113 protein-coding genes and 2 tRNA genes (2 of these 115 running past the window's edge) are annotated in these 114563 nt (G+C 57.1%); 57 read left to right on the top strand and 58 right to left on the bottom strand.

Annotated features, from left to right (window positions below):
- The 19 genes from FPY71_RS14630 to ffh all read right to left on the bottom strand — a co-directional run.
- Positions 1 to 648: the start of a primosomal protein N' gene (locus FPY71_RS14630; RefSeq protein ID WP_149301029.1), read on the bottom strand. Its footprint begins 1557 nt before the window's first position; 648 of the gene's 2205 nt are visible here — the first part of the coding sequence; its start codon is at positions 646 to 648; its stop codon lies off the left edge, out of view.
- Positions 649 to 857: 209 nt separating this feature from the next.
- On the bottom strand, positions 858 to 1361 hold the full coding sequence (dps, locus tag FPY71_RS14625; protein WP_149301028.1) for a DNA starvation/stationary phase protection protein Dps: 504 nt from the start codon (positions 1359 to 1361) through the stop codon (positions 858 to 860).
- Between the two features lie 72 nt (positions 1362 to 1433).
- Positions 1434 to 1910, bottom strand: coding sequence for a DUF302 domain-containing protein (locus tag FPY71_RS14620; RefSeq protein ID WP_149301027.1), 477 nt, complete (start codon positions 1908 to 1910; stop codon positions 1434 to 1436).
- Positions 1911 to 1951: 41 nt separating this feature from the next.
- Positions 1952 to 2500, bottom strand: a complete 549-nt coding sequence (msrA, locus tag FPY71_RS14615) for a peptide-methionine (S)-S-oxide reductase MsrA (protein ID WP_246160562.1) — start codon at positions 2498 to 2500, stop codon at positions 1952 to 1954.
- Positions 2501 to 2790: 290 nt separating this feature from the next.
- Positions 2791 to 3570: a succinate dehydrogenase iron-sulfur subunit gene (locus FPY71_RS14610; RefSeq protein WP_149301025.1), complete on the bottom strand. Its 780-nt coding sequence runs from the start codon at positions 3568 to 3570 to the stop codon at positions 2791 to 2793.
- A 146-nt stretch (positions 3571 to 3716) separates the two neighbouring features.
- Positions 3717 to 4817 carry an App1 family protein phosphatidate phosphatase gene (locus FPY71_RS14605; protein WP_188052358.1) on the bottom strand — a complete coding sequence of 367 codons (1101 nt, stop codon included), beginning with the start codon at positions 4815 to 4817 and terminating at the stop codon, positions 3717 to 3719.
- Between the two features lie 10 nt (positions 4818 to 4827).
- Positions 4828 to 5235 (bottom strand): hypothetical protein, encoded by a 408-nt coding sequence (locus FPY71_RS14600; protein WP_149301023.1) that lies wholly within the window; start codon positions 5233 to 5235, stop codon positions 4828 to 4830.
- Between the two features lie 55 nt (positions 5236 to 5290).
- Positions 5291 to 6097 carry a glycosyltransferase family 25 protein gene (locus FPY71_RS14595; protein WP_210246298.1) on the bottom strand — a complete coding sequence of 269 codons (807 nt, stop codon included), beginning with the start codon at positions 6095 to 6097 and terminating at the stop codon, positions 5291 to 5293.
- A gap of 229 nt (positions 6098 to 6326) precedes the next feature.
- Positions 6327 to 8177 carry a succinate dehydrogenase flavoprotein subunit gene (sdhA, locus tag FPY71_RS14590; RefSeq protein WP_149301021.1) on the bottom strand — a complete coding sequence of 617 codons (1851 nt, stop codon included), beginning with the start codon at positions 8175 to 8177 and terminating at the stop codon, positions 6327 to 6329.
- Positions 8178 to 8182: 5 nt separating this feature from the next.
- The gene (gene sdhD / locus FPY71_RS14585; RefSeq protein WP_149301020.1) at positions 8183 to 8560 is read right to left on the bottom strand and encodes a succinate dehydrogenase, hydrophobic membrane anchor protein; all 378 of its coding nucleotides are present in this window, start codon (positions 8558 to 8560) and stop codon (positions 8183 to 8185) included.
- Positions 8561 to 8573: 13 nt separating this feature from the next.
- Positions 8574 to 8966, bottom strand: coding sequence for a succinate dehydrogenase, cytochrome b556 subunit (sdhC, locus tag FPY71_RS14580; RefSeq protein ID WP_149301019.1), 393 nt, complete (start codon positions 8964 to 8966; stop codon positions 8574 to 8576).
- 245 nt (positions 8967 to 9211) lie between these two features.
- The gene (locus FPY71_RS14575; protein WP_149301018.1) at positions 9212 to 9679 is read right to left on the bottom strand and encodes a GNAT family N-acetyltransferase; all 468 of its coding nucleotides are present in this window, start codon (positions 9677 to 9679) and stop codon (positions 9212 to 9214) included.
- Positions 9680 to 9750: 71 nt separating this feature from the next.
- Complete coding sequence (gene leuC / locus FPY71_RS14570; RefSeq protein ID WP_149301017.1) at positions 9751 to 11160, bottom strand: 3-isopropylmalate dehydratase large subunit; 1410 nt, start codon at positions 11158 to 11160, stop codon at positions 9751 to 9753.
- Positions 11161 to 11500: 340 nt separating this feature from the next.
- Positions 11501 to 12031, bottom strand: coding sequence for a 50S ribosomal protein L19 (gene rplS, locus FPY71_RS14565; protein ID WP_149301016.1), 531 nt, complete (start codon positions 12029 to 12031; stop codon positions 11501 to 11503).
- A 179-nt stretch (positions 12032 to 12210) separates the two neighbouring features.
- The gene (gene trmD / locus FPY71_RS14560) at positions 12211 to 12891 is read right to left on the bottom strand and encodes a tRNA (guanosine(37)-N1)-methyltransferase TrmD (protein WP_149301015.1); all 681 of its coding nucleotides are present in this window, start codon (positions 12889 to 12891) and stop codon (positions 12211 to 12213) included.
- A 9-nt stretch (positions 12892 to 12900) separates the two neighbouring features.
- Entirely contained in the window at positions 12901 to 13203 is a 303-nt protein-coding gene (locus tag FPY71_RS14555) for a putative quinol monooxygenase (protein WP_149301014.1), read from the bottom strand.
- 138 nt (positions 13204 to 13341) lie between these two features.
- Positions 13342 to 13911 (bottom strand): ribosome maturation factor RimM, encoded by a 570-nt coding sequence (gene rimM / locus FPY71_RS14550; RefSeq protein WP_149301013.1) that lies wholly within the window; start codon positions 13909 to 13911, stop codon positions 13342 to 13344.
- Positions 13912 to 14028: 117 nt separating this feature from the next.
- Complete coding sequence (rpsP, locus tag FPY71_RS14545) at positions 14029 to 14442, bottom strand: 30S ribosomal protein S16 (protein ID WP_149301012.1); 414 nt, start codon at positions 14440 to 14442, stop codon at positions 14029 to 14031.
- A 63-nt stretch (positions 14443 to 14505) separates the two neighbouring features.
- On the bottom strand, positions 14506 to 16053 hold the full coding sequence (ffh, locus tag FPY71_RS14540) for a signal recognition particle protein (RefSeq protein WP_149301011.1): 1548 nt from the start codon (positions 16051 to 16053) through the stop codon (positions 14506 to 14508).
- Between the two features lie 314 nt (positions 16054 to 16367).
- Here ffh and dapF point away from each other — a divergent pair, with 314 nt between their 5' ends.
- The 7 genes from dapF to FPY71_RS18525 all read left to right on the top strand — a co-directional run bounded on the left by dapF (position 16368) and on the right by FPY71_RS18525 (position 23099).
- Positions 16368 to 17249 carry a diaminopimelate epimerase gene (gene dapF / locus FPY71_RS14535; protein WP_149301010.1) on the top strand — a complete coding sequence of 294 codons (882 nt, stop codon included), beginning with the start codon at positions 16368 to 16370 and terminating at the stop codon, positions 17247 to 17249.
- Positions 17249 to 18553, top strand: a complete 1305-nt coding sequence (gene mtaB, locus FPY71_RS14530) for a tRNA (N(6)-L-threonylcarbamoyladenosine(37)-C(2))-methylthiotransferase MtaB (RefSeq protein WP_149301009.1) — start codon at positions 17249 to 17251, stop codon at positions 18551 to 18553. Before dapF ends, mtaB begins: the two co-directional genes overlap by 1 nt.
- 176 nt (positions 18554 to 18729) lie before the next feature.
- Positions 18730 to 20121, top strand: a complete 1392-nt coding sequence (gene ftsY, locus FPY71_RS14525; RefSeq protein WP_149301008.1) for a signal recognition particle-docking protein FtsY — start codon at positions 18730 to 18732, stop codon at positions 20119 to 20121.
- Between the two features lie 45 nt (positions 20122 to 20166).
- Positions 20167 to 20820 (top strand): septation protein A, encoded by a 654-nt coding sequence (locus tag FPY71_RS14520; protein ID WP_149301007.1) that lies wholly within the window; start codon positions 20167 to 20169, stop codon positions 20818 to 20820.
- 59 nt (positions 20821 to 20879) lie between these two features.
- Complete coding sequence (locus tag FPY71_RS14515; RefSeq protein WP_149301006.1) at positions 20880 to 21668, top strand: tellurite resistance TerB family protein; 789 nt, start codon at positions 20880 to 20882, stop codon at positions 21666 to 21668.
- 73 nt (positions 21669 to 21741) lie between these two features.
- Positions 21742 to 22962: an MFS transporter gene (locus tag FPY71_RS14510; protein WP_149301005.1), complete on the top strand. Its 1221-nt coding sequence runs from the start codon at positions 21742 to 21744 to the stop codon at positions 22960 to 22962.
- A complete protein-coding gene (locus FPY71_RS18525) occupies positions 22959 to 23099 on the top strand; it encodes a hypothetical protein (RefSeq protein ID WP_188052356.1) in 141 nt (46 codons plus the stop codon). The genes FPY71_RS14510 and FPY71_RS18525 overlap by 4 nt, the downstream gene beginning before the upstream one ends.
- A 33-nt stretch (positions 23100 to 23132) precedes the next feature.
- On the opposite strand, the gene FPY71_RS14505 is transcribed toward FPY71_RS18525, so the two are convergent.
- The 5 genes from FPY71_RS14505 to ccmA all read right to left on the bottom strand — a co-directional run bounded on the left by FPY71_RS14505 (position 23133) and on the right by ccmA (position 26046).
- The gene (locus FPY71_RS14505) at positions 23133 to 23723 is read right to left on the bottom strand and encodes a DsbE family thiol:disulfide interchange protein (protein WP_149301004.1); all 591 of its coding nucleotides are present in this window, start codon (positions 23721 to 23723) and stop codon (positions 23133 to 23135) included.
- The gene (ccmD, locus tag FPY71_RS14500) at positions 23720 to 23899 is read right to left on the bottom strand and encodes a heme exporter protein CcmD (protein WP_149301003.1); all 180 of its coding nucleotides are present in this window, start codon (positions 23897 to 23899) and stop codon (positions 23720 to 23722) included. Before ccmD ends, FPY71_RS14505 begins: the two co-directional genes overlap by 4 nt.
- A gap of 4 nt (positions 23900 to 23903) precedes the next feature.
- A complete protein-coding gene (locus FPY71_RS14495; RefSeq protein WP_149301002.1) occupies positions 23904 to 24659 on the bottom strand; it encodes a heme ABC transporter permease in 756 nt (251 codons plus the stop codon).
- 71 nt (positions 24660 to 24730) lie between these two features.
- The gene (gene ccmB, locus FPY71_RS14490; RefSeq protein WP_149301001.1) at positions 24731 to 25387 is read right to left on the bottom strand and encodes a heme exporter protein CcmB; all 657 of its coding nucleotides are present in this window, start codon (positions 25385 to 25387) and stop codon (positions 24731 to 24733) included.
- Positions 25384 to 26046 carry a heme ABC exporter ATP-binding protein CcmA gene (ccmA, locus tag FPY71_RS14485; protein ID WP_149301127.1) on the bottom strand — a complete coding sequence of 221 codons (663 nt, stop codon included), beginning with the start codon at positions 26044 to 26046 and terminating at the stop codon, positions 25384 to 25386. The genes ccmB and ccmA overlap by 4 nt, the downstream gene beginning before the upstream one ends.
- 321 nt (positions 26047 to 26367) lie before the next feature.
- Between ccmA and acnA the strand changes: the two genes are divergently transcribed.
- From acnA to FPY71_RS18705, 3 genes are all read left to right on the top strand, one after another.
- A complete protein-coding gene (gene acnA, locus FPY71_RS14480; protein WP_149301000.1) occupies positions 26368 to 29124 on the top strand; it encodes an aconitate hydratase AcnA in 2757 nt (918 codons plus the stop codon).
- A gap of 155 nt (positions 29125 to 29279) precedes the next feature.
- Positions 29280 to 30113: a DUF1223 domain-containing protein gene (locus tag FPY71_RS14475; RefSeq protein ID WP_246160560.1), complete on the top strand. Its 834-nt coding sequence runs from the start codon at positions 29280 to 29282 to the stop codon at positions 30111 to 30113.
- Positions 30114 to 30282: 169 nt separating this feature from the next.
- On the top strand, positions 30283 to 30618 hold the full coding sequence (locus FPY71_RS18705; RefSeq protein ID WP_246160587.1) for a DUF2794 domain-containing protein: 336 nt from the start codon (positions 30283 to 30285) through the stop codon (positions 30616 to 30618).
- Position 30619: 1 nt separating this feature from the next.
- Here the strand turns inward: FPY71_RS18705 and FPY71_RS14465 are convergent, their stop codons facing one another.
- The 4 genes from FPY71_RS14465 to FPY71_RS14450 all read right to left on the bottom strand — a co-directional run bounded on the left by FPY71_RS14465 (position 30620) and on the right by FPY71_RS14450 (position 35601).
- Positions 30620 to 31180 carry a GNAT family N-acetyltransferase gene (locus FPY71_RS14465; RefSeq protein ID WP_149300999.1) on the bottom strand — a complete coding sequence of 187 codons (561 nt, stop codon included), beginning with the start codon at positions 31178 to 31180 and terminating at the stop codon, positions 30620 to 30622.
- A gap of 69 nt (positions 31181 to 31249) precedes the next feature.
- Positions 31250 to 32029: a Bax inhibitor-1/YccA family protein gene (locus FPY71_RS14460; RefSeq protein ID WP_149300998.1), complete on the bottom strand. Its 780-nt coding sequence runs from the start codon at positions 32027 to 32029 to the stop codon at positions 31250 to 31252.
- A 285-nt stretch (positions 32030 to 32314) separates the two neighbouring features.
- Entirely contained in the window at positions 32315 to 34804 is a 2490-nt protein-coding gene (locus FPY71_RS14455) for an ABC transporter permease (RefSeq protein ID WP_246160585.1), read from the bottom strand.
- Positions 34805 to 34896: 92 nt separating this feature from the next.
- Positions 34897 to 35601: an ABC transporter ATP-binding protein gene (locus FPY71_RS14450; RefSeq protein ID WP_149300996.1), complete on the bottom strand. Its 705-nt coding sequence runs from the start codon at positions 35599 to 35601 to the stop codon at positions 34897 to 34899.
- A 96-nt stretch (positions 35602 to 35697) separates the two neighbouring features.
- Between FPY71_RS14450 and FPY71_RS14445 the strand changes: the two genes are divergently transcribed.
- From FPY71_RS14445 to FPY71_RS14415, 7 genes are all read left to right on the top strand, one after another.
- Entirely contained in the window at positions 35698 to 36327 is a 630-nt protein-coding gene (locus FPY71_RS14445; RefSeq protein ID WP_425457898.1) for an arylesterase, read from the top strand.
- 153 nt (positions 36328 to 36480) lie between these two features.
- A complete protein-coding gene (gene thpR, locus FPY71_RS14440; protein ID WP_149300994.1) occupies positions 36481 to 37062 on the top strand; it encodes an RNA 2',3'-cyclic phosphodiesterase in 582 nt (193 codons plus the stop codon).
- An 87-nt stretch (positions 37063 to 37149) separates the two neighbouring features.
- Entirely contained in the window at positions 37150 to 37542 is a 393-nt protein-coding gene (locus FPY71_RS14435; RefSeq protein WP_246160558.1) for a YkvA family protein, read from the top strand.
- A gap of 204 nt (positions 37543 to 37746) precedes the next feature.
- Complete coding sequence (locus FPY71_RS14430; protein ID WP_149300992.1) at positions 37747 to 38253, top strand: invasion associated locus B family protein; 507 nt, start codon at positions 37747 to 37749, stop codon at positions 38251 to 38253.
- 217 nt (positions 38254 to 38470) lie between these two features.
- Positions 38471 to 39655, top strand: a complete 1185-nt coding sequence (gene rlmN / locus FPY71_RS14425; RefSeq protein WP_425457897.1) for a dual-specificity RNA methyltransferase RlmN — start codon at positions 38471 to 38473, stop codon at positions 39653 to 39655.
- 86 nt (positions 39656 to 39741) lie between these two features.
- Positions 39742 to 40179, top strand: coding sequence for a hypothetical protein (locus FPY71_RS14420; protein WP_149300990.1), 438 nt, complete (start codon positions 39742 to 39744; stop codon positions 40177 to 40179).
- Positions 40180 to 40181: 2 nt separating this feature from the next.
- Positions 40182 to 40406 carry a BrnA antitoxin family protein gene (locus tag FPY71_RS14415; RefSeq protein ID WP_149300989.1) on the top strand — a complete coding sequence of 75 codons (225 nt, stop codon included), beginning with the start codon at positions 40182 to 40184 and terminating at the stop codon, positions 40404 to 40406.
- Positions 40407 to 40412: 6 nt separating this feature from the next.
- On the opposite strand, the gene FPY71_RS14410 is transcribed toward FPY71_RS14415, so the two are convergent.
- Positions 40413 to 41048: a LysE family translocator gene (locus tag FPY71_RS14410; RefSeq protein ID WP_149300988.1), complete on the bottom strand. Its 636-nt coding sequence runs from the start codon at positions 41046 to 41048 to the stop codon at positions 40413 to 40415.
- A 270-nt stretch (positions 41049 to 41318) separates the two neighbouring features.
- Here FPY71_RS14410 and FPY71_RS14405 point away from each other — a divergent pair, with 270 nt between their 5' ends.
- The 3 genes from FPY71_RS14405 to FPY71_RS14395 all read left to right on the top strand — a co-directional run bounded on the left by FPY71_RS14405 (position 41319) and on the right by FPY71_RS14395 (position 46296).
- Complete coding sequence (locus FPY71_RS14405; protein WP_149300987.1) at positions 41319 to 42731, top strand: glycosyltransferase family protein; 1413 nt, start codon at positions 41319 to 41321, stop codon at positions 42729 to 42731.
- Positions 42732 to 42919: 188 nt separating this feature from the next.
- On the top strand, positions 42920 to 44860 hold the full coding sequence (locus tag FPY71_RS14400; protein WP_188052355.1) for a mechanosensitive ion channel family protein: 1941 nt from the start codon (positions 42920 to 42922) through the stop codon (positions 44858 to 44860).
- Between the two features lie 215 nt (positions 44861 to 45075).
- Positions 45076 to 46296, top strand: a complete 1221-nt coding sequence (locus FPY71_RS14395; RefSeq protein ID WP_149300985.1) for an argininosuccinate synthase — start codon at positions 45076 to 45078, stop codon at positions 46294 to 46296.
- A 131-nt stretch (positions 46297 to 46427) separates the two neighbouring features.
- On the opposite strand, the gene FPY71_RS14390 is transcribed toward FPY71_RS14395, so the two are convergent.
- A complete protein-coding gene (locus FPY71_RS14390; protein WP_149300984.1) occupies positions 46428 to 48143 on the bottom strand; it encodes an L-lactate permease in 1716 nt (571 codons plus the stop codon).
- A 274-nt stretch (positions 48144 to 48417) separates the two neighbouring features.
- Between FPY71_RS14390 and FPY71_RS14385 the strand changes: the two genes are divergently transcribed.
- Complete coding sequence (locus tag FPY71_RS14385; protein WP_149300983.1) at positions 48418 to 49413, top strand: LLM class flavin-dependent oxidoreductase; 996 nt, start codon at positions 48418 to 48420, stop codon at positions 49411 to 49413.
- A 3-nt stretch (positions 49414 to 49416) separates the two neighbouring features.
- Here the strand turns inward: FPY71_RS14385 and FPY71_RS14380 are convergent, their stop codons facing one another.
- Positions 49417 to 49926, bottom strand: coding sequence for a MarR family winged helix-turn-helix transcriptional regulator (locus tag FPY71_RS14380; protein WP_149300982.1), 510 nt, complete (start codon positions 49924 to 49926; stop codon positions 49417 to 49419).
- Positions 49927 to 50106: 180 nt separating this feature from the next.
- On the opposite strand from FPY71_RS14380, the gene FPY71_RS14375 reads away from it, so the two are divergent.
- From FPY71_RS14375 to ppa, 6 genes are all read left to right on the top strand, one after another.
- Positions 50107 to 52161 (top strand): M3 family metallopeptidase, encoded by a 2055-nt coding sequence (locus FPY71_RS14375; protein ID WP_188052354.1) that lies wholly within the window; start codon positions 50107 to 50109, stop codon positions 52159 to 52161.
- A 164-nt stretch (positions 52162 to 52325) separates the two neighbouring features.
- Positions 52326 to 54155 (top strand): translational GTPase TypA, encoded by a 1830-nt coding sequence (gene typA, locus FPY71_RS14370; RefSeq protein ID WP_149300980.1) that lies wholly within the window; start codon positions 52326 to 52328, stop codon positions 54153 to 54155.
- Between the two features lie 328 nt (positions 54156 to 54483).
- Positions 54484 to 55311, top strand: coding sequence for a MetQ/NlpA family ABC transporter substrate-binding protein (locus tag FPY71_RS14365; RefSeq protein ID WP_149300979.1), 828 nt, complete (start codon positions 54484 to 54486; stop codon positions 55309 to 55311).
- Positions 55312 to 55361: 50 nt separating this feature from the next.
- Positions 55362 to 56429 carry a methionine ABC transporter ATP-binding protein gene (locus tag FPY71_RS14360; RefSeq protein ID WP_149300978.1) on the top strand — a complete coding sequence of 356 codons (1068 nt, stop codon included), beginning with the start codon at positions 55362 to 55364 and terminating at the stop codon, positions 56427 to 56429.
- Entirely contained in the window at positions 56410 to 57069 is a 660-nt protein-coding gene (locus tag FPY71_RS14355) for a methionine ABC transporter permease (protein WP_149300977.1), read from the top strand. The genes FPY71_RS14360 and FPY71_RS14355 overlap by 20 nt, the downstream gene beginning before the upstream one ends.
- Positions 57070 to 57148: 79 nt before the next feature.
- The gene (gene ppa, locus FPY71_RS14350; protein WP_149300976.1) at positions 57149 to 57682 is read left to right on the top strand and encodes an inorganic diphosphatase; all 534 of its coding nucleotides are present in this window, start codon (positions 57149 to 57151) and stop codon (positions 57680 to 57682) included.
- Positions 57683 to 57715: 33 nt separating this feature from the next.
- On the opposite strand, the gene FPY71_RS14345 is transcribed toward ppa, so the two are convergent.
- Together FPY71_RS14345 and FPY71_RS14340 are read right to left on the bottom strand one after the other, a co-directional pair.
- Positions 57716 to 58282, bottom strand: a complete 567-nt coding sequence (locus FPY71_RS14345) for a hypothetical protein (protein ID WP_149300975.1) — start codon at positions 58280 to 58282, stop codon at positions 57716 to 57718.
- 186 nt (positions 58283 to 58468) lie between these two features.
- The gene (locus FPY71_RS14340; protein WP_149300974.1) at positions 58469 to 58765 is read right to left on the bottom strand and encodes a YggT family protein; all 297 of its coding nucleotides are present in this window, start codon (positions 58763 to 58765) and stop codon (positions 58469 to 58471) included.
- Between the two features lie 160 nt (positions 58766 to 58925).
- Between FPY71_RS14340 and FPY71_RS14335 the strand changes: the two genes are divergently transcribed.
- Positions 58926 to 59001 (top strand) — tRNA-Ala (locus FPY71_RS14335).
- Positions 59002 to 59302: 301 nt separating this feature from the next.
- Here FPY71_RS14335 and FPY71_RS14330 read toward each other — a convergent pair.
- The 11 genes from FPY71_RS14330 to hemC form a co-directional block, all read right to left on the bottom strand.
- Positions 59303 to 60859 (bottom strand): hypothetical protein, encoded by a 1557-nt coding sequence (locus FPY71_RS14330; RefSeq protein ID WP_149300973.1) that lies wholly within the window; start codon positions 60857 to 60859, stop codon positions 59303 to 59305.
- 340 nt (positions 60860 to 61199) lie between these two features.
- Complete coding sequence (locus FPY71_RS14325; RefSeq protein ID WP_149300972.1) at positions 61200 to 61799, bottom strand: histidine phosphatase family protein; 600 nt, start codon at positions 61797 to 61799, stop codon at positions 61200 to 61202.
- On the bottom strand, positions 61799 to 62839 hold the full coding sequence (locus FPY71_RS14320) for an ABC transporter ATP-binding protein (protein ID WP_149300971.1): 1041 nt from the start codon (positions 62837 to 62839) through the stop codon (positions 61799 to 61801). The genes FPY71_RS14325 and FPY71_RS14320 overlap by 1 nt, the downstream gene beginning before the upstream one ends.
- 9 nt (positions 62840 to 62848) lie before the next feature.
- Entirely contained in the window at positions 62849 to 64585 is a 1737-nt protein-coding gene (locus FPY71_RS14315) for an ABC transporter permease (RefSeq protein WP_149300970.1), read from the bottom strand.
- Between the two features lie 120 nt (positions 64586 to 64705).
- Positions 64706 to 65818 (bottom strand): ABC transporter substrate-binding protein, encoded by a 1113-nt coding sequence (locus FPY71_RS14310; RefSeq protein WP_149300969.1) that lies wholly within the window; start codon positions 65816 to 65818, stop codon positions 64706 to 64708.
- A gap of 176 nt (positions 65819 to 65994) precedes the next feature.
- Positions 65995 to 66825 (bottom strand): MurR/RpiR family transcriptional regulator, encoded by an 831-nt coding sequence (locus tag FPY71_RS14305; RefSeq protein ID WP_149301124.1) that lies wholly within the window; start codon positions 66823 to 66825, stop codon positions 65995 to 65997.
- A 104-nt stretch (positions 66826 to 66929) separates the two neighbouring features.
- On the bottom strand, positions 66930 to 68810 hold the full coding sequence (locus FPY71_RS14300) for a COG3904 family protein (protein ID WP_149300968.1): 1881 nt from the start codon (positions 68808 to 68810) through the stop codon (positions 66930 to 66932).
- 69 nt (positions 68811 to 68879) lie between these two features.
- Positions 68880 to 70268 (bottom strand): heme biosynthesis protein HemY, encoded by a 1389-nt coding sequence (locus FPY71_RS14295; RefSeq protein WP_149300967.1) that lies wholly within the window; start codon positions 70266 to 70268, stop codon positions 68880 to 68882.
- A 9-nt stretch (positions 70269 to 70277) separates the two neighbouring features.
- Positions 70278 to 71894 carry a COG4223 family protein gene (locus FPY71_RS18785; RefSeq protein WP_149300966.1) on the bottom strand — a complete coding sequence of 539 codons (1617 nt, stop codon included), beginning with the start codon at positions 71892 to 71894 and terminating at the stop codon, positions 70278 to 70280.
- A 137-nt stretch (positions 71895 to 72031) separates the two neighbouring features.
- Positions 72032 to 72742, bottom strand: a complete 711-nt coding sequence (locus FPY71_RS14285; protein WP_188052353.1) for a uroporphyrinogen-III synthase — start codon at positions 72740 to 72742, stop codon at positions 72032 to 72034.
- Positions 72739 to 73671, bottom strand: coding sequence for a hydroxymethylbilane synthase (gene hemC, locus FPY71_RS14280; RefSeq protein ID WP_149300964.1), 933 nt, complete (start codon positions 73669 to 73671; stop codon positions 72739 to 72741). The genes FPY71_RS14285 and hemC overlap by 4 nt, the downstream gene beginning before the upstream one ends.
- Before the next feature lie 183 nt (positions 73672 to 73854).
- On the opposite strand from hemC, the gene tsaD reads away from it, so the two are divergent.
- The 5 genes from tsaD to FPY71_RS14255 all read left to right on the top strand — a co-directional run bounded on the left by tsaD (position 73855) and on the right by FPY71_RS14255 (position 77587).
- Positions 73855 to 74949 (top strand): tRNA (adenosine(37)-N6)-threonylcarbamoyltransferase complex transferase subunit TsaD, encoded by a 1095-nt coding sequence (gene tsaD, locus FPY71_RS14275; protein WP_149301123.1) that lies wholly within the window; start codon positions 73855 to 73857, stop codon positions 74947 to 74949.
- Positions 74946 to 75935, top strand: coding sequence for an NAD(P)H-dependent glycerol-3-phosphate dehydrogenase (locus FPY71_RS14270; RefSeq protein ID WP_149300963.1), 990 nt, complete (start codon positions 74946 to 74948; stop codon positions 75933 to 75935). Before tsaD ends, FPY71_RS14270 begins: the two co-directional genes overlap by 4 nt.
- Positions 75936 to 75957: 22 nt before the next feature.
- A complete protein-coding gene (locus FPY71_RS14265) occupies positions 75958 to 76245 on the top strand; it encodes a YciI family protein (RefSeq protein ID WP_149300962.1) in 288 nt (95 codons plus the stop codon).
- Between the two features lie 3 nt (positions 76246 to 76248).
- On the top strand, positions 76249 to 76683 hold the full coding sequence (locus FPY71_RS14260; RefSeq protein ID WP_149300961.1) for an EVE domain-containing protein: 435 nt from the start codon (positions 76249 to 76251) through the stop codon (positions 76681 to 76683).
- A 235-nt stretch (positions 76684 to 76918) separates the two neighbouring features.
- Positions 76919 to 77587 carry a class I SAM-dependent methyltransferase gene (locus FPY71_RS14255; protein WP_246160557.1) on the top strand — a complete coding sequence of 223 codons (669 nt, stop codon included), beginning with the start codon at positions 76919 to 76921 and terminating at the stop codon, positions 77585 to 77587.
- Here the strand turns inward: FPY71_RS14255 and FPY71_RS14250 are convergent.
- Positions 77577 to 78113, bottom strand: coding sequence for a L,D-transpeptidase family protein (locus tag FPY71_RS14250; protein ID WP_149300960.1), 537 nt, complete (start codon positions 78111 to 78113; stop codon positions 77577 to 77579). The two genes, FPY71_RS14255 and FPY71_RS14250, sit on opposite strands and share 11 nt — an antisense overlap.
- Before the next feature lie 112 nt (positions 78114 to 78225).
- Between FPY71_RS14250 and FPY71_RS14245 the strand changes: the two genes are divergently transcribed.
- Together FPY71_RS14245 and FPY71_RS14240 are read left to right on the top strand one after the other, a co-directional pair.
- Entirely contained in the window at positions 78226 to 78909 is a 684-nt protein-coding gene (locus FPY71_RS14245) for a response regulator transcription factor (protein ID WP_149300959.1), read from the top strand.
- A gap of 97 nt (positions 78910 to 79006) precedes the next feature.
- On the top strand, positions 79007 to 79459 hold the full coding sequence (locus FPY71_RS14240) for a cyclic nucleotide-binding domain-containing protein (RefSeq protein ID WP_149300958.1): 453 nt from the start codon (positions 79007 to 79009) through the stop codon (positions 79457 to 79459).
- A 20-nt stretch (positions 79460 to 79479) separates the two neighbouring features.
- Here the strand turns inward: FPY71_RS14240 and FPY71_RS14235 are convergent, their stop codons facing one another.
- Positions 79480 to 80283, bottom strand: coding sequence for an exodeoxyribonuclease III (locus FPY71_RS14235; protein WP_149300957.1), 804 nt, complete (start codon positions 80281 to 80283; stop codon positions 79480 to 79482).
- Between the two features lie 228 nt (positions 80284 to 80511).
- Here FPY71_RS14235 and FPY71_RS14230 point away from each other — a divergent pair, with 228 nt between their 5' ends.
- Positions 80512 to 81408 carry an alpha/beta fold hydrolase gene (locus FPY71_RS14230; RefSeq protein WP_149300956.1) on the top strand — a complete coding sequence of 299 codons (897 nt, stop codon included), beginning with the start codon at positions 80512 to 80514 and terminating at the stop codon, positions 81406 to 81408.
- A 3-nt stretch (positions 81409 to 81411) separates the two neighbouring features.
- Here FPY71_RS14230 and FPY71_RS14225 read toward each other — a convergent pair whose 3' ends face one another.
- Positions 81412 to 82038 (bottom strand): outer-membrane lipoprotein carrier protein LolA, encoded by a 627-nt coding sequence (locus tag FPY71_RS14225; RefSeq protein WP_425457889.1) that lies wholly within the window; start codon positions 82036 to 82038, stop codon positions 81412 to 81414.
- Positions 82039 to 82247: 209 nt separating this feature from the next.
- Positions 82248 to 85322 (bottom strand): FtsK/SpoIIIE family DNA translocase, encoded by a 3075-nt coding sequence (locus tag FPY71_RS14220; protein WP_246160556.1) that lies wholly within the window; start codon positions 85320 to 85322, stop codon positions 82248 to 82250.
- Between the two features lie 268 nt (positions 85323 to 85590).
- On the opposite strand from FPY71_RS14220, the gene FPY71_RS14215 reads away from it, so the two are divergent.
- On the top strand, positions 85591 to 85884 hold the full coding sequence (locus FPY71_RS14215; RefSeq protein ID WP_149300953.1) for a GNAT family N-acetyltransferase: 294 nt from the start codon (positions 85591 to 85593) through the stop codon (positions 85882 to 85884).
- Positions 85885 to 85940: 56 nt separating this feature from the next.
- On the opposite strand, the gene FPY71_RS14210 is transcribed toward FPY71_RS14215, so the two are convergent.
- The 3 genes from FPY71_RS14210 to tesB form a co-directional block, all read right to left on the bottom strand.
- The gene (locus tag FPY71_RS14210) at positions 85941 to 87308 is read right to left on the bottom strand and encodes an ammonium transporter (RefSeq protein ID WP_149300952.1); all 1368 of its coding nucleotides are present in this window, start codon (positions 87306 to 87308) and stop codon (positions 85941 to 85943) included.
- A 14-nt stretch (positions 87309 to 87322) separates the two neighbouring features.
- Positions 87323 to 87661 carry a P-II family nitrogen regulator gene (locus FPY71_RS14205; RefSeq protein WP_149300951.1) on the bottom strand — a complete coding sequence of 113 codons (339 nt, stop codon included), beginning with the start codon at positions 87659 to 87661 and terminating at the stop codon, positions 87323 to 87325.
- A 228-nt stretch (positions 87662 to 87889) separates the two neighbouring features.
- Positions 87890 to 88768 (bottom strand): acyl-CoA thioesterase II, encoded by an 879-nt coding sequence (tesB, locus tag FPY71_RS14200; protein ID WP_149300950.1) that lies wholly within the window; start codon positions 88766 to 88768, stop codon positions 87890 to 87892.
- 175 nt (positions 88769 to 88943) lie between these two features.
- On the opposite strand from tesB, the gene FPY71_RS14195 reads away from it, so the two are divergent.
- From FPY71_RS14195 to cysN, 7 genes are all read left to right on the top strand, one after another.
- Positions 88944 to 90173, top strand: coding sequence for a ubiquinone biosynthesis hydroxylase (locus FPY71_RS14195; RefSeq protein ID WP_149300949.1), 1230 nt, complete (start codon positions 88944 to 88946; stop codon positions 90171 to 90173).
- Between the two features lie 315 nt (positions 90174 to 90488).
- Positions 90489 to 90857, top strand: coding sequence for a DUF2849 domain-containing protein (locus FPY71_RS14190; RefSeq protein WP_149300948.1), 369 nt, complete (start codon positions 90489 to 90491; stop codon positions 90855 to 90857).
- Positions 90844 to 92529, top strand: coding sequence for a nitrite/sulfite reductase (locus FPY71_RS14185; RefSeq protein ID WP_149300947.1), 1686 nt, complete (start codon positions 90844 to 90846; stop codon positions 92527 to 92529). Before FPY71_RS14190 ends, FPY71_RS14185 begins: the two co-directional genes overlap by 14 nt.
- Complete coding sequence (locus FPY71_RS14180; RefSeq protein WP_149300946.1) at positions 92526 to 93044, top strand: DUF934 domain-containing protein; 519 nt, start codon at positions 92526 to 92528, stop codon at positions 93042 to 93044. Before FPY71_RS14185 ends, FPY71_RS14180 begins: the two co-directional genes overlap by 4 nt.
- Entirely contained in the window at positions 93041 to 93808 is a 768-nt protein-coding gene (locus tag FPY71_RS14175) for a phosphoadenylyl-sulfate reductase (RefSeq protein WP_149300945.1), read from the top strand. The genes FPY71_RS14180 and FPY71_RS14175 overlap by 4 nt, the downstream gene beginning before the upstream one ends.
- Positions 93809 to 93817: 9 nt before the next feature.
- Entirely contained in the window at positions 93818 to 94720 is a 903-nt protein-coding gene (cysD, locus tag FPY71_RS14170; RefSeq protein WP_149300944.1) for a sulfate adenylyltransferase subunit CysD, read from the top strand.
- Positions 94720 to 96348, top strand: a complete 1629-nt coding sequence (gene cysN / locus FPY71_RS14165) for a sulfate adenylyltransferase subunit CysN (RefSeq protein ID WP_149300943.1) — start codon at positions 94720 to 94722, stop codon at positions 96346 to 96348. Before cysD ends, cysN begins: the two co-directional genes overlap by 1 nt.
- A gap of 37 nt (positions 96349 to 96385) precedes the next feature.
- Here the strand turns inward: cysN and FPY71_RS14160 are convergent, their stop codons facing one another.
- From FPY71_RS14160 to FPY71_RS14145, 4 genes are all read right to left on the bottom strand, one after another.
- Positions 96386 to 96580: a Trm112 family protein gene (locus FPY71_RS14160; protein WP_149300942.1), complete on the bottom strand. Its 195-nt coding sequence runs from the start codon at positions 96578 to 96580 to the stop codon at positions 96386 to 96388.
- Positions 96581 to 96615: 35 nt separating this feature from the next.
- Positions 96616 to 97296 carry an LON peptidase substrate-binding domain-containing protein gene (locus FPY71_RS14155; RefSeq protein WP_149300941.1) on the bottom strand — a complete coding sequence of 227 codons (681 nt, stop codon included), beginning with the start codon at positions 97294 to 97296 and terminating at the stop codon, positions 96616 to 96618.
- A gap of 78 nt (positions 97297 to 97374) precedes the next feature.
- Positions 97375 to 98328, bottom strand: coding sequence for a thioredoxin family protein (locus tag FPY71_RS14150; protein ID WP_149300940.1), 954 nt, complete (start codon positions 98326 to 98328; stop codon positions 97375 to 97377).
- Between the two features lie 14 nt (positions 98329 to 98342).
- The gene (locus FPY71_RS14145) at positions 98343 to 98897 is read right to left on the bottom strand and encodes a prolyl-tRNA synthetase associated domain-containing protein (RefSeq protein ID WP_149301121.1); all 555 of its coding nucleotides are present in this window, start codon (positions 98895 to 98897) and stop codon (positions 98343 to 98345) included.
- Between the two features lie 178 nt (positions 98898 to 99075).
- On the opposite strand from FPY71_RS14145, the gene FPY71_RS14140 reads away from it, so the two are divergent.
- From FPY71_RS14140 to FPY71_RS14120, 5 genes are all read left to right on the top strand, one after another.
- Positions 99076 to 99150, top strand: a tRNA-Gly gene (locus tag FPY71_RS14140).
- A gap of 482 nt (positions 99151 to 99632) precedes the next feature.
- Positions 99633 to 103058, top strand: a complete 3426-nt coding sequence (locus FPY71_RS14135; protein WP_246160555.1) for a response regulator — start codon at positions 99633 to 99635, stop codon at positions 103056 to 103058.
- Positions 103055 to 103888, top strand: coding sequence for a CheR family methyltransferase (locus tag FPY71_RS14130; protein ID WP_149300938.1), 834 nt, complete (start codon positions 103055 to 103057; stop codon positions 103886 to 103888). Before FPY71_RS14135 ends, FPY71_RS14130 begins: the two co-directional genes overlap by 4 nt.
- Positions 103885 to 104451: a chemotaxis protein CheB gene (locus tag FPY71_RS14125; RefSeq protein WP_149300937.1), complete on the top strand. Its 567-nt coding sequence runs from the start codon at positions 103885 to 103887 to the stop codon at positions 104449 to 104451. The genes FPY71_RS14130 and FPY71_RS14125 overlap by 4 nt, the downstream gene beginning before the upstream one ends.
- 1 nt (position 104452) lies before the next feature.
- Entirely contained in the window at positions 104453 to 105595 is a 1143-nt protein-coding gene (locus tag FPY71_RS14120) for a hybrid sensor histidine kinase/response regulator (protein WP_149300936.1), read from the top strand.
- A gap of 299 nt (positions 105596 to 105894) precedes the next feature.
- On the opposite strand, the gene FPY71_RS14115 is transcribed toward FPY71_RS14120, so the two are convergent.
- Positions 105895 to 106164 carry a hypothetical protein gene (locus tag FPY71_RS14115; protein ID WP_149300935.1) on the bottom strand — a complete coding sequence of 90 codons (270 nt, stop codon included), beginning with the start codon at positions 106162 to 106164 and terminating at the stop codon, positions 105895 to 105897.
- A gap of 1 nt (position 106165) precedes the next feature.
- Here FPY71_RS14115 and FPY71_RS14110 point away from each other — a divergent pair, with 1 nt between their 5' ends.
- From FPY71_RS14110 to FPY71_RS14080, 7 genes are all read left to right on the top strand, one after another.
- The gene (locus FPY71_RS14110) at positions 106166 to 106864 is read left to right on the top strand and encodes a GntR family transcriptional regulator (protein WP_149300934.1); all 699 of its coding nucleotides are present in this window, start codon (positions 106166 to 106168) and stop codon (positions 106862 to 106864) included.
- A gap of 77 nt (positions 106865 to 106941) precedes the next feature.
- Positions 106942 to 107766, top strand: a complete 825-nt coding sequence (locus FPY71_RS14105) for a transporter substrate-binding domain-containing protein (RefSeq protein ID WP_149300933.1) — start codon at positions 106942 to 106944, stop codon at positions 107764 to 107766.
- Positions 107767 to 107778: 12 nt separating this feature from the next.
- Entirely contained in the window at positions 107779 to 108477 is a 699-nt protein-coding gene (locus FPY71_RS14100) for an amino acid ABC transporter permease (protein ID WP_149300932.1), read from the top strand.
- The gene (locus tag FPY71_RS14095; RefSeq protein ID WP_149300931.1) at positions 108477 to 109172 is read left to right on the top strand and encodes an amino acid ABC transporter permease; all 696 of its coding nucleotides are present in this window, start codon (positions 108477 to 108479) and stop codon (positions 109170 to 109172) included. The genes FPY71_RS14100 and FPY71_RS14095 overlap by 1 nt, the downstream gene beginning before the upstream one ends.
- Positions 109169 to 109960 carry an amino acid ABC transporter ATP-binding protein gene (locus tag FPY71_RS14090; RefSeq protein ID WP_149300930.1) on the top strand — a complete coding sequence of 264 codons (792 nt, stop codon included), beginning with the start codon at positions 109169 to 109171 and terminating at the stop codon, positions 109958 to 109960. Before FPY71_RS14095 ends, FPY71_RS14090 begins: the two co-directional genes overlap by 4 nt.
- On the top strand, positions 109947 to 110690 hold the full coding sequence (locus tag FPY71_RS14085; RefSeq protein ID WP_149300929.1) for an amino acid ABC transporter ATP-binding protein: 744 nt from the start codon (positions 109947 to 109949) through the stop codon (positions 110688 to 110690). Before FPY71_RS14090 ends, FPY71_RS14085 begins: the two co-directional genes overlap by 14 nt.
- 42 nt (positions 110691 to 110732) lie before the next feature.
- Positions 110733 to 111434: an HpcH/HpaI aldolase family protein gene (locus FPY71_RS14080; RefSeq protein ID WP_149300928.1), complete on the top strand. Its 702-nt coding sequence runs from the start codon at positions 110733 to 110735 to the stop codon at positions 111432 to 111434.
- A 34-nt stretch (positions 111435 to 111468) separates the two neighbouring features.
- Here FPY71_RS14080 and FPY71_RS14075 read toward each other — a convergent pair whose 3' ends face one another.
- Positions 111469 to 112248 (bottom strand): alpha/beta fold hydrolase, encoded by a 780-nt coding sequence (locus FPY71_RS14075; RefSeq protein WP_188052352.1) that lies wholly within the window; start codon positions 112246 to 112248, stop codon positions 111469 to 111471.
- A 141-nt stretch (positions 112249 to 112389) separates the two neighbouring features.
- Between FPY71_RS14075 and FPY71_RS14070 the strand changes: the two genes are divergently transcribed.
- Positions 112390 to 113541, top strand: coding sequence for an alpha-hydroxy acid oxidase (locus tag FPY71_RS14070; RefSeq protein WP_149300926.1), 1152 nt, complete (start codon positions 112390 to 112392; stop codon positions 113539 to 113541).
- 3 nt (positions 113542 to 113544) lie between these two features.
- On the opposite strand, the gene FPY71_RS14065 is transcribed toward FPY71_RS14070, so the two are convergent.
- On the bottom strand, positions 113545 to 114563 hold the 3' portion of the coding sequence (locus FPY71_RS14065) for an amidase (RefSeq protein ID WP_246160553.1). It continues 370 nt past the right edge of the window; only the last 1019 of its 1389 coding nucleotides appear in the window; its start codon lies off the right edge, out of view; it ends in the stop codon at positions 113545 to 113547.

Raw genomic sequence — 114563 nt, 5'->3', positions numbered from 1 at the left:
GGTTGCGGCACGCAGACTATCCGCGACGCTGATCTGCTCGGCATTCAGCTCAGCCCGCCCGTAAGTGGTGTCGGGCAGTGGAACTGCTGGATGCGGGGGCAGCGCTACCGGTTCGAAACTGCCATGTTTGATCAGCCCATCCACCACTGCAGCCGATATGCCCGCGGCATGGGCCAGGCCGGAACGGGTCCAGTGCGGCATGGACGCCGCCAGTTCCAGAGCTCTTGCTCGCGCTGGCGTTATGCGCTCGGGTGAAACACCGGCGAACCTGAACCCTTCCATCATCGGCTCCGGGTCAAATGCTGCAGGCGCACGCAAGGCCATCCGCACAACCAGGCCCGGCGGTGATAATGTGTAAGCGGCAACCCAATCAACGAAGCGACGCATGGCGGGCTGCAAAGGCGGGCAATCGAACAGCTTGGTGATCTCCCGCAGCTTGGCGGGATTGATCACCTCTGTTTCGCCGTCCCACACCACTCCTGCAACCTGCCTTGGGCCCAGTGGCACCTGAACAATGGAGCCGGGTTCCACGGCCATGCCAACAGGGACAGCATAGGAATAGGGTCTGTCTGCCGGAACCGGCACCAGCACAGGGACCGCCCGCTGCGGCTCTTCCGAACCGAACAGCATCTGGCTTGCTTGGCTCATATTGGCCTGCCGCCGATCACCCATGCACCACTACCCGCTGCTTCATCACCTGTAGCCCATCAGGAGACCTTTCGACCCCCTGAAACGCTCTCACACTGCGCCTTGTCGCATTGCCACGTCGCTGAAAAACAACTGTTCAACGTGAAATGCTCTGGCCATGCCACACTCAGGTAGCGATCTGGCCGGGTGATGAAAAGACGGGTTGCGGATTATTTGGTCTGGAAGTGGCTTTCCAGGAAGTACAGCGACTGTTCAACATTGCGCCCGATATTGGTGAACAGGTCTGCCGTCAGCGCATCCCCAGCCTCGTCAGATTCCGAAATGGCTTCACGCAATGTCGCGCTCCAGCGGGCAAAATGGTCCGCCAGTTGCTTCAGATGCCCCATGGAATCCACAAGGTCCAGCGGGTAAGGCGTCAGAATGGTGTTCTGCGATGCGGCCTGTACGGTGCCATGCGCTTGCCCGCCCAAGGCCGTCAGCCGTTCGGCGATGCTGTCAACATAGGTTTCAACTTCATTGTGCAGCCGGTCGAACAGCAGATGAACGGACATGAAGTTTTTGCCTTTGACATTCCAGTGCGCCTGCTTGGCAGCGTAGGACAGGTCGATTGCAGTTCCCAAATGCTTCTGCAAAAGCTCGATCATCGCGACCCGCAGATTTTCATTTCCAGGATTTTTGGTCGGATGCAGAATGGTTTGAGATTTTTTGGCCATCAGCCTACTCCGTTATCAAGGGCTTTCCAGTCTGCCCCAAACGGTCAACGCACACCATAGGTTGCTTCAAATCTACCTGCGGTCGGTCCGGCTGATTGCGGCCTGCGTCAGGGCATCCAGCGAACTGCGCATTTCCTGCCACTCGCGATCCTGCGCGCTCAGCCCATAGCGTTGCGCCAGCACGCCGGGGTCAACATAGCCAATCTGCGTCGCGCCTTCCTCATCCCAGATCAGAATACGCTGCGGCAGATCTATTCCCAGACGCTTGTTCTGCCGCATCAAAGGCGTGCTGATTTTCGGTTTCGAAAACATCACCACCCGCATTTGGGAAAGCTCTTCACCCACAAGGCGCGCCGCCGCCTCATGATCGATCACCCCAAGCACGACCGATCCGGAGCGCTCAATCACCTCTTCCAACCGTTTTGAAGTTTCCTCGACGTCATAACGGCTCTGTCGCACCACCCAGTCATCAGCAGCCCACGCCGTATGCCCGGCGCTCAGCAGCAGAAATGCGAAACCTAATAGTGGCAGCAACAGGCGAGGTATCATCGGATCTCCCGGTGGTTGATGAGCGCGACTTTACATTTCCTTCAGGTAGGCGGCAGGCCGGCGAATGCCCGTTCGCCCCAGACAGAGCGAATGGCCACATCTCGCCCGCATCCGACGCGGTACGCCTCATAACGAGCCGGATTTTTGCTAGCGAAGTCTTGATGATAGGGTTCCGCCGCATAAAAGGGCAAGGCCGGAATGATCTTTGTGGCAATATCTTTCCGCAATTCCTCAACTATACCCAGTTTTGAGGTTTCCGCGGCCTGCTTTTCGGCGTCATTTCCGTAAAAGATGGCCGTTTCATATTGATTGCCGCGATCGCAGAATTGCCCGCCGCCGTCTGTCGGGTCAATGAAGTGCCAAAACGCGTAAAGCAATTGGTCGTATGTCACCTTTGCAGAATCATAGGTGACTTCGACCGCTTCCAGATGCCCTGTATCCCCCGCCAGTACGCGCTCATAGCTGGGGTTGGCCACCGTTCCGCCCGAAAAGCCGGAAACCGTGGCGATAACACCCGGCATTTTGTCGAAATGCGCTTCCACCGACCAGAAGCAGCCGCCAGCGAACACCGCCACACGTTGCTCAGCCATTGCCTTTTGCGGCAAGGCCAATACCAAGACTGCAAAACAAAGAGTCAGAAAGCGCAGCACCATCGCAATCACCATTCAAACGGTTGGATGCCAGAGCTTCATGAAGCGACCTTTCCGATCACCCGAGATGCTCTGACTCTGTGTTCTGCCGCATCGCCCGGCCGCTAAAACATCATGGTTTTAACGAGAAATGCTCCGATGATTGTGCGTGAAAATTGCGCCTTTCAAAAGGCAAAAAGCCGCGCTGATCTCTCAGCGCGGCCTTTTGTAACATGGGGGGGTGGAGCAGCTCAGACCCGGCGCTCGACCATCATTTTTTTGATCTCGGCAATTGCCTTTGCCGGGTTCAAGCCCTTGGGGCATGTCTGCGTGCAGTTCATGATTGTGTGGCAACGGTACAGCCGGAACGGGTCTTCAAGCTGATCCAACCGCTCGCCCGTTGCCTCATCACGCGAATCGATCAACCAGCGATAAGCTTGCAGTAGAACTGCCGGCCCGAGATAGCGATCACCGTTCCACCAGTAGGACGGGCAGGAAGTCTGGCAGCAGAAACACAGAATGCACTCATACAGACCGTCCAGCTTTTCGCGGTCCGCATGACTTTGCCGCCATTCCTTTTCAGGCTCTGGTGTTTCGGTTTTCAGCCATGGCTCAATCGAGCGAAGCTGCGCATAAGGCACTGTCAGGTCAGGAACCAGATCCTTGATCACCGGCATATGAGGCAGTGGATAAACCTTTACCGCGCCTTTTACCTCATCCATGCCTTTGGTGCACGCCAGGGTGTTGGTGCCGTCAATGTTCATGGCGCAGGAACCGCAGATCCCCTCCCGGCATGACCGACGCAGTGTCAGAGTTGAATCAACGTTGTTCTTGATCCAGAGCAAGGCGTCCAGAACCATGGGACCGCAATCGTCCAGATCAACATAGTAAGTGTCGACACGCGGATTCTGATCGTCATCCGGCGACCAGCGGTAAATGGCGAATTCACGCACATTGGCCGATGCATCCGGTTTCGGCCACACTTTACCTTTGGTCAGCCGCGAGTTTTTGGGAAGGCTGAGTTCGACCATCTATCCGTCCTGAACTTCAAACGTCCAGCCCGCAGGACGCGGGCATTTAGAATGGGCCTAAACATAAAGCTTCCGCAGCGCAACAGCCTTCCTGTTCCAACAGCAATTTCAATCGGTTCAACAAATGAAACACTTCCGGTTTTCACTTAAAGTGGTGATTGGCCACCCTGGATTCGCCGTCTGACCGCCATCGACACTGAATCGGCGGTGCCGCTGCCGACAAAGCCAAGACTTTCGGCCAGACGCGCCGCCTCCACAAGTGTTGCGCTCAATGTCACGGGGATGCCGTTTTCCTGCAGCGCAGCAATCTGTCGGTCCACCTCACGACCTGGCGATGCTGGCCTGATATCGTGAATGTGCACCAGCGCCACCCTTCCCGGAAATCTCGTGGCTATATCCTGGTAAATTGCCGCGTCGTCCTGGCCCGAATCGCCAATCAGCACAAATGGCAGATGCGGATAGGCGTTCAGCAATGCCTCAATCATTCGTGTCTTATGGCCGTTGTGCCGCCGCAAAATCCAGTCGAGACCGTCGTTCGAAAGATTGCGCAGCAACATCGGTCCACGCGGGATGCCACGCAGCGCCATGAACCGGTCATACAGATCAAACAGATTCCATGGCCCGGATGACACATAGAATATCGGATTGGTTTCCGGTCCATCCGCACCGGCCGCCAATGCATGATAGAATTCCGCGACGCCGGGAAACGCTATCCGGCTTTCAGGAGAGTTGGCAGTCACAACTCGCCAGTGCCGCAGAAGCTGGTTCGCACCGGTGTGAATGATTGTGTCGTCAATATCCGAAACAATCACAAATCGCGCACCCGGTGAAACGACGCGCACCAGCCCTTCCTGCATGACACTGGAAGGCTGATATCCCGGAGCATGGTCCAAAGTCAGCCGAACAGGCAGCCACGGTGAAGCACCCGAGGCAACACCCGGAGTGTTGACTTCGATATAGCCGCTGTCATCGCTCACCACTTCGCCGCTTCTGTCGCCAAACTGCCAGGATACGCGCGCGCCACTGATTTGATCTGTGCTGAAACGCTTATATGTCAGCCATAAATTGTGCAGAGCCGAAGTGGTATGCGGCGCTGACACCACGCCTTCATCCTCCAGCACGCGGCCACGCAGCCATGCACCGCCCTCGCCCGCATAGCCCAGATACGGCATAAGCATTGGCGGATCGACCAGACCCATCCGGCGCTTCATGCCCATATGCAAGCGGCGCAAGCGTCCGCTTCTCATAAAACGCCCCTCATTGCGCAGATGGTGGAACCTGAGCATCTGGATTGTAGGTTCCGGTTTCGCAGCTGGTCAGACTGTCATTCAGAAAGTCGAAAATCACTTTCTGATCAGCTTGCCCGACACGCTGGTCGCCCAGCATGCGCTCTGCTGCGGGTGGAGAAATAACCGTGGCAATCATATAGTCACGCTGCGGATCCGATAAGCGCACAAGTGACTGTTCGGCCAGACACTGGCAACCTTCCGGCGACATGTCTTTCAACTGAACCGCGCAAATTCCGGCAATCAGACCAACCTGATTGCCCTGTCCCTCTTCCGGAAACATTTGCGCGGCCTCGTCACTGGCCAAAGCAGGGGCAAGGGCGGCAAACAGAAAACAAGTTGCCAGACCGGTGCAAATCCGCTGTCTTTTTATGAGCATTGACTCCCCCCCAACTGCATATTTGATGCAGCTTTACTGGTATTGCCTGCCCACCTTACCACTCAAAATTGCGAGGGATAGACCCCCCGCGCCGCAACGCAGAGTTCCATAGTTGCCAGCGCAATCCTGCCCGGGTTCTGGCTTGCCGTAAATAGGCCAAAGGCCCGCGGCGTCTGCGCAGCGCATCGCGAGCATAGCTTTGTGCAATCAGGCTTGGCGCGTCACTCTGGTGAATTGGCAAGGGCGAGCAATGCCAGATATCGCAACCGGTGAGTGCGGGATTTGACAGGTAGTCATCATAGGGCAAAAGCAGCTTGCCAGCGCGCTGCATCAGCTTTTCTGCAGCCGCCCGGGTAATGACATAGGCAGCGGATCCGGCAGATGGACGCAACGAATTGACCAGCCAGCCCTGGCTAAGCTGCGCCCGGGCGACAGCCAGCCTCCTGCCGCTTTTCAGCCCCTCAAGTTTGATAATATCAAATGGCTGTTTCAGCCGCGTTATTTCGGCCAGACGACCCGGCAGAGCAGCGGAGGGTACGGCGTCATCTTCCAGTATGAGAGCCAGATCATTCGTCGAATGCAGAAATTGCTGCAGCGCCACCAGGTGGCTGGCAAAACACGCTTCCTGCACCAGAAGATATTCGCGCTGCCGCACCATGCTCCAGCCAAGCCCGGATGGCGGCAAAGCAATGTGAAGCCCCCGCACGGCCAGCACTTTTTCCGGAGCGAAGGCGGCGTCCAAAGCTGCAATCCGATGCAGGGCATAGGGCAGGCCGGAAAAATTGCTTTCCAGAGTTTCCCATCGGTCAACGGACCGGTCCAGATTGATCGCATAGATTGCAAGCGACAATGAGTGATTCACGGGCGGGCCCACACCAACAAGCAATCAGAGCATTTCGCGTTGAAAGCGTTCAACGGCAAGACAATGCGCCGAAACAAGAACTTAGACTGTTTCAGGCAATCGCGATGTCGCCTGAAACGGTCTGGACAAGCAGCACAGATGGCTGAAGATTGTGGCGATAACAACTATAAAGCCCCGATATTCACTGAATATCGGGGCTTTTGAATTCGCATCAAACATTCATGCGAGATCAGTACACACGTTTTTTCGGTTTGATGTATTCGATCTCGTTGGACAGCGTGTAGGTGTGCACCGGCCGCTCTTCCAGCTTGACGGTCTGCGCCGACATATCCGTGTAGGCCAATGTGTGCTTCATCCAGTTCACGTCATCACGATCTGGAAAATCTTCACGCGCGTGCGCACCGCGCGATTCCTGACGCGCGAGAGCGGAATCCATGGTCACGACGGCCTGACAGATCAGATTGTCGTATTCCAGCGTCTCAATCAGATCCGTGTTCCAGATCAGAGAGCGATCTTTGATTCCCACTGTATCGGAATCCCGCCACACTGCATGGATGGCGTGGTGGCCCTCTTCCAGCACTTCGCCGGTGCGAAACACCGCGCAATTGCTCTGCATGGTTTTCTGCATGGAGAGGCGCAGTTCTGCCGTGGAAGTGCTGCCATTGGCATAGCGGAAACGATCAAGCCGCTCGATCGAGTTTTGCCCGGCATTCGCTGGCAATGGCTGCGCGCTGCCGCCGCGTTCTACAGTTTCAGCGCAGCGCAAAGCTGCGGCCCGGCCAAACACCACCAGATCGATGAGCGAGTTGGAGCCGAGACGATTGGCACCATGCACCGACACACATGCGGCTTCGCCAACGGCCATCAGACCCGGAACCACCGTGTCAGGATTGCCGTTTTTCAGCGTCAGGACTTCGCCATGATAGTTGGTCGGAATGCCGCCCATATTGTAATGAACAGTCGGAAGCACCGGAATTGGTTCTTTGGTAACATCCACTCCGGCAAAAATGCGGGCGCTTTCCGAAATGCCGGGCAGGCGCTCATGCAGGATTTTCGGGTCCAGATGGTCCAGATGCAGGAAGATGTGGTCCTTGTTCCGGCCAACACCGCGCCCTTCACGGATTTCCATTGTCATGGAGCGTGAAACGACATCGCGAGACGCCAGATCCTTGGCGGAAGGAGCATAACGCTCCATAAAGCGTTCACCTTCGGAATTCGTCAGGTATCCGCCCTCACCGCGTGCACCTTCGGTGATCAGGCAGCCAGCGCCATAAATGCCGGTCGGGTGGAATTGAACGAATTCCATGTCCTGCAACGGCAGACCAGCGCGCAGCACCATGGCATTGCCATCTCCGGTGCAGGTGTGGGCCGATGTGGCTGAGAAATAGGCCCGACCATAGCCGCCAGTGGCCAGAATGGTCTGCTTGGCCGAAAAGCGGTGCAAAGTGCCATCATCCATGCACATGGCCACGACGCCGCGGCACGCGCCATCGGAGTCCATGATCAGGTCAATGGCAAAATACTCAATGTAAAACTCGGACGAATAGCGCAGTGACTGGCCATACAGCGTGTGCAGAATGGCGTGGCCGGTTCGGTCTGCCGCGGCGCAGGTGCGTTGTGCGGGTGGCCCCTCACCATATTCCGTCGTCATGCCGCCAAATGGCCGCTGATAGATCTTGCCCTCCTGCGTGCGGGAAAACGGCACGCCGAAATGTTCAAGCTCATAAACCGCGGCTGGCGCATTGCGCACCAGATATTCGATTGCGTCCTGATCTCCCAGCCAGTCCGAGCCTTTGACGGTATCGAACATGTGCCAGCGCCAGTCATCCCGGCCCATATTGCCCAGAGACGCTGCAACGCCGCCCTGGGCAGCCACAGTGTGCGAACGCGTCGGGAAAACCTTGGTGATGCAGGCGGTCTTCAACCCGGCCTGCGCAGCGCCCAGCGTCGCGCGCAATCCGGCACCACCAGCGCCCACCACAACCACATCAAATGTGTGATCGATGAATTCATATGCCTTGCCGTTGATGCCAGGTGCAGTGCGGTGTGGCTGTCCGTTGCCAGTATGTGAATCAGCCATTTCCATTATGCTCCCAGGCTAAGCCGGATAATCGCGAACAGGCAGGCAAACGCGACGACAACCGAAAAGAAAGTGTTGGCGATGATCGCCACAAAACGCGCAGCCCCATGCAGGTAGTCTTCAATAACGATCTGCATGCCGAGACGCATGTGGACCGTTGCCGAGACGACAACCAGCCCCATGACCAGGCCCACCAGCGGGTTGCCAAAGGCTGCCACGACATCGGCATAGGTTCCGCTTGACAGGCGAATGACCAGGAAGACGAAAAACGTCATCAGAAACAGATTGGCGACGCCGGTGACGCGCTGCATCCAGAAATGGCCGGTTCCTTCCTTGGCAGAGCCAAGTCCGCGCACGCGGCCCAGTGGAGTTCTCATAGACATGGAGCCGCCCTTATCAACCAAAAATCAGTATTCCGAGCCACAGAAGCAGCGTGCCCGTCAGCGACGCAATCAAAGTGGCAATCGACATTTTAGTGGACGTTTCTTTTTCCAGCCCACGCCCCGTATCCCAGATGAAATGGCGGATACCGCCAAACATGTGGTGCAGCAACGCCCAGGTGTAGCCGAACAAGATCAACTGCCCGATGAACGATCCAAGAAACCATGAGGCCGTGGCAAAGGCGCCTGGCCCACTGGCGGCAGCCACCAGCCACCAGACGACGAGCAAAGTGCCGAAATAGAGCGCCATGCCGGTTATGCGGTGCACAATCGACATCGCCATCGTCGGTCTGAACCGGTAGATTGTCAGATGCGGCGAAAGCGGCCGTGCGGATTTAATCTCCGACAAAGCGTGTCTCCTGTCAGGCTGGCACTGCGCGTGTGCCGTATGTCCGGGCGGATCAAATCATGAGTTCAAGCCAGTGCTGCCCACAATGCGCTGGCTGGAGAGTTTCTAAAACACCGTTTGCGACTGCGAAATCAAGCACTCATGTAACAAAAGCGGCATCTTCGGCGCTCCCAAATCGATTAAGAGCGTTTCGGGCGGTGATTTATCCTGCGACTGTCACCCTGATTGGACATTCGCCATGCGAATCACCTGTCCAGAAACCGGATCATGTAGCTTGTCCAGTCTGCGGGTTCGGCAATGCGTGCATAAAGGTTGCGCCCGGTATCAGCATTGCGAGGTGCCTGCAGCACCAGACGCGACCAGCCTCGACCTTCGCCCTCATCAGCCAGAAGGTCCACCATCGCCTTGGCAATGCCTTTGCGACGATGCTGAATGTCCACGTAAATATGATCTGCAAGGCCGGTGCGCATGCCCGTCCACGGGTCAGGCAAATCATAGAACACCAGAAAACCGACCAGCGTGCCGTCGATGCGGGCGCCCAGAAGTTCGCCGGTCCGATCCTGAAGCAATTGCTCGGCGTAATAGACATCCGGCGCGCCAGGCGCGCCACGAAACATTGCCTGATTGTAGGCGGCAAGAAGAGGCGCGAGGTCCCGCGCATCTTTCAATCGCAGAAGCGAGATATCAATATCGGGCGCGGCAGCAGGTTCCATGCCGCTTTCAATGCCCCATTTTCCACCCCTGATGCAAGGGCGCACACGCCCCTGCACCTATTCACTCGGAATTATTTCCACTCGCGGATATCGACAAACCGCCCGGCAACCGCCGCCGCTGCCGCCATGGCCGGGGAAACAAGGTGCGTGCGCCCCTTGAAGCCCTGACGCCCTTCGAAATTGCGGTTCGAAGTGGAAGCGCAGCGCTCGTTCGGCTTCAACCGGTCTTCATTCATGCCAAGGCACATTGAACAACCCGGCTCACGCCAGTCGAAACCAGCGTCGCGGAAAATCCGGTCCAGACCTTCCGCCTCTGCCTGCGCCTTGACGAGACCGGAACCGGGAACAATCATTGCTGACACGGTGTCAGCAACACGACGCCCTTCCACCACTTTGGCAACCGCGCGCAGATCTTCAATCCGGCCATTGGTACAGGAGCCGATGAAGACGCGATCAATGCTGATATCGGTCATGCGCGTGCCGGGTGTCAGACCCATATATTCAAGCGCGCGCTGCTTGGTTGCCCGCTTGGCCTCATCGGCAATATCTGCAGGATCAGGGACAACGCCGGTAATTGCCACCACATCCTCGGGGCTGGAACCCCAGGTGAGAACGGGGGGCAGATTGGCTGCGTCCAGCCGCACGACATGATCGAAATGCGCACCCTCATCGGTGTGCAGTGTGCGCCAGAACTCCACCGCCCTGGCAAAATTCTCGCCCTGCGGCGCGCGCGGCCGGCCTTTGATATATTCGAATGTCGTTTCATCAGGCGCAATCAGGCCGGCGCGGGCTCCGCCCTCAATTGCCATGTTGCAGACCGTCATTCGGCCTTCCATCGACAATGACCGAATGGCTTCACCGGCATATTCGATGACATAGCCGGTGCCTCCGGCTGTGCCGATTTCACCAATAATGGCAAGAATAATGTCTTTGGCCGTGACGCCGGCAGCCGGAACTCCATCCACCTGCACCAGCATGTTTTTGGCTTTGTTCTGGATGAGTGTCTGGGTGGCCAGCACATGCTCAACTTCCGAAGTGCCAATGCCGTGTGCCAGCGCGCCGAATGCGCCATGTGTAGAGGTGTGACTGTCGCCACAAACGATGGTCATTCCCGGCAGGGTAAAGCCCTGTTCAGGACCAATGATGTGGACAATTCCCTGGCGCCGATCGACTTCGTTGAAATATTCCACGCCAAAATCCGCCGCATTGCGGGCCAGCGTCTCAACCTGAATCCGGCTTTCCTCGTCCGCAATGCCAAGGCTTCGGTCGCTTGTCGGCACATTGTGGTCAACGACTGCCAAAGTGCGCTCCGGCTGTCGCACCTTGCGGTTGGACATGCGCAACCCTTCAAAAGCCTGCGGGCTCGTGACTTCATGCACGAGATGGCGGTCTATATACAAAAGTCCCGCCCCACCTGGCAGGTTTTCAACCAGATGATCGTCCCAGATCTTGTCATACAAAGTACGTGGCTTGGCGCTCATGGTCTGTTCTCGTTCCGGCGCGTGATGCTGAACCTAACAACAACGCTGTGAATCAGGAAAAATCTTAAAAGGGGATGGTGATCCCCAGCGGTCAGCGGCCAAGATAGGTGGCTGAAATCTGACGGTAAAAAAACCGGCCGGGCAAGCGCGCACGATCATCCAGCGACGCAAAATCAAGCGTCGTCGGCAAATGACAGGTCATCTCGCAGCAAGGTTTCATGGCGCTAAAGTATCAACAGCATGGAATGGTTACAAGCTGCATCAACAGGGTTCTGATCAATGGCAATAAAAAAGCGGCCCGAGGACCGCTTTTTATCGTGATTCAGAAATCGTCGAGTGCTTACTCGGCGTTCTTTTCAGCAGCAGCTGCAGCTTCCGCAGCGGCTGCTGCCTCAGCGGCGGCGGCTGCTTCTGCGGCAGCAGCGGCCTGTGCAGCAACCTTGGCTGCATCAGCCTGCGCACGCACTTCGGCGGCGGCTGTGCGGGCATCATCATTCAGCTTGCGCGCACGGGCGTTGGTCGCCTCAACAATACGGGCAGACTTACCACGACGATCACGCAGATAGTACAGCTTGGCGCGGCGAACGCGACCACGGCGCACAACTTCAACCGACTCGACCTGTGGCGAGTAAACCGGGAATACGCGCTCTACGCCTTCGCCATAGGAAATTTTGCGAACGGTGAAGTTTTCCTGGAAACCAGCACCGGAACGAGCAATGCAAACGCCTTCATAAGCCTGAACGCGGGTGCGTGTGCCTTCCGTAACGCGAACATTGACGCGCAGCGTGTCACCTGGAGAAAAAGATGGAAGTGTGCGAACAGCCGCAATACGGGCCGCTTCAGCAGCATTCAGTTCGGAAATAATATCCATTGGTCGGGCCTCTCTTAATTTCATGCCGGTTTATCAGCCGGTCATGGCCGCTTGAACGGTCAAGTTTTTCTGAGGAAAACAGGGGCGCTAATACACGAGAACCAAAGTTCTGTCGAGTGCAAAAGTGACTGGAGTATGCGATCATCCGACCGATGATCAAACATATATAGCGGCAGCGGCTACTTCAGCAAATCCGGCCGCCGTTCACGCGTTATCCGCTCCGCCTGCTGCCGCCGCCATTTTTCCACCGCGCCGTGGTCGCCGGATGTCAGCACCGGAGGGATAGGTCGTCCCTCCCAAACAGCAGGACGAGTGTAGTGGGGATGCTCCAGAAGGCCAGTCTCAAAGCTTTCAGTTTCACCCGAAAGCGCATTGCCCATCACGCCCGGCAAAAGCCGCACAATGGAATCCAGCAGCACCAGAGCCGCCATTTCACCGCCGGACAGGATGTAATCGCCGATTGAAACTTCAATCAGCCCCCGCCCTTCAATAATCCGCTCATCCACACCCTCAAACCGGCCGCAGACAATATTGACACCCGGCCCGGCCGCCAGCTCACGCACCATTTGCTGGCTCAGCGGCCTACCGCGCGGGCTCATAAGAAGCCTGGGCCGCGCGTCATCGGCCGGTGATGCCGCATCAATGGCGCGGGCCAGAACATCTGCGCGCAGAACCATTCCTGCCGAACCGCCGGATGGCGTGTCATCCACAGCTCTGGAACGACCCTCACCAAAATCCCGGATATGAGTTGTTTCCAGCCGCCAGTCGCCACGCTCCAGCGCCCGGCCTGCCAGCGACAGGCCAAGAGGGCCGGGAAACATTTCCGGGTAAAGCGTGATGATGGAAGCGTGGAAGCTCATGAATGCCCGTCAGCTTAGCGGTGCAATTGCACCCGCCTCGATCGTCACCAGCTTGCGCTCGGCAACGCCAACCCGCGCCAGCGCCTGCCGCCATGCCGGCATATGTGGTGCATTGCTGTGCGCGTCCAGAGCTTCGCGCGTCTCCCACTCTTCATAGATGCGGATCAGGTCCGGCTCCAGCACATCAACTGCGTAAGAATAGGTCAGGCAGCCAGCCTCGGTACGAGTTGCAGTCAACACTGCCAGCATGTCGGCATGCATATCTGCGGGCACCGGCTGAGCCAGACGGACGATTCCAGAAACGATAATCATGCGGCATTTCTCCTCTGACTCAATGATCAGTTACAAGACTGCAGTCATTCGAAAGGCAGCTTTTCCTACAGCATTTCTCGTGGAAACGGAATCGTCTCAGCGTCAAAACCACGCGACAGAGCGAAGATCCGGATCAGTTCAGGTGGTCGAGCGATCATCCGAAGGGATCTCGTCACCCTCGCGAACTTCGACAGCACCCTCCAGTCCGGCCGACACCGGCTCCACAAGAATGTAGCCAACATCCAGATCAATTTCCGGAACGGCCGCTTCGGTAAAGGGAATCATGAAGCTGGCAGCGCCTTCACGACGGATTTCCAGAACATCGCCCGCACCGAAATTGTGGAAGGCAATCACCTCACCCAGCATTTCGCCGGCTGTGCTGCGCACATCAAGACCGATCAGATCCGCCTGATAGAAGTCTTCACCCATGTCGTCGTCAGGCAAGAGAGAGCGATCGACGAAAAGTTCTGTCCCGTTCAGCCGTTCCGCCTCATTGCGGTCCGTCACCTCTTCAAAACGAACGATGACGACGTTCTTTTGTTCACGCGCAGAACGCACTGTGTAACGCTTGCCATTGGCGTCCGAAAGTGGGCCGTAAGCGCCAATGTCAGTGGGGTTATCGGTATGGCTGCGCACCCGGCATTCACCGCGAATGCCATGCGCGCCACCGACTATGCCAAGAAGAACCGGATTTTCCAGCTTGCTCATCATGCGCTTCCTTATGCGGCCAGTGGCAGACATTATAAAAAGCGGGCGGCAGAAACCTGCCGCCCGCCTTCAAGCATTTCCTGTTGAAACGACATCGTTCAACAGACTGGCAAAAGCTTACTCAGCTTCGGTTGCAGCAGCTTCTTCCTGAGGTGCAGCAGCAGCTTCCGCAGCGGCGGCAGCGGCAGCAGCCGCATCTTCCTCACGCTGCTTGCGCTCAGCTTCGCGCTCCTGAGCCTTTTTGCCTGGCTGGCCCTTGGTCAGGTTGGAACGGGTTGGACGGTTCAGAATTCCAGCCTTGTCCAAAAAGCGCAAAACGCGATCGGTTGGCTGTGCGCCTTCGCCCAGCCAATGCTTGATGCGATCTTCTTTCAAGGTCACACGCTCGGCATCCTTAGGCAGCATAGGGTTCCATGCGCCAATCGATTCGATGAAACGGCCATCGCGCGGCGCGCGGGCGTCGGCAACAACGATGTGGTAGTAAGGGCGCTTTTTGGAGCCGGCACGAGCCAGGCGCATTTTCAAAGGCATAGTCTTTTCCTTTTGAGTCGATCTGTCGTTTTTTCTAGGTTCATGAAACGGCTTTAACCGCCGCTATTTCTTTCTGGTCAGGCCGGGCAGGCCCGGAAAACCACGGCCACCAGGCATGCCCGGCAGGCCGCCGCCACCCAATCCCGGTGGCAAACCACCTGGCAGGCCGCCAAGGCCACCGCTTTGCAATGACTTGGCCATTTCTTCCAATTGCTTGGGATCCATTTTGGAAAGGTCGGGCATACCGGCACCGGATGGAAGACCGAGCTTGCTGCCCAACCCGCCCATCAGTTTTCCCATCATGCCACCTTTGCCCTTGCCGACAGACTTCATCATGTCGGCCATCTGGCGATGCATTTTCAGAAGCTTGTTGATGTCGGACGCATCCGTTCCCGAACCCGCTGCAATGCGCTTCTTGCGGCTGTTTTTCAGAAGATCAGGGTTGGACCGCTCTTTTGCCGTCATGGAGGAGATGATGGCCAATTGCCGCTTGAGCAGCCTGTCATCAATACCGGCTGCCGCCACCTGATCCCGCACTTTGCCCATGCCGGGCATCAGCCCCATCAGGCCACCCATGCCGCCCATTTTCTGCATCTGGCCAATCTGATCGGCAAGATCGTTCATATCGAACTTGCCGCTCTGCATTTTCCTGGCCATCGCCGCGGCTTTTTCCGCATCGATGTTTTCCGCCGCCTTTTCGACCAGCGAAACAATGTCGCCCATGCCAAGAATGCGGTCGGCAATACGTGAAGGATGGAACTCCTCCAGCGCATCCATTTTTTCGCCAACACCAATCAGCTTGATCGGCTTGCCGGTAACCGCGCGCATGGACAAAGCGGCACCGCCACGGCCATCGCCATCCACACGGGTCAACACAATGCCGGTTATGCCCACACGCTCATCGAAAGAGCGGGCGAGATTAACTGCGTCCTGACCAGTCAGCGAATCTGCAACCAGCAGAATTTCATGCGGATTGGCCCGAGACTTGATCTCGGCCATTTCGGCCATCAACGGCTCGTCAATATGGGTGCGGCCGGCAGTGTCGAGAATCAGAACGTCATAGCCGCCAAGACGGGCCGCCTGCTCGGCACGGGTTGCAATTTCAACCGGGCCTTGTCCGGCAATGACCGGCAGCGTTGCCACGCCAGTCTGCTCGCCCAGAACACGCAATTGCTCCTGCGCGGCGGGCCTGCGGGTGTCCAGCGAGGCCATCAGCACTTTTTTGCGCTGGCGCTCTGTCAGCCGTTTGGCAATCTTGCCGCTGGTGGTGGTTTTACCCGAACCCTGCAAACCGACCATCATGATGGTGACTGGCGAAGGGGCGTTCAGGTCAATGGCGACCTGCTCTGTGCCCAATGTGGCCACCAGCTCGTCATGCACGAGCTTGACGACCATCTGCCCAGGCTTGATCGACTTCAGGATTTCCGCCCCGACCGCCTTTTCACGCACACGGTCGGTGAAAGAGCGAACCACTTCCAGCGCAACGTCCGCTTCCAGCAGCGCACGGCGCACCTCCCGCAGCGCAGCCGACACATCCTTGTCGGACAGAGCGCCACGGCCTGTCAGGCCGTTCAGAATGGACCCAAGGCGGTCCTGAAGGGATTCGAACATCGGCTTCCTTTCCATTCGCCTCATCTGGCAATTGCGCCATTTGATAGAATGGTGATGAAGTGCGCCAGCGCCAACCGCAAATCGCCAAAGCGGAACGCATCCGCGGGCGAAACTCGCTGGCGGATGGTGACCTCCATGCGGCTTTTACAAGGGGCATGGTCGGCGGGTCGCGGACGAAACTGTCGCGGAATGCTGCGCTTAAACAGCTTTTACGGCGCAATGTCAACCTGGCGGCCTGAAACCCCGTCACCGGGATGTCATGAAAAAGCCGCTGATGACTGGCATTCAGGGTGGAAAACCGGCATATAGCAAAAATGAGCGCCCGTATTCCATTTTCCCGCATGAACGGTCTCGGCAACGAAATCCTTGTTGCCGATATGCGCGGCCGTGCGGATACAATTGAGCCGCAGGCCGCCATTGTGCTGGCAAATGATACTCAGACCCGTTTCGACCAGATCATGGCCATTCACGATCCGCAAACGGCGGGCACTGATGCGTTTGTGCGCATTATCAACACGGACGGCAGTGAAGCCGGAGCATGCGGAAACGGCACGCGATGCGTCGTGCATTATCTGAGCGCACTGAATGGCCAGCGTGAATTTCTGTTCCAGACCAAGGCAGGTCTGCTGGAGGCGCGGGCGCTGCCCGGCGGCTTGATTTCCGTGGATATGGGGCAGCCACGCTTTGACTGGCAAAGCATTCCACTGGCGCAAAAGGTGGATGACACCAACGCAACGCTCATTGAATTTCCGCTGGCAAGCCCGGCATTCTCCAGGGCGGCCGTAGTCTCCATGGGAAATCCGCATGCGGTGTTTTTTGTCGATGCCGATGTCAACAGCATCGCGCTGGAAAATTACGGCTCGCAACTTGAACATCATCCGCTGTTTCCTGACCGGGCCAATATCTCGATTGCCCAGGTAACCCGACCCACGGCTCTGACCATGCGAACCTGGGAACGTGGCGTCGGCCTGACACGCGCCTGCGGTTCGGCTGCCTGTGCGGCCTCCGTACTGGCAGCGCGAACAGGCCGTGCAGAACGGCGGATCGTGGTCACCGTTCCCGGCGGCGACCTGATCATTGAGTGGCGGGATGATGACCATGTGATCATGACCGGGCCGGCAGAATGGGAATGGTCCGGCACACTGGACCCTCTCAGCGGTGCTTTTGATCGCGATGCGGAAAGAGCCTCTGCCTGATGAGCAATGGCCCGGACATTGAGGTTATTTCTTTCGGCTGCCGCCTCAACACCTACGAAGCCGAAGTGATGAAGCGTGAGGCCGGCGAGGCCGGGCTGGGCAATGCTGCCAACGGCAAAGCCATCATCATCAACACCTGTGCGGTAACAGCAGAGGCGGTGCGGCAGGCGCGGCAGGCGGTTCGGCGCGCGCGCCGCGACAATCCGCAGGCACGCATTGTTGTAACCGGCTGCGCCGCGCAGACCGAAAGCGAGACCTTTGCCCGAATGGAAGAGGTGGACGCGGTTATCGGCAATGACGACAAGCTGAAAGCTGAAACCTACCGCCGCCTTCCGGATTTTGGCGTTTCCGCCGAGGAAAAAATCCGCGTCAACGACATTATGAGCATTACCGAGACCGCCGGTCACATGGTGGATGCGATTGAAGGGCGGGCAAGAGCCATTGTTCAGGTGCAGAATGGCTGCGACCACCGCTGCACTTTCTGCATCATACCTTTTGGACGTGGCAATTCGCGGTCGGTTCCAATGGGCGCAGCGGTCGACCAGGTTAGAAAACTGGTGGCGGGCGGCTATCGCGAGGTCGTGCTTTCCGGCGTGGATATGACCAGTTGGGGCGCTGATCTGCCCGGCCAGCCTCGCCTTGGTGCATTGGTCCAATCCATTCTGCGCCACGTGCCGGATCTGCCGAGATTGCGCCTGTCATCCATCGATTCAATCGAGGCCGATGAAGCGTTGATTGAGGCAATGAGCTCCGAACAGCGCTTCATGCCGCATTTGCATCTGTCTTTGCAGGCGGGGGATGACATGATTCTGAAGCGTATGAAACGCAGGCATTCACGTCAGAACGCCATCGATTTTTGCAGTGAAATGCGCCGGAAACGTCCTGATATCGTTTACGGCGCAGACATCATTGCCGGTTTCCCGACTGAAACCGAGACAATGTTTGAAAACTCGCTGAGGCTGGTGGAAGAGTGTGGGCTCACGCACCTGCATGTGTTTCCATTTTCCCCTCGCAAGGGAACTCCGGCTGCGCGCATGCCGCAACTGCCAAAAGCGGTTGGCAAGGAAAGAGCTGCGCGCCTGCGCGCGGTTGGCAATCTTGCCTATGCCGAACATTTGAAGCGGCTTGTTGGTACGCGACAGAATATTCTGATAGAGCGTGAGGGTCTTGGGCGATCAGAAGACTTTACGCTGACGGAAATTGCGCTCGGCCAGCCGGGTGAGATTGTAGAAGTGACCATCACCGGCGAAACGGGGGAGCGATTGCTCGCTACGCCGGTGGCTGCAGCGGCTGTCGCCGCTTAGCGCATTTCCGGGTGAAACGGGATCGTTTCAAACAAGGGACAATGCGGCAAAACAAGGAGTAGAGCAGTTCAGGTGGTCGAACGATCACCACTGTTCTGGAAAACCGGGGTTGGAATGGCTGAACAGAATAGCTTCCTGAAGCGCATCTTTCGCTTTGGCGCACAGCAGGAAACGGCATCCTCCCCAGTGGAGATGGCGGAAAAAAAAACTCTGAATTTCCGGTCGGCGATGCTGAGGCTTCGGACGAGCCTGTAGCACAGGAGGCTGTGGCGGAGCAGCCGGTTGCCGAACTGATTGAAGAGACCGAAGAGAACCGCGATGAGTTTTCCTGGCTGAATGAGCCAGTAGCGGACGACGAGCCTGATGCCCCCGCACCTGATGAAGTGGCTCTGCTGCCCGAGGTGACGGAAGAGGTGGCACCCCCCGATACCGCCGAAGACATAGATGCCGGAGCGGAAGCTTTGCCGTTTGATGTCGCCATTGACGACGCGGAAGAAGCCATTCCTGCTGAAGATTTGCCGCTACCGCCGGAAGATGCAGCGGAAGATGAGTTTTCCTGGCTGAACCAACCAGTTGAACCCGGCGATGATGATATTGATGGCGAAACGCCCTACGCTGCTCCGGCAGTTGCAGGGGCGGTCCCTGCCTCTAACTGGCTGCAACGCCTGAGCGCGGGACTTGCGCGCTCCTCCGGCCAGCTTTCAGGCCAGATCACAGACCTTTTCACCAAACGAAAGCTGGATGAAGACACGCTTCAGGACTTTGAAGATGTGCTGATTCAAGCCGATTTCGGCCCGGAAACCGCCATGCGCATCACCGACCGCCTATCGGACGGGCGGTTTGGCAAGGACATTACCGGCGAGGCTGTGCGCAATATTCTTGCCGAAGAAGTGGAAAAAGCGCTGACACCCGTGGCAAGGCCACTGGAGCTTGACCTTTCTGTCAAGCCGCACGTCATTCTGGTGGTTGGCGTCAACGGTACAGGCAAAACCACAACCATTGGCAAGCTGGCGGCGAAACTGACGCAGGGCGGATTGAAAGTGACCTTGGGAGCAGGTGATACTTTCCGTGCGGCAGCAGTGGAGCAGCTGAAAATCTGGGGTGAGCGAACGGGCTCAGCAGTGGTGGCAAAGGCTATTGGCGCCGATGCTGCCGGGCTGGTCTATGAAGCCTATGATGAAGCGGTGCGCAATGGCTCTGACGTGCTGATCATCGACACGGCAGGGCGTCTGCAAAACAAGACCGAGCTGATGGCCGAACTGGAAAAAATTGTCCGTGTGCTGCAAAAACGTGTTCCGGACGCTCCGCATACCGTATTGCAGACGCTTGACGCCACAACCGGCCAGAACGCGTTGAACCAGGTAGAGATTTTCCGCAATGTGGCCGGGGTCAACGGGTTGGTCATGACCAAGCTGGACGGCACGGCGCGTGGCGGTATTCTGGTGGCGATTGCTGCAAAGCACAGATTGCCGGTTTATTTCATTGGTGTTGGCGAAGGCATAGACGATCTGGAACCTTTCAAAGCCAATGAGTTTGCCGCAGCGATAGCCGGCCGCGCTACCAGCTGAATGCCACTAAATGACCGCCGCACACCGCGGTGAAAGGACGAGACTATGCAGAACCGCATCATAGAGGATGCCCCGAACACACCGGGACAGAAAGAGCTGAACCCGCTTCTGAAGTTTGCCCTGGAGCTGGGACCTCTTCTGGTTTTCTTTTTCGCCAACAACCGTGGCGAGGCGATAGCGGCAGCGTTCCCAGCACTTGGCGCACTGGGAGGCCCGCTTTTCGTTGCAACGGCATTGTTCATGGCGGCAACCATCATTGCGTTAACGGTATCGTGGATTTTGACCCGCTCCTTGCCGGTCATGCCGATTGTTTCCGGCATTGTGGTGGTGGTCTTCGGTACCCTGACCCTGTGGTTGCAGGATGAGGTCTTCATCAAAATGAAGCCCACCATTGTCAACGGACTGTTTGCTGCGGTGCTGCTGGGCGGGCTGGCTTTCGGGAAGCCATTGCTCGGCTATGTTTTCGGACAGGCATTCAAGCTGGACAATGCGGGCTGGAACAAGCTGACATTGCGATGGGGCCTGTTTTTCATAGTGCTGGCCCTGCTCAATGAGGTTGTGTGGCGGCTGTTCTCCACCGACTTCTGGGTCGCATTTAAAGTCTGGGGTACAATGCCCATCACCATCATATTTATGCTGTTGCAGATACCACTGCTCAAGCGCCATGCGCTGGAACCGTTGTTTGAGAGCAAGGATTGATATTGCCAAATGCGCTTTCGCTTCCAATTGCTCATCTGACAGCATGATGGAGCGATGCGATGATCAATGCGGAAAAACTTCTTGACCAGTTTCTAGGCACCGGGCGGCAGGGTAACAGGCCGGGGCAGCAGCCCGGTCAACCGGGCCAACCCGGCCAGTCAGGCCAGACAGGCGGCTTGCCCGGAAATATTGGCGATATACTGGGTAGCGTGCTGGGCGGTGGCCGCGGCGGTTCGGGCGGCGTTGGCAACAATGCGCTGGCAGGCATGCTGGCCGGTGGCCTGGCATCCTACATCCTGCGCGGCAAAGGCGGCAAAAAGCTGGGTGGATCGGCCGTGCGCATGGGTGGTCTGGCACTGATTGCCGGCCTTGGCTACAAGGCCTGGCAGAATTATCAGGCACGCCAGAATGCCGGAAGCGGCGGGCAGATTCTTCCGCCGGCAGAAATTCCCGATGCCAGCGGCACCCCATTTCAACCGGCACCGGGGCACGAGCAGGATCATGCACGCCTGTTGCTTTCGGCAATGATTGCCGCGGCCAAGGCAGATGGCAGCATAGATGCAGCGGAAGAAGAGGCGATCTTTGGCAAGATTGATGCTCTGAACCTGGATGCGGAAGAAAAAGCAACGGTGATGGATGAGTTGCGCCGCCCCTTGCCGGTGGAGGACATTGCCGCCCAGGTGGGCACGCCGGAAATGGGTGTGGAAATTTACCTTGCATCCTTGCTGGCTATTGAGGGCGATAATGCAGCCGAGCAGGCCTATCTGGCGCGCCTTGCTCAGGCCCTGAATCTGCCCGCAGAACTTGTCGACGAAATTCACCGCACAAGACGCGATGTCGTTGAGTAGAAAATTGCCCGATTGACCAATTGACCGGCGCTCTGTCACGGGCGTATGCAGAGCCTTCGGAGGTATCTGCATCATGGCGGTCAGCGGTCGGTCGGGCTTTGCCCACCCCTATATTGTGTTGGCCTGCGGAGCGGGAATTGTCACGCTCTCCATGGGTATCCGGCAGGCTTTCGGCCTGTATATGCGCCCGATTGAGCTGGAGCTCGGGGTCAGCCGTGAAGCCTTCGGGTTGGCAATTGCGGTTCAGACCCTGATGCTCGGCATTGCTCAGCCCTTCATTGGCGCCCTGGCCGACAAATATGGTTCAGGACGCCTGGCGATGGTGGGCGGCCTGCTCTACGCATTGTCGCTCGTATTGGCCGGACTGGCAGCCGGGGCAGTCGGCATCAATCTTTCCCTGGGCTTTCTGACTGGTCTTGCCATGACCGGTGTTACCTTCGTGGTCATTCTGGGTGCCGTTGGCCGCGCCGTTCCCGCCGAAAAGCGCGGCATGGCGATTGGCATCACCACCGCCGGCGGCTCTTTCGGCCAGTTTTTGCTGGTGCCAATTACACAGGGCCTGATCTCTGAATTTGGCTGGCGGGAAACCTTGTTCATTTCCGCGGCAATAGCTTTGTTGATGGTGCCGCTGGCGCGGGGTGTCGCCGGCGTGTCCGAATCTTCATCTTTCAGCAAATCGCAACCTCAGCAAAGCCTGCGGCAGGCTTTGTCCGAAGCAGGGCAACACAGCGGTTTCTGGCTTCTGAACATCGGATTTTTTGTCTGCGGCTTCCATGTGTCATTCATCGCCACGCACCTGCCCGCCTTTCTTTCCGATCAGGGTCTGGATCCGGCCATCGGTGCACGCGCGCTGGCGCTGATCGGGCTGTTCAATATCCTCGGTTCCTATGTGTTCGGCCTGTCAGCCGACAAACTGCGCAAGAAATACGTGCTCTCGGCGCTGTATTTTGCCCGCGGCGCAGTCATTGTATTGTTTCTAGCATTTCCGTTCACACCGTTGACCGCCACGCTCTTTGCCAGCGCCATTGGCTTTTTGTGGCTGGGCACCGTGCCGTTGACCAGCGGTCTTGTCGGCCAGATCTTCGGTGTCAAATATCTGGCAACGCTCTTTGGCATCGTTTTCATGTGCCATCAGATCGGCGGATTTCTTGGCGCCTGGCTGGCCGGCCGCTTTTTCTCGGAAACCGGTTCCTACGATCTGGCCTGGCAGATCTCCATTGCCCTTGCATTGGTAGCTGGCGTGGTTAACCTGCCCATTGCAGACAGGCCTGTTGCAAGGACTCAGATGGCATGACCGTTCATCATCTCGAATATGCCGTAAAATATGGCGCTATCCTGTCCGGCGCAGCCGCCATTCTGGGCGGCCTGTGGCTGTGGCAAAGCTATGGCAGCGCCATCTGGCAGGCCGGCATGTTCAGCTTCTGTCTCTAGACAATTTCGGGCGTTATCAGTTTCGCCTATACTCTATCGCGCCGTGTGCTGCGCCACCAGCGGCAGAAGCTCGGCCTCAATAACTTGCGGAGTCAGTGGCCCCGTCATTTTCCAGACAACAACGCCTTCAGGCGAAACCAGAAACGTTTCCGGCACGCCATAAACGCCCCAATCAATGCTGGCGCGGCCATTCTCATCCGCTCCAATTGCATCATAAGGATTGGAGAGCTCTCGAAGGAAGCTCAAAGCTTGCTCCGGCCGATCTTTCTGGTTGATACCAAGCAGGTCGAAACGTTCATCCGCCGATAATTGCATCAGCAAAGGATGTTCCAGCCGACATGGTGCGCACCATGACGCAAACACATTGACCAACAACAGACGGCCCGTGCCACCGGCAGGGTATGAAATACCGGGAACCGGACTGCCATCGGCCAGCACTGCACCTTCAAGCGGCGGCAATTGTGTGGCGGGTGCAGGCTTGCCTTGCAGCGCGGAAGGCAGAGATTGCGGATCCGTGCCTGATTCCAGCGCATATAGCAGCACACCGCCCAGCACCAGAAACACCAGAAGCGGAACAAGTGCCATGCCAGCGCGGCGCTTTTTTGGCTGGGTCAGATCGCTCATTCTGCTGGCTTCTCCGCCACATTGCGGCGGCGGCGCGGCACCAGGGCCCGCTCCTGTAAAGCCAATCGCTTGCTGACCTGGCGTGAATCCACCACCAGCCACAGGCCCAATGCCGAAAGCACCAGCGCAGACAAAGCATAGGCCGAAAAAATATAGCCGAAATAATCGCCGGTCATCGCGTCAACCTCCTGCACCCATTGCCGAGCGGCGTGCCAAAGCTGACAGACGACGGCGGCGAATTTCTGTTCGCATGGCTGTCAGATGCATGGCAAAAAACAGGAGTGAAAAGCCGAGAGCCGAAAGCATCAGTGGCCAGAGATAAACGGCTGGCATGGCAGGGCCGTCCAGACGCACGACACTTGCGGGCTGATGCAGCGTGTTCCACCAGTCAACTGAGAATTTGATGATCGGAATGTTGATAAATCCGACCAGAACCAGCACGGCAGACGGCTTGCCCGCCCGGCCCGGATCTTCAAATGCGCGGGTCAGGGCAATCAACCCCAGATACATGATGAACAACACAAAGACGCTGGTCAGCCGCGCATCCCAAACCCACCATGTGCCCCACATTGGCCGCCCCCAGATAGAGCCGGTGATCAGCGCCAGCAGGGTGAAGGCAGCACCGATTGGCGCTGCAGCCTTGATGGAAACCTCGGCAATCGGGTGCCGCCAGATCAACACTCCCAGTGCCGAAATGGACATCACCGTCCACACCATCATGGAAAGCCAGGCAAAAGGCACGTGGATGAACATCAGACGCACGGTCGCGCCCTGCTGATAATCTCCCGGCGCAGTCAGACCCAGCGCCATGCCCAAGGCAACAAACACGGCGGCCAGGCCATAGGCATAGGGTTGCACCACCCCGGAAAGCTGCAAAAAGCGCGTCGGGTTGGCCAGAGCGGAAAATCGGGACTGTCTGAGTTCGGCGTTGGTCATGATCGTATTAGTCTAGAATCCATTGCCACAAGCCGCAAATGCTGTTTGCCGAAATGCCACGCCTGCCCATTTCAATCTGCCATGGCGCGAAGGGCCAGCGCAGCAGCCAGTGGGCCAAGTACGGAGAAAAACAGCGTCAAAGCACATAGCACCAGAAATGGCTGGGTAAAAGGCGCAGGGTCCGCGACTGCGCCATAAGTGGCCGATACACCGAAAATCAGCACCGGAATGGCCAGCGGCAAAACCAGAACCGAAACCAGAACGCCACCGCGTGGCAGCGCCACGCCGATGGCCGCACCCACAGCACCAATCAACACAATGGCAGGGGTACCGGCCAGCAGGGTCACAGCCGTTGCCAGCATGGCCTGCGGCGGCACCGCCAGAAACAGCCCCAGAACGGGCGAGGCCAGAACCAGCGGAACACAGGCGGCAAGCCACAGCGCCGCACATTTTGCCAGCACCACCAGCGCCAAGGGCTGCGGGCCGATCAACAGCCCATCCAGTGTGCCATCATCACGGTCGGCTTGAAACAGCCTGTCCAGAGAGAGCAAAGTGGATAGCAGCGCACCTATCCACAGGATAGCCGGGCCAATGCGTGACAGAAGATTCAGGTCAGGGCCGATTCCGAAGGGTATCGTCGCCACCAGAGCCAGAAAGAAGATCAAACCTGTGAAGGCCCCGCCCCCGGCCAGAAACAGCCTCAGATCGCGCCAGAACAGCGCCCTCATAGCCACAGCCCTTCATCAAAAGCGTCAACATCGGGCTGTGCCCTTGTCAGAACCAGCTTCCGGGCATCAGCAATCTGCAACGGTTGATGCGTCGCCGCCATGACTATGCCCCCGGCTGTCAGATGCGCGCCAATGAGTGCGAAGAACAATTCCTGCGATGCCGCGTCCAGAGCGTTTGTCGGCTCATCCAGCAGCCACAATTTGCGTGGCGCAACCAAAAGGCGGCACAGTGCAACGCGGCGTTGCTGCCCTGCCGACAAATATCCAAATGGTAAGTCGGCAAAGTCAAAAAGGTTCAACGCCAGCAGCGCGGCATCAATCGCCCTCGCATCGTCTGACTGCAGAAATTTTTGCCAGAATGAAAGATTGGCTCGCACGCTCATATGTGGCTTCATGCCATTGCGGTGGCCAACATAATGGCAGATTTCACTGCAACGGGTTGCCGGCTCACCGTCAGACGCCATAGCTCCGTCAATTGTGATATGCCCGGCCGCCGACGGAAGAAGACCGGCGATCACTCGCAAGAAAGTGGATTTTCCAGCGCCATTATCCCCGGTGATGATCAAGCCCTGCCCGGCAGAGAGCGCCAGATCCTGCGGCGGAACCAGCAGCGTTCCACCACGTTCGGCAGCCAGCCCGTGCAGGGTGATTTTCAGCAATGATCGCTCACTTTTCGCAGATTTCTTGCGGCTTTCTTCCTGTCCTGCCCGAATGCAGACCACAAGTCTTGCAAAAAATTCATCGTCAGCAACCAATTCACCCCTTTATAACGATTACAAACTTACCTATAAGATAGCCAACCACACCAGCGACCGGAGTGGAAACATCAGCGCCGATCTCATGCTCCCCGCTAAACCAGCGGGTGCGGAGGCGGACGAGCGGAAATGGTCGTACCCGCAACTCCAAACGTGCCATTTTCCGCGGCATGACTGGCGTTCGCCTTTCGGACATCACTTTGGTTCGAGAAGGAACGAGAGCCTGTGTCCCATCCAGATACATTCAAAAGCCGTCGTACACTTACCGTCGAAGGTAAGGATTACGTCATTTATGACCTGAAAGAAGCCGAAAAGAACGGCCTTCCAGGAATTTCCCGCCTGCCCTTTTCCATGAAGGTTCTTCTGGAAAACCTGCTGCGCAATGAAGATGGCCGCACCGTTCTGGCCGACGACATTCGCGCCATGGTGACCTGGCTGACCGACAAGGGCAAATCCGGCCATGAAATTGCCTATCGCCCGGCCCGCGTGTTGATGCAGGACTTTACCGGTGTGCCAGCGGTGGTTGATCTGGCTGCAATGCGCGATGCGTCTGAGCGGTTGAATGCCGACCCGCGCAAGATCAACCCGCTGGTGCCGGTTGATCTGGTCATCGACCACTCGGTCATGGTCGACTATTTCGGTCATAAGGATTCGTTCGAGAAGAATGTTGCTCTCGAATATGACCGCAACGGCGAGCGCTACACGTTTTTGCGCTGGGGCTCCAGCGCGTTCAAGAATTTCCGGGTTGTGCCTCCGGGCACGGGCATCTGCCACCAGGTCAATCTTGAATATCTGGCCCAGACTGTGTGGACGCGTGAGGAAGATGGCGAAACCATCGCCTATCCCGACACGCTGGTGGGCACGGATTCGCACACCACCATGGTCAACGGCCTTGCCGTTCTGGGTTGGGGCGTTGGCGGAATCGAAGCAGAGGCCGTTATGCTCGGCCAGCCGATTTCAATGCTGATTCCAGAGGTTATTGGCTTCCGCCTGACCGGCAGGTTGCCAGAAGGCACAACGGCCACCGACCTTGTGCTGACAGTCACCGAGATGCTGCGCAAAAAGGGCGTGGTCGGCAAGTTTGTTGAATATTTCGGCCCGGGCCTTTCCACACTGTCGCTGGAAGATCAGGCAACCATTGCCAATATGGCGCCGGAATATGGCGCAACATGCGGCTTCTTCCCGATCGACAAGGACACGCTGGCCTATCTGGAAGCAACAGGCCGCGACAAGCACCGCATCCGTCTGGTGGAAGAATATGCCAAGGCTCAGGGCATGTTCCATGGTCTGACTGAGGGCGACCCGGTCTTTACCGATACGCTGGAGCTGGACCTTTCAACTGTGACGCCATCACTTGCCGGGCCGAAACGCCCGCAGGACCGCGTGGCTTTGTCGGATGCCGCACGGGCCTTTGCCGTGGCGCTGACCGAATTGCATGGTGGGCGCAAAACCAGCGAACTGCCGCAGTCGATTGGCGATTCCCGCTTCATGGATGAAGGCGCGACCCCGCCCGGCCAGACCCCACAGACTGTGCGCCATCCGGTGGAAGGCACAGATCACGGCATTTCAGAAGGTGATGTGGTGATTGCCGCCATCACCTCCTGCACCAACACATCCAATCCAAATGTTCTGGTGGCTGCCGGTCTGCTGGCTCGCAAAGCCCATGCGTTGGGCCTGACCGTGAAGCCATGGGTCAAAACCTCGTTGGCTCCAGGCAGCCAGGTCGTGACAGAGTATCTCGAAAAAGCCGATCTGCAGAAAGATCTGGACGCGATGGGCTTTAATCTGGTCGGCTATGGTTGCACGACCTGCATCGGCAATTCCGGCCCGCTGCCGGAAGCGATTTCGGATGCCATCAACAAGCATGACCTCGTGGCTTGCTCGGTGCTTTCCGGCAACCGCAATTTTGAAGGCCGTGTAAACCCGGATGTTCGGGCCAACTACCTTGCATCGCCGCCGTTGGTTGTCGCCTATGCGATTGCCGGTTCATTGTTTGTTGATCTGACAAGGGATCCGCTTGGCAAGGACCGGGATGGCAACGATGTTTTCCTCAGGGACATCTGGCCAACCACGCAGGAAATCTCCGAAATCGTTCGCCGCACCGTAACGCGGGATCTGTTCGAATCGCGTTATTCCGATGTGTTCAAGGGCGATGAACACTGGCAGAAAATCGACGTATCGGGCGGCCTGACCTATGACTGGGATGACCGCTCCACCTATGTGCAGAACCCGCCATATTTTGACGGCATGACGATGACGCCAAAGCCGGTGGAAGATATTCATGGCGCGCGGATTCTCGGCCTGTTTCTCGACTCGATCACCACCGACCATATTTCTCCGGCCGGCTCGATCAAGGCATCCAGCCCGGCGGGTGAATATCTGGTCAGCTATCAGGTTCGCCCGGTGGACTTCAACTCCTATGGCGCACGGCGCGGCAACCATCAGGTCATGATGCGCGGCACGCTGGCCAATATCCGCATCAAGAACCAGATGGTGCCAGGCATTGAGGGCGGCTTCACGCGGCATTACCCATCCGGCGACCAGCTGGCGATTTACGATGCGGCCATGCGCTACAAGGATGAGGGCGTTCCGCTGGTCATCTTTGCTGGTAAAGAATATGGCACCGGCTCCTCGCGTGACTGGGCAGCCAAAGGAACCGTGCTTCTGGGCGTTCGGGCGGTTATTGCTCAAAGCTTCGAGCGCATTCACCGTTCCAACCTGGTGGGCATGGGCGTTGTGCCTTTTGTCTTCGCCAACGAGGGTGATAGCTGGCAGACACTTGGCCTGACAGGCGACGAAAAAGTGACCATTGAAGGTCTGACAACGGTGAAACCGCGCCAGACCATGCATGCCACCATTGAGCGTGCCGATGGCTCTGTGTTTACCACCGAGCTTCTGTGCCGTATCGATACGCTGGACGAGCTGGAATACTACAAAAATGGCGGCATCCTGCATTACGTGCTGCGCCAGCTTGCCGCCTGACCCGATCAGGCCGACAAGCAAAACCCAAGGGGCGGCCCGACAAAGGGCCGCCCATTTTCGTTAACCGCCGAGGAACAACCGGTCCCGCATTGCCTCGTCATTGGAACACAACCGTTCCCACGAGAAATGCTTTTTCACCGGGAAGTGACTGGCTGGTGTTGAACGCCATCGGTAGCTTCCGCCTTATGATGATTTCGCTTCCACAACTCTCTGCCACATCCGCTTTGATTTTGACCCTTGCCGCTGGCATGACTGGCAGCGGAGCTGGCGTGGCCACTGCCCAAACCGCGTCCAGCGATAACTTCCGCGGCGTGGTTGAGCTGTTTACGAGCCAGGGCTGTGCATCCTGTCCGCCAGCCGATGCAGTCCTGGCAAAGTTTTCCGATCAGTCGGACATTGTCGCTCTGTCCTATAATGTCGATTACTGGGACTATATCGGCTGGAAGGATCAGCTGGCTTCCCGGCAGAACACTGACCGGCAGAAAGCCTATGCGAAGGCATTCAACACCAGCTCCATCTACACACCGCAAATCGTGGTGAATGGCACTGGTGACTTCATTGGCACCCATGCAGGGGAAATACGGGCCGCATTGGAAGATGGTGAGTTGGGTGCGTCTGATGCGCCGCGCGCCCACATTCAGATGAGTTTGAACGGCAGCACTTTGGCAATTGAAGCCAAACTGGATCAGACAAGTGAGGCTGAAGCCCCTGTTCTGATCCTTGTCGCTTATCAGGACCACATCGAAACCGCGGTTTCCAAAGGCGAAAACAGTGGCCACCGGATTGAAAACCACCATGCCGTTCACGACTTCCGGATTATCGGCTCCCTGACCCGGCCGGAAATGACGGTGGAAGTGCCGGTCTCTACGCTGGGCGAAGGCACCAAGGGCAAGATCGGCTATGCCGCCCTGTTGCAAATGGTCAATGACAATGGTGTCCCAGGAAGCATTCTGGCCGCGGTGGAACTGGAACCGCAGTCGGTCAACTGAGCCCTCCACAAGGCCAGAACCGCATCGCATTTATACAATATGCGGTCAGAGATTGCGATTATCACAATTTGATGACACCATCAGGTCCGAGCGGTCGCACGGGGTGAGCCCTCATTCACGCATCAGGGGAGACAAATTGGACGATTTGACACAAAGCACCTCTGCTGCATTGCTGAATTTTCCCGCACCACCAAAAGCATCCACACTGCCTGTCGTGTGCTTCGACCGGCGCGAGCTTTCGCAAATCCTCAATGTGTATGGGCGCATGGTCGCCGCCGGAGAGTGGCGCGATTACGCCATTGACACGCTGAAGGACCGCGCGGTCTTTTCCATTTTCAGGCGCACCAGCGAAATGCCACTCTACACCGTGGAAAAAGAGCCAAAGCTGGCCCGACGGCAGGGCGCATACAGCGTGGTTGCCGCCGGTGGACTTATTCTCAAACGCGGGCATGATTTGAGCGCCGTGCTGAAGGTGTTTGACCGCGCCCTGAAAACCGTAACCTGATTTATTTATACAGAGTTCCGGGGTAGCTGGTTTCATCCGGCAGCGAGTGGCGACCATCGCCCAACCGCAATTGCATGAACACCGTGTCGATCCAACGCCCGAACTTGAAGCCGGACCCTTCGAAAATTCCGATCGTTCGAAAGCCGGCCGTTTCATGCAGCCTGATAGATGGCGCGTGATCTGCACCACCAATCACCGCGATCATCTGCCGGAAACCCTTTTCCTCACAAAGTTCGATCAGGCGTTTCAGCAAGTCGCGACCAAGGCCCCTGCCCCGCGCCTGCGGGTCAATGTAAATTGAGTCCTCGACGGACCAGCGATAGGCCGGGCGGGCGCGAAACGGCCCTGCATAAGCATAGGCGATCACCGCGCCCTGCTTGTCCACGGCTACGATATAAGGGTAATCCTGACCCATCAGAAAGCGCATGCGCACCAGCATCTCGGCCTCATCCGGTGGGTCCAGCTCATAGCTGGCCGTCTCGTTCAACACCGCATACTGGTAAATTGCGGTAATGGCAGGAATATCCTTTTCCTGCGCCTCGCGAATGGTCGTTGCGCTCACCGAACTATCTCCAGACAAACAAAAAGGGCGACCGATGGCCGCCCCTTGTACCAATGGTTCGCGCGTCTTTTACTCGCGATTGCCAAACAGATTCAACAGCATCATGAACATATTGATGAAGTTGAGGTACAGGCTCAGCGCGCCCATAACAGCCTTGCGGCCGCCGACCTGTGCATCATCACCTTCAAAATACATTTCCTTGATGCGCTGCGTGTCATAGGCGGTCAGGCCAGCAAACACCAGAACGCCAATCACCGACACTGCAAAGCCCAGAGCCGAAGACTGAAGGAAAATGTTGACCACCATGGCGATGACAACACCGATCAGACCCATGAACAGGAAGGAACCCCAACCTGAAATGTCACGCTTGGTGGTGTAGCCCCAGAGGGACAAAGCGCCAAACGTGGCGGCGGTGATGAAGAACACCTGAACAATCGACTCCTGCGTATAGACGAGGAAAATTGTCGAGAGCGACAGGCCAACCAAAGCAGCATAAGACCAGAAAGTTGCCTGTGCCGCACTCGCGCTCATGCGATTGATGCGGAACGACAGGAAGAAGACCAGCGCCAGAGGCGCTAGCATCAGCACCCAACGCAGCGGGGAAGTGTAGACGGTAACGCCAAGCGCTGTCAGCCAAAGATCAGGCCGCACTTGTGCGCCGCCTTCAACCGGGCCTGCACTGGTTGCCAGCGTAAACAAACCGAATGCGGCAACGCCGGTTATGGCAAGGCCGAATGCCATAAGGTTGTAGACCTTAAGCATGTAAGCGCGCAGACCGACATCAATATCGGCATCTGTTCGGCTACCGGCAGCAGGCACCCGCGCCCCATAATTCCGATAATCAGCCATTTGTTTTCAATTCCTTTCTGCGTGTTCCGTCCGGTGTCGGCTCAGTTGCCCGCGCCGAGGCGCCGCTGGCGGAACCCCCAGCAGTCCTGTGTGGAATATGATGAAGCTTTGCCATTGATACAAGAGCCAACGCACTATAACGGGGGCGTTATCGCCCCCGTGCCGATTAAATTTGTGTTATCAGGCCGTTTTATTTGGCCTGATGGTCGCTTGAAGCGCATCAACTCTTTGTATTGGCGTCAGAATGATGCCGTTTCAACGACAGATGCTTAAGCGGCATGCGCGTCAAACCGTGCGAAGAACCGGCGCGGATCTTTGACCCAGTACACGCCATGTACCTGCCAGTCCAAAACCGATGGTCAACACCAGCGAAAGCGCCAGCGTTACCAGAGCCACGGTCCAGTCAAACCGGAATGGAAGCTGCATGATGGTTGCCACCACAAAGGATGAGGCCAGCGAACCGGCTGCAATGGCAAACACCGCGGTACCGAGTCCCAGCAACATGTATTCTGTTGCATAAGCGCGAATGAGGGTGGTGCGCGTTGCGCCAAGTGTTTTCAACACGACAGCGTCATGCACACGCCCTCGATTGCCCGCGGCCAAAGCCCCGGAAAGCACCAGCACAGATGCCAGCAGAGCCACCGCAGCAGCGGCACGAATGGCAATAGCCAATTGCGCGATCAGATTGTTCACCGCATCCAGAGCATCCCGAACCCGCACGGCCGTCACCGCCGGAAAACTTTCAGCAAGGCCGGACAGCACGGTCTGTTCGGCTTCCGGCGTATCATTTTGCAGATGCAATGTTGCCAGCGAGGAATAGGGTGCGCCCGCAAAACTGTTTGGCGAAAACACCATGACGAAATTGATTGCCAGCGATTCCCATTCCACCTGCCGCAAATTGGCAATGCGCGCCGTAATATTGCGCCCCAAAACATTCACCGTCACGCTGTCACCCGGCTTTAGCCCCAGTTGCTCTGCCTCACGCGCGGCAAATGACACCAGATTCTCTCCGGTGTAATCCTGAGGCCACCAGGTGCCTTGCGACAAAGTTGAATTGCCGGGAAGCTCACTGGAAAAAGTCAGTCCGCGGTCGCCACGCAAAACCCATGCTGCTTCCTGCGGCACCTCAAGATCGCGCACGTTGACGCCGTTCAACTCAACAATTCGACCACGCAGCATTGGCACGGACTCCAACTGGCTGCCGGGTGCGAGAACCGCCATTTCCTCGGCAAAGGCTTCGGTCTGGTCAAATTGCAAATCGACGAAAAAGAAGTCTGGCGCCCGCTCTGCCAGGCTGCCGCCGATTTCGCTGCGAATGTTGTTGTCAATTGTTGCCAGAGCCACCAGCAATGTCAGGCCCAGCCCCAGAGACAGAACCACAGAATTGGTCAGCGCACCGGGGCGGTGAATATTGCCAATGGCCAGCCGCAGCGATGTGGAATGAACACGCGGTGCCCGCCGGGCAAGCATGCGGATGATCTGCGCTACAAGGCGCAGGATGACAAAGGCAACGGCAGTTGCAGCAACAAAGGTCACGGCAATGCGCCTGTCATCCGCCATGACGATGGCCATAGCGCAGACAATGCCGATCAGCACCAGACTGGCCAGCAGGAATGGCCATTGCGCCAAAAGACCTGCATTGGAGCCGGTTTGCCGAAACAACGCCGCCGCAGGCACATCCCTTGTGCGGCCAAGTGGCAGCAGCGCAAAGGCAAGTGCCGTGAGATAACCAAAGACCGTGGCGATCAGCAATGCGAACGGATAAACCGACGGCTGGGTGGCGACGGGAATTGCCGCTTCCAGAAAGCGCGCCGCCACAAATGGCGCAACAGCCCCAAGAGCCAGACCGCACGCCACACCTATCGTTGCCAGTATGAAAATCTGCAACAGGTAGATGGACACGACAAAATTGCCGCCGGCTCCCAGGCTCTTGAATGTGGCTATCACATTTCGCTTGCCTTCAAGATAGGCGTTCACCGCATTGGCAATGCCAACACCACCCACCACAAGCGCTGTCAGTCCCACCAGAGTCAGAAATTGAGAAAACCGCTCGATGTTGCGCTGAAGCGCGGGCGCAGCCCGGTCATAACCGCGCACGCTCCACCCGGCATCCGCCTGCTGTGCTTCAGCCGCCTGAATTATGGAGGCAACCGGTACATCGTCCGGAAGCCTAACCTTATAGTCAAACTCGACCAGAGAGCCTGGCTGCACCAGTTGGGCCGCTTCCAGAGCGGGCAAGCCGATCATCAGCCGTGGTGCGAAAGCAAAACCATCGGACAATAAATCTGGCTCGTGATCCAGCACCGCCCGCATTTCCAGCTCGGCTTCACCCACCCTGACACGGTCACCGATCTGCAAACCCAGGCGCGAAAACAATTCCGCCGCGGCAACCGCGCCGTAAACACCATCCCGCTCCTCTAGCGCTGCGGCCAGTGGGACGTCTTCGGAAAGGCGGACCTCACCATAAAGCGGATAAGCACCGTCGACGGCCTTGATTTCGGCGATGCTCTGGCCTTCGTTTGCAACCGGGCGCACCATGGACCGCAAGGCAGAACTTTCCGACACAGCGCCAGCACCCGCCAGAAAAGCCCGCTCATCCGCGGTGGCCTGACGTTGCGGCAGGCTGAAACGCACATCCCCACCCAGAATGCTGCGGCCCTCGCGCGCAATTCCATCACTCATCATCTGCGAAACGGAGTTGACCGCAGCGATGGATGCGACGCCCAGTGTCAGGCAGGCAAGAAATATGAAAAATCCGGAAAGGCCACCGCGCATTTCGCGCAGCGCAAAGCGCAATGCCAGACGCAATTTGCCAGGGCGTGTAGCTTGTGTCGCCGTCTTGCGGGACAGACTGTCAACGGCAGAAGTCACCCGGCGACCTCCATTGCCAGAGGCGCTGCAGCAGGTTCTATCCTGCCGCTGCGCACAGAAACCTGCCGGCTGCATTGCGCTGCCAGATTTGCATCATGCGTCACCAGAACCAGCGTCATATGGCGGCGCTTGACCTCGGCAAACAGCAAATCGGCCACGGCTTTTCCGGTTTCTGCATCCAGATTTCCGGTCGGCTCGTCGGCAATCAAAATGGCTGGCTGCGGGGCCAGAGCCCGCGCCATGGCAACACGCTGCTGCTCACCGCCTGACAGTGCACCGGGATAATGGCCAAGGCGCTTGCCCAGACCAACTGCCGCAAGTTCCTGTGCAGCACGCTCAAATGCATCATTCATACCGGCAAGTTCCAGCGGAACCGCCACATTTTCCAGCGCAGTCATATTGGGGATCAAATGAAAAGACTGAAAGACGATGCCAATATTGCGTCCGCGAAAAACCGCAAGTTGATCTTCCGTCAAACCGGTCAGCGACTGGTCGGCCACTCTGACAATGCCGGAATCGGCCATTTCCAGCCCGGCCAGAACCATGAGCAGAGTGGACTTGCCCGAGCCCGACGGGCCGACAACGCCAACCGACTCACCCCTTTCGACATTTAAATCAATGCCTTTGAGCACATGAACCCGACTTCCACCTGCCCCGAGGGTCAAATGAACATTTTCAAGCCTGATTGCCGTTTCAGCCAAGGGAGGGCCTTCCTATATGTCATATTGCAGGCCCCCGAAGGCCGAAGAGCAAGATATGGGAGCAAAATGCGGCGATACCAATACATTCTTTCAGTGATGACGGGTCTGTTACCGGTTTTTCCAATGTCGGTCATTCCAGCGTCTGCCCAATCCCCGGTTGAAATTGTCGCATTCGGTGACAGCCTTACCGCAGGCTATGGTGTCGGGCCGGGCGAGGCTTTCCCCGATCAGTTGCAGAGCGCCCTTTCTGACAAAGGCTACAACGTCTCGGTTATCAATGCCGGCGTTTCGGGCGACACAACCACTGGCGGACTTTCGCGGTTGGACTGGTCTGTGCCCGAAACGGCGGATCTGGTCATTGTCGAACTGGGTGCAAATGATGCGCTGCGAGGAATTTCACCCGATTTGACGCGCGAAAATCTGACGCAGATTCTGGATCGCCTGACAGCACGTCCAGATACCGGAGTTCTCCTGGCAGGCATGCAGGCGCCACCCAATATGGGCGGTGATTTTGCGGCGCGGTTCAATCCGATATTTGGCGAGCTTGCAGAAAGTTATGATGTGACCTTCTATCCATTTTTTCTGGATGGCGTGGCCAGCATCAACTCGCTGAACCAGGCTGATTACATGCACCCCAATGCCGAAGGCGTGGCGGAAATTGTTCGGCGAATCGTTCCTGATGTTGAAAAGGCATTGGCGAAAATCGGCGTTACTCCCGCAGGATAGGAAAAAGATAAGGCCCCTGGCGGCATGCCTTTTAAAATTGCCTGGGGAATTTGACGGTTTTTTGCATTGCCGGAAGCGATTGATCTTGCGACCGGGGCAATAGGATGATTCCATCGCAGTTGCGAAACACGTTCAAAGCGGAAGGAAAACTTCATGCCGCGACTGTTCACAGCCTTGGAGATCCCGCGTGATGCGGCGCTTTCCCTTTCGTTTCTGGCCGGCGGGCTGCCTTCCGCTCGCTGGATTGATCCGGAAAATTACCATCTGACACTGCGTTTCATTGGCGATGTGGATTCGCGCACCGCCGATGAGCTGGTGGCGGTGCTGGACAGGATCCGGCAGCCGGCGTTTCAGTTGGAATTGCGCGGTGTGGATGCCTTCGGCTCCAAAAAACCCCATTCAGTTTATGCCGGCGTCAATGCCAATGGCGCATTGGACATGCTGCAGGCAGACATCGACAAGGCTTGCAGGCGTGTTGGCCTGCCACCGGACACGCGCCGCTTTACGCCGCACGTCACTCTGGCCCGGTTGCGCCATGCCAAGGGCGAAGAGGTGGCGCGCTATCTTTCAGCCAGCGGGGGCTTTCGCACCGCGCCATTTGCCGTCACGCGCTTTGTGCTGTTTTCCGCAAAGGATTCGGTAGGTGGTGGACCTTACGTCCGCGAGGAGGTTTTTCCGCTGCAGCCTGTCAGCGGCAGGGAGGTGGAAACGCAGGACTTCGCAATCTCGTTTTGATCTGATGCCACTGAAACACTACGCACCCTTGGCGAGGGGGCGGCGCATACTTATTTATAGCTCATGAGCATTTTTCGCAGACCGGCCTTGCCCGCCAGAATCAGTGAGATTTTGCGCCCTGCCCCGCCACACGAGCGTGTCGGGCAGGAGCAAAAGGTGCGCCGTTCGTTTTTCGCGACGTTGAAACGATCCGCCGGAGCAATCCCGTTCACCGAAGATCTCGTTGCCTGTTATTATTGCGCGCTTGATCCTAAAACGCCTGTGGCGGCGCGGGGCATATTGCTGGCCGCTCTGGCTTATTTCGTCATGCCGCTGGACATGGTCAGTGATTTTCTGCCGTTTATCGGGTTCACCGACGATGCGGCGGTGTTGTTGGCGGCCTTGGGCGCAGTCAAAGCCAATCTCAAGCCGACACATTATCGCAAAGCCCGTCATTTTTTGAAAAGCAATGCTGACGACGTTAAAAGCCCGTCCATCTGAATCAATTCGGGCAAGATTGGGTAACGTTTGCGCGAAGTGCCATTTTTTGGTCATTCTCCGACGCAAAAGCCAGAAGCTGCAATGCGAAATCTGTTTACCCTCCGGAAAGGCTCTTTGCTCTATCTTCCGGACAGATCGTGTTTGACGAGGTTCGCGCTTTATGCGGGAACAGGAATCAATAAATTTATGATAGAGTGGGGAACCATGTCCTTGAACAAAGTTTTGACGGCAGCATCCGCCATCGTCGTTCTTTCGGCCGCCGCAGCCTTTGCCCAGACGCCCAGCAGCGTGGAGCAGTTCAACGACTGGGGAGTGTATTCCTATAAAAAAGATGGCGGCAACGTTTGTTACGCCCTGTCAATTCCCAAAACTCGTGAACCTGCAAGCGTCAATCACGGCGACATTTTCTTTCTGGTTTCCCCAAAGCCGGGGCAGAACGGCGCCTATGAGCCTCAGGTCGTGATGGGATATGCGCTCCGAGACCAGTCCAAAGTGACGGTGACCGTTGATGGCCGCAAATTCAGCCTGTTCACACGCGGTGAGTCTGCCTGGGTGGAAAACCCGGCGGAAGAGCCGCAGCTTGTTCAGGCAATGCGCAATGGCCGGGCAATGCAGGTGGATGGCGTCTCGCAGCGGGGCACCAACACCAAATACAGCTACTCGCTGGCCGGTGTTACAGCGGCAATCAATTCAGTTGCCAATTGTAAGTAACGGCAACTTAACGGTTTCAGACCCTTCCGGTTGAAACAACGCAGTTTCGACCGAGCGGCAAAGCGAAAAATTGAGCGGTTCGGGCTGTCTGATGATTGCCTGAACCGGCCTAAATTCCGGCCAGCACTTGCGATTCTGAGTTAAAACGCGCATTTGAAGCTCTTTCAGGAAGCAAGAGCAATTTCCGGCCATGAGTGCGACAACTGACCCCAACATCATGAACCAGCCCGTGCTGCCGCCGATGCCGCAGCCCGAACGCCGTTCTCTGCTTGGCCTGTCGCGGGATAATGTGGGGCAAGCCCTCCGGGAGATTGGCGTTCCCGAAAAGCAGGTCCGCATGCGTGTGGGCCAGCTATGGCACTGGCTCTATGTGCGCGGCGTGCAGCAATTTTCCGATATGGCCAATGTCTCGCGGGATTTGCGCACAGCGCTGGAACAGAACTTTGAAATTGCCCGGCCGGAAATTGTTGAAGAACAGATTTCGGTTGACGGTACCCGCAAGTGGTTGTTCCGATTTCCGCCACGTGGCGCTGGACGGCCGGTGGAAATTGAAACCGTGTATATTCCGGAAGAAGGGCGCGGCACACTTTGCGTTTCATCCCAGGTTGGCTGCACACTGACATGCACCTTTTGCCACACCGGAACGCAGCGGCTGGTGCGTAATCTCACCGAGGGTGAAATTGTCGGGCAGATTCTAACCGCGCGAGAGAAGCTGGGCGATTTTCCGGATATTGATACGCCTGCCGGCGCCATTGTGCCTTCGGAAGGGCGGCTGGTTTCCAATGTTGTCATGATGGGCATGGGAGAGCCGCTTTACAATTTTGACAATGTGAAGCAGGCACTGGCCGTAGCATCGGACGGCGACGGGCTGTCCCTCTCCAAACGCCGTATCACGCTTTCCACATCCGGCGTTGTGCCAATGATCGGCCGTACCGGCGATGAAATGGGCGTTATGCTGGCTATTTCGCTCCATGCCGTACGAGATGATCTGCGCGACGTGCTTGTGCCCATCAACAAGAAATATCCGCTGGAAGAGTTGCTGGCTGCATGCCGCACCTATCCCGGCCTGTCCAACGCCCGTCGCATCACCTTTGAGTATGTTATGCTAAAAGGCGTCAATGACAGCCTGGCCGATGCGCGGGAACTGGTGCGGCTGCTGAAAGGCATTCCGGCCAAGATCAACCTTATTCCATTCAATCCATGGCCGGGAACTGAGTATGAATGCTCGGACTGGGACCAGATTGAACGCTTTGCCGACCTGGTTAATGAGGCGGGCTATGCTTCGCCCATTCGCACGCCGCGCGGACGCGACATTTTCGCAGCCTGCGGCCAGTTGAAGTCGGAATCCGAAAGAATGAAGAAAGGCGACAGGCTTGCGCTGGCCGCCGCAGTTGCAAGTTAGAGCATTTCCCTTTGAAAAGGGAACGTTTAAACGCAAGACAATGCGACAAGGCAACCTGACGCCCGGCCGGAACAAGGCATCCTGACATGCTCACAGTTGGCCGTTTTCTGTTCGTCATACCCATTGGTTTCATATTGGCTTGCTATGCGGGTGCATTTGCACTGCTCTGGCCATTCCTGGACAGCAGCAACATCACCACAGATGACCCGGTGATGCTGTTTCAGCTCTTTCTGCTGTTCACGGCCCAGGCCGCGCAAATTGGCTCCAACGTGGTCATCGGCTGGGGCCTCTTCATGATTGTCAGCGAGTTGATGCGCTATTCATCGCTGCTGCTCCATGCCGGATTGGGCCTTGTTTCAGGCTTTGTCTTTTCACAGAGTATAGAGCAGGAAGGCGCCGGTCAGATGAGCGTGCGTTTTGCTGTGGTGATGGCCGGACTGGCGTTCGGCCTGGTTTACTGGCTTATTGCCGGCCGCAATGCCGGCAACTGGCGGCGAAAGCCCGTTTTAACAGAGGAAACTTGAGTATGGCACGTCGCCCGACAGATCCGCGCACAGCAGCAGAAGCGGCCTTCAAATCGGCCACCACCAAGCCACAGGAGCGTGTGCAGGAAGTTGCGGCCGTTCCCGGCCGCCGCGAACAGGTGACGCTTCGGATTGACAGCGAAGTCCTGGAATTTTTTCAACAGGATGGACCCGGCTGGCAGGACCGGATCAATGATGCACTTCGCGGGATTGTTGCGAAATCCTGACGGATGTCAGGCTCTGGCCAGCATCAGGTTGACGGCAAACGCCGAGAACACCGATGCAAATATCCAGTCCAGCGCCCGCATGACTTTTGGCTTGCGCCGCAACACGGCAACCACCTTTGAAGCCATAAGAATAAACACGGCGCTGACCGGACAGCCGATAGCAATAAACAGAACGCCCAGGAATGCCAGCTTGCTGCCGGCATGCGGATCGCTTGCGGCAACAAATTGCGGCAGGAACGTCACGAAGAACAGGATGATCTTCGGATTCAGCAAATTGATGGTCAGCCCTGTCAACCAGTGGCGAAACAGCGTCTGCGGCTTGCCGCCCTCTCGCATGGCGAATGTTGAGCCATGCCGAACGGCCTGGACAGCAAGGTAGATCAGATATCCGGCACCCGCGATTTTCAGCACGGCAAAAGCCTCCGGAGAAGCTGCGATCAGGGCTGAAAGCCCGATAGCCACTGCCGTGGTGTGGATCAATATGCCGGTGGTTGCGCCAAACATCGCGGCAAAACCCGCCAAACGACCATATGATACGGTGCGCCCCAAAAAGAGCATCATATCCGGGCCGGGGGTGATCGAAAGAATAAGAGCAGCAAAAGCAAAGCTGGCAAGAGCGGCGGCATCTGGCAAGAAGTACATGATCTGAACAACCATCAAAGAGTATTGCAGCCGGCGCGAAACTGCGTGCCTTGCTTGAATCCGTTCTACTCCTCTCACACGCCATAATCCAGCGTCGAAAATGCGTCGGAGCCGCCACGGGCTGCAGTGAAAACGGCTGCAATAAAGTATGCAACCTATAGTTTATCCTAATAGTCATCGATGATGATTTGGCAGCCATTTCACCATGAAAATTGGCATTTGTTTATAATTGTTCCATATATCACTGCGTGCAAACATGGTGGAGGAAATATGAGTCTGCGTGAGAACATGGAAAAAGCTGTCTCATACGTCAGACGACATTTGCCTACGACCAACGAAATCGAGGCAATTGCTGAAAACGAGCCGGAACCGGACCGGAAGATCAAAAAGGTTGTTTTCTGCATTGACCATGTTGGTCTGTACAATGAGACCGCCCAATGGCTGAAAGTTGCGTTGCGCAGTGTTGCGGCAAATACCAACCTGACGCCGATGGTGCTTTATTCAGGCGACGAAATCGAAGTTTGTCAGGCTATTGCCGGACCTGAAATTCAGGTCATCAACACCAGAACCCGGCTGCATGCGGTCATTGCAGAAACCAGAGCCAGCGGCACGTTTCTGCCGCCGCATGCTGAGGGTGCCTTTCTGCGATACGAAATACCTTCCCTGTTTCCGGATGACAGTCACATTCTCTACGCAGACTGTGACACCTATTTTTTTGCGACGCCGATATGCCCGGAAACGTTTGACGGTGCGGTGGGCTGTGTTCCCAGTTCCCAGAAGGCCTCCGGCGATTATCATTTCAATTCCGGCATCATCATTTTCAACACGGCAGAATTTCGCAAATCCGAGGATGATCTGTTCAGCTTTTTTGCCAAGACTCTTGGAAACTGGCTTCCATCATCCGTTGATGAGCGTGCCTTCAATGCCTTTTGGGGCCAGGGCATTTATGTGCTGCCACGCAGTCTGAATTGGAGACCGCGCTGGGGATTTGAAGAAAACATTGAAATTCTTCATCTTCATGGCTTTAAAACCAATGTCGTGGCCTTGCTGGAAGGTGATACACGCAATATTTCCAGAAGCGTTCTGGACGATTATATTTACGAGTTGGCTAGAGAATACTCTTCTTCGACATATAAAGTCTGGCAGTATCTCGACCTCATGTACAATAAGGGCCATTTATCCGACACGGCTATGGAAAGCGTCTATCTTCGACTCAAGGATACATTGCAAACCGACAAGCTGCTGGCCTATCTGTTTCGCTCCATATCCGAACTGTCCGGTGGCGCGCATCAACTTCTGAAGTCGGCGGATGAGGGCACCCAGTCCAATACCATCAAAATAATACCGCCAACGGACAATGTTGAATATATCCGGATACACCCCTGCACCAAGGTCGGCAAAGGCGTAATACGCATTGTTCTGCCGATAGAAACCAACTCGAAAGAATTTGAAATCCAGCGCAATTCCTCGCTGGATATTGAAGTCTATGATGATGATGACAATGAGATTGTTATTCATTGGGCGGGGATTGGTCTTGATTGCCACATGACCTTGACGTCGGCAAATCCGGACACTCCGCAACTGCACATCAAAGAAATCATTATTACTCAGGAACCTTCAACTGTCGCTCCGGTCTATTACCGGAACGATGCGGGCCATGAGTTTCAAATTCCGGCGGAATGATACTGCTTGCAGCTCTGATCGAGATTGCAAAAAATCTGAAAATCCAGCAAATTATACCGGCACTCTGCAAACAACAGAAAGAGCCTATACCGAGTTTTCAAAGACATTCCGTCGTGAATGTCGAAAAGTCGATGTAAATCTCCTTTCCCATCTACAGGCCGGCAATGAAACACTGTACAAAAGCCAGGATGGCACGATCCGGCGGGGCAGCCCTTGGACTTCTTGTTCCTGCAGCCCTGTTTCTGCCGATGTTGAGCGGTGCCGCAACCGCCGCCGTGCCGGATGGCGACCGGGCCTCTTGGCTGATGCACAGTTCGCAGGAAGCGACGGACTGGCTCTCGGCGTTTTTTGATGCTCTGGCGCAAACGCCTGCCGCAATAAGCCAGGCTTTCGCCTGGGGTGGTGATAGCTCCGCCTGGCTGCTTGTTCTCCTCACATCCGCCGGTCTTCTGGCGGCAGCGGCACTGTTGGCATTTGGCGCGCGCAAAGCTGTTGCCGGTATGTTTGCGGCGCGGGCACCCAAACCTCTTTTGTGGCTGGTCTACACCCTCACCTTTCTTCTGGTAGGCGTTGGCCTGCATTTGCTTCTGCCAACAACCACCCGCGTTCGCTCGATAGCCTTTGCGGTTTTTCTCATCGCAACTGTCCTCGCTGCCATATCCGGGATCATCGCCGGCGTTCTGCGCAGGCGCCGTTCCGCCGAGCGGACGCCGATTTGTGTTCGTGCGGCACTCAGCGTTGCGGGCATTGGCTATTTTCTGTTGATTCTGATGCGCATTTCAGGCGCTTCGCTGCCTTCGCATGCCGTTGTTGCGGCCGCTCTCTGGATTGTGCTGGCCGTATTGGCAGTCTGGTGCATCCACCATCTCACGAGGCTGCATCCGCCAGTCGCCAATGAGCAAACCGGTTTTGACGACCCGGTCTATTTCTTGTTGTCTGCCCATTCCCGCTGGTTTTACTACACTGTGCTGACTCTCATTACGGCCACCACACTGTTTCGCATCATCCGGTTTGAGTATCTGGCTTTCGCAGAGGGAACGTTGGCGCTGCTGACGCTTGGCGCACTTCCCGCGCTGGTGTCGCTTCTGCCTGATCACAAGACTTTGTCATCCGATAACGGTCCTTGGCGCGCCACGCTTATCCGATGCGGACGGCTTGTGCTTTTGATCTGCTTTGGTCTGCTGCTGGCCTGGTTGCTGGAGATCAACCTGATGTCCATGACCTCAGACAGGTTCGGGGAGCGGGCGGCGCGCATTCTGATTGATATCGGCATTGCGGCAGCCCTTGGTTTCCTGTTCTGGCAGATTGCCAGCACATTTCTCAACATTCTCATGGCACGACCACCCATTCCCGACGCGGCGCCACATGGCCATGTTCATCGCGCCTCCCGCATTCAGACTTTCGTGCCGCTGCTGCGGGCGTTGGTGCTGTGCTTCATTCTTGGCGCAACCGGCATGATTATTCTTGCAGCCATGGGGGTGGATATTGGCCCATTGCTTGCGGGTGCCGGAATTTTCGGCATTGCCATTGGCTTTGGTTCGCAAGCGCTGGTGAAGGACGTTATTTCCGGCCTGTTCTACCTGTCCGATGATGCGTTCCGCATCGGCGAGTATATTGAGATTGGAAGTGTCAAAGGCACAGTCGAAGGCATTTCGATACGCTCGCTCAAACTGCGGCATCCACGCGGTGCGCTGTTCACCGTGCCATTTGGCGATATTGGCATTGTGAACAATCAGAGCAGAGATTTCACAATTATCAAACTGGAGTTTCTGGTGGATTTTGACACCGATCTGCGGCTGGCCAAAAAGACAGTGCGGGAAATTTCTGCCGAGATTGCGCAAGAGCCGGAACTGGCGGAAGCAATGCTTGAACCCTTGAAGTTTCAGGGTGTCCGGCGCATGGAGCCTTACGGCATGGTGGTCGGCGTCAAATTTACCGCGCGACCGGGGCAGCAGTTCGTTGTTCGCCGGGAGACTTATGCCCTGATACGCGACCGCTTTGCCAAGGCTGGCATCCGCTTTGCCCGGCCCGAGGTGCGGGTTGGCGGTGGGCAGGCCCATGACCCGGATGTGTTGGCAGCGGCCAGCACCGTGATTGAGGGCGTGGTGACGCCGCCTAAACCGAAATAATTGAGACCAAACAACCAATGATGCTGCCGGAACCACCGGAACAACTTCCTTATCGTGCATTGTTCCTGTAGAGCGCAACCAGAGCATTTTCCGTTGGGGCGGAATCGCCGCAACGGCACAACTGTGCAGAGAAATACGGTGTCAGGAAGCGTCATGTGATCGAAAGATCACCTGAATGCTCTGAAGACGGATTGTTACACGGAGAAGATTGCAGCATGGCTGGCCAACGCGATGTCAGGAAGGTCGTTCTCGCTTATTCGGGCGGGCTGGACACATCCATCATTCTCAAATGGCTCCAGACCGAATACGGGGCGGAGGTTGTTACCTTCACTGCCGATCTTGGTCAGGGCGAAGAGCTGGAACCAGCACGCCAGAAGGCGGAGCTGCTCGGCATCAAGGATATTCGCATCGAAGATGTGCGAGAGGAATTTGTCCGGGATTTCGTATTCCCGATGTTCCGCGCCAATGCGCTGTATGAAGGCACCTACCTTCTCGGCACATCTATTGCCCGGCCGCTGATTTCCAAGCGACTGGTGGAAATTGCCCGGGAAACCGGCGCAGATGCCATTGCCCATGGTGCAACGGGCAAAGGCAATGATCAGGTCCGTTTTGAGCTTTCGGCCTATGCGCTTAATCCTGATATCAAGGTCATCGCGCCCTGGCGCGAATGGCAGCTGAAATCCCGCACACAATTGCTGGAATTTGCCGAACAGCATCAGATTCCCGTGCCGAAAGACAAGCGCGGCGAGGCTCCGTTCTCGGTAGACGCCAACCTTCTGCACTCTTCATCCGAAGGCAAGGTGCTCGAGGACCCGAACGAAGAAGCGCCACCTTACGTGTTTCAACGCACGGTCAGCCCGGAAGAAGCGCCTGACACGCCAACGACAATCACCATCGGCTTCAAGCGGGGTGATGCCATTTCGATCAACGGCAAGGCATTGCGGCCACATGAACTGCTGGCGCAACTGAATGACCTTGGCCGCGACAACGGCATTGGCCGGCTTGATCTGGTGGAAAACCGCTTTGTCGGCATGAAGTCACGCGGCATTTACGAAACGCCGGGCGGCACAATTCTGATTGCCGCACACCGTGCGATGGAAAGCCTGACGCTGGATCGTGGTGCTGCACATCTGAAGGATGAGCTGATGCCGCGTTATGCAGAGCTGATTTATAACGGCTTCTGGTTCTCGCCGGAACGCGACATGTTGCAGGCACTGATCGACAGGAGCCAGGAGCATGTTGAAGGCACGGTGACGCTGAAACTCTACAAGGGCAATGTCATTGTCATCGGTCGTGAGAGCGAAAAATCGCTTTATTCCGACGCATTGGTAACCTTTGAAGACGACCACGGCGCTTACGATCAGAAGGACGCTGCAGGCTTCATTCGCCTGAACGCCCTGCGCCTGCGCACGCTTGCCAAGCGCGATCAGTCCTAGAGCAATCGTTTTAAGTCAGAACAATACGACCACTCAAAGCTTCAGACAGCTTCAAAACAAAAGGCCCGGTGGCTCACTATCCACCGGGCCTTTTGCATTGTCAGAGCTGAGCCTCTTGAAGCTCGAATACCTTATTGCGCCGGTGGCGCGTTCAGCACCACATCCGGCACCAAAGAGGTGAAGGGCGGTACGTAGGCCTGCAATGTCACCAACAGACCCACCAGGGTCGCCAGCACAATTGAGTGCACAAACACATATCGCAGAATTGGGCCTTCACCGTTTTTCCAGCCGGTCGCTGTTGAAGCAACGACGATGGACTGGGCATCGATCATTTTGCCCATGACGCCACCCGATGAGTTGGCAGAGGCCATCAGAACCGGATTGAGGTTCAACTGTTCTGCGGTGATGCGCTGCAAGCCGCCAAACAGAACGTTTGATGCCGTGTCAGAGCCGGTCAACGCCACACCCAGCCAGCCAAGCAATGTGCCGAACAGCGGGTAGAAAACCCCGGTATGGGCGAAAGCCAGACCCATAGTTGCATCCAGACCGGAATAGCGGGTCAGGTAGCCCAGCGCCAGCATGATGGCGATGGTGAGAAGCGAAAACCGCACCCGCCAGATTGTCTGGAAATAGACCTTGACCAGCCCGGCAGGCGAGAAGCCCATGGCAAATCCGGCAACGAGCGCAGCAAGAAGAATTCCCGTTCCGGTCATGGACAGATAGTTCAGGTTGAAGACCGCCGGCTCAATTACGGGTGCAGCCACAATCGGCGGCACTTTCTGCACCATGTTGTGCAGCCCTTCGAACGGGATTTTGACCAGATGCACCCCATCCAGCAGCGCCTTGACCGCTGGAATACCCCAGAGAAATACAAATATGGTCAAAACCGCCCAAGGCATCCATGCCCGCAGAACGGCCGAACTGCTGTATGTCTTGCTGGTATCTATTGCGGAATCAGCCGTGATGCCCGCAGCCTTGCGGGCCTCGTCCTCTTCCTTCGCGCGGCCATGCAAGGCCGTGGACGTCCAGATTTTCCGGGGCCGCCAGACCTGCAGAAACAGCACAAGAGCCAGCATGGAACAGATTGCGGCGACAATATCCACCAGCCACGGGCCATGGAAATTGGACACAAGGAATTGCGGCACGGCGAAACTGACACCACAGACCAGAATGGCCGGCCAGATTTCCATCATCCCGCGCCACCCGGCAAAGGCCCATATAAGCCAGAAGGGAACAAGCAGGGAAAAGAACGGCAATTGCCGGCCGATCATCCCGGAGAGCTCCAGAAGATCCAGCCCGGTAACTGCCGAAAGAGCAATGACCGGCGTTCCCAGCGCGCCGTATGCTACGGGCGCCGTATTGGCAATGAGCGAAAGGCCTGATGCAGCCAGAGGCGAAAAGCCAAGCCCGATCAGCAGGGCGGCAGTGACCGCGACGGGGGTGCCGAAACCCGCTGCGCCCTCAAAAAATGCTCCGAAGGAAAAGGCAATCAGCAAAAGCTGAATGCGCCGGTCATCGCTGACGCTGGCAATTGAGTTCTGCAACACCACGGAGGAGCCGTTTTCCACCGTAAGCCGGTGGAGAAAAATGATGTTGAGAACAATCCAGCCAATGGGCATGAGGCCGTAGGCCGCGCCATAACCTGCGGCCAGGGCGGCTTTTTCCGCTGGCATGCCGAAGATAAAAATTGAAATGATGAGCGCGGCCAGCAAACCACAACCGGCAGCAATATGGGCGCGCATGTGCAGGACGCCCAACCCCACAAGCATGACGACGACAGGCACCGCCGCTAGAATGAACGAAATCGGCAGACTGCCGAATGGATCGTAGTTCTGACTCCAGATCATTTTCACCCCCTCCGGGAACACGCAAAGTTCGCGTGCTCGTGAGAAAAACGTGACCTGCAATCACAGCTTCGTCAATGCGGCATATGGAATTTCTTAAGCCGGGCTTAGTGCCATGTGCATGTTCATGCGCTCATCCGCCCGGCACCAGATCCTGCCCTGCTATATGACCCAGTCTTTCAAATCCGTCCGGCTCGACAGGAAATGCCCGGCCTTGAACCTTTCATTTGGTCCTCAGCGTCCCCAAATGCACGGAAACAACGCCAAGGCTTTCCCGATGATACCGTTCTCAGTGCTTGATCTGTCACCCATTCCCGAGGGTTACTCTGCCGGTGAGGCCTTGGCGCGATCGGCGCGATTGGCCGTTCACGCGGAAAATCTTGGCTACAAGCGCTTCTGGCTGGCTGAACACCACAATATGCCGGGCATTGCCAGCGCGGCCACGGCGGTGGTTATTGGCCATGTCGCCGCCGCTACGCAACGTATACGTGTTGGCGCAGGCGGGATCATGCTGCCCAACCACGCGCCACTGGTCATTGCCGAGCAGTTTGGCACTTTGGCGACATTGTTTCCCGACCGGATTGACCTTGGGCTTGGGCGCGCACCGGGAACGGATATGATGACGGCGCAGGCGCTGCGCCGAAACATGGCCAATGCGGACAGCTTTCCGCAGGATGTTGTGGAACTTATGCATTATTTTGGTGACGAACAACCGGGGCAACGCCTGCGCGCCATTCCCGGTGTCGGCACGCATATTCCGGTGTGGATACTGGGTTCCAGCCTGTATGGCGCACAACTGGCCGCGCATCTGGGCCTGCCTTATGCCTTTGCCTCGCACTTTGCGCCTGCGGCGTTGGCCGAGGCAGCAGAGATTTACCGTCAGACGTTCCGCCCCTCTGCTGTGCTGTCCGAACCTTACTTCATGCTGGCGGTTAATTTGTTTGCCGGGGCGGATGATGCGACAGGCTTGCGGCTGCAAACTTCCATGCAATTGGCATTTGCCCAGCTTCGTTCTGGTCAGCCTGGGCCGCTGCCCCGCCCTGTCGACGACATTGATGCCGTGCTGTCGCCTGCCGAACGCGCCATGGTGGATGGTGCCTTGCGCATTTCTGCAGTTGGCTCACCAGAGTCGGTGTTTAACCAGTTGCAGGAACTGGTGAGGCTTTACCAGCCAGATGAAGTCATGCTGAACGGCCAGATTCACGATGAGAAGGCGCGGCTTGAATCCTTCACCATTGGCGCTGCCGCCATGCAGCGCATCAATGCGGGTTAGCGCTTACCATTGCGGGCGCCCGGTCATCGGCTGAGGCGCAGTTTCGGAAGGCTCAAGGCTACCAAGCACATCCGGATCATTGGCCAGATTTTGGCGAATGGTCATCAGCACCTTGACACAGCTCTGCATCATTTCAGGGCTGACACCACGTGTTGCCTCGTCGTAAACCCTTTGAAACAAAGGAGCCAATTGCTGCAGGACGGTGTGGGCCTGCTCGGTAGGCTGGACAATCTTGGCCCGCCGGTCGTTTTTGTCGGTTTCCCGCTCAATCAGGTTGCGGCTTTCAAGCCGGTCCAGATAAGCAGACAATGTCATGGGTTCGATGCCCATCCGCTCGGCCAGAACAGCCTGGCGCAAACCGGGGTTGCGCAAGGTCTGCGCCAATGTTCGCACTTCACCCGGCGTCAGGCCGAAGCCGTTTTCGCTCACGGTTTTCTCGAATGCCTTTCGGTACAGTCTGGCATCGTCAGAAAGCAGAAAAGCAAGAGAGTTGCCGGAAGAAAGAGCTGTCATGCGCTAGCCTTTGTTTCGCTGCTCCGGTCTAGTGTGCCGGTGCGGCCATGTAAAAACAATTCCGAATAAACCCGCCATGATGGTGCAAGAAGTGCGAGCAGGGCATTTTAAAGTCCTCCGTTTGTATCTAATTGATAATAGAAACTCCACGGCAGAATGAACTATAAATTAGAGGGTGTCTTGACCACAATATCGTCCGCAAGTCCATCTCCGCTGACACTGTTCGATTTTAATGGCATTGGCGATTTGCCCGATTTCGAAGCAATCTCGCCAGAGCATTTCGAACCGGCTTTTACAGCGGCGATGTCTTCCCAACTGCAAGAAATTGCCGCAATAGCCAATAACAGCGACGCGCCGGATTTTGAGAATACTGTTGGCGCGATGGAACGCTCCGGACAGGCTTTGCGGCGGGTATCAGCCACATTCCATGCACTGGCAGGCGCGCACACCAACGACGCACTGCAAGCGGTGGAGCGGGAAATCTCGCCGCGACTGTCCCGTCATTGGTCAGCGATCTCGCTGAATGCACCGCTGTTTGCGCGGGTGGAAGCTCTCTACAACCAGCGTGAAACACTTGGGCTGGATGCGGAATCCTTTCGGTTGCTGGAACGGATCCACACCGGGTTTATCCGCAGTGGCGCCGAGTTGAAGGGTGCAGACCGCGACCGTCTTGCGGGCATCAATGCGCGGCTGTCCGAACTGGGCACGACATTTTCGCAGAATGTGCTGGCCGATGAAAATGCGTTCACCCTGCCGCTGAGCCCGGCTGATGTAGCCGCCCTTCCCGGCTGGCTGGCGTCTTCTCTGGCAGATGCAGCGCACGAACGTGGGCAGGAAGGGTATGTGCTCACCCTCTCCCGCTCGGTTGTGGTGCCATTTCTCACCTATTCGCCCGACCGGACGTTGCGCGAAACCGCATTCAACGCCTGGGTGATGCGTGGCGAACATGATGGCCCGACAGACAACCGGCCAATCATTTCGGAAACGCTGGCGCTGCGGGCAGAAAAAGCCCGGCTGCTTGGCTATGCATCTTTTGCCGCCTACAAGCTTGAAGACACAATGGCAAAAACTCCTGATGCGGTGCGCGCATTGCTGGAAGAGGTTTGGGAAAAGGCCCGCAGCCGTGCGCTGCAGGATGCGGAGAAACTGGCAGCCATAGCGGCTGAGCAGGGAGACAATGCGCCGTTGCAGCCATGGGACTGGCGCTATTATGCCCAGATCCGGCGGCAGGATGAGTTCAATTTCGATGAAAGCGAATTGAAGCCGTATTTCCAACTGGAGCGGATGATCGAGGCTGCGTTTGATGTGGCGACACGTCTGTTCGGCGTCACCTTCTCGGCAGTGCCGAATGCAGTCGCGTGGCATAAGGACGCCCATGTCTGGCGCGTGAACAATGCTGCCGGGCAGGAAATCGGAATTTTCATCGGCGACTATTTTGCCCGCTCTTCCAAGCGGTCCGGCGCGTGGATGAGCGCCCTGCGTTCTCAGCACAAACTGGATAGTGGCAGTCAGCCCATCATCTACAATATCTGCAATTTCGCCAAACCTGCCAAGGGTGAACCGGCCTTGTTGTCGATGGATGATGCACGCACCCTGTTCCACGAATTCGGCCATGCATTGCATGGGCTTCTGTCAGATGTCACCTGGCCTTCGCTGTCCGGCACGTCAGTTGCCCGGGACTTTGTCGAGCTGCCCTCGCAGTTGTTCGAACATTGGCTGAGCGTTCCGGCCATACTGGAAAAGCACGCGACGCATGTGGAAACCAATGTGTCTCTGCCGGTGGAGCTGATCAGCAAGCTGGAAGCCGCACGTGGCTTTGACGCCGGGTTCGACACGGTCGAGTTTACCGCTTCGGCCCTGGTGGACCTTGCCCTTCATGAGGCGGAAACACCACCTGAAAGCCCATTGGCGCAGGAAGCCTTTCTGTTGCAGGAGCTGGGCATGCCGCAAGCCATTGTCATGCGCCATCGCTCACCGCATTTCCTGCACATTTTTTCCGGCGATGGCTATTCTTCCGGCTACTACTCCTACATGTGGTCGGAAGTGCTGGATGCAGATGCTTTCGAGGCGTTTACGGAAACGGGTGATGCCTTTGATGGCGCCACCGCAGCACGGCTTCACAGCCATGTCTATTCAGCGGGCAATTCACGCGATGCGGCAGAGCTGTACCACTCGTTTCGTGGAAGAATGCCAACTTCTGCGGCATTGCTTCGCAAGCGAGGCTTTGCAAACTGAACCATAAATTGCAGCCTTTGCGCAGGGCGCGCAGCAGCCATGTCTGCGTGCTCTTTCGCATGTGCAGTAAATAGTGTATCAGGGCCGCAAATAACCATAAATTCTGGCCGAGGCGCTTTCCTGGGAAAGGGCCTTCTACGTGTCTCAACATTTAGCGAGATCTTATGAAGCTTCGCAATATAGCGATTATCGCCCACGTCGATCATGGAAAAACGACTCTTGTCGACAAGTTGTTGGCTCAGTCTGAATCCGTGCGCGAAAACCAGCGCGTCGAAGAGCGTGCAATGGATTCCAACGATCTGGAACGCGAGCGAGGCATCACCATTCTCGCCAAAGCGACTTCGGTTGACTGGAAAGAAACCCGCATCAACATTGTTGATACGCCAGGCCACGCCGATTTCGGTGGTGAGGTTGAGCGTATTTTGAACATGGTGGATGGCGCGGTCATTCTGGTCGACGCATCGGAAGGTCCGATGCCGCAGACCAAATTCGTATTGTCCAAGGCTTTGAAAGTTGGCTTGAGGCCGATTGTCGCGATCAACAAGATCGACCGTCCGGACGAGCGCCACGAAGAAGTCCTGAACGAGATTTTCGACCTGTTCGTCAATCTGGATGCGACAGACGAACAGCTCGATTTTCCAGTTCTGTACGGCTCAGGCCGCGGCGGCTGGATGGCTGAAGCACCAACCGGCCCGCAGGATCAGGGCTTGGCACCGCTGTTCGACCTTATTCTCAAGCATGTGCCGGAACCAAACACCGCCAGCAAGGACGAGCCGTTCAAGATGATCGGCACGATTCTTGAGGCCAACCAGTTTCTGGGCCGTTTGATCACCGGGCGCATTCAGTCCGGCTCAATCCGTCCGAACCAGAGCATCAAGGCATTGGCCAGCGATGGCACACTCCTGGAATCCGGCCGGATTTCGAAAATTCTCGCCTTCCGTGGGCTTGAGCGCACGCCGATTGAATATGCTGAAGCAGGCGACATTGTTGCCATTGCCGGGCTTTCGAAAGGCACAGTGGCCGACACATTCTGTGACCCTTCGGTCAACACCCCGCTGGCTGCACAGCCAATTGACCCGCCAACAGTGACCATGTCCTTCATTGTCAATGACAGCCCGCTGGCTGGCACGGAAGGTGACAAGGTCACCAGCCGCGTTATCCGCGACCGTCTGTTCAAGGAAGCGGAAGGCAATGTGGCGCTGAAAATCGAAGAGTCGGAAGACAAGGATTCGTTCCATGTTTCCGGCCGCGGCGAATTGCAGTTGGCTGTTCTGATTGAAACCATGCGCCGCGAAGGCTTCGAGCTTGGCGTTTCCCGCCCTCGCGTGGTGATGCAGAAGGACGAGGCAACCGGAGAAACGCTGGAGCCGATCGAGGAAGTTGTCATCGACGTTGATGAAGAGCATTCCGGCGTTGTTGTGCAGAAGATGAGCGAGCGCAAGGCCGAAATGGTTGAGCTTCGCCCCTCCGGCGGTGGCCGCCAGCGCCTGGTGTTTCATGCGCCGACTCGCGGCCTCATCGGCTACCAGTCAGAGCTTCTGACCGACACGCGCGGCACCGCGATCATGAACCGTCTGTTCCACTCCTACCAGCCGTTCAAAGGGCATCTGGCAGGGCGCAACAACGGTGTTCTGATCTCCAATGAATCGGGAGAATCAGTCGCCTACGCCATGTTCAACCTGGAAGATCGCGGCCCGATGGTCATCGATCCCGGCGTCAAGGTGTATGAAGGCATGATCATCGGCATTCACACCCGTGACAATGATCTGGAAGTGAATGTGCTGAAGGGCAAGAAGCTGACCAACATGCGCGCATCGGGCAAGGACGAGGCTGTCAAGCTGACCCCGCCAATCCGCATGACCCTGGACCGTGCGCTTTCATGGATTCAGGACGACGAGCTTGTGGAAGTAACACCGAAGAACATTCGTCTTCGCAAGCTTTACCTTGATCCCAATGAGCGCAAGCGGTTTGAAAAAAGCCGTAAGGCCGCCTGAACCCAAGCTTTTTGAAGTGATGAAATGCCCGGTCCGACACACGTCGCGCCGGGCATTTCGTTTTATGAAGGCGCGCTGCATTGCAGGGCATCAATGCCTAATTTTTCACCGGCAATTGTCCATTTTTTTCGCTAATCTGGCGAAACGGGCATAGACATCCTTTGTCATGTGAAGGCTTACCGGGTCAAATATGCTCATGGTTTGGGCACTTCCGGGAGGGTGGTGCAGAGGCCAGTTTAGTTTTTCGTCACAGGATGTTTCGAGCATTTCCAGTTAAAGCGGACTCGCTTTGGCAGCAGGACAATGCGACCAAGCAAGGAATCAGAGCATGACCAACAATCGCTTTTCATTTTCACAGATTTCCCGCCGCACCCTCCTTGGCACCCTTGCTGTCGCAACTGCTGTTTTCGGTTCGGCCGTTTCGGTACGCGCAGATGAGCCCATCAAGGTTGGCATTGTTGCCGGAGAAGACGAAACCGTCTGGGCAGTGGCGGCTCAGGAGGCTGCTAAAAACGGCCTGACGGTCGAGCTTGTCGTCTTTTCTGACTATGTCCAGCCGAATGAGGCGCTGGCAGCGGGTGAAATCCAGGCCAACGCGTTCCAGCATTTGCCGTATCTGGAAGCGCAGATCCAGCAGCACCGATATGAGATCGAGCCTGCTGGCTACACACTGGTGCAGCCGATTGGCCTCTATTCACGCAAGCATGCCAGCCTGGCTGACATTCCCGATGGCGCAAGCATTGGAATTCCGAATGATCCGTCCAATGGCGGCCGTGCGCTGCATCTTCTTGCAGCCAATGACCTTCTGACATTGCGCGATGGGGCGGGCGTGCTTGCCACGGCAATCGACATTGCGGAAAACCCGAAAAATCTCCAGATCCGCGAGCTGGACGCAGGCATTGTCGGGCGGTCGCTGGATGATCTGGATGCAGGCATCGTGAACACCGACTGGGCGTTCAAGAGCGGTATAGACGTGGAAAAGGAACGCATTGCGCAGGAAAATCTGCCAGGCAATCCTTACCGCAACTTCATCGCGGTTCGCACTTCGGACAAGGACCAGCCCTGGGTTGCCAAACTTGTAGCGGCCTATCAGAATGACGCGGTCAAGGAAGCCTTGGCAACAGCTTACAAGGGAACCACCCTTCCCGCCTGGTGAGTTGTGACAGTTGCCACTCCTCGTCGCGCCATTTTCGGTACACATCGCATATGCATTCTGCCGTTCCAGACCATGACGACCATCAATCACCAATCCTGCGCCTAAACGGCGTTTCAAAACGCTTTGGTGAGCATGCCGCAATTTCCGATATCAACCTGACAATTCACTCCGGTGAGATATTGGGCATTATTGGACGGTCGGGCGCGGGTAAGTCGACCTTGATCCGCTGCATCAACGGGTTGGTGCAGCCGGATCAGGGCACGGTCGAGGTGGAAGGCAGGGCCATAGCCGGCCTGAGCGAATCCGAACTGCAGCCGGTGCGTCGACGCATTGGCATGGTGTTCCAGCATTTCAACCTTCTGGCCAACAAAACGGTGGCGCAGAACATTGCGCTGCCGTTGAAAATTGCCGGGCGCCCGCGTCCGGAACGTCAGAGGCGGGTTCTGGAGTTGCTTGAGCTGGTGGGTCTTTCGGGTCGGGAGCACAATTACCCGGCCCAGCTTTCAGGCGGGCAGAAGCAGCGGGTTGGCATAGCCCGTGCTCTTGCGGCTGAACCGGCACTTCTGCTGTCTGATGAGGCGACTTCGGCGCTGGACCCGGAAACAACCGAGCAAATTCTCAGACTGCTGGGCGATATCAACAAACGCCTTGGCCTGACCATCCTGCTGATCACGCACGAGATGGAAGTGATCCGCCGCATTGCCCAGCGGGTCATTGTGCTGGACAGCGGGCGCATTGTCGAAGAAGGGCAGACCTGGCGGATTTTTGCAACTCCGCAATCTGCAATCACCCGCAAGCTGCTTGGCTCCGTTCTGCCGGAAGCACCCGCCACATTGCTGGCTCAACTGAACCCGAATGCGGGCGAGGAAGCGATTTTCCGGCTGGACCTTGGCGGGCCGGGTGCAAGCGCTCCCATCCTCTCCGACATTGCGCGGCAGTTCAACGCATCTCTGCGGCTGGTCGGCGGCGGAATGGACGACATTCAAGGCCAGCCGGTCGGACGGCTTTTTCTGGCCGTCAGGCCGCAAAGCCCTGCCGATATTCCAGCCATTACCAACGCACTTGCAGGCCACACATTGCAAACGGAGCTTCTAGGCTATGTCTCAGGCACTGTTTGATCTTTTTCTGCGCGCAACATGGGAAACCACAGTGATGACGGGTGCCTCGGGCCTCGCCTCTCTGGTTTTCGGTTTGCCCATCGCCTTGCTGCTCACCGTCACCGGACCGGGCGGCATCGTGGAATCTGCCTGGACAAACCGCATCACTGGCGGGCTGGTGAATGCCTTCCGGTCCGTGCCTTTCATCATCCTGCTGGTGGCACTGATTCCGTTTACACGGCTGGTTGTTGGCACATCCATCGGCACCTGGGCGGCCATTGTACCGCTTTCGGTCGCCGCCATTCCCTATTATGCGCGAATAGCCGAGGTGTCGCTGCGTGAGGTGGACCCGGCTCTGGTGGAAACTGCCAAGGCCATGGGCGCCAATCGCTGGACCATTGTCCGCGAGGTGCTGATCCCGGAGGCGCTGCCGGGCCTTGTTGCCGGCTTTGTCGTTACGCTCGTCACGCTGATTGGCGCCACGGCGGTGGCCGGTGCCATTGGCGCGGGTGGTCTGGGTGATCTGGCCATTCGATACGGCTATCAGCGGTTTGAAACCAATGTCATGATTGCTGTTGTCGTGGTTTTGATTGCCATGGTGTGGCTTCTGCAATGGGGTGGGGACAGGCTTGTGGCCCGGCTTGACCACCGCAAGGTTTGACCGCAACCCTTTTCCTTTGCGCCAACATGCTCTAGAGCAACGACAGACATAGCCACAAAGAGTTTTCACGGGGCATATCATGAAGATCGAAGCCATACCGCGCGGCAAAAATCCGCCGGAAGACATCAATGTCATTATCGAAGTTCCGGTTGGTGGACAGCCGATCAAGTATGAAATGGACAAGGATTCGGGCGCGCTGTTCGTTGACCGTTTCCTGTACACACCGATGGTTTATCCGGGCAATTATGGCTTCATGCCACACACATTGTCCGATGATGGCGACCCGATTGATGTGGTGGTGTGCAACACCCGTCCACTGCTGCCAGGCTGCGTCATTGCCTGCCGCCCGATTGGCGTTCTGATGATGGAAGACAACAAGGGACAGGATGAAAAGATCATTGCAGTCCCTTCGTCCGACATGACGCTGCGCTATGAAAAAGTGCGTGAGCACACTGACCTGCCGGGAATCACGCTCAAGCAGATTGAGCATTTCTTTGAGCACTACAAGGATCTGGAACCCGGCAAGTGGGTGAAGATTGGCGGCTGGGGCGGTTCTGAGCACGCCCAGAGGCTCATCCGCGAAGCTATTGCCCGCTACGAAGAGCAGGCATAAGGCACATTTCTGTTTTTGGGTGCAGTTGCTGCTCTATTTCAGTGATGGCAGCAACTCACTCACTGTTCGGTCTGTCGCCCGACCGGCAATTGCCACTTTATCCCGCCCGCAGACAAAGTTCGGCACTCTTTCATCGGCGGTGCGGCGCGCCAGTTCCTGCACAGCGCTGTTAACGGCGGCATCGACAATGGCCACGATACAGCCATTGGATGCTTTATCAGCCACTTTCATAATGACCAGAAGATCCTGCGCCTGCCCGGTTTGGCTCGCGGCGAAACGGTAGCGCACAATGCCCGACTGTGCCTGATTGCCGAGAATGCGCCATTCCATTGTTTTGCCGAGCACGTGCGGCACTTCAAAGCTTTCTGCTGTGGCGCGGTCATTGCCCAGCGACACGGAAAAGCGCCCGGTATTTTCCTGCACAAACACATCGGTGCCGGGCAGGCCAGCACAGCGCCAGTATTTTACCGGGCCTTCTTCGCGCTGCTCACACCGTTCCAGAAAAAGCGGTGTTGCGGCAGTGGCAACGGTTGCGGACGTTGCCGCATTGTCACCCCCCAGCGACAGAACAAGCATCGGCCAGACAAGCCAATGACTCATGAATTTCAGCCTCCTGCCCTTCCGACATCACGCGCTTGTCGCGAGAGTTGCCTCCAACAGTAAGGCTGACATCAGCCTTGCCCAATTTCAAGGACCCAGCCGCGAGTTTCAGCAAAGCAGCACTGGGCCGAACATCATGCGGCACAGCGCGAATGGGCTGTCAGCTCCCATTTTCCTGATCGAAGCTCAGTAGCCAAGCAAAACCGGAGCAACGGAGTACACGATAAACTGCTGTAGAAAATAAATCCCCAACAAGACGATCAGCGGCGAAAGATCCAGTCCGCCAAGATCCGGGAGAATGCGTCGGATTGGCCGGTAAAGAGGCTCTGTCAGGCGGTAGAGCACTTCGGCAATTTTTGCCACGAATGAGTTCCGCATATTGACGATATTGAAGGCAAACAACCATGACAGGATTGCAGAGGCGATAACGACCCACCAGACAATGTTAAGAATGAGCAGAACCAGATTGATGACAGCGACCATAGACACGAGAGCCTTTTAGAGAAAACCGTACTTGGTACACGTCATAGACCATTGGCCGCCCTGGTGAAATCGCCCAACGGGATTTGACGCGACAAAGCGCAAACAAACTTGCTTGACAGCATTCAAAACCCGGCCCTAGATGCCTGTGGAACAGGTGTACGGGGCTGTAGCTCAGTTGGGAGAGCGCGTCGTTCGCAATGACGAGGTCAGCGGTTCGATCCCGCTCAGCTCCACCAATCTGCTCTGTCAGGGCTAAGTAGTAAATCGCGGAATTTAAGGCTTTACTCGATCATCCCCACTCGCGTACCAGTTCCGATACGACTATCATTCGAACCATTAGCCTGCATATCTTATGACTCGAGCAAATTGGTCAAGCCGAGCGCCGAGAGCTACCCTGCCGCATAGGCATCGACGCATTATTCGATCCAACTCGAAAGGTTGTTGGTCTACGGCGTCCCCCCGCTGCACCCTTCGCGTGCGCCGTCATGCGCGGCCAGATGTTTGCTGATGAGGCTATGACGATCGAGCGTGCGGACCCTATTGGGGGGCTGACCAGCGGGATCGTGCCTTCCTGGCCTGCCGTTCTTTTGCGCGTCGTTGTTGCCGGCTGACGGCCCTGTCGGCGGGGTATTCGTGGGCTCCCATCATAATCGCAGCGTCGGGATCATAGCGTGACATGACGTTCAACGAGCGACGTAGTTTTTCCAACTGTTCAGGAGAAATTTCTTCGAGCGCGTCACGCCGGATCAGCATTAGATCTTCGGAGGAGCCTTCAGATCGTCGAAATGGCGCAGGTGCATCGACCGCGATGCCGATTACGGAGGCTAGGTGCTGATGCTCTTGAAGCACGGACATGCAGTACACACCGAGGGTCGCCTTACGGAAGGCTCTATACTCTTCGTACTCCATGTTCGGGTCTAAATAGTCCGGGACCGCCATGATCACAAAGACGTACGCTAGGTCTGGCATTTCCGAGTTCTCACTCGGGAGGATGATCCTCGCGAACCGCGACGCGTTTCCCGCAAGCATCTTTTCGTAAGCGCTGGTGACAGCCTGAGAGAGGAGTCGCCGGCTCAGGCGATTTTCTCTCGCCATCAATCGAAGACACTCGTCGGCTTCGACGGAGCGGGGTGAGCTACCATCTAAGCCGATCGAAGTGCCTTGGAGGACGTGACCGGCGAACATTTCGATCATTCGGTCCCACAAATACGATTGTTTGTCGTCGTCAATCTTCCGGAGAAACGCGGGCTGTCGTATGAACCATTCGTAGTAACCGCCTTGGATCACCATAGTCTGGCCGTCCTTCAGGGGTCTGCCGCGATGATCCAGGAAGCCACGATGACCACGTTCGTCGATCACCTTCAGGTAGTGGGCTAGAGCATCGTCTTCGCCGTTAGCAAGACTGAGTTTCTGTGTGCGGATTGATTCCGCGCGTGAACGGAGGTAGCGAGAAAAATCCGAGATGGTGTCCAGATGACTCAGAAGAAGATGAATGGCAGGCCGATTGAACACATGAGCAAATGATCCAGAGGGATCGACGTCTCCAATAGCGAAAGGCATGAAGCCTGGGGCGTTGCGATCCCAGTGCTGTCGGTCAGTCAGATGCGATGCGATCATCGGCATTCCGGATTCATGACCAGTTATCTCTTTTAAAGCTACTTCCGCACCGACTGCGACCACCACTCCGTGTATACGTCGTCGTTCAGGTGGTGGAAGGTTCACCGGCAGCGGTTGCGTGCACTCTCGGTCGAGAAAAATTCTGTCGGGAAATTCGGTCACCCATCGCTCCGCTCCGCGAATTTGCTTCACGGAATCCTTAACCGCGGCCTTAAACCAGCGTCCCCATGCGATGTCCGATTGTGCCGATACTGACCAGCCTACTGACTTGTCACTGAAGATGATAACGTCGTCACCGCAGACAATCAGAAGGTCGCAGAGCTCCTTCCCGTCACCCTTCCCATCCACATCGTGTCCGAGCTTCTGCTTTCTATACGGAGATGGGAACGTCCAGAAATTGAGAAATGAAATCTCGCCGATCTCAGCGAGTATCTTCTCCGACTCCGTCGTTGGCTTACCTCTAATGATCGGTGTCACTGAGCTATTGGTGTCCTCGCTCGATCTCAATAATCAAGCGTTTGCTCACCGCACCGATCAAAGTTCGAAGCAAACGCATCTGCAGAAATGTCTTCAGAGTCGAGAATGCACTTTCTGAAGTTATTCCTTGTTTAGTGGGACCATAGCCGACTTCTCTTCGACCTGGAAGCCACTTCCGCCACGGCATTTCAAATTGCACATTTCTTCTAAGGCTAACCTCGAAAACTCTGTTCTTTGGGTTAGCTCATTGCTTCGCGGCGACCGCTAGTTCTGTGGAGCTAAGCGCCATTATTCCGTCGCATTTTGATTTTTCCTCCGACATTGCTGAACGCTTATGCTTTCAGTCCGGCGCGTCGAGTATCGGGGCAGAGCCAGTGACGTTGAATGCCTCAAGGCGCGCCAGCCCGTCGGGAAAGGCGAGTATCGTCAGACTGGCTGGCCCCACCGGAATGATCCGCGCCGGCTCAAGGCCGAGCGCGTAGTCCAGTGCCGCGCGGATAACACCGCCATGGCAGACCAGCAGTGCTGTCTCGTTTGTCCGCTCCAATGCCCTCATCATGGCGGAACCGATACGCGTGCGCATGTCGCACCACAGCTCGCCCTCCGGCGGCGCATAGGTTCCGGCCCGCCATGCAAGGTAATTGTCTTCTTCACGTGCCTTGATGTCGGCAATCACCTGCCCTGTCCAAGCGCCCACACTATGCTCGCGCAGTCCCGGCTCACGCTCCGCATCAGGATAGCCCAACAGATGTGCTGTCTCGGCTGCGCGAACCAGATCCGAAGTCAGCACCAGATCTGGCTGCTGTGCGGCAATCAGCGGTGCCAGCGCGCGAGCCTGATCCCGGCCCCGCGGTGAAAGCGCAATATTCGCCTGCCCCTGCAACCTGCGCACTGCATTCCACTCGCTTTCACCATGACGGACAAGAAGAAGCCGCTTCATCACACCCGAGCTCCTTTCTGGTCGAACAGGGCGGACGGAGATGCTGGCAGTTCGAAATACAGCCTCTCGCTCAAAAGTCCGTTGCCTTCGGCAATGGCCGTCAGCCGTTGCCCGCTCTCGGTCATACTCTGGACCAGACGCTGGCCCGCCATCGGCACGACCTCAGCCAGCGTGCAGGCAATTCGCCTGTGACCGGGCCCGGCATGAATGGAAAATTCCTCGGCTCGGACCATAGCCGTGCCGCTATGACCCTTGAGCGCCGGGTCTTCCAGCGTGCCGAACCATTTTCCATCTTCCACATTGATCAGATTGGCAGGCGGTGTGCCGACAAAGCCGGCAACAAAAGCCGAGGCCGGATTGGCCAGAAGGTTATTCGGCGTATCAAACTGTTCGATCCGACCATGATTGAGCACCGCAACGTGGCTGGCCATGGTCATGGCCTCCACCTGATCGTGCGTTACATAGACCGACGTGGCACCGGTGGCGCGGTGCAGTTTGGTCAATTCGAACCGCATCTCAACCCGCAAGGTGGCATCAAGATTGGACAGCGGCTCGTCAAACAGCATGATGCCCGGCTTGGGCGCAATCATCCGCGCCAAAGCAACGCGCTGCTGCTGACCGCCGGAAATTTCTCCCGGATAGCGATTGGCAAGTTGGGCAATGCCCAGCATGTCCATGGAGGTGTTTATTGCCGCGCGACGCTCTTGCGCTGAGCATCCGGCAACCTTGAGCGGCCAGTCGATGTTTCCAGCGACAGTCATATGCGGCCAGAGAGCATAGGATTGAAACACCAGACCCGCGCCACGCTCTGCCGGAGGCACGAACATGTCGCCGCTGCCATCGGCAATGAGCTTGTCACCAAAGCGAATTTGACCAGATGTTGGATGGTCAAGTCCGGCCAGCATGCGCAGCATGGTGCTCTTGCCACAGCCCGAGGGGCCAAGCAGAACGAGAAAAGCACCCTGGGGCACCGAAAAGCTGACCTGATCTACAGCCGTATTGCCGGAAAAGCGCTTGCTGACATTATCGAGCGTAATCAAAGGAAAGCCTCAAGCAGGAATATTGCGGCGACGTCCGCGCAGCAGCGACGCCGCGCCGGTCGCCAGCATGGAAATGACAAGGATAATGATGGTCACGGCATTGGCGAACTGGTGGAAACCGTCTGAAGCATAGGAATAGGACAGCACCGCCAGCAGTGGCGAACTGGGCGTATAGAGCAGCACGGTGATCGCAAGGTCGCCAATGACATTGACGAAGGCGATCAAAAGACCTGCGATCAGGCCCCGCGCGGCCAGCGGCACCGTGATGGCTCCCAGGCGGCGGAAAAATCCGGCTTTCGTCATCCGCGCCGCTTCGTCGATATCGCCCGAAATCTGCGCCACGGTTGCCCTGCCGGTTTGCACGGCAAAAGGCAGCATGGCGGCTGTAAGGGCCAGACCCAGCAGCAGTGGTGTGCCGTAAAGGGCAGGCAGAGGACCAATTGGCGCGCCATAAAGCGCGATATAGGCCGCAGCAAAGGCAATGCCCGGCAACAGCATGGGCAAAAAGCTCAATTGCGACACAAGATTGCTGAGAATGCGCACCTTCTGCCGCGTCAGGGCCACGGCGATAAGAATGCCAAGAGCATTGGCTGCAAGAGCCACGCAAAGCCCCAGCACAATTGTGGTGCCAAGCGCGGTGATGAGATGCGGATTGCGAAGAATGCCAGCCTGCCCACGGGCAAACTGCGAGCTTGCCTCGCCGATCCAGTAATGCAGCGTCCAGTCTGAAAACAATGCCAGCGATGAGGGCGCAACACTTGCGGCGATCAACAGGATGATCGGCACTACAGTGGTGGTAAGGCAGATGATCCACGCGAGAATGGTCAGCGGCAACCGAGCGCTGCCAAGCTCAAATCGGCGCGGCCGGGACCCCTTGCCGGTGATGGTGGCAAAGCTTTTGCGGCCATTGAGCACCCGATTGCCAAAGCCCAGAAAGATAGCGGAAATTGCGATCAGCAGAATGGCCAGCACATAGCCGCGTTCCACCTGGCCGATTTCGATCATGCCGAAAAGACGTGTCGACAATGTCTGCATGCGAACGGGAAGCCCAAGCAAGGCAGGCGCAGCAAAATTGGAAACGGCAGCGGCAAATGTCAGAGACGCTGCAGCGATCAGTGCCGGGCTGACCAGCGGCAGCACAATGCCGAACAGGACACGCTTGCGCGAGGCCCCTGTCATCTGCGCTGCCTCAATCATGTCGCCGTTGACCGTGGCCAGTGCGGCCACAATGACCGTGAAAGCCAAGGCATAGTAATGGGCGATCAGCACGATGATGGTGGGCGTCATGCCCCAGCTTAACCAGTCGGGAACATTGAGGCCCATGCCTTGCAGCAGACCGCCACCGCCACCAACGCGGCCATTGCGAAACAGGCTGCCCCAGGCCAGCGCGGTGGCAAAGCTGGGGATCATGAACGGCAGAGTGGCCATGAAGCCAATGAAGGCACGCCCGGGAACATCGGTCATCACCACAAGCCAGGCCAGAAACCCACCCAGCAGAACGCAACCACTGGCCACGCAAAAGCCGATGATCAGCGTGTTGAGCGCGGGCACAAGGAAAAGGTTTTTCGTCAGCCGACTGGCAAGAACGTCCGTCCAGGCGCTGCCACCATTGGCGCCAAGCCGAAATGTTTCGACCAGGATGGTCAATAGTGGCGCTACCACCAGAATGGCGAGCACCAGAACCATGAACCAGGTCAGGCCCTGGCGTGAGACCAGACTGGTCATGCGGCGAAGGGAAAACGGCATTGACGGCTCCGGCCGAACGGGCGGTTTCTTAAGCATTTCCTGCTGAAACGGAGCCGTTTCAACGAGAAGAGGATGCGAGGAAACAGAAAGTCTAACCGCCCGCTCCAGGTTCGATATGGCTTATTGCAGGGCCAGGATAAAATCGGCCACGTCGGCGCGGATACCGGCCGTTGCTGCCGGATCGATCTGCCAGCCGGTGAAATCGTCCAGCGGAATGGCATCCGGATGCGGCGTGATGTCGGTGCGGGTTGCCCAGTCGCCCGCCACATAAAAGGGCGCGAAGGCCGGCCCGCCGGTTCCGCTGTCGTCGCCCATCATGAAATCAATAGCCAGACGCGCTGCCGCCGGATTGACTGTATTGGGGTTGAGCGCAAGCAAGGCAGGAAAGACGATGCCATTGGAAGGCGCAACGTCATTGGCCACCTGCAGTGCCCAACCTTCATCCTCATTGTCGCGACGGTCGGAATAGGAAGTGAAGCCGATGGGCGGGTTGTCCTGACCAAGGGCGCCGATGGCGGCGTTGACATCATCGGTGGAACCAACCAGCACAAGATCATTGGCAAAGAGGTTGATGATGAATTGCTGGCCAGCATTTTCAACGCCGTCTTCCAGCGCTATCGGCGATCCAAAGGCCGCTTCATAAGCCGTGGCCATAGCGTCCGACTGGAGGACGATTTCTGTCATCAGGTCCAGATAGTCGCCGCGCTGCAACGGGTCCACCATGATCACCTTGCCAGCCCATTCCGGCCTGGTCAAATCCCAGAGGTTGCTGATTGGCGCGCCATCGGGATGGGCCTCTTCATTATACATCAGCACCTTGGTGGACAGACGTTGCGCCAGAAGCGGCGACTGGAACTCCTCTCGAACCAGACCGTCCATGCGCGGCGGCACATAGGCTGCAACAAGCTCATTGGCAACAAGATCATTTAGCACTACCGGGGAGTCCGAAAGGTAAAACACGTCTGCACCAGCAACACCCGCCTGCGACTCGCTGCGGATGCGGGCTATCTGAGCGGTGGAGGACATGTCAAACGTAATCATGTCAATGCCCGGATAGGCGGCTTCAAAGGCTTCCTCAACCCGGCCAATTCGGCTGGTGAAGGCATAGACCGTAACCTGCCCCTCTTCCTGAGCCTGAACAAGCAGTTCGGCTGAGGTGAGGCTGTTGAGGTCATTGGCAAAAGCTGTCGTCGACAGCAGAGCGAGAGTGGTGGCGGCGATGGTAAGGCGCATGACAGCTCCTGCGGTTGGGTCAGCGCCGATGTAGAGCAGTCTTGCTACAGTTTTATGACATGCAAGTTTTCTTGCAGAGCGTAGCGCGCTTGTTGAACTCTTACGGTTCAACGACACGACCACGCAAAGCCATACGAAGGCCAGACGTTAAGCTGATTTTTCGATCACCGTGTGATCTATTTTTCCAGCCTTGTGATCAGATCACCCAATCGATCCAGCGCCGTCATGGCGGCTTCTCCGCGCAGGCTTGCCAGAGCAAGAACCACGGCATTGCAGATTGCCATCGGAACAGTCAGCGTCTGAAAGCTGCCGGGCATGCCGGCTCGCGGTGCAGACAGCAAAAGATCGGGCCGGGGTGTCAGGGATGGCCCGCATGTGCCCGAAATCACAAGAGTTCTGGCACCTGCCTTGATCGCAATATCAACCAGATCGGCGTAATCCGGCGGCTGGCGCCTGAATGCAAAAAGCAGCAATGCATCATTCTCTGTCAGCGTCAGCACCTGCTCCGCCAGATCGCGACGGTTGCCGCCGAGCCGATGGCTGACAATCCCGAGCCGCCGCAGCCGCCGCTCCATCAGTTCGGACAAGGCGCTGGCATTGCCATGGCCATAGATGAAGACGCGATCACGATTGAGCGCCTGAGCGGCATCCAGTATGCGCTCGTCGCTGACATGGTCTGCCAGAGCCGACAGTGCTGCAATCTCACTCGCCAGAAGCAGCGGCAGAAAGCCCTGCGAACGCACATCGCTGAGCGTTGCCGAAATACGCTCCGCTGGCGCTGCATCGCGCAGATATTCGCCGCGCAGCGCATCACGAAAACCGGCATAGGAGGCAAAGCCAAGCTTTCTTGCAAGCCGGGACGTGGTCGCCTCATGAACGCCGATACGGGCAGCGAATTCGCTTGAAGTGCCAATTGCCACTTCACGTGGCGCCGTCAGCAAGGCCGAAACCAGTTTCTGTTCGGTCACAGTCAGACTATCGGCAACTGCCTGGATACGCTCGACCATGTTTTGCGCTGATTTCGAAGTCGCTGCCAATACTGACCCCGCTGTGCCGATTACCTTCCGGTAGTCCTGGCCTGTCTGAAAATCAAGGGACGCAACATCGACACCTAACCTTGCGAATTCAAATAGCGCATCAGGAGCGCTGCCCGCCGCGCATCCAGTTGCGACATCTGCCGATAGAGAGACTCTGATGCTGCACAATAGATGCCATAGTCTGCCGATGGTACATCGCCGGGCTCACTCATCAGAGTTTCCAGCTCTCCCACAGACAGTTTGCGCAAGACGTCCTCCAGAAGCTGTTCGGCCTCAGTCTCATCAACTGGCGGTCGTGGCTTGGCGGTCCGCAAGATCTGCTCGTTCAAATGAAGCTCGGTTCTGATCAGCTCGTCTGGCATCAGGTGAGGCTTCAGGCCGTCACCATATGCCGAATTGCGAAAACACAGTTCAGGATCGGCCTGGAGCAGAACGGCATATTGATCTGCCATCAGGGCTGCATAGTTGGCTAGAACCTCATCATCCGCCGACAAGAGGTTGTCTCGAATAGCATCAACGAGAATTTCTTCACTTTGCCGCCAGAACTCTTCGTGCGGCTGCTGCTGAAGCATGCCAACACGAAAAATCTCATATATCCTTCGGGCAGCCTCTGGATTGGCCGTGTGCAATGCGTCCAATTGCGGGCTGGACTCGCGAAGCTGCCGTTCAATACTGGCCAGTGTTGGCGCTGCTTCATTGCCCGAAATCGCAAAGCGACCGATTGTGTCCACGCCGGTGATAATGCCGGCTCGCAGCAGTTCTTCAGTGTCCGGATACCACATCTCATTGTGCGGAACACGCAGCGCGCGGGCAACAAAATCCTCATTCACTCCGTACCGCTTGTACAGTGCTGCCCACTCGGCGTTGGAGTTGTTCAGCTCTTCCTGACTAAGGCCGGGGAAATAGGCACCATGATAGCCAAGGCGTGCACCAAGGGCCAGCCATCGCTCTTTACCGGCGGCAAAAATCAGCGTGCATGCAGAAAGACAGTCGCCAGACACATAAGTGGTCAACCCCCGATCCCGCACCAGCTGAGCAAGCTGGTTGGCTTCGGCAAGCCGCCCGCCCGTGCTGGTCAGATGCAGAACCGTAACTTCCGGAGCGGATGCCAGAACATTGCTCAACCGCTCTGCCAGCCCGTATTTAATGCCACCCTGTAAACTCAGTTCGTTACCACCCGCCAGAAGCGTCACTTCATAGGGCGGCAGATCCGGGTCATCCAGAAAGGCAATTCGATAAAGCTCGACAATCTGGGTTGATGCATTTGTGACGGCAGTTGCATTTTGCAGCACAGCCACAATGGCCATGAACTGCGCTGCGCGCGCCCAGAACCTCGTTTTGTTCAAACGGCGCTGCTGTTCTGCATGTCGCTGGGCTGAGCGCCAAAGACCGACGATTTGCCAGACCGCCATGAGCACAATGCCGGTCCACAGTGCAACATTGGTGTAGAATAGTATTTTTGGGCGGAAGCCAGCGTCCAGATTGGCAAAGTTTGTGATGCCGGTGGCAAAGACAACCGCGACTACCCACACAAACAGGTTGATGCCCCAGTAGGAAACGCCGAGCGGCAAATCTCCGCGCCAGTGGCGGATGATGAAATTGCCGCGCTTCTCTCGCGGTGTGTCACCACCGAAACTCGGACCAGCGCCAATCAGGTCGTTGCTGTCCATTTCCCTGTTGGCCTGCCGGCGGTGCTGCCAGACCATAAGCAGGAATGCTGCGAGTTGCGGAGGCAGCATTCTGCCGAAATAATAGGCCAGTTGCTCAATGCCAAGGTCAGGCATGGCAACAACATAAATCACCGATGCTGTCATCAGCGACATTATGCAGGCAAGCAAAATCCCGAAAACTCCCGGCAGGCTTGCGCGGATGATGGTCGACCAGACCACAGTCAGCACAATCACCAGAAGAAGCGAGCCCAACGCGTTTTCCAAGGGTTCGGCAAGAATTTCCATTGAACCCTGACTGCCCTCACCAAACGCTACAGAACCATTTTCGCGTCATATTTCGTCGCGAAAATGCTCTTAAGCGTTTTTTCCTCCCAGTCCAACCGCCTCTTTCTGTTCGGCGTTCTCCAGAACAGAAGGAAGCGTTTCCTCTTCCAGAATCTTTGGCTCGGACGCAACCGCCTGAACCGGTGCTTTCCAGGCAAATGCATCCAGACGCCCGCTGATCGGTGAGATCGGCTTCCATTCGGGCGAAACGATGCCTTCGGTGGTCCATGCCGGGTCGCGGGGTGCGCGCAATGCCTGCTGCATGTAGCTGCGAACACGCCCTTCATCACCGCTTTCAGCTTCTTCAATATCCGCCAGCAGCAAGAAGACATTTTCACGCGGAGCCGTGCGCGCCAGTTGCTCGGCCTGCTCGCGGGCCAGCGAATAGTTCCGTGCTTCAAATGCTGCATGCGCTACTGCCAGCAGTGATTCCGGATGCTGCGGCTGCAGATCCGCCAGACGCTGAGCCCGTTTCAGCCGCTCTTCGGAATTGTCGCCTGGGTTCAAATGCACGTAGAGCTCGGCAATATCGGGATGCGGTGCAGCCTGCCAGGTGGATTCCAGAATTTTGTGGGCCTTGCGCCCTTCGTTCAACCGCACGAGGGAGCGTGCAGCAACCAGCGCCGCGGGTATAAGGTCCGGTGCCAGCTTTTGCGCCTCACGTGCGGCATTGCGCGCACCCACCGGGTCGGCATCTGCCAGGTCCAGTGCCTTGCCAGTCAAAAGCACGGCACGCAGACGGCGGCTTTCCGCCTTGTCCACCAGCCGCGAATTGCGCTGCGCTTCCAGGATTGCCAGTGCGCTGTCATAGTCCCCTTCAGCGGCTTTAAGCTCCAGAACAGCGCCGCCCGCCCATTGCAGATGTGGGGCAACACGCACCGCCTGCTCCGCATAATGGCGTGCAGCAGCAGCGTCATTGAGTCGCTCTGCTTCAAGATAGAGACCACGCAAGGCCAGAAGCCGCGTATCCGGGTCCTTTTCCATAACTTCAAACACCCGGCGCGCCCGCGCGTGGTCACCTTCGATCATGGCGGTCTGCGCATCCAGAAACCGCAACAACGGCTCCTTGTCTGCTGAAATCAGTTTGCGACTTTGCGTTTCCATGCGGCGCGCTACAGTCGCATCGCCCGCGCCGGCGGCCAGAATACCGGCCGAAAGCGCCCGATAGCCGCGATCCCGCCGACGATTTGCGAAAAAGCGTCCTACACGGTCCGGCGCACCAAACAGCCACTGAAACAGCCAGAACGCCAAAACCACGGCAACAAGCAGCCCCAACAGGGCAATCACCAGCACCATGAAGCTGGTTCGCAATTCCTGCCCCTGCCAGACAACCGACACACTGCCGGGATTATCTGCCAGCCATGCGAAGCCCAGCCCCGCAGCAAGCACAATGATGAAAAATGCCAGGATACGCAGCATGTTCTATCCTCAATTCTGCTGGCCGCTGGCCGCGATCACGCCGCCCAGCACATCATCAATCAACGCATTTGCGCTCTGCCTTGCAGCAACCTGAGCCGCAAAGCTGGCGCTTGCATCCTTGGCGGCTTGCGGCAAGGCTTCCTGCTCGGCAAGAAACTCAGTGAGATTGCCGCTTTCCAACGCATTGTCCATTCGCCCGATTGCTCCTTCCGGCCCCGGTGCGGTTGCAGCGCTTTCCCCTTCCGGCCGCACGGTCACCAGCGATCGAAGGCCAGACAGCAACTGGTCGCCCACATTGGCGTTTGCATCGGCTGGGCGCACCACCAACAGCAACTGTCTCTCCAGAGTTGGCCACTCAGCCTGCAAAGCCGCCAGAGATTTCACGCCGCCTGCTGCACTGTCGCGCAATGCATCCACGCCGGGATTATCCGGCCCGGCCGCGGCGTAGGCTTCCAGCTCTGACATGAACGGCCCGCCCCGGTCGATTGCCGCTTTCAGCGCAGCCGCTGCCAACGCTGCCGCCGCCTGCCGGTTGGCTGCTTCCATGCCCGTCAGCCTCTGCTCAAACGCAGTCACATCGGCCAATGCCCGATCGGCTGAATCACGTGCCGCTGTGGCCGCCGCATTGGCGGAATTGGCCGTATCGGTGGCCGTGGCAGCTGCCTCTCTTGTCGTCTCCACCGTTTCTCGAACTGCCTGCAAATCGGTTCCCGCAGTCGCCAATGCCGCGGCCAGATCCCCCGATTCAGCAGTGCCGCTTTGCATACGGCGTTCTCCTGCCGCAACCCTGTCGCTCAGCGCAGCAAAATCCGTTGCGCTGACAGAGCTGGACCCTGCGCCACCAGCAGCCTGCGCAGACTGCATCTGCTCAACCCGCGAATTCAATGTAGCCAGATCTCCGGAAAGGCGCTGCACTTCGCCCGCAGAGGCGAACTGCGAGGCTGTGGGCTGCGCACTGGGCACACCTGGCAATATGCCGGAATACAAGAGCGCGCCACCAGCAAGCAGCGAGAGCACACTGCCAATCACGCCCGCCCCGATCAGGGAGCCGGTGGTCGCTGGTGCAGGCACAATTTCGGGGTCCCGATACGGTGCAACCTCTGGAGCAGGGTCTGGCTCGGCAGCGGCCAGCACCGTTTCATCATCTTCAAACTCTGCAAGGTCACTGGCGGAAAGAGGGCGCGTGAACCCTTCCTCAGCGGCAAATTTTTCAGTTGCGCTTTCTTCCCTGGCCTCAACCGGTCCGCGAGCAGGAGAGCCCGTCGCAGGTGTTTCAGACGCGGACATCGGCTTTGCCGCCTGAGCAGTCTGTTCCACGGGAGCAGCAGGTTTTTGCGGAGCTGGCGCAGGCTTTGGCGCAGCAGGCTTTGGCTTGTCCGCAAGGGCCGCATCAGCCACCGGCTTGTTCGCAAGGGCCGCATCAGGCACCGGCTTGTTCGCAAGGGGCGCAGCATCGCTGGCACCAACCTGCAGATCTGCAGCAACAGGCGCGGCATTCGGATCCGCGGGCGCTGGCAGATTTGCGTCAGGCTCGCTGTCCGGCAGCTTCTGCTCTTCCGCTGCAAGATCAATTGTTGCCGGGGCAACCTTATCTCCAGCTTTAGACCGACGCGGACGATTCGCCATTCGTTTGCTCCGTTTCCCTTGCCACCGCACGCCAACGCGCAGGTGTTCATTGCCAGCAATTGGGCAGGCCATAACCGGCTATCACACCAGATTTGCCCTGCAAGCCCATCTTGCCACGTTTACCTGATGTAGAGCCGCTATTGCATCCTGCAACGATAGGATTGCAGCAATGCCAAAAGGCTTTCCAGATCCGGGCGGTCCGAAATGGCCACATTTGCCGATATTTCGTTCGGCAATTCTGCAGCAATCCGGCCAGACAGGCAGAATACCATCGGCAGCGGTTCTAGCAATTTTCTGTGCCGTTTCACCAGTTCGCCAAAGGTGTGTGCCTGCGCCGCGGACAGAAGCAGCACCCCGGCCACTGGTGTACCTAATGCATCTTCTATGTGTCGCTTGTCTGGCAGAGAGGTCTGAACATCGTAAACTTCTGCTGTGACAAAGCCGATATTTTCACTGGCAAGCCTTTGCTCAAAGTCGGGCCGGCGAATGTGACCGGCCGCGTAGAGCAAGCGCCCGCCCCACTGGCGCGAAGCAACCAGTTTTGCCAGCGAAACCCCATCCCCTTCGGCCTGCTCGACATTGACAAAGCCCGCTTCTCGCAACTTTTGCGCGGTGCCGGAGCCGACAGCCAGAACCGGCTTGATGGTTCCGGTATAATTGTCAGTCAGCCAATCAACGGCATGTCGGCTGGTGACAAGAAAGCCGGCAAAATCTTCAGGCTTCAAATTCGGCTGCAACGCAATGACGGTTTCAACCGGCAGACAGACCGGCTGAAAGCCAAGTTCCGCTACCAACGCCGCAGTGCGTTCACCTTCAACCCGCTCTCGAAGGATAAGAAGGCGGCTCAAGGCACCCAGCTTTCAAAAAACTCCGGTCCGGCCTGTGCCAGCAATTTTCTGGCGGTTGCGCGCCCAAGAACTTCAGCATCCCCCTCATCCGCTTGTTCAAACGCCTCAAACATTTGTGAGCCATCGGGCGTGAGGATCATGCCATGAAACTGCACTTTGCCGTTTTTCGGCGTGGCCAGTGCTGCGATGGGCGTGCGGCAGGACCCATCCAGCTCTGCCAGAAACGAGCGCTCAACAGTCAAAGCCAGACTTGTTGCCGGGTCCGACAGCGGGGCGACCAGTTCGGCAATTCGCTCATTTGCCAGGCAGCTCTCAATACAGATTGCTCCCTGACCCGGGGCGGGCGGAAAGCTGATCGGATCCAGAATTTCCGTTGCCGTATCGGCCATATTCATACGATTAAGACCGGCCAGTGCCAGCAAGGTGCCATCTGCCGCGCCTGCCTGAAGCTTTGAAAGACGGGTCTGCACATTGCCGCGAAAAATTATCAGTTCCAGATCGGGCCGCAACCGCCGCAACAGGGCCTGGCGGCGCAGTGAAGCAGAGCCGACAACAGCCCCCACCGGCAGATCTGCCAGTTTGGCACCGCTGCGGCTGATGAACACGTCTCGCACATCCTCACGCGGCAGAAATGCGCTGATATACAGACCTTGCGGCAGGTCGGTTGCCATATCTTTGGACGAGTGAACAGCCATATGAAGCCGGCCCTCCAGTAATCCTTCCTCGATTTCCCGGGTGAAAAGGCCTTTGCCGCCCACCTCGGATAATGGCCGGTCCTGTATCCGGTCGCCGGAGGTGGAAATGACCTCTATGCTGATATCGCTTTCCGAAAAGCCATGCGCAGCCATAAGCCTGCTGCGCACTTCATGTGCCTGCACCAACGCCAGTTTGCTGCCGCGTGTGCCAATACGAATCGGAAAGCTGTTCATGCCGCGCCTTTGCTTGTGATTGTTTGAGCCTTATTAGAACACCATGCCGAAAATGGCATGACCGTTTTTCAAATTGCTTGTCATGCCGTGCAGCAGTGGCGAAACGGCGATTGAACCGCTATGTCCTGTGGGCGATAGGAGCCGAACTTGCCTGATACTGCCACCAGCCCCGCCATATCTGCAATGCCAGCCCGGCCAATACGGGTGCTGGGCATTGAAACAAGCTGCGATGAAACCGCGGCCAGCATCGTGGCGCGTTGGGAAGATGGCGCGGTGCAGATCCTCTCCAATATCGTCTACAGCCAGATTGATGACCATGCTGCCTATGGCGGCGTGGTGCCGGAAATTGCCGCCCGTGCGCATATCGAGGCGTTGGATGGCATTATTTCTGCCGCGCTGGAGGCTGCCGGCACTCCGCTTGCAAGCATCGACGCCGTGGCAGCCACCACCGGGCCCGGCCTGATCGGTGGCCTGATTGTCGGCGCCGTGACTGGCAAAGCCATTGCCGCAGCAAAGGGAGTGCCATTTCTCGGCATCAACCATCTGGAAGGCCACGCACTGACCCCACGCCTGACCGATGACTTGCCCTATCCCTACCTGCTTCTGCTGGTTTCCGGCGGCCACACACAGCTGGTTCTGGTACGGGGTCTGGGCGATTATGAACGGTGGGGCACCACAATTGACGACGCATTGGGCGAAGCGTTTGACAAGACTGCCAAGCTGTTGCGCCTGCCCCATCCCGGCGGACCGTCGGTTGAACGGATGGCAGCCCGAGGCGATGCGAAACGATTTTCGCTGCCAAGGCCATTGCGCGGTGAGCAGCGGCTGGACTTTTCTTTCTCCGGTCTGAAAACAGCGGTTCGGCTCGCGGCCGAAGCCGCCAGCCCACTTTCCACAAAGGATGTGGAAGATCTGTGCGCCGGTTTTCAGGCCGCTGCTGCCGAAAGCCTCGGCGACCGTGTTTCCCGCGCTCTGGCGCGGTTTACCCGCGAATTTCCAGAGCTTGCCGACAAGGTTCTGGCGGTTGCCGGAGGGGTTGCGGCCAATGCCGCCATCCGAGATGCGCTGTCGCACGCCGGAGCAAAATACGGGGTGCGCCTTTTGGCCCCGCCGCATGCTTTGTGCACAGACAATGCGGCAATGATTGCCTATGCAGGGCTTGAACGGCTGGAGGCCGGGGCTTATTGCCAAACCTCCGCATCTGTTCGGCCACGCTGGCCATTGGATGAAAATGCCATTCCGCTCGTTGGATATGGCAAAAGGGGGGCCAAGGCATGACAGACCGGCAGGTTATCGCAATCATTGGTGGTGGCGCATGGGGAACGGCTTTGGCCGCAGTTGCTGCCCGCAAAGGCCATGACACCCGGCTTTATGCACGAGAGCAGCAGACGGTGGAGGCAATCAACAAGCGACAGGAAAACCGTGCCTATCTGCCCGGCATAGCCCTGCCGCCCCAACTCAAGGCCACCAACAGTCTGGAACAGGCGCTGGATGGTGCAGATCTGACGCTGATCGCCGTTCCGGCCCAGACATTGCGGCAATTGACCCAGCAGATCAAAGCGCACCTGCAGCCCGGCGTACCCCTGGTCCTGTGCAGCAAGGGCATTGAGAAAGGCACAGGCCGTTTTATTTCTCAGGTGGTTGCGGAAGAATTGCCGGACGCTCCGGTTGCCATATTGTCCGGTCCCAGCTTTGCGATGGATGTTGCCAGAGGATTGCCCACTGCGGTTACGCTGGCTGCCAGCGATGTTGAGCTTGCAGACAGTCTGGCCGCCACACTCTCCAGCGAAACCCTGCGAATCTATGCCTCCAGTGATGTGACCGGCGTCGAAGCAGGCGGCGCGATCAAAAATGTTCTGGCGCTGGCTGCGGGCACGATTGCCGGGCGTGGTCTTGGCGCCTCGGCTGGCGCTGCGGTTATCACCCGCGGCTTCGTCGAGTTGCGGCGACTGGGCGAGGCGCTTGGTGCACGCACCGAAACATTGATGGGGCTTTCCGGGTTGGGTGATCTGGTTCTGACCTGCTCTTCCGCGCAATCCCGTAACTTTGCCTATGGAATGGCTGTAGGCCGGGGGGAAGATCTGACGGCCTTGAAACTGGCTGAAGGTGTTCACTCGGCCAGTGTTGCGGCCCGCATTGCGCGTGAACACGGTATAGACGCGCCAATCATTCAAACAGTTGCGGAAGTGCTTGAAGGCACCGTATCATTGGATGAGGCCATTCGCGCCTTGTTAACCCGCCCACTGAAACGCGAGATTGACTGAACCACCCGGAGGAAGATTTCTGATGCTGTATGCTTTTATCTGCGAAGACCGTGCCGATGCCGGAACATTGCGCATGGACACACGCCCTGAACATGTCGAGTATTTGAAATCTCTGGGTCCGGTTTTGAAGTTTGGCGGGCCATTTCTGCAAGACGAAAAGGCCAATGGCAGCCTGATTGTGGTTGAAGCGGAAAATGAAGCAGCGGCACGCCGCATTGCGGAAAACGATCCATTTTCAAAAGCGGGGCTGTTTGCCAAGGTAACCATTCGCCAGTGGAACTGGGTGTTTGGCAATCCGGAGGCCAAGTGAGCCATGGCATTCTGGCTGTTCAAATCCGAGCCATTCAAATGGTCATTCGAACACCAGAAGCAAGTTGGTGACGCTGGTCAGCAATGGGACGGTGTGCGAAATTATCAGGCACGCAATTTCATGCGGGAAATGAAGCCGGGAGAACGCGGCTTCTTTTACCATTCCAACGAAGGCAAGGAGGTGGTCGGCATTGTCGAGGTGACCGCCACTGCCCACCACGACACAACGTCGGATGATCCCCGTTGGGAGTGCGTTGATGTGAAGGCCGTTATGGATATGCCCATGCCGGTGACGCTTGAGGCCATCAAGGCGGAGCCGCGATTGAGCGAGATGGTTCTTGTTACAAATTCGCGGCTTTCAGTCCAGCCAGTGCAAATGAGCGAATTCAAGCTCATATGCGAAATGGGTGGGCTGGACCCGAAGAAGGCGATGGGCTGACAGAACCCAAGAAAAAGCGGCTTCGACCATTCAGATCGAAACCGCTTTTCATCTATTCTCTTACATCATCTATTCTGTCACAGGACACCAAACGCCCAAAGCAATAGAATAATTGGAATTGGTATACCAATCAGCCACAACAAGCCGCCTTTGAACATTACGCTCTCCTAAACTGTTTCATCAACCAAACGGCGACCTGCGACAAAGGTTCCATATTTTTCCGGACTTTTCCGCTTTGGCCAAACATCTTTCACCACAATTGGCAGCAGAATTTGTTCTTGCCAACACAGCGCCAATCGCGCCGCCACATGTGCCGGAACTTCAACTGTACCTTGCGGATGAAGCGCATGATTTATGGCTGAAAACCGAAGATGAACTGGCCGAAATTGGCCTGCCACCCCCATTCTGGGCGTTTGCGTGGGCGGGTGGTCAGGTTCTGGCCCGCTTCATTCTGGACCATCCGGAACATGTGCAAGGCAGGCATGTGGTCGACTTTGCCTCCGGCTCCGGCATTGTTGCCATTGCCGCGGCAAAAGCCGGGGCCAGACATGTGACAGCCTGCGATGTTGACCCGTTCTGCAGGGCGGCAATTGATTTGAATGCGGCGCTGAACAATGTCGAAATTGCTTTTGAACATCACGATATGATTGGCCGAAAATTCACTGCCGATTGTCTGCTGGCGGGTGATGTTTTTTACGACCGCGAATTTGCAGCGCGTCTGGTGCCCTGGTTCAACAGCCTGACGCGGGACGGCGTGGACATCTGGATCGGCGATCCGGGGCGAGCCTATCTGCCGCGTGAGCGCATGCAGCTTTGCGCAACCAGCGAAGTGGCGGTTACCCGGGCACTTGAAGATGCGGAGGTCAAGCGTTCATCTGTCTGGCGATACACGTCTACCGTGTAACGACCAGTCTGGCTCCTCGCCGCAAAAACGGGGCAAGCCGCACCATATCCTGCGGATACAAGGCAACGCAGCCTTGTGTTGGCGGAAATTGCGGACGGGCAATATGCAGAAATATCGCGCTGCCTTTGCCCCGGCGGCGGCTGGACAGGTTGTAATCCAGCACCACGGCAAAATCATAAAGCCGGTCGCTGCGTTGCAGCGTTTCCGCACTGGCGGGAAAAGGCAAATGCACGGGTCGATTATAGGCCGGGTGCTCCGGCGCGTCACACCACCCATCCGTTGGACGGGCCCAACGCTGGGGCAAACCAGTGCGCAACGCAGTCAGCCGGCCCTTGCGGCGAAATGCCGATAGAAGTGGCATGGAGCCGACCGGCGTCGCGCCATCTCCTTCGCGTTTGAAAATGCTGGTACCGCCTTTGCCAATAGCGCAACGCAAACGCAAAGCGCCAGCGGCCACAATCCCCTCATATGGTCGGCTGGGGTGTCGCCGCACCCGAATAATTGGCCTGTTCAAGCGTTTTTGCATTGCAAATTCTGGAAAAATGGCAAGGTTGAACCCAAATTGATTGAAATGGCCAATACACAGGCCACTTATTATGCATACTGACCTTACCTGCGGCTAAAACCCAAGTGGATTCATGAACGCTCGAAGCATATTAATTGTCGATGATGATGATGACTTGAGACAGACTCTCGCTGAGCAGCTTTCGCTGTATGAAGAGTTTTCAGTACTCGAAGAACCAACTGCGACAAAAGGCATTGCTACGGCAAGAGCCGGACTTATTGATCTGGTTGTAATGGATGTCGGCCTGCCCGACATGGACGGGCGAGAAGCCGTTAAACTGCTTCGCAAGTCCGGATTTAAAGCTCCCATTATTATTTTGACGGCTCAGGATGCGGATTCTGACACGATTCTTGGTCTGGAAGCCGGCGCGAATGATTATGTGACCAAGCCTTTCCGTTTTGCAGTGCTGTTGGCGCGCATTCGCGCCCAGTTGCGCCAGCATGAGCAGAGCGAGGATGCCACATTTCAGGTCGGCCCCTACGTCTTCAAGCCAAGCCAGAAAATTCTGCTGGACGACAAGGGAAGCAAAATTCGCCTGACCGAAAAAGAGACGGCGATCATCCGCTATCTCTACCGTGCAGATCGGCGCGTTGTAACGCGTGACGTGCTGCTGGAAGAGGTGTGGGGCTACAATTCCGGTGTGACCACCCACACTTTGGAAACACATGTCTATCGGCTTCGCCAGAAAATTGAGCCGGAGCCTTCCGCTGCAAGGCTGATCGTTACCGAAGCGGGCGGCTATAAATTAATGCCGTAAGGGCATTATATCGAAACTTGTTGACGGTTTGGCAGTAGATGGGCTGTAGGGTTTCACATCAGCATATGTGAAACTCAACGGAGACTGACCCACGCCCATGGGACTGGAAAGCGACATAGCCCTGCTCGGGACCGTACCGCTGTTTGCGAACATGACCCGCGACCAGTTGCGGCTTCTGGCGTTTGGTGCGGAGCATCGCTGGCTGACCCCGGGTGAAATTCTGTTTCGCGAAGATTCCCGCGCAGATGCCGGCTTTGTTGTGGTTTCCGGTTTCATTGAGCTGCATCGCGGGCGGGATGAAAAAGCGCCTGAAGCCCGCCTGGGCCCGGGAGCAATACTGGGCGAGCTTTCACTGATTGCGGAAACCCGCCGTCTTTCAACGGCTGTCTCTACGCAGGACAGCGAAGTCATCCGCATCGGGCGGCAATTGTTCCGTCGCATTCTGGAAGAATATCCCGAGATTGCTGCACTGATTCACAGCCAGATATCGGATGAGCTTTCGCAATTGACCGCACGGATTGATAAAGCCGCACGTTATTTCGACGATTAGAGCTTTTCTCGCTCAACCGGTCAGAGCGCCAGACGCGCGATGATCGGCACATGGTCCGACGGGCGCTCCCAGCCACGTGCGTCTTTAAGGATCGAAACTTCTGCCAGTGCGGGGGCGATATCCGGCGAGGACCAGATATGGTCCAGCCTGCGGCCGCGGTTTGCCGCAAGCCAGTCTTTTGCGCGATAGCTCCACCACGTATAGACTTTTTCCGGCTGCGGAATGGCCTGGCGAACGAGATCCTGCCATCCACCCTCTGCAATGATGCGCAGCAGGCCTTCCGTCTCAACCGGGGTGTGCGACACAATTTTCAACAATTGCTTGTGTGACCAGACATCATGCTCAAAAGGCGCGATGTTGAGGTCACCGACCAGAATTGATGATGCTCCCGCTTCCCCGGACGCGCGCATTGCGCGCATTTCCTCGATGAAGTCCAGCTTGTGGCGAAACTTGACATTGATGGCCGGGTCCGGCTCGTCACCGCCAGCGGGCACATAAAGATTGTGCACGCGAATGCGCCGGTCACCCATCTGCACCTTTACCGAAAGGTGGCGGGCATCGCCAACAGCGCAGAAATCCTGCTTGACGACATCTTCAAACGGCAGCCGGGAAAGCGTGGCCACGCCGTGATAGCCCTTTTGACCGTTCAGCGCGATGTGGGGGTAGCCCAGTTCCTCAAACGCCGACAGCGGAAACAGGTCGTTGGGGCATTTGGTTTCCTGCAGGCACAAAACATCCGGTTGCTGTTCGGCTATCAGCCTTTCGACAAGAGGCAAACGCAATCTGACGGAATTGATGTTCCAGGTGGCAATTTTGAAGGTCAATTGTGCACGCAAATCCGGGTTTGATGTTGCTGGAGCATTTCCCGTTGAAGAGGAATCGGTTGAACAACGGGATAATGCAGCAAAGCAAGGTTTCGCAGACCTTATGTCGCACGGAGCTGCCGCCAGCAAGTTGCCTTTGCAATATCGTAGATTGTCGCATTTCCCAAATCTCCAAAACCTGCTCTACCTTATCGGGCTGTTTCCTCAGCCACATTGCAGGGAGATGAAATGTTCAGCGATTTCACGACGCAGAGACTTACGGGCAAGGGTGCTGAAATTCATGTTCGCACCTTCGGCGAAGGCCCGCCTTTGCTGCTCTTGCACGGCTATCCGCAAACCGGGGCCATGTGGGCCGGCATAGCGCCGCAACTGGCCAAGCATTTCAGCGTCGTCATTCCGGATTTGCGCGGCTATGGCAGATCATCCACACCTGACAGCAGCGGCGGCGCCGGCTACACCAAACGCGCCATGGCAGCAGACATGCTGGCAGTCATGGAGGCTTTGGGCCACAAGCAATATGCCGTTGCGGGACACGATCGCGGCGCCCGTGTCGCGTACCGAATGGCGATAGACGCTCCCAAATCCGTAACGCGCCTGGCAGTTCTGGACATTTTGCCAACTGTCGAGATGTGGGAACGCATGGACGCCGCCGAAGCCATGAAAACCTATCACTGGATGTTTCTGGCCCAGCCCAATCCAATGCCTGAACGGCTGATTGCCAGTGATCCGGTGTTTTATCTGGATCACACCATAACCAGCTGGACCAAAGCAAAGTCCCTTGCGCCTTTCGCTCCGGAAGCGCTGGACGAATATCGTCGCAGCTTTTCCCAGATCGAAACAATTCATGCCGCATGCGAGGACTACCGCGCCGGTGCGACGCTGGATCGGGCGATGGATGAAAAGGATCGGGCAGCGGGTAAAAAGGTCCGCGCGCCGACTTTGGTCTTGTGGGGAGACGTCGCTGTTCCCTCCACCTCGGATGTCATGGAGGTGTGGCAGCGGTGGTGTGAGGATATCACCGGAAAAGCACTCGATTCCGGTCACTTCCTGGTGGAGGAAGCGCCGGACGCTGTGCTTGCGGAGTTTCTGGGCTTTTTTCTTGCTTCAGGCAAACACACGGCCTGAAAATCAGCCTCGGGTCTGACCCTGAGCAATTGAATTGTACGGAATGGTGAAGACAGAAGGGTCAATCTTGACGCCCTGTTGCACGTCATAAATCATGACCGTTGTGTCTTTGCCCTGCGCATCGCGGATTGTCCACTGCCGCAGTTCGTAGCTGTTGGGATCAAACATCATGGTAATGCGGGAATTGCCGAAAATCGATTTGTCGCCCATGACAATCGTTGTCAAATCCGGTGCTTCCTGCACGCTCTGAATATTGGCAGACGACAGGTCGATCCGCCGATCCAGAAGCAGTTTCATTGGCGTTCTGGACAGGGGATACAAATCCCAGGTGTTCAATTTTCGATTGTTGATTGCAACCTGGCGACCATCGGCGATCACCCGAACGGGAGTACCGGCATAATCAAAGCGGATGCGGCCCGGCCGCTCAATGTAAAATTTGCCCTCTGTCTGATTGCCTGCGGCATCAAACTGCACAAAACTGCCGGCCATGGATTGAACGGACGAAAAATGGTCCGCAACGCGCTGTGCCACCGCAGTGGCCTGGGCATTGGCTGGCGCAGCCAGCGGCAGCGCCATTAGAGCGGTCAGCAGAACGGCGCGGCCCAATTTAACAGCACGGCGAAACGGCATGGCTTTCAATTCCTGTTTCATCACTCTGTATATGATACCGAGTGTCCAAGGCGGCAATAGGGCCGGAAAGCGGCCCCAGAGCGTTTCATGTGATCGTTCGATCCTCGGTATCGCCTGACCTTTTTGGTTCGTCGCATTGACCTGCAGACGCAACGCAGATGTTCCAACGAGAAACGGTCTGCCAATGCATGGTCTATCAGCCCAAAGGCTCAGGCATTGTCTGTCGGCACCAGGATTTCACGTTTACCAGCATGGTTGGCAGCCCCCACGATACCTTCCTGCTCCATCCGCTCAATGATGGATGCAGCCCGGTTGTAGCCAATCTGCAAGCGACGTTGCACATAGGAGGTGGACGCCTTGCCATCGCGCAGCACAATGGCCACCGCCTGATCGTAAAGATCGGCCGATTCATCCAGTCCGCCGCCACCCGCGCTGGCAGGACCGGCGCTTTCCTCGTCATCTTCTTCAAGAATGGAGTCGAGATAGTCCGGCACGCCCTGTGATTTCAGATGCGAGACAATCGCCTCCACCTCGGCATCGCCGACAAACGGTCCGTGCACGCGCTGTATGCGGCCACCACCAGCCATGTACAGCATATCACCCATACCAAGCAGCTGCTCTGCGCCCTGCTCCTGCAAAATTGTGCGGCTGTCGATTTTCGAGGTCACCTGGAAGGAGATCCGGGTCGGGAAATTGGCCTTGATCGTTCCGGTGATCACATCAACTGAAGGACGCTGGGTGGCCATGATAACGTGGATGCCGGCGGCACGGGCCATTTGTGCCAGTCGCTGCACAGTGCCTTCAATTTCCTTGCCGGCCACCATCATCAGGTCGGCCATTTCGTCGATGATGACCACAATGTATGGCAAAGGCTGCAGGTCGAATTCTTCCGATTCAAAGATCGGCTCCCCGGTTTCCCGGTCAAAACCGGTCTGCACGGTGCGGGATATGCTTTCGCCTTTTTCAATTGCCTGTGCAACGCGCGTGTTGAAACCATCAATGTTGCGAACGCCGACCTTTGACATCTTGCGATATCGGTCTTCCATTTCGCGCACAGTCCATTTCAGTGCCACCACCGCTTTTTTCGGATCTGTCACCACTGGCGACAGCAGATGCGGAATCCCGTCATAGATCGAGAGTTCCAGCATTTTCGGATCGATCATGATCATGCGGCACTCTGCCGGGCTCAGACGATAAAGCAATGAAAGGATCATGGTGTTGATCGAAACTGACTTGCCAGAACCGGTGGTGCCGGCAACCAGCAGATGCGGCATCTTGGCCAGATCCGCAATCACCGGCTCTCCGCCAATGGTCTTGCCCAGCGTCAGCGGCAGCTTGCCCTTGTTCTGCTGAAAACTGTCTGCGGCCAGCATTTCCCGCAGGTAAACCGTTTCGCGGCGGGCATTTGGCAGCTCTATGCCAATGGCGTTCTTGCCGGGAATAACTGCCACACGCGCTGCAATGGCGCTCATTGACCGGGCAATATCATCCGCAAGACCAATCACGCGGGAGGATTTGATGCCCGGCGCCGGTTCCAATTCGTACAGCGTAACCACGGGCCCGGGGCGAACCTCGATAATTTCACCCTTGACGCCAAAATCATCCAGAACACCCTCCAGCAGACGGGCGTTTTCCTGCAACATTTCAGGCGACAGAGTTTCGTCCCGTGTGCGGGCCTTGGGTGGGGTCAGAAGGCCAATGGAGGGCAGCTCGAAAAATTCAGGCTGGTAGGCATGCGATGGCTGGCCCTGATAAACCCTTTCCGGGCGAGTCGCACGCACGGGTGCCTGCTGCTGCGCCGCTGGAACAACCCGCACCGGGGCTTCCATGGCGGGCATGGTAACTGGTGGGAACACCGGTTCGGAACGGTTTGGCTGGTTGGCCGGCTCCGGCAGCGACTGGCGCCCGCGTCCCAAGCCGGGAAACGCAACCACATTGGCCGGTATCAGGTCCCGCCAACCGCCGGTTTTTTCACGGCCAGGCGCGACCGGCGACACTCGTTCCTCCTCACGCGCCATTTGCGGTGCAGGTGTGTCCACAAAGAAAGGTGCCTCGTCCTCCGGGTCGTAATCGCTGTGGGCCTCTGGCAGATCATCGGCCTCCAACTGGCCAAACATCGCCTCATGCGCATCGTCGTTTTCGCGCTCGTCCAGCTCGAACGCTTCTTCCAGCGCCTGCGACAATTCGGGTTCATCCACCTCGCCCCGGCGCTTGCCAAGGCGGGTGCTGGCGTAAGATCCGTTCCAGTCGCTGCGTCCCTGACGCACAGTGGCGCGGCTGGTATCTACCATGCGGCGCGGGGGCTCCATTACCGGCATTTCAACCGCGGGCTCAGCATAGGCCTGCGCCCGGTCGGCGGGCTCTACCTGCGGCGCATAATGCGCAGCTGGCGCAGCGGCACGGGCGCTTGCCGGTGCCGGCTCATAACCAAATTCGTCATATTCGGGCATATCGAATGGCGGGAAATCCGGCGATCCACCATCAAACGGGCGCGGGTCCACCACCCGGATTTCTCTTTGCGGCGCTGCGCGCGGCGCCATTGGCACCGGCTCCTGCCAGTTGCCTTGTGTTACAGGCTCGCGCCGCACCACATTATTGGCTGCCCTGGGCTGAGGGCGACGCAGGTTGGAGCGAACCGAATACAACAGATGCCCGACCGCACCTGCCACGAGCTGCCACCGGCCCACCCGCTCCTCGTCTTCATCAACCATGGTCTGCCGGGACTGTGCGCTGCGCATGGCGGCGGGTTCGACGCCTTTGCGCCCTGCCCCTCGTTCGCCAGTCGTTTCCCGACCGACAAGGCCCGTGCCCTGCAAAAACATCCAGCCGGCGGGCACCATCAGCACGACACCCAGAATGCCGCCTGCCAGGCCAGAGGGATAAGCACCCGTTACCAGCGCAGGAAATTTCAGAACAACATCACCGGCAACGCCGCCCAGTCCGATTGGCAGCGGCCACATTGCTGGCGTACCGAAGCACCCTAGCGCAGTCGCCGCCAGGACCATGCCGCCAATGGCAAACCAGCCTCGGCGACCCAACGCGCTGAGGCGCCGTCCAGAAAGCAGCATTCCGCCCCAGACGAATGGCAAAACCACCGCCAGCACAGAAGCAAGTCCGAAGATCTGCATCAGAAGGTCGGCAACAATGGCTCCGGAAGCGCCAGCCATATTGGTGACGTCGTTGCTGTTGGACTGGCTGAAGGAAGGGTCTGCCACATTCCACGTGGCCAAAGCCGCCGCCAGATAGACGGCCAGGCCCAGAAGGGCCACTCCTCCCGCCAACATGGTCCCGCTCCGTTGCCGGACCTGATCCTGCTTTTCCAACTCAATCGATGCCATTGCCATCCGCGCTTTGCCCTGGTGCCTGCCGGTGCCATGCCGACCAGCGTTCAACAAAACCTGAAATATTGCCAATGAGGCAATGATTTCAGAATGATGCTGTTCCGGCCAACGGCCTGGAACCTCCAATGGCTAGCACAGTTACCACAGGCAGGTTAAAGCCTCTTTAACCTTGAAATTTGATTTGCATTTTCATTCCAGGAGACAGGCGAAGATGGATATTCGGCACGAGGCAGCAGGCAATGGCGGGCGCTTTTTAACTGGAACCGGCGCAGCAGAGGCTGAGTTGAGCTATGCTTCCGGCACCACCCCCGGAACGGTTGTGTTTAACCACACCTTCGTACCGCCAGCTTTGCGCGGACAGGGCGTGGCGGAAAAGCTGCTGGAAGCTGCTGTGGCCCATGCTCGGGACCATGGCTGGAAAATTTATCCGACCTGCTCTTATGTTCAGGTGCAATTTGCGCGGCATCCGGAAAAATACGCCAACATCGCCACTGCCGCTGCGTGATGTGAAAACGCCCGCCGGATGTCCGGCGGGCGTTTTCTGATCATTATGGGTTTGGCTTAGTAGTGATAAGCCGATTCACCATGCGAGGTGATGTCCAGCCCTTCACGCTCTGCTTCCACGGTTGGACGCAAGCCGATGACCAGATCCACCACCTTGTACAGAATGGCCGAAACCACACCGCAATAGACGATGGTGATCAGCACGGCGACGATCTGCGAATAGACCTGCGCGCCCATCGTTACGCCCTCTTCAAGACCAATGCCGCCCAGCGAGGAGGAAACGAAAATGCCGGTGCCGATCGCGCCGACAATACCGCCAATGCCGTGAATGCCAAAGACATCCAGACTGTCATCATAACCCAGCGCAGGCTTGACCACTGCAACGAAGAAGTAGCAGGCGGCAGAAGCCAGAGCACCAAGGAAGATACCGCCGATTGGCCCTATCAATCCGGCAGCGGGTGTTACAGCCACAAGGCCGGCAATGATGCCGGACACTGCGCCCAGCATGGAAGCTTTGCCGCGTGACAGAGCTTCAATGACAATCCACGCAACCGTCGCACCGGCTGTTGCCGTAAAGGTGTTGATCATTGCCAGCGCCGCGCCGCCTGTTGCCTCCAGGTTGGAACCGGCATTGAAGCCGAACCAGCCAACCCACAGAATGCAGGCGCCAACCATGGTCAGGGTCATGGAGTGCGGAGCCATCATCTCTTTGCCAAGGCCTGTGCGCTTGCCAATAATCAACGAGCCAACCAGAGCGGCAATGCCCGCATTGATGTGAACCACCGTACCACCAGCAAAGTCGAGTGCAGCGACGCCGCCCGCGTGCATGCCGTTGAAGATAAGGCCGTTGCTGTCCCAGACCATGTGCGCGATCGGGAAGTAAACCAGCGTGACCCAGAGGATCATGAACAACACAACCGCGCTGAATTTGATGCGTTCGGCAAATGCCCCCACGATAAGCGCTGGCGTAATGCAGGCGAATGTCATCTGAAACGCCATGAACAGATATTCCGGCAGCACCACACCATCGGTGAACGTGCCAACGGTCGAATCGGCGTTGATACCCGCCAGAAACACCTTGCCGAAGCCGCCCCAATACGGGCTTTCAGAGCCGCCAAAGGCCAGTGAATAACCGTAAAGAACATAGATGATCATGACGATGGAGGTGATGCTGACGCACTGCATCAGCACGGACAACATGTTCTTGGCGCGCACCAGCCCGCCGTAGAACAGGCCCAGCCCCGGCAGAATCATGAACAGCACCAGAACCGTGGAGGTGAGCATCCAGGCGACATCGCCCTTGTCCACCACTTCGCCAACAACTTCCTGCGGTGCCGGGCCAATGCCAAGATCCTGCGCAAAGGCAAGACTTGTGGCCATTGCGCCCAGAACGCCGCCAGCGATAACAGATTTGAACAACTTCATTTTTGAAAATCCCCTCACAGCGCACTCACGTCGGTTTCGCCGGTGCGGATGCGAACCGCCTGCTCAATACCGAAGACGAAAATCTTGCCGTCGCCGATCTGTCCGGTTCTGGCTGCGGATGCGATGGCGTTGACCGCTTCATCGACCAGATCCGACGGAACGCCGATCTCGATTTTCAGCTTGGGCAGAAAGCTGACGGCATATTCAGTGCCGCGATAAATTTCGGTATGTCCTTTTTGCCGCCCATAGCCTTTGACCTCGGTAACGGTCAGACCCTGAATGCCAACGGCTGTCAGTGCCTCCCGGACCTCGTCAAGCTTGAATGGCTTGATGATCGCCATCACGATTTTCATGTTCACCTCGATATATCTGGCCAAGGCACTCTGCTTGTGCAGACAGCCTTGCCGATTGCGCACCGTCTTCCGACGTTAAGAGATGAAGCAAGTTTCGTGCCAATTGCGCATTGGTGCGGTGAAAGCCTTATTTTCCGGCATTTTCATCCCGGTTGATGAGCTGCCGGGAAAATTCGAAAGTGATTACATGCTAGGCAATGCATAAAATATAAGCAGTGTGCATGAATTTTATACGTCAGGTTGCGACTTTTGCCGAAGACGTATCAATCCTTCCTGTGCAACCGAAGCAACCAGAGTGCCGTCTGCCGAGAACAGGGAACCGCGTGTCAGACCGCGACCGCCTGAGGAAGATGGCGAATCCTGCGTGTAGAGCAGCCACTCGCTGACCCTGAAAGGCCGGTGAAACCACATTGCGTGATCCAGACTTGCGGCTTGCACACGCCGGTCAAAAATAGACATGCCATGGGCAAACAGGGACGTGTCCAGCAAGGTCATATCCGACAGATAGGCCAGCACTGCGGCGTTGAGCTTCGGATCATCACCAATATCGCTCAGGCACCGCACCCAGACATTCTGCGCGGGCGGCAATTTATCCCCGGTCAGGTAATGCTCAAAGGAAACCGGGCGAAACTCAATCGGGCGCGGTCGCATCCAGTAGTGCCGCACGGCATCCGGCGCACTTTCCAGAATCCGCGTTGTCAGCTCTTCCTGGCCAATAATGTCATCCGGCCCTGGCACCTTCGGCATGGTCGCCTGATGTTCCAGACCCTTTTCCGGCCGCTGAAATGACGCGGAAAGGGTGAAAATAGCCTCGCCGTGTTGAATGCCAGTCACGACCCGGGTGGTGAAACTGCCCCCATCCCGCAGCCGTGCAACTTCATAAACAATCGGTATTGTTGGGTCCCCCGGGCGAATAAAATAGCCATGCAGCGAATGAACATGGCGGTCCTGAGCAACCGTATTTTGTGCCGCTACCAGCGCCTGCGCCACAACCTGACCACCAAACACCCGTTGCCATCCGTTGTCAGGGCTGGTTCCGCGAAAGAGATTTTCCTCCAGCTTTTCCAGCTCAAGCGTATCCAGCAGGGTGCGCACATTTTCATGCATGGTCAGTTCCTGTTCAAGCGCGATGCGATGCTTTAGAGCAATTCCCGTTGATGCGGAATTGTTTCCACCGCAGGACAATGCGACAAGGCAAAGAGTGAGAATGTTACAGGTGATCGAATTATCACATGAAACGTTCTAAACCAGCACACAACTGGAAGAGCAAAGTGAATCGCCAATGGATGCGCCCGTAAATTTCGACATTGTTATTGCCGGTGGCAATTATGTTGGTCTTTCCACCGCCGTTGCCATACGCCAGTTTGCCCCCGGCCTTTCGATTCTGCTGGTTGACATGGCGCCGGAAGCCGCCTGGACAAAAGACAACCGGGCCTCCGCTGTGGCTGCCGCTGCCAGCCGCATGCTTGAGCAACTGGGTGTCTGGCAAGAGGTCTTACCGAGCGCCCAACCCATCAATGAAATGATTGTGACAGATTCCCGGTTGGCAGACCCTGTGCGTCCGGTGTTTCTGACATTTGATGGCGAAGTGCGTCCTGGCGAACCCTTTGCCCACATGGTGCCGAATATTGCGATGACCGCCCCCTTGCGCGAAAAAGCGCGCGCTCTTGGCGTGGATGTGCGTTTCGGTGTTGCCGTATCCTCCTTGCAGGAAGAGCCCGCAGCCATGCGTGTCCGGCTGTCCTCCGGTGAGGAGGTTCGCGCCCGCCTGGTCGTAGCTGCCGATGGCGTCAATTCCAAACTGCGTGACATGATTGGCATCAAAACCGTCTACAGCGATTATGGGCAATCCGGCATTGTGGTAACGGTGGCGCATGAACGGCCGCATGAAGGGCGTGCCGAGGAGCATTTCCTGCCTGCCGGGCCGTTCGCCATACTGCCTTTGCAGAACAACCGCTCTTCACTGGTCTGGACTGAAAGCACGCGTGAGGCCGAGCGTCTGGTTGCTGCCGACGCCATGGTGTTCGAGCTGGAACTGGAACGCCGCTTTGGCTTCAAGCTCGGCGCACTGACCGTGGAGGGAAAGCCAAGAGCCTTTCCGCTGGGGCTGCGGCTGGCGCGCGATTTTGTTCGCCCGCGCTTTGCGCTGGTGGGAGATTCTGCCCATGGCATGCACCCGATTGCCGGACAGGGTTTGAATTATGGCTTCAAGGATGTAGCGGCCCTTGCGCAAACCATCGTGGAAGCGGCCCGCATTGGCCGGGATATTGGCGCCATAGACGTGCTGGAAAGCTACCAGCAATGGCGGCGGTTCGACACGGTAAAAATGGGCGCCACGACCGATATTCTGAACCGGCTGTTTTCCAACGACAATGCCGTTCTGCGACGGTTGCGTGATTTTGGCCTGAGTCTGGTGGACCGTACACCCCTGGCCAAATCCTACTTTATTGGCGCAGCCGCCGGACTGTCGGAAACGTCCGGCCCGCGCCTGCTGCGCGGCGAGGCACTTTAGATATTGCAGTGTTTCCGATGATTTTCCGATCGCTCGAAACCCTCTAACTATTTGTTTTGTCGCACTGTCTTGGCGGCAAGCGAATCCCTTTTCGGCGCAAATCGCTTTGCCCGGAAAACGGGTTTGGAACCAGAATCGCGGCAGATGCAGTTCTGAAGGAAAATCATCCGCTTGCATCGGTGCGATTGGAATGGGCATCGCCGCGAAAGCTCCGACAATAGCTTATTAGAATGGGAACAAGGCAGCCGGCACAACAGCCTCTGCCACCTGTTGAATTGGATGCTGCGCCGAGCGGCTGAAAACAAAGGTTCCCAAATGGCCAAAGCTGCCGCTGCGGACAAATACAAGGGCATTCAGTTGCCAGCCGTTGTTTCCGCCAATCATCTGCTGTCTGGCGATGTGGTTTTTCTGACAAAGAGTGGCTGGAGCCCCGACCCTGCACAGGCGCAGGTTGCCACTGATCTTGAAGCTGCCGAAGCACTGGACGCGCGGGGGCATGAAGCCCTGAGGGCCAATCTAGTGGTCGAGCCTTATCTGGTGGCTGTGCGCGTGGAGCCTGATGGCTATCCGCAGGCGACGCATTTCCGCGAGGCCATTCGCCAAAAAGGCCCTTCCACCCATCCGGACCTTGGCAAACAGGCAGAATTTCGCGCGCACGGGAAAGACAGCAATGTATCGGTATGATGAATTTGACGAACAGTTCGTCCGCGATCGGGTTGCAGAGTTCAGCGAGCAGATTGCACGCCGGATTGACGGATCACTGACCGAAGAAGAGTTTCGCCCGCTTCGGCTGAAAAACGGCCTCTATCTGCAATTGCATGCTTACATGCTGCGGGTCGCCGTGCCTTATGGCACCTTGCATGCCCGGCAACTTCGGCAACTGGGCCACATTGCCGCGACCTACGACAAGGGCTATGCGCATTTTACCACGCGGCAGAACCTGCAGTTCAACTGGCCCAAGCTCAGCGATGTATCGGCCATTCTGCAGCTTCTGGCAGATGTGGAAATGCACTGCATCCAGACGAGCGGCAACTGCATTCGCAACGTCACATCTGATCAGTTTGCCGGTGTTGCGGCGGATGAAATGGAAGATCCGCGCCCGACCGCAGAACTCATCCGCCAATGGTCCAGCCTTCACCCGGAATTTGCCTGGTTGCCACGCAAGTTCAAGGTCGCCGTCACCGGGGCAGAGCATGATCGCGCCGCCATCAAGGTGCATGACCTTGGTATTCGCATGCTGCGGCATCCGCAAACCGGCGAACCGGGTTATGAAATCGTGGTCGGTGGTGGCCTTGGCCGCACGCCCATGATTGGCAAGGTGGTGCGCGATTTCCTGCCCAAGGCCGAATTGCTGGCCTATCTGGAAGCAGTGATGCGCGTTTACAATGCCGAGGGGCGGCGCGACAACAAATATAAGGCACGAGTGAAAATTCTGGTGCACGAAATCGGCACGGAAGAGTTTACCCGGCGGGTTGAAGAGGAATATGCGGCGCTGAACGGCCCGGCGATCAACGCGCCGGAAGAAGAAGTGCAGCGGATCAACGCCTATTTTGCACCGCCGGCCTATGAAACTTTGCCGGCCAAGTCCGAGCGATTGCAGGCGGCGCGCGAAGCCAACCCGGAACTGCATCATTTTGTCGAGCAGAACGGGTTTGCTCACCGGCAGCCCGGCTATCTCATCCTGACGGTTTCGCTGAAGCCGGTTGGCGGCATTCCGGGCGATATGACAGCCGAGCAGATGCTGGCTTTTGCTGACATTGCCGAGCGCTACTCCATGGGTGAATTGCGCGTCAGCCATTCACAAAACCTTGTGCTGCCGAACGTGCGGCAGGATGATGTGCCGGAATTGTTTGCTGAGTTGGCACAGGCAGGGCTGGCCACTGCCAATGCCGGTCTGGTGTCTGACATCATTGCCTGCCCCGGGCTGGATTACTGCGCGTTGGCAACGGCCCGCTCCATCCCCATAGCGCAGGAAATTGCCAATACGTTTGCAGACATGCAGCGCCAGCGGGACATCGGGCCATTGCAGGTGAAGATTTCAGGCTGCATCAACGCCTGTGGCCACCACCATGTCGGGCATATAGGAATTCTCGGCCTCGAAAAATCCGGCAAGGAAAATTACCAGATCACGCTGGGCGGCGATGCAACCGAGAATGCGGCGTTGGGCGAAAGGCTCGGCCCTGGCATTGATGGCGACCAGGTTCCCGGCGCCATTGAGGCCATCGTGGATACGTATTTCGCATTTCGGCAGGACGGCGAAGAGTTCATTGAAACTGTGCGCAGGACCGGGCTGGAGCCGTTCAAATCACGATTCCAGTCCTATATTGCCGAGCAGAATGTGGAAGAAGTTGCATGAGCACTCTACTCAACATCGATGGAGAGCAGCAGGATCCCTACACTTTTGTGGAAGAAGCCGAACAGCTGAGCCAGACACCCGGCTGGTTGCTGGTTCCGTTGGCCCTGGCAGAACCATTGCTGGCACAGGGACGCAATGACGCCTTTGGTATCGTGGTCAACAACCACACCTCTATTGAGGCAATTGAACCACTGATAGAACGCGCAAGCCTGATTGCCGTTGAGTTTCCCGCTTTCACCGATGGGCGCGGCCTTTCACTGGCCGTGCGTTTGCGGCGAGCAGGCTTCACCGGCACATTGCGGGCGCGCGGGCCGGTGATCGCAGACCAGTTTCGCGAAATACTTGCCTGTGGGTTTGACGAAGTGGAAATTCCGCAAACGGTGGCGGAACGCCAGCCGTTTGACCAGTGGAAGCAGGCAGAGACCATTATCTCGCTGCATTACCAGACCAGCCACGGCGCTGAAAACAGCATTCTGCAAAAGCGATTGGCCGCCCGCAGAAAGGCCCGGCCATGAGCGCGGAGCTGCACACGCTGGCGGGCCGCCTGAATTCGAGTTTTCCGGATCTGTCGCCCTTGCAACGTTTGCAGCTGCTTGTGGCCAACGTGCCGGGAAAGCTTGTCTTCACCACCAGTCTGGGCCTTGAGGACCAGATGCTGACGCATCTGATCTTTGGCAATGCGCTGCCAATTGACGTTGTGACACTGGATACAGGCAGGCTGTTTCCTGAAACCTACAGCCTGTGGCAGGAAACCGAGGCGCATTACGGCCGGCGCATCAAAGCCAAATACCCGCAAGCCGATGCGCTTGAGGCACTGGTCGACGATCAGGGAATTGATGGATTCTACTTCGGTGCAGATATGCGCAAAGCCTGTTGCCATGTGCGCAAGGTAGAGCCTTTGGAGCGCGCTTTGCACGGAGCAGGCGGATGGCTGACAGGGTTGCGCCGCGACCAGTCTGCCAACCGCGAGTCGCTGGAATTTGTTGTGCATGATGAGCGGCGAGCACTGATCAAGGCCAACCCGCTGTTTGACTGGTCCCGCGCGGACATTGCCGCCTTTGCCAGCGCCAACAACGTGCCTGTCAATGCATTGCACGATCGGGGCTTTCTTTCCATCGGCTGTGCGCCCTGCACAAGAGCCCTGCGCCCCGGCGAGCCGGAACGCGCTGGCCGCTGGTGGTGGGAGGATGAAACCCGCAAGGAATGCGGATTGCATGTCGATGACGCCACCGCCGCCTCTGCCAACGCCCGCACAACAACAATCTCAGAACGCACGTGAAGGGTGGCTATGACACCGACAACGCATCTTCAACGCCTTGAGGCGGAAGCCATTTTCATTATCCGCGAAACGGTCGCTACAGCAGAAAACCCGGTTATGCTGTATTCAATCGGCAAGGATTCAGCAGTCATGCTGCACCTTGCCCTGAAAGCATTTGCGCCCGGCCCCCTGCCCTTTCCGTTGCTGCATGTTGATACAACATGGAAATTTCGCGAAATGACCGAGTTTCGTGACCAGCGGGCTCGGGAACTGGGCCTGAACCTGATCGTGCATATCAATGAAGACGGCGTGAAGGCCGGAATCTCGCCATTCACCCATGGCTCGCGCGTTCACACCGACATCATGAAAACCGAGGGTCTGAAACAGGCACTGGCTATCCACCGGTTTGATGCGGCGTTCGGCGGCGCAAGGCGGGATGAGGAAAAAAGCCGCGCCAAGGAGCGGGTGTTTTCCCTGCGCTCGGCAGCACATCGCTGGGATGCAAAGAACCAGCGGCCGGAACCATGGCGGCTGTTCAACACGCGCAAAAAGCAGGGCGAGAGTTTTCGCGTTTTCCCCTTGTCCAATTGGACGGAAGCTGACGTCTGGGACTATATCGCCCTGGAAAATATCCCGGTTGTTCCGCTGTATTTTGCGCAGAAGCGACCCATTGTCCGGCGCGATGGCGCATTGATCATGCGGGATGATGACCGCATGGAACTGGCACCGGGTGAAGTGGTGGAAAACATGATGGTGCGCTTTCGCACCCTGGGCTGTTATCCGCTCACTGGCGCAGTTCGTTCTGAAGCATCCAACCTGCACGACATTATTGCCGAAATGCGCGGCTCGCGCGCATCGGAACGACAGGGGCGGATCATCGACCGCGATGGTGGCGCCTCCATGGAAGAAAAGAAGCAGGAAGGTTATTTCTGATGAGCGCCGCCAATATCCTGCCTCAGGCGACTGCCAGTTCCACAGCACAACCTGCAAGCCAAGCCGAGCCATTCGGCGCGAATGCCTCGCTTCTGCGGTTCATCACCTGCGGCTCAGTCGATGATGGCAAGTCCACCCTTATCGGCAGACTGCTGTACGACACCAATTCGGTCTTTGATGATCAACTGGAAGCGCTGGAGCGCGACAGCCGCAAATTCGGCACCACGGGCGACACGCTGGATTTTGCCCTGCTGGTGGACGGGCTGACCGCAGAGCGGGAGCAAGGCATCACCATTGATGTGGCATATCGCTATTTCTCCACAGCCAACCGCTCTTTTATCATTGCGGATACGCCGGGGCACGAGCAATACACCCGCAACATGGCGACAGGAGCCAGCCAGGCCGATCTGGCGATCATTCTGGTGGATGCGCGCCACGGAGTTCTCCCCCAGACTCGCCGTCATTCCTTTATAACGTCCATGGTCGGCATTCGCTCGGCCATTGTTGCCATTAACAAAATGGACCTTGTGGATTTTGATCAGGCCGCGTTTGACAGAATTTCGCGCGACTATGAAACGCTGCTGCCGCAGCTCAATTTCCTGGATGTGACCTTCATTCCGCTTTCGGCCAAAAACGGCGACAATATCATATCCAGATCGGCAGCCACCCCGTGGTATAACGGCCCGACGCTGCTGGAAAAACTGGAACAGGCGCAGCCCGAAACCCTGGCGCCGAAAACAGATTTTCGTTTGCCAGTGCAGTGGATCAACCGCCCCAACCTCGATTTTCGTGGATTTTGCGGTGAAATCGCCGGTGGCAGCGTTCAGCCTGGAGATGAGGTTGTGGCACTGCCCAGCGGCCAGCGGGCATTTGTGAAGGCGGTTTACGGGCCGGATGGGCCATTGGAGATTGCCGGGACCGGCACGCCGGTGACTCTGACGCTGACCAGCGAAATCGACGTTTCCAGAGGGAATGTGCTGGTCAAGCCCGGCGACCCGATACGGCCGGAACAGTTGTTTGAAGCCGAGATTCTGTCGCTTGCCGACCGTCCGCTCATCGCTGGCAGCAGGTTGATCGCTCGTCTTGGCACTGCGCAATCACCCGCGATCTTGCGATCGCTGGATTCTGCCATCAACGTCAACACGTTCGAAGCACGGCCAACGCAGGTTCTAAGCATGAACGAGCTGGGCCGGGTTAAAATCCATCTGGAACAGCCGGTTGTTGCCACGCCCTATCAGGAAAGCCGGGATCTGGGTGCATTCATACTCATTGACCCGGTAACCAATGAAACTGTGGCATTGGGGGTGGTAACCAGGGTAACGGCAGCCGCGCAGCCCACAGCCGCCAATGCGAACACCGTCTGGCTGGCAAAGCTCAGGCAGCACTGGCTCTCAAATGCCGATATTGGAGTGCAGAATCAGCCGGGGGCTTTGGTGCAATATCGCGCAATCGCTTCAGCCCTGCTGGCGATTGTCGCTTTGATACTGGGCGCGGCAATCTGGGCCGCCCTGCTTCTTGGCCTCGCGGATTTTCTGGCTCGCCCGTTTCTCAAGCAGTTTCTGCTGCCGCGCCTGATCAAAGCGCAAAAGCCAGATCCGGCCGTTATGGGAGACGGAAGCGGTATCTAAGGCTGGTCGGCCGATCGCAAAATCGCCCAACAGAATCTTACCCCTTATCCAGCGATCTCGCCTCCGATGGCAGCATAATGGGAATACCATCGCGTATCGGGTAGGCAAGATTGGCTGCCCTGGACACCAGTTCATTGCGCTGGCGGTCATAGGTCAGCGTGGTTTTGGTCAACGGGCAGACAAGCAGATCCAGCAGCTTGGCATCCGGTCGCAAAGTGCCATTGTCATCCATGCCGCGCTCCTGTTTTGCCAAGCCGGGCCAATTCATTACTGAAGCACATTACCGCCGCCATCTTCATTGCTTTCACGCGCAAGCGCAAATTCGGTAATGGCAATCAGCGTTTCGGCTCTGGTCCTCAAATCCGGCGCTTCCAGCAAGGCCTGCTTTTCCGCCGGCCCGTAAGGCGACATCATTGACAGGGCGTTGACCAGTGTTTCGTTGGAAGCGCGGGTTACGCTTTCCCAGTCCGCTTCCAGCTGGTTGGCCTCAAGATATTGCCGGAAGGAGCGCAGAAGTTCATCCCGGTTGACATCATCCGCACCTGCGCCAAGGTCCAGATCAGCGGCAAATGCCGAAACCTCGCAAACACGATATGGCTCGTCCACGGCCACTTCCTGAACCACCCGAAACCGGCAGATACCGTGCAGGGTAATGAGGTAGCGGCCATCACCGGTTTCCGTGAGCGAGGAAATGCGTCCCAGACACCCGATATTTGCCAGTTCCGGGTCACCTTCCCCATTCTGCTTGCCATCCAGCCGCGGCTGAATAATGCCGATGACCCGTTCGCTAGCAAATGCATCATCAATCATCGCAACGTAGCGCGGTTCAAAAATGTTCAACGGCATCTGCCCGCCGGGAAGCAGCAAGGCACCTTCCAGTGGAAGAACCGGTACAGTTTCCGGCACTTCCTCAACCCGTGTGTAGTTCAAATTTCCTGCCTGTCCCAAAATAGACGGCCCTTCATGTTATTCGCCGGGCACTTGCTGCCTGCACTCAAGGGAAATATGGCGCAATTGCTCGCAAGCTCAAGAAAACAAAAGCGAAGAAAGCCGGCGGCGCGCATCTTTTGTCACCGGGTCGGCTGCGCCCCAGGCTTCAAAAAATTCCAGCAATTTGCGGCGCGCACCATCATCATCAAAGCTCCTGTCGCGCTGGATGATGGCCAGTAGCCCTTCCGCTGCGGCAGCGCGGTCGCCCTTCGCCTGCGCAATCAGAGCCAGGTCAAACCGGGCCTGATGGTCGTCCGGGTTGGCCAGAAGCCGCGCATCCAGCTCGTCCGCGTCGCCAAGGGCAGCCAGTTCAGCTTTCAGTTTCAGCCGCGTGCGGACAGAAGCCAGCAGTTCATGGTCGCGCACTTCCGGCAAGAACTGGTCCAGAAGTGCCTGGGTTTCTTCAACAAGACCGGAGGCCATGTAGCACTCGGCAAGACCGGCCGCGGCCACCGCATTTTTCGGATCATGCTGCAACAGGCCACTGAACAGCTGAGCCGCAGATTCCATATCACCTTCCGCCATCAGGCTGGCGGCACGATCCAGCGCATCGGACATCGGGTCTTTGACAGTCTTTGCGATCTTATCGACAAAGGCCGCAACCTCGCTGTCCGGCATGGCTCCCATGAAGCCGTCGACCGCGCGGCCCGCCACAAAAACAAACACCGCCGGAATCGACTGCACACCCAAGGGCTGCGCAATGGCTGGATGTTCGTCAATATTTACCTTCACCAGCTTCACACGGCCGCCGGCGGCCAAAACGGCCTTCTCCAGCGCCGGGGCCAGTTGCTTGCACGGACCGCACCATGGTGCCCACACGTCCAGAATAACCGGCTGCGTGTGCGATTCGCGGATCACATCCTCGGCGAAGGTGGCAGTGGTCGTGTCCTTGATCAGCTCTTGTGAAGGGGTTGCCGGAGCGCCCGCACTTGATGTCAGGGACTGCGCTCCATAGCCGCTGTTTCCTGAAGCGTAAGGATTACTGGTCATTTCCTGCCCCCATATTATTCGTTTGATGCGTCGCCGAGATTCGTAATGAGCGGCGGATGCCCGGTCGCTTCACAAAAACTCATAAGATCGACCCGGGAGATGCTGGTCGTTGCCCAATTCGTCAAGGGATGACCGTTGATGATTTCGTATTTCATGAGATTCGCGTCCAGAACCAGCGTTACAGCCCCGTCTGCGTCATTCATAATGCCGAATATGGTCACTGAACCCGGTGTAACGCCAAGCATAGCCTGCATTCGCTCCGAATCACCAAACGACAATCGGCCCTGCGCACCAATTTTCTGATGCAATGTCTTCAAATCGACCTGCGTATCCACATGCGCGACGACAAGAAAAATCCGACCCTTTTTATCCTTTAAAAACAGGTTCTTGGTGTGACCTCCGGGAATTGAGGCAATCAATTCCTCGCTGCCTTCAACAGTGAACACCGGTTCGTGCCACTGGCTGTCGACACTCAGCCCCAGCTTTTTCAGCAGATTGAATAGTGGCTCGGCCTTTTGGCGTGCGTTGACCTCCTCACGTGCTTCGGAGGTTTCAAGCTTTTGATCCATAAGGTTTGTCCCGACAGGTGCAATTTCACTTCTATGAGATTTAGAGGTTTGGGCCAGTGCATGAAAGGGCTCGGGATGAGCAAAGTTGCAAATGACGCAAATTTCCCTGTTGCAATCGGCCTGGGGTTCAGCCATATAGCGGCCAGTCGCAGCGCCACGGTGCTTCGCGGCGGAGCGGGCGGGTGTAGCTCAGGGGTAGAGCACAACCTTGCCAAGGTTGGGGTCGAGGGTTCGAATCCCTTCGCCCGCTCCAAATTTTTCTCAAATGACCGACGATCAGAAGCCCGACGCCGAAGCGGTTGGCGAGCGCTACACGCGGTTGAAGTCACGCCAGTCTCCGGAATTGTCCCTGCCTCTCAAACGCTCGCTGTCACCTGCGGGTTACACGAGCTGTGACGCAAGGCTTGGTCGGGCCGACAGCAGGCAGTTCGCTTCCGTCGCGCCAGCACAGGTTGCAGCAGAAGACTGGACGATCCGGGCAGTTCGAAATTACGGCGACCATCGCGCAATTCCTATCGTTCCATTTTCAGTACATTCTTGCGCACTGGGTCAAATTATTGCTACCTGCAATTCTTTCGGGTCGGTCGGTTTCGGCGCCTGCGAACGTGTTCAAACATTCATAACGCTCACAATTCCGCGTGCCAATCATCTGTCGACAATGGCCATGAAATCGGCCGCAGGTGATCCGGCAGCCCGAACATTTAAAGTTGCACCATGCACCGAAAGACATCCGTATTGACAGGCAGTCGAACGCTCGGCCTCGAGCGCAACGCATTCATCGGCCTGCTGGCCGCGATTGTGTTCTTCGCCGCCAGCGCCGCATTGTCATTTTACACGATTCAAAACATTAGGGATAATAGCGCTCGCGTCACGCAAACTCATTCCCTGATCACCGCTCTCGACCTGCTTCTGATCGATGTACAGGACGCTGAGGCGGGCCTGCGAGGCTACCTGCTAACAGCGGATGACCAGTATCTTGGCCCGTACAATCGCGCGATGTCTCAGGTCGAGAACCGCATTGAAACGCTCAACTCCGTTGCGACAACCCAAATGCGGGAGCGAGGTGGTCCTTCCGAGTTAAGAGCCTTCACAGTTTCCAAGCTCGACACCATGAGGGAGACGCTCCGCCTTTACAGGGAAGAGGGACAGGCCGCGGCATTGGAATTCATGAGGACCGACCGTGGTCGCAGCGATATGGATGGAATCCGGAACACGGTCGGGAAACTGCGGATTGAGGCCGGCGAAGAGCGTACCCAGCGCCTGCAGGAGAGAGACAGGTCATTTGTAATTGCATGGTCAACCGGTGTTGCGGCAGGGGTCGTGGGCCTTATTCTCACACTGATCATCACTGGATTGCTGAGAAAAACTGCACTGGGACAAAAGCGAGAACAGTGGCTCAAAGACGCCCAACTTGGTTTGGCATCGGCGGCATCCGGCGAGCAGCCACTTGCTCAGCTAGGCCAGAATATCCTCGGCTTCCTGACGAATTATCTCGGCGCTGTCGCCGGAGCCATTTATGTCGAAAGCGCTGGACGGTTCCAACGCACGGCTGTCCACGGTGTGCCGCCAGACGTGAGCCTTCCGACCAGCTTCGGAGAAAATGACAGCCTGTTCGGCCACGTACTGAAAGATCACCGGCCAATCGCTGTTGGGGAACTTCCAGACGGCTATATCAGCTTCGGCTCAGGCCTGGGGCAGCACAAGCCGCGTTACCTGGCCTTGGCCCCGGCGATCGTCGAAGGCGATGTCCGCGGCGTCTTCGAACTCGGTTTCCTGTCCAGTGTCAGCAATGACACCCTGTCGCTTCTTGAAGAAGCGTCTGAAATCATCGCCGTTGCGATCAGGTCTGCAGAGTTCAGAACAAGGCTCCAGGCGCTGCTTGAAGAGACGCAACGCCAATCGGAAGAGCTGCAAGTGCAGGGCGAAGAGCTGCGGGTATCGAACGAGGAACTGGAAGAACAAGGACGCGCACTTCGCGAGCAGCAGGCGCGCCTGGAACAGCAGCAGGCCGAACTCGAACAGACCAATTCCCAGCTCGAAGAGCAGGCAGAGGAGCTGGAGCGACAGCGCGACAATCTGGAGCGTTCGAAAAGCGCCATCGAGGCCAAGGCGAAGGAAGTCGAACTTGCGAGCCGCTACAAGTCAGATTTCCTGGCCAATATGTCCCATGAACTGCGTACGCCTCTGAACTCCTCGCTCATCCTTGCCAAGCTTCTTGCTGATAATTCAGAAGGCAATCTGACGGTGCAGCAGGTGCAGTTTGCCCAGACGATCCAGTCTTCCGGCAACGACCTCCTGAACCTGATCAACGATATCCTCGATCTATCCAAAATTGAGGCGGGCCACGTTGAGATCCATCCGGAGGCCGTTTCCATCGAACGCACGCTCAGCGGGTTGCGTCACATGTTTGAACCGCTGGCATCCAACAAGGGGCTGCAGTTCAACGCCTCTGTTGAAGCGGACGTACCCGGCGGGATCCAGACGGATCCGCAGCGGCTGGAGCAAATTATCAAGAACCTGCTCGCCAATGCTCTCAAGTTTACGGAGAAAGGCAGCGTCTCGCTTGAAGTTCGCCGTTACGGCGACAGTCAGCTCGCTTTTGCGATCAAGGATACGGGCATCGGCATAGCTGAAGAGCAGCAAAAGCGCATCTTCGAGGCCTTCCATCAGGCTGACAGCACGATCAGCCGCAAGTTCGGTGGAACCGGCCTTGGCCTGTCGATCTCACGTGAGCTGGTCCGGCTGCTCGGCGGTCACTTCCTGCTTGAAAGCGAAGTCGGTGTTGGCAGCACCTTTACCATCGTTATCCCCACAGAATTCGACAGCGCTCTGGTGAAAGCGCCACATCAGGAGCCGGCTTACCAGCCGCAGCCGCTCGCCGCCCCGATTCAGGCTCCGTCTGCCGCGATCGCGCCTGCAAAACTGAAGGCCATTGCCATCATTGAGGATGATCGGGCGAAGTCCGCAGACACGGAGCGGAAGTTGCTGATTGTCGAGGACGACCAGCCCTTCGCGCTTATCCTTCGCGATCTCGCGCGCGAACTCAAGTTCAAGGCCCTCGTCGCTGGCACGGCGCAGGAAGCGCTGGAGCTCGCCCATCAGTTCCTGCCGAACGCCATTCTTCTCGACGTCGGCCTGCCTGACCAGTCCGGCCTGTCCGTGCTCGACCGCCTCAAGCGCGACGTGCGCACCCGCCATATCCCCGTTCATGTTCTGTCTGCCGAGGACTATTCCGATCGCGCGCTTTCGCTTGGTGCTGTCGGTTATGCCCTGAAACCCGTTCAGCGCGATCGCTTGATATCGATGATCGAATCCCTTGGCGCAAAGGCTGAACAAACTCTGCGTCGCGTCTTGATCGTGGAAGACAATACCGTACAGCGAGAGGCATTGTCGAAGCTCTTGTCGTCCCACGACGTTGAAACAGTGGGGGCCGGCACGGCTGCCGAGTGCATCGCTCTTCTGGCCGAACAGACCTTCGACTGTATGGTGCTGGATCTTTCCTTGCCGGATGCATCGGGCTTTGCGCTTCTGGAGACGCTGAGCCAGGAAGGCATGCATTCCTTCCCGCCCGTCATCGTCTACACTGGCCGCGTTCTCTCTTCCGAGGAAGAGCAGCGGCTACGTCGCTATTCGAAATCGATCATCATCAAGGGCGCAAAATCGCCGGAACGCCTGCTCGATGAGGTCACGCTCTTTCTTCATCAGGTGGTCTCAGAGTTGCCTGATGAGCAGCAGCAGATGATCCGCAAGGCACGCAATCGCGACGAGCTTCTGGAAGGCCGCCGTATCCTGATTGTTGAGGACGACGTGCGCAATATCTATGCTCTGACGAATATTCTCGAGCCGCGCGGCGTGCTGGTCGAGATCGCCCGAAACGGCGAGGAAGCGCTCGATAAGCTGGAGCGGTCGCTGAACAAGCCGGAAGACAGGATTGATCTGGTGCTGATGGACGTGATGATGCCGGTGATGGATGGCCTCACCGCGACCCGTCACATCCGCAAGAATGCGGCGTGGCAGAAGCTGCCGATCATCACCTTGACCGCGAAGGCCATGCCGGACGATCAGAAGCGCTGCATCGAAGCCGGCGCCAACGACTACATGGCCAAACCACTTGACGTCGAAAAGCTGTTGTCTCTCGTCCGCGTGTGGATGCCTCAATGACGGAGACATTCGACAAGATCGAAGACATCGAGATCCGGCTGCTGCTGGAGGCGCTCTATCATAGATACCACTATGACTTTCGCAGCTACGCCATGTCTTCCATCCGCAGACGGTTGCGCCAAGCTCGCGAGCAGTGGGGTTTTGCGACGATCTCAGCTATACAGGAACGTGTCCTTCACCACCCGGAAATGCTTGATGATCTGCTCCGTTTTCTGACAGTGCAGGTTAGCGAGATGTTTCGCGATCCGTCCTATTTCAAGGCCGTACGGGAAAAGGTCATTCCGCATCTGCGCACCTACCCCTCCCTGAAAATCTGGATTGCCGGATGCAGTTCGGGCGAAGAGCTCTACTCCTTTGTCATTCTGTTTCGGGAGGAAGGGCTTGAGGATCGCACAATCTTCTACGCAACAGACATCAATCCGGACGCGCTTACCCACGCGGCGGCCGGGATCTACGACATCGAACGGGTCAAGCTCTTTACCGAGAACCATCGCCAATCCGGCGGCAAGGGCTCTTTGTCGGACTATTATATGACGGGGTACAATCGCTGCATCCTGGACAAAAGCCTGCGGCGTAACGTTGTGTTCTCGGATCACAGCCTGGTGACGGATCAGGTCTTTGGGGAGATGCAGATGGTCTCCTGCCGCAACGTCATGATCTATTTCGACCGAAACCTGCAGGACCGCGCCGTTGGCCTGTTTCGCGACACCTTGCCGCGCAATGGTTTCCTCGGCCTGGGTTCAAAAGAAACGCTGCGCTTTTCCACGCATGTCGAAAGCTTTCGGGAATTCGTCCGCGAGGAGAAGATCTATCAAAGGATCGGCTCATGAAAGACGATCCAGAAGGCGCAGTGATCATCGGTGCCTCCGCCGGGGCACTTGAAGCCTTATCGGCCATATTGTCGCCCCTGCCTGCAACGTTTCGGTACCCCATTTTTGTTATTGTGCACTTGCCGCCAAACAAACGCAGTGTGCTCGCCGCGATCTTTGACCTCAAATGTCAACTCCGCGCGATTGAAGCGGAAGACAAGGAACCAGTCGAGGCGGGAACCATCTACTTCGCTCCTCCTGACTACCATCTTCTGCTCGAGGGGCGGGCGCATCTCGCGTTGTCTAGCGAGGAAGAGGTTCTCTTCTCCCGGCCTTCGATCGACGTGGCGATTGAGAGCGCGGCGGACGCGTGGGGAAGCCAACTCATAGCCATCATCCTGACAGGCGCCAATCATGATGGTGCGCGAGGTCTTTCGGCCGTCGTCCACGCTGGAGGCACAGCAATCATCCAGGATCCGTCCGAGGCTTTTGCCCAGGCTATGCCTGAGGCTGCCATTCGCGCGTGCCCAAGCGCCAAGATTCTCACCTTGTCGAAGATTTCGACCTATTTACAGAACATCTAAAATGAAACCTGTTGTCACATTCCTTCTCGTCGACGACCTCCCGGAGAACCTGCTTTCTCTGGAGGCACTGCTACAGCGCGATGACCTGACGCTGTTGAAGGCAAGGTCGGGTGATGAAGCGCTCGAACTCCTCCTGCAGCATGATGTGGCTCTGGCACTCATCGATGTCCAAATGCCCGGCCTGAATGGCTTTGAGCTTGCCGAACTGATGCGCGGCAATGAACGGACAAGACGAGTGCCAATCATTTTCGTGACTGCGGGCGCCCACTCTGCTGAACGGCGATTTCAGGGTTACGAGGCGGGTGCCGTCGATTTCATCCAGAAACCGATCGAGCCGGACATTCTGAGAAGCAAGGCTGAGATCTTCGCCGAGCTCTATCGCCAGCGACGGATGATCGCGGAGCAAAGAGACAGGCTCGAAAAGCAGGCACGGGCGCTACAGCTTGCCGACACGCGAAAAAACGAGTTCATCGGCGTATTGGTTCATGAGTTGCGCAGTCCTCTCGCCGCCCTTAACGGCGGCTTGAAGCTTCTTTCCAGAAAGCCTGATGCGGCCAAGATGGAGCAGATCCATGGCCTGATGCACCAGCAGATGGACCACATCGTCAGGCTCGTCGACGATCTACTCGACTTGTCCCGGATAACGCAGGGTAAGATCAACCTCGATAAGTCTGAGTTCGAACTGAAGGAGGCGATCAACACTGCGCTGGAAATGACGAGACAGGTGATCGAAGAACAAAACCATGCGATGAACGTCAGGGTTCCGGAACAGTCCTGCATGGTATTCGCCGACAAGGTCCGGCTGACACAGTGCATTTCGAACCTCCTGAACAATGCCGCAAAATACACGCCAATGTGCGGTCAGATCGAGATCGCGCTGGAGTCTGGTGCGAATGCCTACCGCATCAGTATTACCGACAATGGGTTCGGGCTAACTCCAGAGGGTTCAAAAGCAATTTTCGAGATGTTCGAGCAGGTCGAGGAACATCGGGATCACGCACAAGGAGGACTTGGTATCGGACTCGCGCTCGTCAAGCAGCTCATGGAGTTGCACGGTGGTGATGTTTCCGTCTGGAGTGATGGTCCCGGACTGGGCAGCACATTCACCCTTGAGCTGCCGACTCAGGCAGCTGCAGCACATTAAAGGCGAATGACTGTTTCCAGGATTTGCTCTGATGCCTTCTTACGGAGGGACCGCGGAAGCCTGTCGGCTGTTCATCTGGCTCAACGGCACTAGCGGGTCTACTTCAATTGCCCGACAAATCTCAGTTTGCTCCGCAATGTGCGGCGTAAGTCCGATCCAGAGCATCGATATTAGCGCTGCCACTGCGGACAGTTAGAGTGTATCGACCTTCTGTTACAGGCACTAGCCCCTCATCCAGGGTTGAGGTCGAGAGTTCGGATCCCTTCGCCCGCTCCAATTACTTCCGAAAAATCTACCATTCAGGCGTCGATCTCCATGTTCGGCTTGTCTCCTCGTTTAAGCAGCATCGTCTGCCGCGCACTCTGTGTTTGCACAGCGCGGCCGTGTTTATCACCTGCCCGCGTCAGGGTCAGCGGCGACACATTGCCATTCAAAACCCCAGCAAATAAGCCCTTGCAGCTCATCTGCCGCTTGCATAACACCTTCGCAATGCGGCAAACTGCTTCACAATCGCTCAAAGTGTTGACACTTTGAATTGCAGTGAATACACTTTTGATCAGAGGAGCCAATATGTCTGATTTTCCACCCACAAATGAGCCGGAATTGTTTCGCGGCTCGGACAATGTCGGAGAACAGATTGAGCGCGTGCGCTCGGAAGTGATTGCCATGCTTGATCGCGGCGAGATCTCACCCGGCGAACGGCTGCTGGAAGCCCGATTGGCAAGGCGGCTCAATGTCAGCCGCAACATTGCCCGGGAAGCACTTCGCGCGCTGGAGCAGGTTGGAATCGTGCGCATCGTCCCAAATCGGGGCGCCGAAGTGCGCAAGCTTTCGATGGAGGATGCTCTCGAACTTTATGATCTTCGGGCAGGCCTTGCGCGCACTGCAGCGCGACTGGCCGCAAAGCGGATCAACCGCATCCAACTGGACGAGATGCAGGAACTGCAACGGCAGTTGCAGCATGCGGTGAACCATGATGATGCCTTGTTGTACAACACCATCAATCACCGCTTCCACGAGATCGTCTTCAAAGCCGCGCGCAATACCCGGCTGGCAAGTTACAACGCCATGGTTGAAGACGAGCTTCGCCTGTTTCTCAACCGCACATTCTATTCCGCCTCTGCCTTTGCCAGTTCCTGGGAGGAACACCAGCGCGTTCTCGACGGATTGCTGGAGGGTGACGAGAAGAAGTCATCCGATGCCTTTGAAAATCACATTATCGGCGGCAAGGCCCGTCTCATAAACGGAGAAGTGTCTTTGCGCTTCTGATCACATGCGCATTTTGCTGGGCGTCCGGGAGGAGAACGGGACGACAGCGAAATGGAAAATCAACACCGGGAGGATCCATGAACAAGACCATCACATCACTCGCGCTGGCCGGCTTTTTCGTCACAGTGGCGCCGGGCGCGCTGCATGCAGAAGTTCTTGACGATATTCGTTCACGCGGCAGCATAACCTGCGGCGTTCTCAACAATCTGGAACCCTTTGGCTATCTCGATCCTGCCACGCGCGAAGTTATCGGTTATGAGGTCGATCTGTGCCGCGCTCTGGCCGAGCATCTGGGCGTTACCGCCGAGATCAAGGTGGTTTCCTCGCAGGCCCGTATGCCGGAGCTTCTTCAGGGCCGGCTCGATGTTATTGTAGCGCTGATCAGCTACAGCCCTGAACGCGCGGAGCAGATTGATTTCAGCGGCACCTATGTTGCCGATAGCTTCCAGGCCATCACCACTGAGGGGTCGGGCCTTGAGACACTGGATGATATTGCCGGCAAGCGAGTATCCGTTATCAAGGGCTCGTTCCTGGAGCCCCTCATTCAAAGCAAATACCCCACGGCCACGACCGTTTCCTTTGACGATGCAGCCACCACCTTCATGGCTGTTGCTCAGGGCCGGGTTGATGCAACAGTTCAGCGGACAACCCAGGCGCGCGCGCTTCAGCTTCGTCTGGGCGATGCTGACAACACCGTCATGCTTGATCCGCCGATCACCGTGCAGCGCAGCGGCTTTGCTATCCGCAAGGAAAACCCCGCATTTCTGGCAGAGCTGAACACGTTTCTTGCCGAATACGAAGAGTCCGGCGCCGCCCAGACATTGTTTGATCGCTGGCTCGGAAGCGAGTCGCCATTTCAGTTGACCCGCACTTTCGTGGTGGGAAGCGACATCGCAGAGTGAGCAGAATACCACATGGGTTATGAGCTGAACTTCGCGCCGATACTGACCGCGCCATATCTTGGTTTTCTGATAACGGGTGTCAAATACACGCTGGCACTTTTTGCAGGTTCCTGGATCATTGCGGTCATTCTCGCAACATTTCTGACCACCCTGCGTGCAACCGGATTCAAGCCGTTTGTGTGGCTGATCTCGGCCTATGTTGCGTATCATCGGAATGTGCCGCTTCTGGTGCAGATTCTCGTCTGGTACATCGGCGCGGCAAGCTTTCTGCCTCGTGACGTGAATATGTTCTTCAACAGGAACAACCCGGAATTCCTGTTCGCTCTCATAGCCTTGTCTCTCTATTCCGCTGCTTACATGTCGGAAGACATGCGCAGCGGTATCAGGGCAATTCCCCGAACACAGATGGAGGCGGCCCGCTCTATCGGCTTCAGCTTCATGCAATCGATGCGCTGGGTCATTCTACCGCAAACCTGGCGCGTCGCGCTGCCTCCGCTGATCAACCAGACCTTGTTGCTTTTCAAGGGAACGTCTCTTGCCGCGGCCATCGGCGTAGCCGAGCTGACCTATCAGGCCCGGCAGATTGAGACGCAGACATTTCGGATCTTCGAAAGCTTCGCCGTGGTTACGGCACTCTATCTCATCGGCTCCTTTGCCTTGATGTTTCTGGGTGCCTGGTCCGCCAAGAAATTCAAATTGCGGACGAAGTGATGCTGGATCTCATTCATAATTACTGGCTGTTCTTTCTGATCGGCGATTATCCCAACGGGCCTATCGGCGGTCTGGCAATGACAATGATCATTGCCTTGCTAAGCCTTGCCATCACCTTCCCGCTTGCGGTTCTGATGGCACTGGCGCGTATCAGCCCGCTGCGCTGGATAAGCTGGCCCGCAACAGGCTTTGTCTATGTCATTCGCGGCATGCCGCTGCTGATGCTGCTGTTCTGGGTCTATTTCTTCCTGCCGGTTCTTCTCGGCTTTCCACTCAGCGGCTTCTGGTCGATTGTCATTTCAATCGTGGTTTTCCAGACGGCATATCTGGCAGAGGTTATCCGCGCCGCGATTGAAGCCCTGCCCCGCGGCCAGGACGAGGCCGCCCGGTCATTGGGTATGCGTTACTGGTCCATAATGTTTCGCATCATTCTGCCGCAGGCTCTGTTCAATGCAATTCCCGGAATTCTCAACCAGCTGACCGCGATTATCAAAGAGACATCGCTTGGTTATATTCTGGCGGTGAACGAAATCACCTATGTGGCGGGTGCTATCAACGGGCTTCTGATTACTCGGTCTGTCGAAGTCTTTCTCATTCTCGCGGCAACCTATTTCATACTCTGCTCGAGCGTGTCCTATCTTGCCACCTATCTTGAAAATCGTATCAACCGCAAACGCGCACGGGTGAACCAATGAGCGCGCTCGCTCCTGTAATCCGCATCGAGAGTGTGTCCAAGAATTTTGGCTCATTCGAAGTTTTGAAGAATGTTTCAAGCACGGTGCACGCCAGCGAAGTCATTGTGCTGTGCGGACTTTCCGGCTCAGGAAAGTCAACTCTGATCCGCACCATCAGCGCGTTGGAGCCTATCCGCGAAGGAAAAATCATTGTTGACGGTGTCGATGTGCATGCGCGCGGCACAGACGCAAACCTTTTGCGGCGCGGCATAGGCTTCGTGTTCCAGTCCTTCAATCTGTTTCCGCATCTCAGCGCGCTCGACAACGTGGCTATCGGTTTGCGTCGTTTGATGAAGTTGTCAAAGGGCGAGGCGCATCGCAGGTCGCACCTGTTGCTGGAGCGTGTGGGGCTTAGTCACCGGGCCGCCTATATGCCGGCTGATCTTTCGGGTGGAGAGCAACAGCGCGTCGCCATTGCCAGAGCCTTGTCCATGCAGCCCAAGGTCATGCTTTTCGACGAGCCAACCTCGGCACTCGACCCGGAAATGGTTGGTGAAGTTCTCAAAGTCATCAAGGATCTCAGTGCGGAAGGCATGACGATGATCTGCGTGACGCATGAGATGAACTTTGCACGCGAGGTTGCGGACTGGATCTGGCTGATGGAGGCGGGCGAAATAATTGAAAAGGCTCGTCCGGCCGAATTTTTTGAAAACCCGCAACATGCAAGTGCACGCAGGTTCGTCCAATCGCACCTGGGCCGCTCTGAGGTCAGCACGCTCAGGGAAAGTGACGCAAATGACCATGGCTAAACCGGCAGTCGTTATGAATGGCGTCAACAAATGGTACGGCGCGCACCAGGTACTTTACGACATCAATCTGGAAATAGCCGAGGGAGAAAGGGTCGCTGTCTGCGGGCCTTCCGGATCAGGCAAATCGACCATGATCCGCACGATCAATCAGCTCGAGCCTCACCAGAGCGGGCATATCCTTGTCGACGGCAAGGAAGTTGTCCCGGGAATGAAACGCATCGACCTGATCCGAAGCGACGTTGGCATGGTGTTTCAGCACTTCAACCTGTTTCCGCATTTGAGTGTACTTGAAAATCTGACCATCGCGCCCCGCACCGTTCGTGGAATGAGCAAACGCGCTGCGGAAGAACAGGCCATGACACTTCTGGAGCGGGTGCGCATTCCCGAACAGGCCCATAAATATCCCGGGCAGCTTTCCGGCGGGCAGCAGCAGCGCGTGGCCATTGCGCGCTCATTGTGCATGTCGCCGCGGATCATGCTGTTTGATGAGCCAACCTCGGCCCTGGACCCGGAAATGGTGCGCGAAGTTCTGGACGTCATGGTTCAGCTTGCCCGTGAACACATGACAATGGTTGTTGTCACCCATGAAATGGACTTCGCGCGGGAAGTGGCCGACCGGATTGTGTTCATGGATGCAGGACGGATTGTCGAAATCAACCCGCCAGAAAAATTCTTCACAGACCCCGATAGTCAGCGAACCCGAGATTTCCTGCGAAGGATCCGGAACTGAACAGAGCGTGGTTAAAACTCATAATTTCAAAAGGACAGACAGATGCAAGGCGCCAAACTCAGGCAGAAACTCATTGCTGGTGAAGCAATCGGAATGATCAACCCGCATCAAACCTCGGCAACTTTGGCGGGGCGGCTTACGGAACTTGGCGCCGACGCCATTTTCGTTGATTGCGAGCATGGCGCATGGGGATATGAGGATGTGCGCGTAACCGGCCAGATCGTTCGTGGGGCGCAAGGTGCCATTATCGTGCGCCCGGATTCACATCAGCGTTCATCCATAATCCGCTATCTCAATGTTGGTGCCGACGGGCTGATGGTGCCGATGGTCAACACCGCTGCAGAAGCGCGCGAGATTGTCGATACTGTGCGCTATGCATGTCCGCGAGATTACGATGATCGCCTGATTGTCTGCATGATTGAAAGTGCCGACACGGTGAAAAACGAGCTGGACAGCATGCTTGAAGTTGACGGCGTGGATGTGTTCTTTCTTGGACCCAACGATCTTGCACAATCCATGGGCTATCCATCCTTTACGCCTTACGGATCCGAGCCACCGGCCGATGTCGATGAGATGGTAGAGCTTGCTCTGGCGAAAATAACGGCGGCCGGAAAAATTGGCGGGACCCTGACCAGACTGGAGCGCGTCGATCACTGGCTCGAAAAGGGCGCGCGCCTGATCTACTATCATAGCGACCCAATCCTTCGCGATGGCATTGCAGCTTTCCAGAACAAACTGGGCTAAACCTGATGGCATAGCTCTCGCTATCCCGCGGCATTTACCGCCGCGGGATAGCAGCGCTCAGAACCTTGTTGAACTCTTCCGGGCACTCCATCATGGGGAAATGGCCAGAACCCGCAATATGGACCACAGGCAGTCGTGAAAGGCAGGGTATCGCTTCGTCACTCTCCAGTTCCGCAGAATTGATGGTGCTGGCCGCACAGCGCAACAAAGGCCAACGCTCTTCGATGTCCCACTCCAACAGACTGCGCAGGGTCGACAGCGCAACCATCTGATTGACACCGCACATTTCCTGCACAATCCACCGGCAAATTGCAGGCTGGTTGCCACCTCTGACAGTCCTGACGACCATTGCCTCAGTCACTTCTCGGAAATCAGCAGAAAATGCAGCCACGCGGCTGGCAATTTCCTCGTCAGGACGGCGACAGTAGAACATCGGGTCCGTGAAGGTGTCGACGCCTATGACCCTGTTGCACCTCGCGCCCAACCTGATCGCGGCTTCCACGGCCACCGGACCGCCCATGGAATGGCCAATGAGCGTCACCTGCGGAAGACCCAATGTGTCCACAACCGCGAGAATGCCCTGCGCCATTTCCAGAAGACCGGCACCCGCAGGCAAAGGGTCGGACGCGCCGGACCCGGCCATATCCAAAGTGACCACTCGGCAGTGCTGGCTGAAGCTGGGGATTTGCGAAGTCCAGAATGATTGACTGCCACACCAGCCATGCGCAAAGATCAGCGCCGGACCTTCACCGCCGAAATCTGTGAAGCTGACCGTTCCGCCATAAGATGCCTGTGCAGAGCCTGTGACTGCCAATTGACCGCAACTCCCGCTCATCGCTCTCCAAGCTCAACTAAAATTGGCACATGTGAATCAAAGGTCTGGCATACAATACAAAAATTATTGTATACCTCAAACTCCAGCATGCGCCAAAATGCCCGGTTGAGGAATATGGGAATGATCAAAGCTGTTTCGATTGATGATCTGCGTCGCCGCGCTTCCAAACGCATACCCAGAATGATTTTCGATTTTCTCGACGGCGGTGCAGGAAATGAATCCGGTTTGCGCCGCAATCGGGAAGCTTTGGACGATCTGCGCTTCATTCCCCGCGCTTTGGTAGATGTCGACACAATTGACACCCAATGCCGTTTTCTGGGCCGGCAATGGGCCATGCCCTTTGGCGTTGCGCCTATCGGGATGTCCGGCATGGTCTGGCCGGGAGCGGAAATTGCCATGGCGCGCGCCGCGGCCTTTGCCAATATTCCCTATACACTGTCCACGGCAGGCACCACGTCGCTTGAACGGCTGAAAGAGGCCTCCCCCGACAATGCATGGTTCCAGCTTTATTATGCTCGCGACCCCGCCGTGGCCGATGACCTTGTGGCCCGCGCCGACAATGCCGGCTATGACGTTCTGATGGTAACCGTTGATGTGCCCCGGCCCGCCCGCCGCCTGCGTGATATCACCAACAATTTTGGCCTGCCGTTCCGCCCGTCACTCCGGCTGGCGCTCGATGTTGCATCCCGCCCGCAATGGTCACTGGCCACTTTGCGAAACGGCATGCCAAGGCTGGAAACCATTGCACCCTACGCACCAAAGGGCAGCGGCGCACAATCTCTGGCCGCACATATGTCGTCGCAATCAACCGGCCGTCTCGACTGGGAGCATTTAAAGCGGCTTCGCGACCGCTGGCCGCGCCATCTGATCGCCAAGGGTATCATGTCGCCGGAAGACGCCGAACGTGCAAAGGCCATTGGCCTGGACGCAATTGCCATTTCAAACCATGGCGGCCGGCAGTTGGAAGGTTGCATCGCGACCATTGAAGCGCTGCCAGCCATCCGCGCCGCAACCGGGCCGGATTATCCGATTGTCTTTGATGGCGGCGTGCGATCCGGCGAACATATTGCCAAGGCTCTTGCCGCAGGCGCCAGCTTTGTGTTGGCTGGCCGGGCTTTTCTTTATGGCATTGCCGCCCACGGGCCGGAAAACGCCAATGTGACGATAGACCTGCTGCAGGAAGAGCTGATGGCCACTATGGCGCAGCTGGGCGCGCCAACGCTTGCAGACATACGCCCCGAACATCTTTTTAAGAACGCTTCAGCCCTGTAATTGCTAAAGCTCTAGCGGCAGAACAGGCCGCCGATGGTGCCAGTCCGTCGCGGTCTGATAGGCATGACCGGCAGTGCACAACAGCGCTTCCGAAAAATACGGGCCGACAAACTGAAACCCGATCGGAATGCCTCTGTCACTGAAGCCGCAAGGCACGGTGATGGTTGGATGTAAGGACACATCAAACGGGGCAGTGAACGGACCAATCGCCAGAATCGCTGCCGGATCTTCGCCAAGGCTGGCCATATGGTCCATTGTCGGCCCGGCAACCGGCAGGCCCGGCACAATCAGCATGTCGACATCGGCAAACAGGCGACTGACAATGCCTTGAAAGTCGCGGCGACTTTTTTGCGCGCGGGCCAGTGTCATTGCATCGAACTTGTGACCACGCTCCAGCAGTGCTGTCAGCCGCGGCCCATAATTGTGCTTCTGTTCAGGGTAGAGCCCTTCGTGGGCAATTGCCGCTTCCACAGCACATTCCACCGCCCAGCCACGCAAAATATCATCCGGGTCCGGAAATGAAACCGGCACGATCTCTGCCCCCAGCCGGGTCACAACCGAAAGAACCGCTTCAATGGACGCCACCACCTCATCAGTTGAACGGGAGCGGATATACCTCCAGTCAATGCCAATTCTTCGACCGGCAATTCCATCATCCAATGTGGCCATATAATCCGGCACAGGCGCCAGACTTGCTGTCGGATCGGCACTGTCTGCTCCGGCAATTGCGCCCAGCATGGCCGCGCTGTCGGCAACCGTTCGACACATGGGCCCAACGTGATCAAGCGATTCCGCGAGTGGGAAAACCCCGTATCTGCTGACACGGCCCCAGGTTGGCTTGATGCCCACCACTCCGCAGCAGGAGGATGGCAGGCGAATGGAGCCGCCTGTGTCTGTGCCAAGTGAGCCAAGGCATAAGCCGGCAGCAACGGCCACCCCTGCCCCGCTGGATGACGTGCCGGTCCAGTGCGCCGGACCCCACGGGTTGACGGGCGCCTCGGTGGTTGGATGATGGTCTGCGT

The sequence above is a fragment of the Aureimonas fodinaquatilis genome (assembly GCF_008369445.1).
Lineage (GTDB): Bacteria > Pseudomonadota > Alphaproteobacteria > Rhizobiales > Rhizobiaceae > Aureimonas > Aureimonas fodinaquatilis.
Note: the sequence above shows the minus strand (reverse complement) of the source record. Positions and strands in the feature narration are given on the sequence as shown.

Coding starts and splice junctions, on each gene's coding strand:
- FPY71_RS14345 (WP_149300975.1), bottom strand. CDS start 58,282: ATGAGTCATTGGCTTGTCTGGCCGATGCTTGTTCTGTCGCTGGGGGGT.
- FPY71_RS14395 (WP_149300985.1), top strand. CDS start 45,076: ATGGCTGGCCAACGCGATGTCAGGAAGGTCGTTCTCGCTTATTCGGGC.
- ffh (WP_149301011.1), bottom strand. CDS start 16,053: ATGTTCGAATCCCTTCAGGACCGCCTTGGGTCCATTCTGAACGGCCTG.
- FPY71_RS14205 (WP_149300951.1), bottom strand. CDS start 87,661: ATGAAAATCGTGATGGCGATCATCAAGCCATTCAAGCTTGACGAGGTC.
- leuC (WP_149301017.1), bottom strand. CDS start 11,160: ATGAGCGCCAAGCCACGTACTTTGTATGACAAGATCTGGGACGATCAT.
- FPY71_RS14505 (WP_149301004.1), bottom strand. CDS start 23,723: ATGAGCGATCTGACCCAGCCAAAAAAGCGCCGCGCTGGCATGGCACTT.
- FPY71_RS14080 (WP_149300928.1), top strand. CDS start 110,733: ATGCAAGGCGCCAAACTCAGGCAGAAACTCATTGCTGGTGAAGCAATC.
- FPY71_RS14105 (WP_149300933.1), top strand. CDS start 106,942: ATGAACAAGACCATCACATCACTCGCGCTGGCCGGCTTTTTCGTCACA.
- FPY71_RS14085 (WP_149300929.1), top strand. CDS start 109,947: ATGACCATGGCTAAACCGGCAGTCGTTATGAATGGCGTCAACAAATGG.
- FPY71_RS14620 (WP_149301027.1), bottom strand. CDS start 1,910: ATGATACCTCGCCTGTTGCTGCCACTATTAGGTTTCGCATTTCTGCTG.
- FPY71_RS14385 (WP_149300983.1), top strand. CDS start 48,418: ATGATACCGTTCTCAGTGCTTGATCTGTCACCCATTCCCGAGGGTTAC.
- FPY71_RS14410 (WP_149300988.1), bottom strand. CDS start 41,048: ATGTACTTCTTGCCAGATGCCGCCGCTCTTGCCAGCTTTGCTTTTGCT.
- FPY71_RS14315 (WP_149300970.1), bottom strand. CDS start 64,585: ATGCCGTTTTCCCTTCGCCGCATGACCAGTCTGGTCTCACGCCAGGGC.
- FPY71_RS14215 (WP_149300953.1), top strand. CDS start 85,591: ATGGATATTCGGCACGAGGCAGCAGGCAATGGCGGGCGCTTTTTAACT.
- FPY71_RS14250 (WP_149300960.1), bottom strand. CDS start 78,113: ATGCAAAAACGCTTGAACAGGCCAATTATTCGGGTGCGGCGACACCCC.
- FPY71_RS14120 (WP_149300936.1), top strand. CDS start 104,453: ATGAAACCTGTTGTCACATTCCTTCTCGTCGACGACCTCCCGGAGAAC.
- FPY71_RS14340 (WP_149300974.1), bottom strand. CDS start 58,765: ATGGTCGCTGTCATCAATCTGGTTCTGCTCATTCTTAACATTGTCTGG.
- FPY71_RS14160 (WP_149300942.1), bottom strand. CDS start 96,580: ATGGATGACAATGGCACTTTGCGACCGGATGCCAAGCTGCTGGATCTG.
- FPY71_RS14510 (WP_149301005.1), top strand. CDS start 21,742: ATGGCGGTCAGCGGTCGGTCGGGCTTTGCCCACCCCTATATTGTGTTG.
- FPY71_RS14210 (WP_149300952.1), bottom strand. CDS start 87,308: ATGAAGTTGTTCAAATCTGTTATCGCTGGCGGCGTTCTGGGCGCAATG.
- FPY71_RS14420 (WP_149300990.1), top strand. CDS start 39,742: ATGCTCACAGTTGGCCGTTTTCTGTTCGTCATACCCATTGGTTTCATA.
- FPY71_RS14185 (WP_149300947.1), top strand. CDS start 90,844: ATGTATCGGTATGATGAATTTGACGAACAGTTCGTCCGCGATCGGGTT.
- msrA (WP_246160562.1), bottom strand. CDS start 2,500: ATGGCTGAGCAACGTGTGGCGGTGTTCGCTGGCGGCTGCTTCTGGTCG.
- FPY71_RS14220 (WP_246160556.1), bottom strand. CDS start 85,322: ATGTTGGCGGGAGGAGTGGCCCTTCTGGGCCTGGCCGTCTATCTGGCG.
- FPY71_RS14125 (WP_149300937.1), top strand. CDS start 103,885: ATGAAAGACGATCCAGAAGGCGCAGTGATCATCGGTGCCTCCGCCGGG.
- FPY71_RS14600 (WP_149301023.1), bottom strand. CDS start 5,235: ATGCTCATAAAAAGACAGCGGATTTGCACCGGTCTGGCAACTTGTTTT.
- sdhD (WP_149301020.1), bottom strand. CDS start 8,560: ATGTCTATGAGAACTCCACTGGGCCGCGTGCGCGGACTTGGCTCTGCC.
- FPY71_RS14090 (WP_149300930.1), top strand. CDS start 109,169: ATGAGCGCGCTCGCTCCTGTAATCCGCATCGAGAGTGTGTCCAAGAAT.
- typA (WP_149300980.1), top strand. CDS start 52,326: ATGAAGCTTCGCAATATAGCGATTATCGCCCACGTCGATCATGGAAAA.
- rpsP (WP_149301012.1), bottom strand. CDS start 14,442: ATGCCTTTGAAAATGCGCCTGGCTCGTGCCGGCTCCAAAAAGCGCCCT.
- FPY71_RS18785 (WP_149300966.1), bottom strand. CDS start 71,894: ATGGCGAATCGTCCGCGTCGGTCTAAAGCTGGAGATAAGGTTGCCCCG.
- FPY71_RS14495 (WP_149301002.1), bottom strand. CDS start 24,659: ATGACCAACGCCGAACTCAGACAGTCCCGATTTTCCGCTCTGGCCAAC.
- FPY71_RS14455 (WP_246160585.1), bottom strand. CDS start 34,804: ATGCGCGGTGGCCTTTCCGGATTTTTCATATTTCTTGCCTGCCTGACA.
- sdhA (WP_149301021.1), bottom strand. CDS start 8,177: ATGGCTGATTCACATACTGGCAACGGACAGCCACACCGCACTGCACCT.
- FPY71_RS14195 (WP_149300949.1), top strand. CDS start 88,944: ATGGATGCGCCCGTAAATTTCGACATTGTTATTGCCGGTGGCAATTAT.
- FPY71_RS14295 (WP_149300967.1), bottom strand. CDS start 70,268: ATGCTGCGTATCCTGGCATTTTTCATCATTGTGCTTGCTGCGGGGCTG.
- FPY71_RS14100 (WP_149300932.1), top strand. CDS start 107,779: ATGGGTTATGAGCTGAACTTCGCGCCGATACTGACCGCGCCATATCTT.
- FPY71_RS14175 (WP_149300945.1), top strand. CDS start 93,041: ATGAGCGCGGAGCTGCACACGCTGGCGGGCCGCCTGAATTCGAGTTTT.
- FPY71_RS14460 (WP_149300998.1), bottom strand. CDS start 32,029: ATGGCTGATTATCGGAATTATGGGGCGCGGGTGCCTGCTGCCGGTAGC.
- rimM (WP_149301013.1), bottom strand. CDS start 13,911: ATGAGCAAGCTGGAAAATCCGGTTCTTCTTGGCATAGTCGGTGGCGCG.
- FPY71_RS14130 (WP_149300938.1), top strand. CDS start 103,055: ATGACGGAGACATTCGACAAGATCGAAGACATCGAGATCCGGCTGCTG.
- FPY71_RS14240 (WP_149300958.1), top strand. CDS start 79,007: ATGGGACTGGAAAGCGACATAGCCCTGCTCGGGACCGTACCGCTGTTT.
- FPY71_RS14265 (WP_149300962.1), top strand. CDS start 75,958: ATGCTGTATGCTTTTATCTGCGAAGACCGTGCCGATGCCGGAACATTG.
- FPY71_RS14380 (WP_149300982.1), bottom strand. CDS start 49,926: ATGACAGCTCTTTCTTCCGGCAACTCTCTTGCTTTTCTGCTTTCTGAC.
- FPY71_RS14430 (WP_149300992.1), top strand. CDS start 37,747: ATGTCCTTGAACAAAGTTTTGACGGCAGCATCCGCCATCGTCGTTCTT.
- hemC (WP_149300964.1), bottom strand. CDS start 73,671: ATGAACAGCTTTCCGATTCGTATTGGCACACGCGGCAGCAAACTGGCG.
- tesB (WP_149300950.1), bottom strand. CDS start 88,768: ATGCATGAAAATGTGCGCACCCTGCTGGATACGCTTGAGCTGGAAAAG.
- FPY71_RS14110 (WP_149300934.1), top strand. CDS start 106,166: ATGTCTGATTTTCCACCCACAAATGAGCCGGAATTGTTTCGCGGCTCG.
- FPY71_RS14310 (WP_149300969.1), bottom strand. CDS start 65,818: ATGCGCCTTACCATCGCCGCCACCACTCTCGCTCTGCTGTCGACGACA.
- FPY71_RS14405 (WP_149300987.1), top strand. CDS start 41,319: ATGAGTCTGCGTGAGAACATGGAAAAAGCTGTCTCATACGTCAGACGA.
- FPY71_RS18525 (WP_188052356.1), top strand. CDS start 22,959: ATGACCGTTCATCATCTCGAATATGCCGTAAAATATGGCGCTATCCTG.
- FPY71_RS14300 (WP_149300968.1), bottom strand. CDS start 68,810: ATGGAAATTCTTGCCGAACCCTTGGAAAACGCGTTGGGCTCGCTTCTT.
- ccmD (WP_149301003.1), bottom strand. CDS start 23,899: ATGACCGGCGATTATTTCGGCTATATTTTTTCGGCCTATGCTTTGTCT.
- dapF (WP_149301010.1), top strand. CDS start 16,368: ATGAGCGCCCGTATTCCATTTTCCCGCATGAACGGTCTCGGCAACGAA.
- FPY71_RS14520 (WP_149301007.1), top strand. CDS start 20,167: ATGCAGAACCGCATCATAGAGGATGCCCCGAACACACCGGGACAGAAA.
- FPY71_RS14095 (WP_149300931.1), top strand. CDS start 108,477: ATGCTGGATCTCATTCATAATTACTGGCTGTTCTTTCTGATCGGCGAT.
- FPY71_RS14555 (WP_149301014.1), bottom strand. CDS start 13,203: ATGATTATCGTTTCTGGAATCGTCCGTCTGGCTCAGCCGGTGCCCGCA.
- FPY71_RS14245 (WP_149300959.1), top strand. CDS start 78,226: ATGAACGCTCGAAGCATATTAATTGTCGATGATGATGATGACTTGAGA.
- FPY71_RS14260 (WP_149300961.1), top strand. CDS start 76,249: ATGGCATTCTGGCTGTTCAAATCCGAGCCATTCAAATGGTCATTCGAA.
- FPY71_RS14070 (WP_149300926.1), top strand. CDS start 112,390: ATGATCAAAGCTGTTTCGATTGATGATCTGCGTCGCCGCGCTTCCAAA.
- FPY71_RS14305 (WP_149301124.1), bottom strand. CDS start 66,825: ATGGTCGAGCGTATCCAGGCAGTTGCCGATAGTCTGACTGTGACCGAA.
- FPY71_RS14270 (WP_149300963.1), top strand. CDS start 74,946: ATGACAGACCGGCAGGTTATCGCAATCATTGGTGGTGGCGCATGGGGA.
- FPY71_RS14360 (WP_149300978.1), top strand. CDS start 55,362: ATGCATTCTGCCGTTCCAGACCATGACGACCATCAATCACCAATCCTG.
- FPY71_RS14445 (WP_425457898.1), top strand. CDS start 35,698: ATGACGGGTCTGTTACCGGTTTTTCCAATGTCGGTCATTCCAGCGTCT.
- ccmB (WP_149301001.1), bottom strand. CDS start 25,387: ATGAGGGCGCTGTTCTGGCGCGATCTGAGGCTGTTTCTGGCCGGGGGC.
- rplS (WP_149301016.1), bottom strand. CDS start 12,031: ATGGATATTATTTCCGAACTGAATGCTGCTGAAGCGGCCCGTATTGCG.
- trmD (WP_149301015.1), bottom strand. CDS start 12,891: ATGAGCTTCCACGCTTCCATCATCACGCTTTACCCGGAAATGTTTCCC.
- FPY71_RS14610 (WP_149301025.1), bottom strand. CDS start 3,570: ATGGTCGAACTCAGCCTTCCCAAAAACTCGCGGCTGACCAAAGGTAAA.
- FPY71_RS14150 (WP_149300940.1), bottom strand. CDS start 98,328: ATGACCAGTAATCCTTACGCTTCAGGAAACAGCGGCTATGGAGCGCAG.
- FPY71_RS14225 (WP_425457889.1), bottom strand. CDS start 82,038: ATGCCGTTTCGCCGTGCTGTTAAATTGGGCCGCGCCGTTCTGCTGACC.
- dps (WP_149301028.1), bottom strand. CDS start 1,361: ATGGCCAAAAAATCTCAAACCATTCTGCATCCGACCAAAAATCCTGGA.
- tsaD (WP_149301123.1), top strand. CDS start 73,855: ATGCCAGCCCGGCCAATACGGGTGCTGGGCATTGAAACAAGCTGCGAT.
- FPY71_RS14575 (WP_149301018.1), bottom strand. CDS start 9,679: ATGGAACCTGCTGCCGCGCCCGATATTGATATCTCGCTTCTGCGATTG.
- mtaB (WP_149301009.1), top strand. CDS start 17,249: ATGAGCAATGGCCCGGACATTGAGGTTATTTCTTTCGGCTGCCGCCTC.
- FPY71_RS14390 (WP_149300984.1), bottom strand. CDS start 48,143: ATGATCTGGAGTCAGAACTACGATCCATTCGGCAGTCTGCCGATTTCG.
- FPY71_RS14515 (WP_149301006.1), top strand. CDS start 20,880: ATGATCAATGCGGAAAAACTTCTTGACCAGTTTCTAGGCACCGGGCGG.
- FPY71_RS14180 (WP_149300946.1), top strand. CDS start 92,526: ATGAGCACTCTACTCAACATCGATGGAGAGCAGCAGGATCCCTACACT.
- FPY71_RS14415 (WP_149300989.1), top strand. CDS start 40,182: ATGGCACGTCGCCCGACAGATCCGCGCACAGCAGCAGAAGCGGCCTTC.
- thpR (WP_149300994.1), top strand. CDS start 36,481: ATGCCGCGACTGTTCACAGCCTTGGAGATCCCGCGTGATGCGGCGCTT.
- FPY71_RS14365 (WP_149300979.1), top strand. CDS start 54,484: ATGACCAACAATCGCTTTTCATTTTCACAGATTTCCCGCCGCACCCTC.
- FPY71_RS14605 (WP_188052358.1), bottom strand. CDS start 4,817: ATGAGAAGCGGACGCTTGCGCCGCTTGCATATGGGCATGAAGCGCCGG.
- ppa (WP_149300976.1), top strand. CDS start 57,149: ATGAAGATCGAAGCCATACCGCGCGGCAAAAATCCGCCGGAAGACATC.
- cysD (WP_149300944.1), top strand. CDS start 93,818: ATGACACCGACAACGCATCTTCAACGCCTTGAGGCGGAAGCCATTTTC.
- FPY71_RS14400 (WP_188052355.1), top strand. CDS start 42,920: ATGGCACGATCCGGCGGGGCAGCCCTTGGACTTCTTGTTCCTGCAGCC.
- FPY71_RS14145 (WP_149301121.1), bottom strand. CDS start 98,897: ATGGATCAAAAGCTTGAAACCTCCGAAGCACGTGAGGAGGTCAACGCA.
- rlmN (WP_425457897.1), top strand. CDS start 38,471: ATGAACCAGCCCGTGCTGCCGCCGATGCCGCAGCCCGAACGCCGTTCT.
- FPY71_RS14355 (WP_149300977.1), top strand. CDS start 56,410: ATGTCTCAGGCACTGTTTGATCTTTTTCTGCGCGCAACATGGGAAACC.
- FPY71_RS14190 (WP_149300948.1), top strand. CDS start 90,489: ATGGCCAAAGCTGCCGCTGCGGACAAATACAAGGGCATTCAGTTGCCA.
- cysN (WP_149300943.1), top strand. CDS start 94,720: ATGAGCGCCGCCAATATCCTGCCTCAGGCGACTGCCAGTTCCACAGCA.
- FPY71_RS14230 (WP_149300956.1), top strand. CDS start 80,512: ATGTTCAGCGATTTCACGACGCAGAGACTTACGGGCAAGGGTGCTGAA.
- FPY71_RS14325 (WP_149300972.1), bottom strand. CDS start 61,799: ATGAAGCGGCTTCTTCTTGTCCGTCATGGTGAAAGCGAGTGGAATGCA.